At 70.2% G+C, this 115,343-nt stretch carries 92 protein-coding genes (1 of these 92 running past the window's edge); 49 read left to right on the top strand and 43 right to left on the bottom strand.

Annotated features, from left to right (window positions below; genetic code table 11):
- Both Psi02_RS13920 and Psi02_RS13915 read right to left on the bottom strand, forming a co-directional pair.
- On the bottom strand, window positions 1-863 hold the 5' portion of the coding sequence (locus Psi02_RS13920) for a M1 family metallopeptidase (RefSeq protein ID WP_239094872.1). Its footprint begins 427 nt before the window's first position; the window shows 863 of its 1,290 coding nt (coding positions 1-863); the start codon lies at window positions 861-863; its stop codon lies off the left edge, out of view.
- A gap of 20 nt (window positions 864-883) precedes the next feature.
- Window positions 884-4,750 (bottom strand): Pls/PosA family non-ribosomal peptide synthetase, encoded by a 3,867-nt coding sequence (locus tag Psi02_RS13915; protein ID WP_239094871.1) that lies wholly within the window; start codon window positions 4,748-4,750, stop codon window positions 884-886.
- A 343-nt stretch (window positions 4,751-5,093) separates the two neighbouring features.
- Here Psi02_RS13915 and Psi02_RS13910 point away from each other — a divergent pair, with 343 nt between their 5' ends.
- Entirely contained in the window at window positions 5,094-5,933 is an 840-nt protein-coding gene (locus Psi02_RS13910) for an NAD-dependent epimerase/dehydratase family protein (RefSeq protein WP_203974179.1), read from the top strand.
- A gap of 72 nt (window positions 5,934-6,005) precedes the next feature.
- On the opposite strand, the gene Psi02_RS13905 is transcribed toward Psi02_RS13910, so the two are convergent.
- The 3 genes from Psi02_RS13905 to Psi02_RS13895 all read right to left on the bottom strand — a co-directional run bounded on the left by Psi02_RS13905 (window position 6,006) and on the right by Psi02_RS13895 (window position 7,971).
- Window positions 6,006-6,719 carry a RibD family protein gene (locus tag Psi02_RS13905; RefSeq protein ID WP_203974177.1) on the bottom strand — a complete coding sequence of 238 codons (714 nt, stop codon included), beginning with the start codon at window positions 6,717-6,719 and terminating at the stop codon, window positions 6,006-6,008.
- 26 nt (window positions 6,720-6,745) lie between these two features.
- Window positions 6,746-7,378 (bottom strand): GTP cyclohydrolase II, encoded by a 633-nt coding sequence (locus Psi02_RS13900; RefSeq protein WP_203974175.1) that lies wholly within the window; start codon window positions 7,376-7,378, stop codon window positions 6,746-6,748.
- Window positions 7,379-7,506: 128 nt separating this feature from the next.
- The gene (locus tag Psi02_RS13895) at window positions 7,507-7,971 is read right to left on the bottom strand and encodes a MarR family winged helix-turn-helix transcriptional regulator (RefSeq protein ID WP_203974173.1); all 465 of its coding nucleotides are present in this window, start codon (window positions 7,969-7,971) and stop codon (window positions 7,507-7,509) included.
- A gap of 121 nt (window positions 7,972-8,092) precedes the next feature.
- Between Psi02_RS13895 and Psi02_RS13890 the strand changes: the two genes are divergently transcribed.
- Both Psi02_RS13890 and Psi02_RS13885 read left to right on the top strand, forming a co-directional pair.
- Window positions 8,093-8,743 (top strand): helix-turn-helix transcriptional regulator, encoded by a 651-nt coding sequence (locus Psi02_RS13890; protein WP_203974171.1) that lies wholly within the window; start codon window positions 8,093-8,095, stop codon window positions 8,741-8,743.
- 48 nt (window positions 8,744-8,791) lie between these two features.
- Entirely contained in the window at window positions 8,792-9,268 is a 477-nt protein-coding gene (locus Psi02_RS13885; RefSeq protein WP_203974170.1) for a DUF3291 domain-containing protein, read from the top strand.
- 54 nt (window positions 9,269-9,322) lie between these two features.
- Here the strand turns inward: Psi02_RS13885 and Psi02_RS13880 are convergent, their stop codons facing one another.
- Window positions 9,323-9,907 carry a hypothetical protein gene (locus Psi02_RS13880; protein WP_203974168.1) on the bottom strand — a complete coding sequence of 195 codons (585 nt, stop codon included), beginning with the start codon at window positions 9,905-9,907 and terminating at the stop codon, window positions 9,323-9,325.
- A 176-nt stretch (window positions 9,908-10,083) separates the two neighbouring features.
- On the opposite strand from Psi02_RS13880, the gene Psi02_RS13875 reads away from it, so the two are divergent.
- The 4 genes from Psi02_RS13875 to Psi02_RS13860 all read left to right on the top strand — a co-directional run bounded on the left by Psi02_RS13875 (window position 10,084) and on the right by Psi02_RS13860 (window position 12,623).
- On the top strand, window positions 10,084-10,335 hold the full coding sequence (locus tag Psi02_RS13875) for a hypothetical protein (RefSeq protein ID WP_203974166.1): 252 nt from the start codon (window positions 10,084-10,086) through the stop codon (window positions 10,333-10,335).
- Window positions 10,336-10,479: 144 nt separating this feature from the next.
- A complete protein-coding gene (locus Psi02_RS13870; RefSeq protein WP_203974164.1) occupies window positions 10,480-10,749 on the top strand; it encodes a YciI family protein in 270 nt (89 codons plus the stop codon).
- Window positions 10,750-10,991: 242 nt separating this feature from the next.
- Window positions 10,992-11,930 (top strand): MerR family transcriptional regulator, encoded by a 939-nt coding sequence (locus tag Psi02_RS13865; protein WP_203974162.1) that lies wholly within the window; start codon window positions 10,992-10,994, stop codon window positions 11,928-11,930.
- Between the two features lie 240 nt (window positions 11,931-12,170).
- The gene (locus Psi02_RS13860; protein WP_203974160.1) at window positions 12,171-12,623 is read left to right on the top strand and encodes a hypothetical protein; all 453 of its coding nucleotides are present in this window, start codon (window positions 12,171-12,173) and stop codon (window positions 12,621-12,623) included.
- Window positions 12,624-12,662: 39 nt separating this feature from the next.
- On the opposite strand, the gene Psi02_RS13855 is transcribed toward Psi02_RS13860, so the two are convergent.
- From Psi02_RS13855 to Psi02_RS13845, 3 genes are all read right to left on the bottom strand, one after another.
- A complete protein-coding gene (locus Psi02_RS13855; RefSeq protein WP_203974158.1) occupies window positions 12,663-13,889 on the bottom strand; it encodes an acyl-CoA dehydrogenase family protein in 1,227 nt (408 codons plus the stop codon).
- A gap of 96 nt (window positions 13,890-13,985) precedes the next feature.
- Entirely contained in the window at window positions 13,986-14,939 is a 954-nt protein-coding gene (locus tag Psi02_RS13850) for a glucosyl-3-phosphoglycerate synthase (protein WP_203974156.1), read from the bottom strand.
- A gap of 94 nt (window positions 14,940-15,033) precedes the next feature.
- Window positions 15,034-16,503, bottom strand: a complete 1,470-nt coding sequence (locus Psi02_RS13845) for an XRE family transcriptional regulator (protein WP_239094870.1) — start codon at window positions 16,501-16,503, stop codon at window positions 15,034-15,036.
- A 243-nt stretch (window positions 16,504-16,746) separates the two neighbouring features.
- Here Psi02_RS13845 and aceA point away from each other — a divergent pair, with 243 nt between their 5' ends.
- On the top strand, window positions 16,747-18,039 hold the full coding sequence (aceA, locus tag Psi02_RS13840; protein ID WP_203974154.1) for an isocitrate lyase: 1,293 nt from the start codon (window positions 16,747-16,749) through the stop codon (window positions 18,037-18,039).
- Window positions 18,040-18,196: 157 nt separating this feature from the next.
- Here aceA and Psi02_RS13835 read toward each other — a convergent pair whose 3' ends face one another.
- The 3 genes from Psi02_RS13835 to Psi02_RS13825 form a co-directional block, all read right to left on the bottom strand.
- Window positions 18,197-19,000 carry an ABC transporter ATP-binding protein gene (locus tag Psi02_RS13835; RefSeq protein ID WP_203974153.1) on the bottom strand — a complete coding sequence of 268 codons (804 nt, stop codon included), beginning with the start codon at window positions 18,998-19,000 and terminating at the stop codon, window positions 18,197-18,199.
- A gap of 31 nt (window positions 19,001-19,031) precedes the next feature.
- Window positions 19,032-20,516, bottom strand: a complete 1,485-nt coding sequence (locus tag Psi02_RS13830; protein ID WP_203974151.1) for a serine/threonine-protein kinase — start codon at window positions 20,514-20,516, stop codon at window positions 19,032-19,034.
- A gap of 174 nt (window positions 20,517-20,690) precedes the next feature.
- Window positions 20,691-21,671, bottom strand: coding sequence for an alpha/beta hydrolase (locus Psi02_RS13825; RefSeq protein WP_203974149.1), 981 nt, complete (start codon window positions 21,669-21,671; stop codon window positions 20,691-20,693).
- A 119-nt stretch (window positions 21,672-21,790) separates the two neighbouring features.
- Between Psi02_RS13825 and Psi02_RS13820 the strand changes: the two genes are divergently transcribed.
- The 4 genes from Psi02_RS13820 to Psi02_RS13805 are packed head-to-tail and all read left to right on the top strand — an operon-like array spanning window position 21,791 to window position 24,585.
- A complete protein-coding gene (locus Psi02_RS13820; protein WP_203974147.1) occupies window positions 21,791-22,174 on the top strand; it encodes a DUF3052 family protein in 384 nt (127 codons plus the stop codon).
- A gap of 55 nt (window positions 22,175-22,229) precedes the next feature.
- Window positions 22,230-23,003 (top strand): ABC transporter permease, encoded by a 774-nt coding sequence (locus tag Psi02_RS13815; protein ID WP_203974145.1) that lies wholly within the window; start codon window positions 22,230-22,232, stop codon window positions 23,001-23,003.
- A complete protein-coding gene (locus Psi02_RS13810; RefSeq protein ID WP_239094869.1) occupies window positions 22,996-23,784 on the top strand; it encodes an ABC transporter permease in 789 nt (262 codons plus the stop codon). Before Psi02_RS13815 ends, Psi02_RS13810 begins: the two co-directional genes overlap by 8 nt.
- Complete coding sequence (locus tag Psi02_RS13805; protein WP_203974143.1) at window positions 23,785-24,585, top strand: ABC transporter ATP-binding protein; 801 nt, start codon at window positions 23,785-23,787, stop codon at window positions 24,583-24,585.
- On the opposite strand, the gene Psi02_RS13800 is transcribed toward Psi02_RS13805, so the two are convergent.
- Window positions 24,515-24,985 carry a hypothetical protein gene (locus Psi02_RS13800; protein WP_203974141.1) on the bottom strand — a complete coding sequence of 157 codons (471 nt, stop codon included), beginning with the start codon at window positions 24,983-24,985 and terminating at the stop codon, window positions 24,515-24,517. The two genes, Psi02_RS13805 and Psi02_RS13800, sit on opposite strands and share 71 nt — an antisense overlap.
- Window positions 24,986-25,159: 174 nt before the next feature.
- Here Psi02_RS13800 and Psi02_RS13795 point away from each other — a divergent pair, with 174 nt between their 5' ends.
- Window positions 25,160-26,587, top strand: coding sequence for a pyridoxal phosphate-dependent decarboxylase family protein (locus tag Psi02_RS13795; RefSeq protein WP_203974139.1), 1,428 nt, complete (start codon window positions 25,160-25,162; stop codon window positions 26,585-26,587).
- A gap of 33 nt (window positions 26,588-26,620) precedes the next feature.
- Here Psi02_RS13795 and folP read toward each other — a convergent pair whose 3' ends face one another.
- Both folP and Psi02_RS13785 read right to left on the bottom strand, forming a co-directional pair.
- Window positions 26,621-27,466 carry a dihydropteroate synthase gene (gene folP, locus Psi02_RS13790; protein ID WP_203974137.1) on the bottom strand — a complete coding sequence of 282 codons (846 nt, stop codon included), beginning with the start codon at window positions 27,464-27,466 and terminating at the stop codon, window positions 26,621-26,623.
- Between the two features lie 83 nt (window positions 27,467-27,549).
- Window positions 27,550-28,419, bottom strand: a complete 870-nt coding sequence (locus Psi02_RS13785; RefSeq protein WP_203974135.1) for a LysR family transcriptional regulator — start codon at window positions 28,417-28,419, stop codon at window positions 27,550-27,552.
- Window positions 28,420-28,826: 407 nt separating this feature from the next.
- Here Psi02_RS13785 and Psi02_RS13780 point away from each other — a divergent pair, with 407 nt between their 5' ends.
- Together Psi02_RS13780 and Psi02_RS13775 are read left to right on the top strand one after the other, a co-directional pair.
- Complete coding sequence (locus tag Psi02_RS13780; RefSeq protein ID WP_239094868.1) at window positions 28,827-30,230, top strand: LCP family protein; 1,404 nt, start codon at window positions 28,827-28,829, stop codon at window positions 30,228-30,230.
- A 69-nt stretch (window positions 30,231-30,299) separates the two neighbouring features.
- Window positions 30,300-30,872 (top strand): P-loop nucleotide/nucleoside kinase family protein, encoded by a 573-nt coding sequence (locus Psi02_RS13775; RefSeq protein ID WP_203974131.1) that lies wholly within the window; start codon window positions 30,300-30,302, stop codon window positions 30,870-30,872.
- Here the strand turns inward: Psi02_RS13775 and rpsD are convergent.
- Window positions 30,869-31,483: a 30S ribosomal protein S4 gene (gene rpsD / locus Psi02_RS13770; RefSeq protein ID WP_203974129.1), complete on the bottom strand. Its 615-nt coding sequence runs from the start codon at window positions 31,481-31,483 to the stop codon at window positions 30,869-30,871. The genes Psi02_RS13775 and rpsD overlap by 4 nt on opposite strands.
- Window positions 31,484-31,561: 78 nt before the next feature.
- On the opposite strand from rpsD, the gene Psi02_RS13765 reads away from it, so the two are divergent.
- Window positions 31,562-32,338, top strand: a complete 777-nt coding sequence (locus Psi02_RS13765) for a DUF2470 domain-containing protein (RefSeq protein ID WP_203974128.1) — start codon at window positions 31,562-31,564, stop codon at window positions 32,336-32,338.
- Window positions 32,339-32,404: 66 nt separating this feature from the next.
- Here Psi02_RS13765 and Psi02_RS13760 read toward each other — a convergent pair whose 3' ends face one another.
- Window positions 32,405-33,556 carry an ROK family transcriptional regulator gene (locus tag Psi02_RS13760; RefSeq protein ID WP_203974127.1) on the bottom strand — a complete coding sequence of 384 codons (1,152 nt, stop codon included), beginning with the start codon at window positions 33,554-33,556 and terminating at the stop codon, window positions 32,405-32,407.
- A 105-nt stretch (window positions 33,557-33,661) separates the two neighbouring features.
- Here Psi02_RS13760 and zwf point away from each other — a divergent pair, with 105 nt between their 5' ends.
- Genes zwf through eda form a run of 4 tightly spaced genes read left to right on the top strand, consistent with a single transcriptional unit; the run spans window position 33,662 to window position 38,542 of the window.
- Window positions 33,662-35,146 carry a glucose-6-phosphate dehydrogenase gene (zwf, locus tag Psi02_RS13755; protein WP_203974126.1) on the top strand — a complete coding sequence of 495 codons (1,485 nt, stop codon included), beginning with the start codon at window positions 33,662-33,664 and terminating at the stop codon, window positions 35,144-35,146.
- Complete coding sequence (gene edd, locus Psi02_RS13750) at window positions 35,143-36,975, top strand: phosphogluconate dehydratase (RefSeq protein ID WP_373317629.1); 1,833 nt, start codon at window positions 35,143-35,145, stop codon at window positions 36,973-36,975. Before zwf ends, edd begins: the two co-directional genes overlap by 4 nt.
- Entirely contained in the window at window positions 36,972-37,931 is a 960-nt protein-coding gene (locus Psi02_RS13745; RefSeq protein WP_203974125.1) for a glucokinase, read from the top strand. Before edd ends, Psi02_RS13745 begins: the two co-directional genes overlap by 4 nt.
- Window positions 37,928-38,542 carry a bifunctional 4-hydroxy-2-oxoglutarate aldolase/2-dehydro-3-deoxy-phosphogluconate aldolase gene (gene eda / locus Psi02_RS13740; protein ID WP_203974124.1) on the top strand — a complete coding sequence of 205 codons (615 nt, stop codon included), beginning with the start codon at window positions 37,928-37,930 and terminating at the stop codon, window positions 38,540-38,542. The genes Psi02_RS13745 and eda overlap by 4 nt, the downstream gene beginning before the upstream one ends.
- Window positions 38,543-38,703: 161 nt before the next feature.
- Here the strand turns inward: eda and Psi02_RS13735 are convergent, their stop codons facing one another.
- From Psi02_RS13735 to Psi02_RS13705, 7 genes are all read right to left on the bottom strand, one after another.
- On the bottom strand, window positions 38,704-39,138 hold the full coding sequence (locus tag Psi02_RS13735; protein ID WP_203974123.1) for an ester cyclase: 435 nt from the start codon (window positions 39,136-39,138) through the stop codon (window positions 38,704-38,706).
- Window positions 39,139-39,361: 223 nt separating this feature from the next.
- Window positions 39,362-40,237, bottom strand: coding sequence for a carbohydrate kinase family protein (locus Psi02_RS13730; RefSeq protein ID WP_203974122.1), 876 nt, complete (start codon window positions 40,235-40,237; stop codon window positions 39,362-39,364).
- A gap of 102 nt (window positions 40,238-40,339) precedes the next feature.
- The gene (locus tag Psi02_RS13725) at window positions 40,340-41,404 is read right to left on the bottom strand and encodes a LacI family DNA-binding transcriptional regulator (RefSeq protein ID WP_203974120.1); all 1,065 of its coding nucleotides are present in this window, start codon (window positions 41,402-41,404) and stop codon (window positions 40,340-40,342) included.
- A gap of 10 nt (window positions 41,405-41,414) precedes the next feature.
- Window positions 41,415-43,058: a glycoside hydrolase family 13 protein gene (locus Psi02_RS13720; RefSeq protein WP_203974118.1), complete on the bottom strand. Its 1,644-nt coding sequence runs from the start codon at window positions 43,056-43,058 to the stop codon at window positions 41,415-41,417.
- Between the two features lie 26 nt (window positions 43,059-43,084).
- A complete protein-coding gene (locus Psi02_RS13715; protein ID WP_239094867.1) occupies window positions 43,085-43,939 on the bottom strand; it encodes a sugar ABC transporter permease in 855 nt (284 codons plus the stop codon).
- Window positions 43,936-44,898 (bottom strand): carbohydrate ABC transporter permease, encoded by a 963-nt coding sequence (locus Psi02_RS13710; RefSeq protein ID WP_203974116.1) that lies wholly within the window; start codon window positions 44,896-44,898, stop codon window positions 43,936-43,938. Before Psi02_RS13710 ends, Psi02_RS13715 begins: the two co-directional genes overlap by 4 nt.
- Window positions 44,899-44,901: 3 nt before the next feature.
- The gene (locus Psi02_RS13705) at window positions 44,902-46,194 is read right to left on the bottom strand and encodes an extracellular solute-binding protein (RefSeq protein ID WP_203974114.1); all 1,293 of its coding nucleotides are present in this window, start codon (window positions 46,192-46,194) and stop codon (window positions 44,902-44,904) included.
- A 310-nt stretch (window positions 46,195-46,504) separates the two neighbouring features.
- On the opposite strand from Psi02_RS13705, the gene Psi02_RS13700 reads away from it, so the two are divergent.
- On the top strand, window positions 46,505-47,782 hold the full coding sequence (locus Psi02_RS13700; RefSeq protein WP_203974112.1) for an ABC transporter ATP-binding protein: 1,278 nt from the start codon (window positions 46,505-46,507) through the stop codon (window positions 47,780-47,782).
- A gap of 25 nt (window positions 47,783-47,807) precedes the next feature.
- Here the strand turns inward: Psi02_RS13700 and Psi02_RS13695 are convergent, their stop codons facing one another.
- Window positions 47,808-48,428, bottom strand: coding sequence for an ACT domain-containing protein (locus tag Psi02_RS13695; RefSeq protein WP_203974110.1), 621 nt, complete (start codon window positions 48,426-48,428; stop codon window positions 47,808-47,810).
- 231 nt (window positions 48,429-48,659) lie between these two features.
- Between Psi02_RS13695 and Psi02_RS13690 the strand changes: the two genes are divergently transcribed.
- Window positions 48,660-50,045: a sensor histidine kinase gene (locus Psi02_RS13690; RefSeq protein ID WP_203974108.1), complete on the top strand. Its 1,386-nt coding sequence runs from the start codon at window positions 48,660-48,662 to the stop codon at window positions 50,043-50,045.
- Here the strand turns inward: Psi02_RS13690 and Psi02_RS13685 are convergent.
- Window positions 49,969-55,365, bottom strand: coding sequence for a non-ribosomal peptide synthetase/MFS transporter (locus Psi02_RS13685; RefSeq protein WP_203974107.1), 5,397 nt, complete (start codon window positions 55,363-55,365; stop codon window positions 49,969-49,971). The two genes, Psi02_RS13690 and Psi02_RS13685, sit on opposite strands and share 77 nt — an antisense overlap.
- 182 nt (window positions 55,366-55,547) lie before the next feature.
- On the opposite strand from Psi02_RS13685, the gene Psi02_RS13680 reads away from it, so the two are divergent.
- From Psi02_RS13680 to Psi02_RS13670, 3 genes are read left to right on the top strand one after another with little or no spacing between them, the layout of a single operon-like run.
- Window positions 55,548-61,787 carry a non-ribosomal peptide synthetase gene (locus tag Psi02_RS13680; protein ID WP_203974105.1) on the top strand — a complete coding sequence of 2,080 codons (6,240 nt, stop codon included), beginning with the start codon at window positions 55,548-55,550 and terminating at the stop codon, window positions 61,785-61,787.
- Window positions 61,784-61,999 (top strand): MbtH family protein, encoded by a 216-nt coding sequence (locus Psi02_RS13675; RefSeq protein ID WP_344053427.1) that lies wholly within the window; start codon window positions 61,784-61,786, stop codon window positions 61,997-61,999. Before Psi02_RS13680 ends, Psi02_RS13675 begins: the two co-directional genes overlap by 4 nt.
- Window positions 61,996-63,684 carry a condensation domain-containing protein gene (locus tag Psi02_RS13670; RefSeq protein WP_203974102.1) on the top strand — a complete coding sequence of 563 codons (1,689 nt, stop codon included), beginning with the start codon at window positions 61,996-61,998 and terminating at the stop codon, window positions 63,682-63,684. The genes Psi02_RS13675 and Psi02_RS13670 overlap by 4 nt, the downstream gene beginning before the upstream one ends.
- A 39-nt stretch (window positions 63,685-63,723) precedes the next feature.
- Here the strand turns inward: Psi02_RS13670 and Psi02_RS13665 are convergent, their stop codons facing one another.
- A complete protein-coding gene (locus tag Psi02_RS13665) occupies window positions 63,724-64,662 on the bottom strand; it encodes an alpha/beta hydrolase (RefSeq protein WP_203974100.1) in 939 nt (312 codons plus the stop codon).
- 147 nt (window positions 64,663-64,809) lie between these two features.
- On the opposite strand from Psi02_RS13665, the gene Psi02_RS13660 reads away from it, so the two are divergent.
- Genes Psi02_RS13660 through Psi02_RS13650 form a run of 3 tightly spaced genes read left to right on the top strand, consistent with a single transcriptional unit; the run spans window position 64,810 to window position 69,108 of the window.
- Entirely contained in the window at window positions 64,810-66,885 is a 2,076-nt protein-coding gene (locus tag Psi02_RS13660) for an N-acetylneuraminate synthase family protein (RefSeq protein ID WP_203974098.1), read from the top strand.
- A gap of 13 nt (window positions 66,886-66,898) precedes the next feature.
- A complete protein-coding gene (locus tag Psi02_RS13655; protein WP_203974096.1) occupies window positions 66,899-67,843 on the top strand; it encodes a glycosyltransferase family 2 protein in 945 nt (314 codons plus the stop codon).
- On the top strand, window positions 67,840-69,108 hold the full coding sequence (locus Psi02_RS13650) for a polysialyltransferase family glycosyltransferase (RefSeq protein WP_203974094.1): 1,269 nt from the start codon (window positions 67,840-67,842) through the stop codon (window positions 69,106-69,108). The genes Psi02_RS13655 and Psi02_RS13650 overlap by 4 nt, the downstream gene beginning before the upstream one ends.
- A 131-nt stretch (window positions 69,109-69,239) precedes the next feature.
- Here Psi02_RS13650 and Psi02_RS13645 read toward each other — a convergent pair whose 3' ends face one another.
- Both Psi02_RS13645 and Psi02_RS13640 read right to left on the bottom strand, forming a co-directional pair.
- A complete protein-coding gene (locus Psi02_RS13645) occupies window positions 69,240-70,451 on the bottom strand; it encodes a DUF6716 putative glycosyltransferase (RefSeq protein WP_239094878.1) in 1,212 nt (403 codons plus the stop codon).
- 5 nt (window positions 70,452-70,456) lie between these two features.
- Window positions 70,457-71,485, bottom strand: a complete 1,029-nt coding sequence (locus tag Psi02_RS13640; RefSeq protein ID WP_203974090.1) for a hypothetical protein — start codon at window positions 71,483-71,485, stop codon at window positions 70,457-70,459.
- A gap of 344 nt (window positions 71,486-71,829) precedes the next feature.
- Here Psi02_RS13640 and Psi02_RS13635 point away from each other — a divergent pair, with 344 nt between their 5' ends.
- From Psi02_RS13635 to Psi02_RS13610, 6 genes are all read left to right on the top strand, one after another.
- Window positions 71,830-73,326 (top strand): sulfatase family protein, encoded by a 1,497-nt coding sequence (locus Psi02_RS13635; RefSeq protein ID WP_239094866.1) that lies wholly within the window; start codon window positions 71,830-71,832, stop codon window positions 73,324-73,326.
- A gap of 415 nt (window positions 73,327-73,741) precedes the next feature.
- A complete protein-coding gene (locus Psi02_RS13630) occupies window positions 73,742-75,079 on the top strand; it encodes an ABC transporter substrate-binding protein (protein WP_203974088.1) in 1,338 nt (445 codons plus the stop codon).
- 87 nt (window positions 75,080-75,166) lie between these two features.
- A complete protein-coding gene (locus Psi02_RS13625; RefSeq protein WP_203974086.1) occupies window positions 75,167-76,141 on the top strand; it encodes a carbohydrate ABC transporter permease in 975 nt (324 codons plus the stop codon).
- Window positions 76,138-77,028, top strand: coding sequence for a carbohydrate ABC transporter permease (locus Psi02_RS13620; RefSeq protein ID WP_239094865.1), 891 nt, complete (start codon window positions 76,138-76,140; stop codon window positions 77,026-77,028). The genes Psi02_RS13625 and Psi02_RS13620 overlap by 4 nt, the downstream gene beginning before the upstream one ends.
- Entirely contained in the window at window positions 77,025-78,458 is a 1,434-nt protein-coding gene (locus tag Psi02_RS13615) for a GH1 family beta-glucosidase (protein ID WP_203974084.1), read from the top strand. Before Psi02_RS13620 ends, Psi02_RS13615 begins: the two co-directional genes overlap by 4 nt.
- 45 nt (window positions 78,459-78,503) lie before the next feature.
- Window positions 78,504-79,523 carry a LacI family DNA-binding transcriptional regulator gene (locus Psi02_RS13610; RefSeq protein WP_203974082.1) on the top strand — a complete coding sequence of 340 codons (1,020 nt, stop codon included), beginning with the start codon at window positions 78,504-78,506 and terminating at the stop codon, window positions 79,521-79,523.
- A 106-nt stretch (window positions 79,524-79,629) separates the two neighbouring features.
- Here Psi02_RS13610 and Psi02_RS13605 read toward each other — a convergent pair whose 3' ends face one another.
- Window positions 79,630-80,940, bottom strand: coding sequence for a condensation domain-containing protein (locus Psi02_RS13605; protein WP_203974080.1), 1,311 nt, complete (start codon window positions 80,938-80,940; stop codon window positions 79,630-79,632).
- 487 nt (window positions 80,941-81,427) lie between these two features.
- On the opposite strand from Psi02_RS13605, the gene Psi02_RS13600 reads away from it, so the two are divergent.
- The 6 genes from Psi02_RS13600 (at window position 81,428) to Psi02_RS13575 (ending at window position 88,308) form a co-directional block, all read left to right on the top strand.
- Window positions 81,428-82,747, top strand: coding sequence for a GH1 family beta-glucosidase (locus Psi02_RS13600; protein WP_203974078.1), 1,320 nt, complete (start codon window positions 81,428-81,430; stop codon window positions 82,745-82,747).
- A gap of 124 nt (window positions 82,748-82,871) precedes the next feature.
- Window positions 82,872-83,762: an aldose 1-epimerase family protein gene (locus tag Psi02_RS13595; RefSeq protein ID WP_239094864.1), complete on the top strand. Its 891-nt coding sequence runs from the start codon at window positions 82,872-82,874 to the stop codon at window positions 83,760-83,762.
- A 4-nt stretch (window positions 83,763-83,766) separates the two neighbouring features.
- Window positions 83,767-84,759 (top strand): phosphotransferase family protein, encoded by a 993-nt coding sequence (locus tag Psi02_RS13590; protein ID WP_203974074.1) that lies wholly within the window; start codon window positions 83,767-83,769, stop codon window positions 84,757-84,759.
- 93 nt (window positions 84,760-84,852) lie between these two features.
- Window positions 84,853-86,049 carry an FAD-dependent oxidoreductase gene (locus Psi02_RS13585; RefSeq protein ID WP_203974072.1) on the top strand — a complete coding sequence of 399 codons (1,197 nt, stop codon included), beginning with the start codon at window positions 84,853-84,855 and terminating at the stop codon, window positions 86,047-86,049.
- A 71-nt stretch (window positions 86,050-86,120) separates the two neighbouring features.
- Window positions 86,121-87,455: a class II 3-deoxy-7-phosphoheptulonate synthase gene (locus Psi02_RS13580; RefSeq protein WP_203974070.1), complete on the top strand. Its 1,335-nt coding sequence runs from the start codon at window positions 86,121-86,123 to the stop codon at window positions 87,453-87,455.
- Window positions 87,456-87,513: 58 nt separating this feature from the next.
- Window positions 87,514-88,308, top strand: coding sequence for an SAM-dependent methyltransferase (locus Psi02_RS13575; RefSeq protein ID WP_203974068.1), 795 nt, complete (start codon window positions 87,514-87,516; stop codon window positions 88,306-88,308).
- A 33-nt stretch (window positions 88,309-88,341) separates the two neighbouring features.
- Here the strand turns inward: Psi02_RS13575 and Psi02_RS13570 are convergent, their stop codons facing one another.
- Window positions 88,342-88,710 carry a thioredoxin family protein gene (locus Psi02_RS13570; RefSeq protein ID WP_203974066.1) on the bottom strand — a complete coding sequence of 123 codons (369 nt, stop codon included), beginning with the start codon at window positions 88,708-88,710 and terminating at the stop codon, window positions 88,342-88,344.
- Window positions 88,711-88,828: 118 nt separating this feature from the next.
- Between Psi02_RS13570 and ctaD the strand changes: the two genes are divergently transcribed.
- Window positions 88,829-90,511, top strand: a complete 1,683-nt coding sequence (gene ctaD, locus Psi02_RS13565; RefSeq protein ID WP_203974064.1) for an aa3-type cytochrome oxidase subunit I — start codon at window positions 88,829-88,831, stop codon at window positions 90,509-90,511.
- A gap of 5 nt (window positions 90,512-90,516) precedes the next feature.
- On the opposite strand, the gene Psi02_RS13560 is transcribed toward ctaD, so the two are convergent.
- Together Psi02_RS13560 and Psi02_RS13555 are read right to left on the bottom strand one after the other, a co-directional pair.
- Window positions 90,517-92,907, bottom strand: a complete 2,391-nt coding sequence (locus Psi02_RS13560; protein WP_239094863.1) for an ExeM/NucH family extracellular endonuclease — start codon at window positions 92,905-92,907, stop codon at window positions 90,517-90,519.
- 257 nt (window positions 92,908-93,164) lie between these two features.
- Complete coding sequence (locus Psi02_RS13555) at window positions 93,165-93,623, bottom strand: universal stress protein (protein WP_203974060.1); 459 nt, start codon at window positions 93,621-93,623, stop codon at window positions 93,165-93,167.
- Between the two features lie 219 nt (window positions 93,624-93,842).
- Here Psi02_RS13555 and Psi02_RS13550 point away from each other — a divergent pair, with 219 nt between their 5' ends.
- Entirely contained in the window at window positions 93,843-94,610 is a 768-nt protein-coding gene (locus Psi02_RS13550; protein ID WP_203974058.1) for a permease prefix domain 1-containing protein, read from the top strand.
- On the opposite strand, the gene Psi02_RS13545 is transcribed toward Psi02_RS13550, so the two are convergent.
- Window positions 94,508-94,831 (bottom strand): PadR family transcriptional regulator, encoded by a 324-nt coding sequence (locus tag Psi02_RS13545; protein WP_203886561.1) that lies wholly within the window; start codon window positions 94,829-94,831, stop codon window positions 94,508-94,510. The genes Psi02_RS13550 and Psi02_RS13545 overlap by 103 nt on opposite strands.
- A gap of 86 nt (window positions 94,832-94,917) precedes the next feature.
- Between Psi02_RS13545 and Psi02_RS13540 the strand changes: the two genes are divergently transcribed.
- From Psi02_RS13540 to cydC, 4 genes are read left to right on the top strand one after another with little or no spacing between them, the layout of a single operon-like run.
- Window positions 94,918-96,102, top strand: a complete 1,185-nt coding sequence (locus Psi02_RS13540) for a cytochrome ubiquinol oxidase subunit I (RefSeq protein ID WP_203974056.1) — start codon at window positions 94,918-94,920, stop codon at window positions 96,100-96,102.
- An 11-nt stretch (window positions 96,103-96,113) separates the two neighbouring features.
- Window positions 96,114-96,875 carry a cytochrome d ubiquinol oxidase subunit II gene (locus tag Psi02_RS13535; protein ID WP_203974054.1) on the top strand — a complete coding sequence of 254 codons (762 nt, stop codon included), beginning with the start codon at window positions 96,114-96,116 and terminating at the stop codon, window positions 96,873-96,875.
- 33 nt (window positions 96,876-96,908) lie between these two features.
- Window positions 96,909-98,618, top strand: coding sequence for a thiol reductant ABC exporter subunit CydD (cydD, locus tag Psi02_RS13530; protein WP_203974052.1), 1,710 nt, complete (start codon window positions 96,909-96,911; stop codon window positions 98,616-98,618).
- A 5-nt stretch (window positions 98,619-98,623) separates the two neighbouring features.
- The gene (gene cydC / locus Psi02_RS13525; protein ID WP_239094862.1) at window positions 98,624-100,333 is read left to right on the top strand and encodes a thiol reductant ABC exporter subunit CydC; all 1,710 of its coding nucleotides are present in this window, start codon (window positions 98,624-98,626) and stop codon (window positions 100,331-100,333) included.
- A 114-nt stretch (window positions 100,334-100,447) separates the two neighbouring features.
- Here cydC and Psi02_RS13520 read toward each other — a convergent pair whose 3' ends face one another.
- From Psi02_RS13520 to Psi02_RS13500, 5 genes are all read right to left on the bottom strand, one after another.
- Window positions 100,448-101,740 carry a S1C family serine protease gene (locus Psi02_RS13520; RefSeq protein ID WP_203974050.1) on the bottom strand — a complete coding sequence of 431 codons (1,293 nt, stop codon included), beginning with the start codon at window positions 101,738-101,740 and terminating at the stop codon, window positions 100,448-100,450.
- A 134-nt stretch (window positions 101,741-101,874) separates the two neighbouring features.
- Window positions 101,875-103,410: an acyl-CoA synthetase gene (locus Psi02_RS13515; RefSeq protein WP_203974048.1), complete on the bottom strand. Its 1,536-nt coding sequence runs from the start codon at window positions 103,408-103,410 to the stop codon at window positions 101,875-101,877.
- 114 nt (window positions 103,411-103,524) lie between these two features.
- A complete protein-coding gene (gene lon / locus Psi02_RS13510; protein ID WP_203974046.1) occupies window positions 103,525-105,888 on the bottom strand; it encodes an endopeptidase La in 2,364 nt (787 codons plus the stop codon).
- 140 nt (window positions 105,889-106,028) lie between these two features.
- A complete protein-coding gene (locus tag Psi02_RS13505) occupies window positions 106,029-106,892 on the bottom strand; it encodes an STM4013/SEN3800 family hydrolase (protein WP_425564506.1) in 864 nt (287 codons plus the stop codon).
- Window positions 106,893-106,996: 104 nt separating this feature from the next.
- Complete coding sequence (locus Psi02_RS13500; protein WP_203974044.1) at window positions 106,997-107,146, bottom strand: hypothetical protein; 150 nt, start codon at window positions 107,144-107,146, stop codon at window positions 106,997-106,999.
- A 28-nt stretch (window positions 107,147-107,174) separates the two neighbouring features.
- Here Psi02_RS13500 and Psi02_RS13495 point away from each other — a divergent pair, with 28 nt between their 5' ends.
- Both Psi02_RS13495 and Psi02_RS13490 read left to right on the top strand, forming a co-directional pair.
- Window positions 107,175-108,629, top strand: coding sequence for an MFS transporter (locus tag Psi02_RS13495; RefSeq protein ID WP_239094861.1), 1,455 nt, complete (start codon window positions 107,175-107,177; stop codon window positions 108,627-108,629).
- Window positions 108,630-108,717: 88 nt separating this feature from the next.
- Window positions 108,718-110,175, top strand: coding sequence for an FG-GAP repeat protein (locus tag Psi02_RS13490; protein WP_203974040.1), 1,458 nt, complete (start codon window positions 108,718-108,720; stop codon window positions 110,173-110,175).
- Here Psi02_RS13490 and Psi02_RS13485 read toward each other — a convergent pair.
- The 3 genes from Psi02_RS13485 to Psi02_RS13475 form a co-directional block, all read right to left on the bottom strand.
- Window positions 110,160-111,725: an alkaline phosphatase D family protein gene (locus Psi02_RS13485; RefSeq protein ID WP_203974038.1), complete on the bottom strand. Its 1,566-nt coding sequence runs from the start codon at window positions 111,723-111,725 to the stop codon at window positions 110,160-110,162. The two genes, Psi02_RS13490 and Psi02_RS13485, sit on opposite strands and share 16 nt — an antisense overlap.
- A gap of 274 nt (window positions 111,726-111,999) precedes the next feature.
- Entirely contained in the window at window positions 112,000-112,575 is a 576-nt protein-coding gene (locus tag Psi02_RS13480) for an HAD family hydrolase (protein ID WP_203974036.1), read from the bottom strand.
- A 50-nt stretch (window positions 112,576-112,625) separates the two neighbouring features.
- Window positions 112,626-113,462, bottom strand: coding sequence for a hypothetical protein (locus Psi02_RS13475; RefSeq protein ID WP_203974035.1), 837 nt, complete (start codon window positions 113,460-113,462; stop codon window positions 112,626-112,628).
- 485 nt (window positions 113,463-113,947) lie between these two features.
- Between Psi02_RS13475 and arfB the strand changes: the two genes are divergently transcribed.
- Entirely contained in the window at window positions 113,948-114,370 is a 423-nt protein-coding gene (arfB, locus tag Psi02_RS13470; protein ID WP_203974033.1) for an alternative ribosome rescue aminoacyl-tRNA hydrolase ArfB, read from the top strand.
- 160 nt (window positions 114,371-114,530) lie between these two features.
- Here the strand turns inward: arfB and Psi02_RS13465 are convergent, their stop codons facing one another.
- Window positions 114,531-114,884: a hypothetical protein gene (locus Psi02_RS13465; protein WP_203974031.1), complete on the bottom strand. Its 354-nt coding sequence runs from the start codon at window positions 114,882-114,884 to the stop codon at window positions 114,531-114,533.
- Between the last annotated feature and the right edge of the window lie 459 nt (window positions 114,885-115,343).

Genomic DNA, 115,343 nt, shown 5'->3' with positions numbered 1-115,343 from the left:
TGCGCCAGTTCGTGGGCGACGAGCCGTTCGTAACGGCGGCGGCCGTCCACGTGGTTGGCGCCGAAGACCGACATTCCGTGCGCCTCGATCGGGATCTCCAGTTCGTCGTCCACGACGACGACGGTGTACTCGCGGAACGGGTAGGGCCCGAACCGCTCCGTGAAGACGGCCAGCATCTGCGCCTGGCGGCCGAAGTCGTATCTCACCTGGGCGGCCAGCCGGGCGGGGTGGGCCAGATGCTGAGGGACCGGTCCCGGCAGCTCGGCCCGCTGGTAACGCCCGATCTGGACGCCCACCAGATACGTCGCCATCGGCTCGTCCTGCTCGTACACCCAGGTCGTGCCGGAAGCCGCCCGGCGCTTGGACACCAGATGGCCGTTGGCGATGACCTGGTACGCCGCGGCGGCGGTCACCGAGATCCGATACGTGGCCTTGTCACCCGGCCGGTCGTTGCAGGGGAACCACGACGGCGCGCCGGTCGGCTGACTGGCCACGAGGGCGCCGTCGGTCAGCTCCTCCCATCCGAGCCCGCCCCAGTGACTCCGCACGGGGCGGGGGGTTCCGGCGTAGCGGACCTCGACGGTGACCGGTTCGCCCGGCGGCAGCGACCGGCCGGGCGTGATCCGGAGCTTGCCGTCGCGGTGGGTGTACGGCAGGCGCTCCCCGTCGATCAGGACCTGCGTGACCCGGAAGACGCCGAGATCCAGCGTGAGCCGGTCCAGCGGCTCCACGGCCGTCACCGTGAGCCGGGCGACCCCGCCGAGCCTGTTGGAGGCCATGCGGTAGTCCAGCGTGAGGTCGTAATGGTCGACCCGGTAGCTCTCGTCGCCGTGTTCGGGGAAGTAGGGGTGGTGCACGCTCACGTTCCGTTTGGTTCCCAGCATCAGTCGGCCGGAGCCCACGCCACGATCGGGTTGCCGAACCAGCGGGTCTGGGACGGCACGGACTCGCCGCGCATCACCAGTGACGCCGGGCCGACTGTGGTGTCCGCCCCGACCGTGGCCGCGGGCAGGACGACCCCGTGCGGGCCGAGCGTCGCTCCCTTGTGCAGGACCACCGTATCGATGCTCATGACCCGGTCGTGGAACAGATGGGTCTGAAGCACGCAGCCGCGGTTGACGCACGAGCCGTCGCCCAGCTCGATCAGGTCCGCTTCGGGGAGCCAGTAGGTGTTGCAGGTCACGCCGCGGCCGATCCGGGCCCCCAGCGAGCGGAGCCACAGGTTCAGCGGGGCGGTGCCCAGCCACGGCTCGGCGAACCACGGCGCGGCCAGCACCTCGACGAAGTTGTCGGCCAGCTCGTTGCGCCACACGAACGAGCTCCACAGGGGACGGTTGCCCGCGGTGATCCGGCCAACGATCATCCACTTGGCCAGGCTCGCGACCGCCGCCGCGGCGACTCCGGCGCCGAGCAGGACCACCCCGCCCAGCAGGGCCGCGACGCCGAAGCCGTACGACCTGGCGAGCTGTTCGAGGGCCGCCAGGACGAGCACGGCGAGCGCCACCGTGGCCATGGCGGGGACGATCCGGCACAGCTCGACGGCCGCGCGGGCGACCTTCAGCCGCCGGGGCGGGTCGTAGGTGCGGCTGCGGTCGCCGCCCTCCACCGTACGGCGGAGCTTGACCGGCGGCATGCCCAGGTAGGACGAGCCGACCTTGGCCTTCTTCGGGGTCGCGGACAACACTCCGACCAGGCCGTCCTTGGGGACCTTCCGGCCGGGGGCGGTCATCCCCGAGTTGCCGAGGAAGGCCCGCTTGCCGATGCGGGCGTTCGCGACGCGCAGGCGCCCGCCTTCCAGCTCGTACGGCGCGACCATGGTGTCGTCGGCGAGGAATGCGCCGTCGCCGATGGAGGTCATCGACGGCAACGCCAGGACGGTCGACAGCTCGACGTCACGCCCGATCTTCATGCCGAGGGCGCGCAGCCACGACGGCGTGAGGACGCTGGCGTAGAGCGGGAACAGCCAGACGCGGGCCATCGCCATCAGATGACCGCTCGCCCACGCCTGCCAGGCCTGGCGGCTGTGCACGGGATGGCTGCCCTCGCGCAGGCCGACCGCGAGCAGCCGGACGCAGACGAAGATCGCCAGGGCGAACGCGGCCATCGAGACGAGCGTCGCGAGCGGCACGGCGTACATGGCGGAGGCCAGCGGCGACGTGCTGTGCCGCAGGAAGGCGGTGAGGACGGCGAGGCCCGGGACCGCGGCGGCCACCGGGAGCAGGCTCAGGACCAGGGCGGACACGCCATAGCCGGCCACCCAGCGCCGCGTGCGCGCGGGACGCTCCTCGGGCTTGCGCGCCTTGCCCTGCCGTACGGCGGGAGCCCCCGCCCAGCGCTCTCCGGACGGAACCGTGCCGATCACCGCGGATCCCGGGGCGATCTGGGCGTTCTTGCCGATCTTGACGCCGGGAAGCAGGGTCGAGCGCGAGCCGACGGTCGCGCCGGGGCCGACGCGGATCTCACCGACGCGGACGAGGTCTCCGTCGTGCCAGTAGCCGCTCAGATCGACCTCGGGCTCGATGGCGGCGTTCGCGCCGAGGCGGAGCAGCCCGGTGATCGGAGGCAGGGAATGGAGGTCGGCGTCCTTGCCGATCCTCGCGCCGAGCGCCCTGGCGTAGTAGGTGACCCACGGAGCGCCCGACAGTCCGGGGACGCCCAGACGTGCGGCGAGTTGCTCGGCGAACCAGAGCCGCAGGTGCACGTGGCCACCGCGCGGGTAGCTGCCCGGCCCCACTCCGCGCAGGAGCAGCCGGGCGCCCCCGGCGGCGACGGCCATCCGCCCGGCGGGTGAGAAGAACAGCAGCCACCCGGCCAGCACCCATCCCCACGAGACGGTGGGAGCCCAGGGCAGGGAGACGACGTTGTTGATCGTGGCCAGCGCGGTCAGCCAGCGCAGCGCGCCGATGGTGAGGAGCGGCAGCATGAGCGCCGCCTGCGCGACCGCCGCCCGCCGGGGCATCGGGGTGACGACCCGGTCGGTGGTGGCGATCTTCACGGTGTCCGACGCGGACAGACGGGCCGCCAGCCCGCCCAGCGTCGGATGGTCGTAGATGTCGCCGACGGCCGCGGCCGGGTATTCGGCACGCAGCGCGGAGACCAGCCGCGCCGCGGCCAGGCTGGTGCCGCCTTCGGTGAAGAAGTCCGAGCCGGGGTGGTCAGGGGTGACGCCGAGGACGTCGCCCCAGCGCTCCGCCAGCCACAGCTCCGCGCCGGAGAGCTCGACGTCCGGCGCCCGCTCCCCCGGTGTGGTGGTGGGGAGAGGCCAGGGAAGCGCGTCCCGGTCGATCTTGCCGGAGGTCCGGGTGGGCAGCGCGTCCACCGTCGCGAGGCGGGGGACGAGCGCGGCGGGCAGCGACTCTCTCAGCAGGCTCGTCGCCAGATCTTGGTCGAAGCCCTCACCGGGGACCAGGTAGCCGATCAGGAGCTGGTTGCCCGCGCCGGCCGTGCGGACCGCCGCCGCGGCCCCGGCGACTCCCGGGAGCGCCTGCAGCGCGGCGTCGACCTCACCGAGCTCGATGCGCCGGCCGCCCAGTTTGATCTGCTCGTCGGCCCGGCCGTTGAAGATGAGGCCCTCGGCCTCGGCGCGCACCAGGTCGCCACTGCGGTAGGCCCGCTCCCAGCCGAGCGACGGAAGCGGGGCGTACTTCTCCGCGTCCTTGACCGGGTCGAGGTAACGGGCGAGCCCGACGCCGCCGATGACGAGCTCGCCGGTCTCCCCCATGGAGACCGGCTCACCGTTGCGGTCGACGACGGCCAGGTCCCATCCGTCGAGCGGGAGGCCGATCCGGACCGGGCCCTCCCCCGACATCCGGGCGGCGCAGGCGACGACGGTGGCCTCGGTGGGCCCATAGGTGTTCCAGACCTCCCGCCCCGGCACGGCGAGCCGCTCCGCCAGCTCGGGCGGGCAGGCCTCGCCACCGAAGATCAGCAGGCGGACGCGGTCGAGCGTCTCGACGGGCCACAGGGCCGCCAGCGTCGGCACCGTGGACACGATCGTGATGCCCCTGTCGATCAGCCAGGGCCCGAGGTCCATGCCGGTCCGCACGAGGGCGCGGGGGGCGGCCACGAGGCAGCCGCCGTGCCGCCACGCCAGCCACATCTCCTCGCAGGACGCGTCGAACGCCACGGACAGGCCGGCGAGGACCCGGTCGCCCGGGCCGATGGGCCGGTCGGAGAGGAACAGCCGTGCCTCCGCGTCGACGAACGCCGCCGCGCTGCGGTGGGTGACCGCGACGCCCTTGGGCTTGCCCGTGGACCCGGAGGTGAAGATCATCCAGGCGTCGTCGTCCAGGCCGGGAGGTCCTGTACGGCCCAGCGGAGCGCCCGTGACGTCGAGCCCCTCCCCGAGGACCGCGCAGACGCCCGCCTCGGAGAAGACGAGCTCGGCCCGTTCGTCCGGATCGTCGGCGTCGACGGGGACGTAGGCGGCGCCGGCCGCCAGGACGGCCAGGATCGCGACGTAGAGCCCGGCCGTGCCGGACGGGCGGCGGACCCCGACGCGGTCGCCGGGGCCGATGCCCACGGCACGCAGTTCGTCCGCCATCCGGTCGACTTCGGCGCGCAGGCCGAGGTAGTCGAGACGGGTGTGGCCGTCGTCGAGTGCGAGCGCGTGCGGATGGCGCCGTGCCGTGCCGTCGAGGATGTCGATCAACGTCCTCGGCCGGGGAGCGGCCCCGCCCGACAGGAAGACGGCGCGGGTGTCCCACAGAAGATCGGCGTCATGGCCTGGCTCGGCGATGAAAGGACGCAAAACAAGTCTCCTTCGATGTCCGCGTACCTGGCAGTGGCTCCCCAGTGGGGATCGCGCGTACCGCGCGGGCATCGAGCCCTTCGCCGTGATCGTTCGTACAGTTCAGAACAGCCAACAATATGGATCTATTCCATGAACATAACGGAAACGCCCGGGATTGCCACAACCCTGCGGACTTCCGGCGACGGCTCGGACGACGGTCGCCGCATGGGGGGTCGGCCCGCCCGGCCGTGCGTCACAGCCGATATATCTAGATATGGCCCCCTGTATCCGCCATGGCGGATGATTGTCACAAGAGTATCCGTAGGCCCCTGACCCCTCATGAACCACTACAGGAGGAACGATGGCGAGGATCTGCGTCACCGGAGCGAGCGGGAAGCTCGGCCGGAGCGTGGTGCGTGACCTGCTCGAACACGGCTTCGACGTGGTGGCGACCGATGTCAGGCCGGGACCGCAGGACCTCGGGGTCCAGGTGCTCGTCGCGGACCTGACCGAATACGGCCAGGCGGTCGAGGTGCTCGACGGCGTCGACGCCGTCGTCCATCTGGCCAACATTCCGGCGCCGGGTCTCAGGACCCCGTCGGAGACCTTCAACGACAACACGGTGATGAACTCGAACGTGTTCCTCGCCGCGGCGCAGCTGAAGATCGGCCGGGTCGTCTGGGCCTCCAGCGAGACGACCCTCGGCCTGCCGTTCGACGTGCCTCCGCGCTACGCACCCGTCGACGAGGCCCACTATCCCTTCCCGACCTCGACGTACGCGCTGTCGAAGGTGGTCACGGAGACCCTCGCCGGGCACGTCGCCGAGTGGTCGGGCATTCCGTTCGTGGCGCTGCGCTTCTCGAACATCCTCGGCCCCGACGACTACCCGGCGTTCCCCGGTTTCTGGGACGACCCGCAACTGCGCCGCTGGAACCTGTGGGGGTACATCGACACGCGGGACGCCGCGGCCTCCTGCCGGCTGGCCCTGGAGGCACCCGTCCAGGGAGCCCGGAGCTTCGTCATCGCGGCCGCCGACACCGTGATGAACCGGCCGTCGGCGGACCTGATGAAGGAGGTCTTCCCCGGCGTGGAGATCACGCGCGAACTCGGGGAGTTCGAGACGCTCCTCGCCATCGACGGCGCCCGGGAGGTCCTCGGCTTCGTCCCGCGGCACTCCTGGCGCGACCACGTCGCGTCGTAGCGCGGTGGGCAGCGGCCGCGGCGCCCGTGACACGGCGGGAGCGGTCACGGCGCCGGCGGCAGGCGCGTCCCGTCAGCGGGCGCGTTCCTTGGGCGAATAGCGGAGCAGGACGACGTCTCCGATCGGCCGGGCCTCGATCAGCCGCATGCGGGCGAGGGGGCCGCCGGGATAGTCCGCGGGGCCCAGGAACCTCGGCGCCTGCGGCTGTCCCACCAGCAGGGGGGCGACGGCCACGTGCACCTCGTCCGCCAGGTTCGCGGACATGAGCTGCGTGTGGACGGAGCCGCCACCCTCGACCATGAGGCGCCTGACGCCGCGGTGGCCGAGTTCGTCGAGGACGGCGGGCCAGTCGAGTACCGGCCCGGTGCTGACCACGTCGGCCAGGGATCCGATCGTGTCGAGCAGCTTCGCCACCGCGGAGTCGACCGTGAAGACCAGTTTGTCGCCGCCGCAGTGCCACAGCGCGAGGGAGGCGTCCAGGTCGCCGGAGCCGGTGACCACGACCTTCATCGGATATTCGGGCAGGCCCCTCGCGACCCGGGCGGCCCGGCGCTCCTGCGAGCCGACCAGCAGGCGGGGGTTGTCGCGACGTACGGCCGTGGCCCCGAGGAGGATGGCGTCGACACCCGCGCGGACGTCGTCGACCCGGTCGAAGTCCAGCGCATTGGACAGGAGCAGCCGCTCGGGGCCCGTGTCGTCCAGGTAGCCGTCGACGCTCACCGCGGCGGAGAGCAGCACGTACGGACGGGGGTTCCCCGCCTGGGGGATGTTCGCCGTGTTCGCCATGGCTCCGGTCTTCCCCGCTCTCGGCGTCAGCTCGCGAGTCCGGTGAGGGCGATGGTGTGTCCGGTACGGTCGATCTTCGCGCGCAGGTAGCGCATGTTGCTCTCAGTCGCGAACACCCCGGTCGGCACCCGGCGGCGGACGGCCACGCCGAGGCCGGACAACTGGCGCGCCTTGTCGGGGTTGTTCGAGAGCAGGTCGATCGTGCCGATGCCCAGCACACCGAGCATCTGGGCGGCGACGGTGTAGTCCCGTCCGTCCTCCGGCAGCCCGAGTGCCGCGTTGGCCGCGTAGGTGTCCAGACCCTCGTCCTGCAGGGCGTACGCGTCGAGCTTGTTGTACAGGCCGATGCCGCGGCCTTCCTGGCGCAGATAGAGCAGGACCCCGCCGGCCACGGACACACGCTCGACGGCCTCGCGCAACTGCTGGCCGCAATCGCAGCGCGCGGACCCGAACACGTCTCCCGTGAGGCATTCCGAATGCAGGCGGACCAGCGGGATCTCCCCCACGGCGAGCTCACCGAACACCATGGCGACGTGCTCGCCGCCATCGGCCAGACCCCGGAAGGTGACGGCCTCGGCCGTGACGCTGAAACCGTCGCCGAAGCGCAAGGGGATGCTGACCTTGGTTCGAACGGCGGCTTCCGCTGGCGTGGAGGTCATGCTGGACTCCGATCGAATGGGTGTTCAAACTCGAACAGGGGTAGACCGTACTCTTTGCTTCGAATTCGAACAACCCCCACGAACCGCTCCTCGTGACAGATGACATTCACTGGGTGTGCCGTCGCCTGTCAGCCGGCGTGGACGGACAGCCGGCCGAGCAGCGCCGACAGCCCTGCGGCGAAACCGGCGAACTCCTCCCGGCTGAGGCCGCTGACGAACAGTTCACGGACCAGGGCGGCATGGCCGGGCGCCGCCGCGCGGAGCACGGCCCATCCCTCGTCGGTGAGCGAGGCGATGACCCCCCGGACATCGGTGGGGCAGGCCCGCCGCCGGACCAGGCCCGCCTTCTCCAACTGGGCGACCTGATAGGTCAGGCCACTCTTGGAGGTGAACGCGGCGCCGGCGAGTTCGGTCATCCGCAGCTCTCCGTCCGGCGCGTCCGCCAGCCGGACCAGGACCTCGTACTGCGAGTGGGACAGGCCCGAGTCGTCCTTGAGCTGCTGCTCGACCAGGCGGTTGATGATGGCGCCCGTCGCGAGGAATGCCTGCCAGGCGCTCAACTCGTGCTCGTCGAGCCACGCGGGTTCGTCCATTCCCTCACGGTACAACCCAGTTGTTCGAACCCGAACCAACCCCCGGGCCGTGCGCCGCCGGAGGCCCCGATCTCTTGTCCGCCGGCAGGGCCGTCGCCTGGGTGCCGCCTAGACTCCGGCTGTGAAGAGCGACGACCTTGAGTCGATGAGCATGCTCGCCGATCCCGTACGGCGGGAGCTGTACCGCTTCGTCGCCGCGCAGGGGCGGGACGTCGGGCGGAACGAGGCGGCGGAAGCGATCGGCGTCCAGCGCACGCTCGCCGCCTTCCACCTCGACAAGCTGGTCGAAGCGGGACTGCTGGAGGCGGATTTCCGCCGGCTCAACGACCGGACGGGGCCGGGCAGCGGCCGGCCGGCGAAGGTCTACCGCAGAGGCGGGCCGGAACGGATGGTGAGCCTGCCGCCCCGGGACTACCGGACTCTCGCGCTTGTCCTGGCCGAGGTGGTCGATCAGCTCGACGGCGACGAGCAGGCGGAGAAGGCCGCCCGCCGTACGGGAGAGCGCCTGGCGGCCGCGAGCCACGAGACCGGACTGATGGACGTCCTCGTCGGGCGCGGCTACGAGCCGTACGAGGAGGAGGGCCGGATCAGGTTGCGGAACTGCCCGTTCCACGTCCTGGCCGAGACACATCCCGTGCTCGTCTGCTCGATGAACCTCGCCATGTGCGAGGGCATGCTTCGCGGCCTGGGCGAGGACCGGATCGCGGCGGCGCTCGACCCACGTCCCGGTGAGTGTTGCGTCGCGTTCATCGCGAAGGATGTCCCCGAATAGCCTCGGGAGACCTTCTAAAAACAATCATGACTGACATAGACTCCGGCCATGCATCTCGCCCAGCTGAACGTCGCGCATCTCGTCGCCCCCATCGACGCCCCCGAGCTGGCGGACTTCGTCGCAGCCCTCGAGCCCATCTACGCCGTCTCCGACTCCGCGCCCGGGTTCGTCTGGCGCATGATGGAGAGCGACGACCCCACCGAGGTCATCACCCACGAGTACGGTGACGACCTGCTGGTCAACGTGTCGGTGTGGGAGTCTCGCGAGGCGTTGTGGAACTTCGTCTACCGCAGCGCGCATCTGGAGATCCTGCGCCGCCGCCGCGAATGGTTCGCGCGCACGGCCGTGCCGTACACGCTGATGTGGTGGGTGCCCGAAGGGCACACGCCGACGCTCGGCGAGGCGATGGAGCGTCTCGCGCTGATCCGCGCCCAAGGGCCGGGGCCGGAGGCGTTCACCTTCAAGGAGTTCTACGAACCGGGCTCCTCGACGCCCTCCCCTTCCATCGCGGGAGTTCCGCACTGACCCTCACGCGCGGCCGGGATGACCCTCTCGGCCGGGACACGGGGAGCCCGGATCTCAGCCGCCCGGGCCGACCTCGTTGTTCGGAGCACCGTCACCCGCAGTGGGCAGGTCTCCTCGCTGGACCGGCGTCCGTGGCGGCTCCGGAGTACCGCTCCCGTCGCTCACCGCATGCCGCGCCCCGGCGACGGCGGCCTTCAGCGCGTCCCGGCTCACCTCGGTCACACGCCCGTTGAGCTTCAGGAGGCGATTCCCCTGGACCGACACGTATTCATGACGGTCGCCGGCAACCCGGTACCAGCCCGCGTCATCCCGCTCACACGTCACTCGCGCGTCGAGTGGCGTGGCGTTGTGGACCGGAACGCCTTGGCAGACGTCGTCGCCGAAAGAGCCGTGGTCCACCCGCAACTCGACCTGCCGCCCCTCCGGTGAGGCGTAGACGGCGCCGAACCCCTCCTCGTTGATCACGCCCATTGACTGCTCGGCCAGCTCATATCCCGGCAGGTCGACCAGATAGATGAGATCCGGAGCCACACCCTGCGCGCGGAGCCGCTCTATCTCCGCACCGCTGACTGCCGCGTCGGAACCACATCCGGCCAGGACGACGAGACCGAGGGCCACGAAGAGGATCAATCGGCTCACCACGTGATCATCCTGTCGTACGGCCGGCCCACCCCGCCAGCCCGGGCCCGCGCCGGCCCTACGCCACCGGCATGATCGCGTGCCGCCACGGGCCCACATGTCTGCACCCGGACACCCGGCGCACCGAACTCGATTCCCACTGACTCGGCTGCCGGCCGAATGCGACAATCGGCGGCATGGCCGCTTTCAAGCCACTCACCGTCGAGGAAGCACGCACGCTCAGCCGCGACCAACTCCTGCCGCGCGTCGAAGCCGAACAGCGGCACTGGACCCGGCTCATTTCACGCGGGCAGATTCGCGTCGGCGAGGACGACGCTTACAAGACCTTCGCCCGAATCATGCACGTCGTCATCGACCCCGCGGTCGAGGAAGAACCCCACGACCCGGACTTCTGGACGAAGCCACTCGGCGAACTCGGCGACCTGTGAGCCGCTGCTCGCACGTCACGAAACCGAGAACGCCCCAGGAGAGATGACCGCCCCGGCCGCAGTGAAGCTCGGGCACGGAGAGCGGCAGGTGCATCTCGGCGCCCTCACCGATAGCGTTAGTCGCCACTTACGCTTGGAGGGTCAATGAAGTACGTGATGTTCTACGACTCGGGGGACGACGTCGCATCGAAGGCGCCCGCCCACTTTCCCGCCCACCGCGCCCGGCTCGACGACTTCCACGCCCAGGGCACGCTCCTGATGGTCGGCACCTTCGGCGACCCGCAGAACGAAGGCTCGATGGCCGTCTTCACCACCCGCGAAGCGGCCGAGGAGTTCGCCAGGGAGGATCCCTTCGTCCTGAACGGCGTCGTCCGCAACTGGTACGTCCGCGAGTGGAACGAAATCTTCGGATGACCTCTGACCGGCCGCCGATGACGACCTGAGGCGGGCGCTTTCGGCTGGCGGCGTGATCAGGCAGCCGGCGAAGGCATGACCAAGGCGCGCACCGGCCGCCTGCCGGGGAGGGCACGCGCGCCACCTTTTCGATCCTCACGGAATCCTGAGCGACTTCCGTGAGGATCGAAACTCGATCTGATCGACTTCCTGGCGCGGAACGCGCTTGAGTCTCCAGTAAGGGGAGGCGCGAGAGTGGGGACATGGACGGCGACGCGCTCTACTCGATCGGTGATCTGGCCCGGCGGACCGGGCTGACGGTCAAGGCCATCCGGTTCTACTCCGACTGCGGAATCGTGCCGCCGACCGACCGCAGCCCGGCCGGCTACCGCCTCTACGGCATCGACGCCGTCGCGCGCCTGGACCTCGTGCGGACGCTGCGCGACCTCGGAGTGGACCTTCCCACGATCCGGAAGGTCGTGGACCGGGAGAGCTCGCTCCCCGACGTCGCCGCGGCGCACGCCGAGGCGCTGGCGGTGCAGATCCGAACGCTGCGCATGCGGCGCGCGGTGCTGACGGCGGTGGCCAAGCGCGGATCAACCCCTGAGGAGATGGATCTCATGCACAAACTGGCCAAGCTCTCCGAGGACGAGCGTCGCCGCCTGATCGGCGAGTTCCTCGACACCGCCTTCGGCGGCCTGGACCCTGACGCCGAATTCGTGGGAATCAGGCGCTCCATGACCCCCGAACTGCCCGACGACCCCACGGCCGAGCAGGTCGAGGCGTGGGTGGAGCTGGCCGAACTGTCCCAGGACCCGGATTTTCGCGCCGGCATGCGGCGTACGGCCGAGCAGCACGCGACCGAGCGTGCCCAGGGCGACACCACGACCCTGCGCCGCGACTCGGCCGCGATGGTCCGTGACCATGCCGGCCCCGCCCTGGCAGCCGGCGTCGACCCGGCCTCGCCCCAGGCCGATCCGGTTGTCGCGGCGGTCACGGCCCAATACGCGCGCGTCTTCGACTGCCCCGACGACATCGACCTCCGGCACCGGCTGCTGACCCGGCTGGAGCAGGCGAACGACCCGCGCAGGGAGCGGTACCTCCAGCTGCTGGCAGTGATCAACGACTGGCCGGCCCCCGAAAGCCTGGCGCCGGTGCTGGACTGGTTCATCCCGGCCTTGCGCGCCCGGATACCGGGATAGCCGGCCCGTCGCGACACCGCCGCCACTGGGGCTCCCGCCTAAGGCGACTCGACCACGGATTGAATTCGTGCGCGGTGACCGAGCCCACCTGCGCGACGAGTGCAATCGATCAAGGTATGCCGATTCGGTGCCGATTCGAAATGGCATCTATGCCGTCGGGCAGAGATAACCGATCAGATTGACTGCACTCGACACACTCCCGAAGGGAGAAATCTCGTGAGGTCGAAACACCCAAGGTGGATGACCCGACTCGGAGGCATCATGGCCGCGGTGCTGGCCGGCGGCCTCGTCGTCGCCGTGCCGGCGTCGGCGGCACCGTCGACGGCGCTGATCGGAGCCTGCACGTCATCGTCGACAGCGCGTACGTCGGACCCCTATTCGCACACCTTCTCCATGCGCAGGTACTGCCCGACGGCCAACGCGCCTGTCCACAGCTCGGCCTTCTACGACTCGAACTTCGCTTCCAAGGGCACGTTGAACGCCGGCAACGACTGGTTCCTGTGCTACGTGATCGGCTCACCCACGAGCGGGACCTATGGTAGTTCGAACTACTGGTACTACACCCACGGTGACACCTACAGCTCGCCGGCACACAACTCGTGGGGGTTCGTAGGGAGCGGATGGATTAACGCCCTCGACGCGAACATCACCGTCGGAATGCCGCAGTGCACGTTCACCTTTGTGCCGATGTGAGCCATTCAGGCGACCTGAGATCTCGAGGGAACGCCGAACTCAGCGGACGGGCAGGCCGGTGACGGCGCGGCCGATGATGAGGCGCTGGATCTCCGACGTGCCTTCGAAGATGGTGAAGATCTTGCTGTCGCGGTGGAAGCGTTCCACCGGGTGCTCGCGGGTGTAGCCGGCGCCGCCCAGGATCTGGATGGCCTGCTCGCTCACCCACACCGCCGTCTCGCTCGCCACGAGCTTGCTCATCGAGCCCTCCGCGTGGTCGAGCGGACGGCCGTGCCTGGCCATCCACGCCGCCCGCCAGGTCATCAGCCGCGCCGCGTCGATCCGGGTGGCCATGTCCGCGAGCAGGAACGCGACCGCCTGGTTCTCGCCGATCTTCCGGCCGAACTGCTCGCGTTCCCCGGCGTAGTCCCGGGCGTACTCGAACGACGCCCGAGCCAGGCCGACGGCCATGGCGGCGACCAGCGGCCGGGTCGACTCGAACGTGCGCATGGCGGCCTGCTCGCCGCTCTTGGCTCCGCCGCGTACGCGGGCCAGCCGCGCGTCCAGCTTGTCCTTGCCGCCGAGCAGGCACGAGCCGGGGATCCGGACGTGGTCGAGGACGACCTCGGCGGTGTGGGAGGCGCGGATGCCGTGCTTCTTGAACTTCTGCCCCTGGGACAGGCCCGGTGTGCCCGGCGGGATCACGAAGGAGGCCTGGCCACGGGTGCCGAGCGAGGGGTCGACCGAGGCGACGACCACGTGCACGTTGGCGATGCCGCCGTTGGTCACCCAGGTCTTGACGCCGTTCAGCTCCCATTCGTCCGACGCTTCGTCGTAGACGGCACGCGTCCGGATCGAGCCGATGTCGCTGCCCGCGTCGGGCTCGGAGGCGCAGAAGGCGCCCAGCTTGATGTCGTCGACGGAGCCGAACATCTGGGGCAGCCACTCCCCCATCTGCTCGGGCGTGCCGTTCGAGGCGAGGGACGCCGCGGCGAGGCCGGTGCCGACGATCGACAGGCCGATGCCCGCGTCACCCCAGAACAGCTCCTCGAAGGTCGCGGGCAGACCGAGCCCGGACTCCTCGAACCACTGCGTGGCGAAGAAGTCGAGCGAGTAGAGACCGATCTTGGCCGCCTCCTGCAGGACCGGCCAGGGAGTCTCCTCCCGCTCGTCCCATTCCGCTCCGGCAGGACGGATGACGTCACGAGCGAACTCGCGCGCCCAGTCACGCACCTCGCGAACGTCGTCACTCAGCTCGGGGTTGAAGCCCGTCGTGTTGTCGGTCATCGAGTCCTGTCCATGGGGAAAGCCGAAAGGGGGGACCAATGGAGAGGAATGCTACCGACCAGTAACAGTCACCGATAATTCACCCCCAGGTTAGAGCTACAACCCCCGGCCGGCGTACTGCGGGACGGTCACCATGGGTGGCCGCTCGGCGACCGTGACGTCCCTGACCAGCGGGTCGTGACCGTACAGTCCCCGCCGGAACTGGGTCACCTGGGCCGACGGGACGTGCAGAGACACGATCTTGCCCTGCCGTTCGAGGCGGGACCAAGCCGTGTGCATGATCTGCCCGGCCATCCCGCCGAGCGCCTCGGTCGACTGGTGGGAGTGCACCCTCCTGCCCAGGTCCACCTGGGCCAGGGCGTCGAGCCCCGCGAACTCGAGCAGGTCGATCAGCAGGGCCATCTCGACGCCGTACCCGCTCACGAAGGGCACCCGCTCCAGGGCGCTGCGCCGTCCGGCGTACTCCCCCGAGAGCGGTTGGACGAAGCCGGCGAGCAGCGGCCAGTGCAGGTTGAGCAGCGGCCGCGCGACGAGTTCGGTGACCCGTCCGCCCGCGCCCTGCACCCCCGACAGCGGCCTGTCGTAGCACCCCTTCACGTACGCGATCGAGGGGTCCACCAGCAGCGGCCCGAGGAGCCCGGTCACGAACGAGGTGCGGAACTCCCGCAGGTCGGCGTCAACGAAGACGATGAGGTCCCCCGTCGTCACCGCGAGCGACTTCCACAACGCCTCGCCCTTGCCGTCGAGCGGTTCCAGTTCGCACAGGATCTCGTCCTGCGCGAAGACCTTCGCCCCGGCTTGTACGGCCTGCGCCGCGGTGTCGTCGGTCGACCGGGAGTCGATGACGATGAGCTCGTCGACGAGGGGCACCGACTCGACGAGGTCGCGCCGGATCGCGCCGACGATCTCCCCCACGGTCTCGGCCTCGTCGCGCGCCGGGAGGACCACACTGATCCGCGTGGTCCCCTTGGCAGCCATCAGGGTGCCGATCGGCCAGTCGGCGGAGGATGTGGTGCGGCTGCGCAGCCAGGTTTCGACCTCAGGCAGCACGCATGATCCTCTCATCGACCTCTGAGTCCACGGCCATCACCCTACGGTGCGCCGGAGGGCCTCTGGAGCCCCGGGTGACCGGACGAGGGCGCGGTCAGGACGCCGCATGGCGGTCGAGGAAGGCGTAGACGTCCGCCTCGTCGACGCCGGGGAACGAACCCGGAGGCAGCGCGGCCAGGATGTGCGAGTTGGCCAGGACCGAGGGCCAGGCGTACCCCTCCCACCGCTGCGCCAGGTCGGCGGGCGGCCGCCGGCAACACTCCCCGTTCGGGCAGTTCGACTTGGTCCTGCTGGTGGTCTCCCTGCCACGGAACCAGCGCGACTCCCGGTACGGCACGCCGAGCGTGATCGCGAAATCCTTCTCCTGCGACGGGTCGACGTGGGCCACGCAGAAGTAGGTCCCCGTGGGGGTGTCCGAGTATTGGTAGTACAGCGAGAACCGGTCGGGCGACTGGAACACCTGACGGCCGGACCATCGCAGGCAGAGTCGCTGGCCCTCGATTGCCCCCTGCTCGTCGGCGGGGAAGACGATCCCGTCGTTCTCGTAGGCCTTGTAGATGATCCCGCCCGCGTCGTTGCGCACGAAGTGGCACACGAGGTCCAGGTGGCGGGTGGCGAGGTTGGTGAACCGGTGGGCCGCCATCTCGTAGGAGACCCCGAAGACGTCCCTGAGGTCCTCGACGGACAGCGCCTTGTCCTGCTTCGCCTCCAGCAGGAACGGCACGGCCGCCGTCTCCGGGACCAGCACGGCCGCCGCGAAGTAGTTCGCCTCGACCCGCTGGCGCAGGAAGTCGGCGAAGTCGCGGGGCTTGTGGTGCTGGAGCGCGAAGTGGCCGAGCGTCTGCAGCAGGATCGTCCGGGGGGTGTGCATCCCCAGCTGCTCGCGTTTGAGGTAGATCCGCCGGTTCCTGAGATCGGTCACCGACCGGGCGGATCGGGGCAGGTCCTGGGCCTGGTGGACGGTGAACCCGAAGTGCGAGACCAGCGCCTGGACGGTGCTCTCCGACAGTGGGCCCATCCGGTAGCCCACCGCCGCGAGGGCTTCGGCGGCCGCCTGCTCGATGTCCTCGAAGTAGTTGCCGAGCTCCCGCTGCTCGCGCCGCAGGTCGGCGTTCGCCGCACGGGCCTCCTCCGGGGTGGCCGTGCCCTTGGCCTCGCGCGCCTTCAACTCGTCGAACAGGCCGAGGATGTGCTCCAGCACGTCGTTCGGCACCCGCGCGGAGACCTTGAGCCGGCTCAGCCCGAGGCTCGTGTACAGCGGATCGCGCTGGGCCTCTTCCAGGGCGATCTCCAGCTGCGCCCGCCGGTTGGGCGCCTGCCTGCGGAGCAGTTCCTCGATGGGGACGCTCAACGCGGCGGCCAGGGCCTTCAGGAGCGACAGCTTCGGCTCGCGTTTGCCGTTCTCCAGGAGGGAGAGCTGGCTGGGCGCGCGTCCCACCCGCTCACCGAGCTCGGAGAGGGTGAGCCCACGTTGCCTCCGCAGGTGCTTGAGGCGTTGGCCGAAGGCCAGAAGGTCCAGCTCCTGCGTCAAAGACAGTGGTTCTTCACCCAGCAAGGACGGCATGGCTCGATCCTAAGCGGAATTTCCACCCTTCTTCCAGCCTCCCGGGCACCGCCCCGCGAAGATTGGTCTAGTCCATGCGGAAAAACTGACGATTCTTCTCATCAGAATACCGGCGAGTATTCGAATATATGGAATATTTTCCATTTTTGCCTTCGAATCCTCCTTGTTGATCTCTGCCACCGGGAACAAACTCGGAACAAGCACCCAGGTGACGGCAGAGCACGCAACGAGGGAGTGACGGACATGTCAGACCGAATCGCCGCTGAGGCCGAGCAACTACGCCACGAATGGGAGACCGACCCCCGCTGGAAGGACGTCGAGCGGACCTACACGGCGGAGGACGTGGTCCGGCTCCGCGGCTCGGTGCAGGAGGAGCACACGCTGGCCCGGCTCGGCGCAGACCGGCTCTGGAAGCTGCTCACCTCGCAGGACTACGTCCACGCTCTCGGCGCGCTGACCGGCAACCAGGCGGTCCAGCAGGTGAAGGCGGGCCTCAAGGCGATCTACCTGTCCGGCTGGCAGGTCGCCGCCGACGCCAACCTGGGCGGGCAGACCTACCCCGACCAGAGCCTCTACCCTGCCAACTCGGTTCCCGCCGTGGTCCGCCGCATCAACAACGCGTTGCTGCGCGCCGACCAGATCACCTGGTCGGAGGGCGATGACGTGGCCCCCCACTGGCTGGCGCCCATCGTGGCCGACGCGGAGGCCGGCTTCGGCGGCGTGCTCAACGCGTTCGAGCTGATGAAGGGCATGATCGCCGCAGGTGCGGCGGGCGTGCACTGGGAGGACCAGCTCGCCTCGGAGAAGAAGTGCGGCCACCTGGGCGGCAAGGTGCTGATCCCGACCGGGCAGCACATCAAGACCCTCAACGCGGCCCGCCTCGCGGCCGACGTCTGCGGAGTCTCCACACTGGTCATCGCGCGGACCGACGCTCAGGCCGCGACCCTGCTGACCAGCGACGTCGACCCCCGCGACCGCGCCTTCGCGACCGGCGACCGCACGGCCGAGGGCTTCTACCGCGTCCGCAACGGCGTCGACGCGTGCATCGCCCGCGGCCTGGCCTACGCGCCCCACTCGGACCTGCTGTGGATGGAGACCTCCACCCCGGACCTCGACGTGGCGCGCGAGTTCGCCGAGGCGATCAAGGCGCAGTACCCGGACCAGATGCTGGCCTACAACTGCTCGCCGTCGTTCAACTGGAAGAAGCACCTCGACGACTCGACCATCGCCAAGTTCCAGCGCGAACTCGGGCACATGGGGTACAAGTTCCAGTTCATCACCCTCGCCGGCTTCCACTCGCTGAACTACTCGATGTTCGACCTCGCCCGCGGCTACGCCGAGGACGGCATGACCGCCTACGTCGGGCTCCAGGAGGCCGAGTTCGCCGCGGAGAGCCGCGGCTACACCGCCACCCGCCACCAGCGCGAGGTCGGCACCGGATACTTCGACCTGGTCAGTACGGCCATCGCGCCGGACTCCTCGACCACGGCCCTCACGGGCTCCACCGAGGAGGCGCAGTTCGCCGAGTCCCACTGATCACTGATCGATCGGGCACAGTGATCAACGAAGCTCACTGACCCCGGCGACGGCGCTGCCGGTCGGAGACCCAGGCCCCGCCACGGAGCCGCAGGTCACCCCTCGGGATCTGACGGCCACCGGCGGGGCCTGCCCGTGCCGTCCCAGGCGACCTGCGTCAGGCCCGTACGGCCCGCGCGTACCACCGGCCGTCGACGGAATCGAGCCGGAGCGGCCGCCCGAAGCAGTCCGACAGGGCGGTTCCGGTGAGGACCTCCTCCACCGGGCCGGCGGCGACCACACGCGTGTCCTTCATCAGCAACGCGTGGGTGGTGGTCGCGGGCACCTCCTCCAGGTGGTGTGTGACCAGCACGGTCGTCAGGCCGTCACGTGTGCGCGCGAGGTCTTCCAGCGCCTCGATCAGGTCCTCCCTGGCGGGCAGGTCGAGCCCCGCGAACGGCTCGTCGAGCAGCAGGATCGCCGGATCGGCCATCAGCGCCCTGGCCACCCGGATCCGCGCCTTCTCCCCCTGGGAGCACACCAGAAAGGGGCGATCGGCCAGTTCCTTGCACCCGAGGTCGGCGAGCAGCCGGTGAGCCCGCTCCCGCTCCGCGTCGCCGTACCGGTCCCAGAGCGGCGCGCTCGTCCCGGTGTGCCCGGTGAGGACGACCGTCAGCGCGGTCGCGACCTCCTCCTCCAAAAGCGCCTCGTCGACCAGTCGCTGGCTGGCGGCCACCAGGCCGATGTCCCGGCGCAGCTCACGCAGATCGGTCCTGCCGAGCCGCTTCCCCAGCACCGTGGCGCTTCCCGAACTCGGATGGCGGACGGCCGCGGCCACCGAGAGCATCGTGGTCTTCCCGGCGCCGTTGGGCCCGAGGAGGACCCACTGCTGCCCGTGGTCCACCCTCCAGTTCACCTCGGACACCAGGGTGCGGCCGACCACGCGGACCGTCATGTCGTCAAGCTCGAGCGCTGCCTCCATGCGCCCAAGGATGCACCACTCCCGCGTGTGGTCAGCCGGGCGGGGGGACGAGGCTCGCGCTCGGACTGGGGCTCACCTCGGGACTGGGCACGGGAGAGGGACTCGGTTGAGGCGGCACCTCGTCGTCGGGGGACGGCTGGGGATCGTCGGGGGACGGCGGCGGCGGTTGCGGCGGTTGCGACGGTTCGCAGCCCGCCGGCCTCTCCGCCCCGGGAGCGCACGGGTCCACCGGCGGAGCCGACCTCACCGGCTGCCCTCCCCTCGCGAAGGGAACGGACGCCGTCGCGGTGACCGTCGTGCGTACGACGGGGCTGAGGGTCGTCGACGGCGGGCGCGCAGGCGGCGGGGTCTGCTGCGGCAAGGACGCGGCCTCGTCTCCCGGCATCACCACGGGGACGACCGGGGGAGGCTCGGTGCCGCCTCTGAGGCGGGCCACCCCGGACCCCGTCGCGACCACGGTCATCGCGGCGATCGTGACCGTCGCCAGGGCGGCGAACCCCGCGTGGGTGACGTGACCACCCGTCCTGCCGACCCTGCGGCGTGAGACCCTGCCGTGCGCCCGCTCGGCCGTGACCTCCTCGTCGTCCTCCGGGTACGGCACGGCCTGCCAGGTCTCCTGCATGATCCGACCGACGGCGTCGCGGACGTCCCCCGGCATGGCGATGCCTCCCACGGCGAGCAACGCCGAGAGTAACTCTCCGGCGTCGGGACGCTCGGCGGGCTCCTTGCGCAGCGACGCGGAGACGCTGTCCCACAACAACCGGGGCACGCCCGCGATGCGCGGCTCCTCCACCAGGATCCGCCGGCTGACCACGTCGAGTTCCCCCGTGCCGAACGGGTGGAGCCCGGTGGCGGCGAACGCGACGAGGCACCCCCAGGAGAAGACGTCCGAGGCCGGGATGGCGGGGCCGCCGGTCAGCCGTTCGGGGGCGACCCAGCCGGGACTTCCCATGATCTGGCCCGCCTGGGTGTGGGCGGTGGCGGTGTCCACGTCACGGGCGATTCCGAAGTCGATGACGAAGGGACCCCGGGGAGACAGCAGCACGTTGGCGGGCTTGAGATCACGGTGGACCAGGCCCGCCTCGTGAGTGGCGAGAAGGGCGGCCGCCGCGCCGAGGGCCACGCCGTACGCGAGATCGGGAGTGAGCGGGCCGCCGTGGATGACCACCTGGGAGAGAGCGGGCCCGGGGATGTACTCGGTGACGATGTAGGGGCGGTCGCGGTCGAAGCCGTCCTCGATCGCGGTCGCGGTGTAGAAGGGCACCACGCGGCGGGAGAATTCGGCCTCCTCGGCGAATCTCGCCCGGAGCGTGGGATCCGACAGGTGCATCGAGTGGGGCGTCTTCACCGCCACCAGGCCGCCCTCGGGATGCTCGGCCAGGTAGACCACGCCCATGCCGCCGCTGCCGAGGCGCCCGAGCAGCAGGTATCGCCCGATGATCACCGGATCGCCCACCGTCAGCGGCCGCACGCCCCGGGGCATGCCGTTCTGGGGGCCGTTTCCGCCACGCGCCATCCGGAAGCTGCCTCTCTCACGGAAGTACCGCACAGCACACTGTGCTCTCTTGGAACGCGACAGGGGCGGGACTGACCGGAAGGGGCATCCGAGGTAAGGCCAATGGCACCTTTAGGTAAGAGGAATTTGGGAAACCGCAGGTCACAAGCGTCTCATTGGTTACAAATAACTACATCACGCGGCTTCCTGCCCGGATCGCCCTGTCCGCGCCTCGACCGCTCCGATGAAACGGGAGATGTGCTGGAAGACCAGTCGCGCCTCGGGGACGACGTCGGCGAGGATCGCGAAGACGTGCGGCATGCGATTCCACTCTTCGTAGGTCACCGGGACGCCGTTCTCCCTGGCGCTCGCCGCGACCCTGCGGCCGTCGTCACGCAGGATCTCCGTGGAACCCGTCACGATCATCAGGGGAGGGATGCCGGTGTAGTCCCCGAACACGGGCGAGACCAAGGGGTCGCGGCAGTCGAGGCCGTCGGTCCAGCGCCGGGCGAGCCAGTCCACCCGGCTCGCGGGGAGCAGCGGGTCGGACCAGCAGTTGACCCGGCGGCGCACGTCGCTGAGGTCCGTCCAGGGAGACATGCAGATCGCGGCGGCGGGCAGCGGCCGGCCCTGGTCGCGCAGGGAGAGCAGGGTGGCCAGGGCCAGATGACCGCCGGCCGAGTCACCCGCGAGCAGGATGTCCCTGGGATGGTGCCCGCGGTCGAGAAGAGACTGGTAGGCCTCGAGGGCGTCGGTCAGCGAGTGGGCGAGGGTGTGGATCGGCCCTTGCCGATAGTCGATCGCCAGCACCGGCCGCTTGGCGACCGCCGACAGCCTCCAGGTGATGGGGCGGTGCGTGGCCGCGGAGCAGATGAAGTAGGCGCCTCCGTGAAAGTACAGAAGCGCCTTGCTCTCATCGATGTCGTCCCCGCCTCGCACCCACTCGCCCGTGCAGGACTCGAATCGCTCCCGTCGCACCGTGACGTGCTTGGGCAGGATCCCGGGGACCCGCTCGCCGAGACAGATCAACCGGCTGGCGACGGCCATGCCGGTTGTGTTGCGAAGGAGGAGGGTGGAGATCGGTTTCATCGTGCCGCGCAGGACCCCGTTGAGTGCCGCCGCCTGCCAGCTGACCGGATATTCCGGATGAATGTCCGCGTCGATCTCGTCCGACATGCAAACCTCCCAAAAGGGACATACCCGGCTAGGCAATCGTTCTACCGGTTGGTACGTTTCACCTGCCTTACAGAGTTGTTACGGTCCAGTAACGTTCACAGTCTGAGGATCCCCCCGATATGAGTAGATATGCCGGAATCCCGCTGGTACGGAAGCTCGGCATCAAGCCAGGTCACCGCCTCCGGCTCATCGGAACCCCTCCCGACCCCCCGGAGTTGGGCATCGAGGGCGACGACGGCCCCGAGCCGTACGACGTGATCCTGCTCTTCTGCCGCGACGAGGCGGCGTTGCGGCGGGGGTTCACCGCGGCGGTGGAGACGCTCGCGCGCGACGGCGGGCTCTGGGTCTGCTGGCCGAAGAAGTCGAGCAGGGTGGAGACCGACCTGTCCGACGACAGGGTCAGGACCTTCGGGCTCGGCCAGGGTCTGGTCGACAACAAGGTCTGCGCCGTGGACGCCGTCTGGTCGGGGCTGCGTTTCGTCTACCGCCTGGCCGACCGATGACTTAGGATCATCGCGTTCTCCCCGGCCTTGGAGGTGCCCGCTCTTCATCCTCTATGTGCGGCTGATCGGTTACGGCTTCCGCAGGCACGCGACCTACTGGGCGGCCGCGGCGGCTGGCGCGTTCACCAACACCGTCTTCGGGATCCTCCGCGCGTACGTCCTGATCGCCCTCTGGCAGGCGCGGCCCGGCCTCGGCGGATACGGGGTCGTCGAGGCGGTGACCTTCTGCTTCCTGACCCAGGCGTACATCGGGCCGATGCAGGTCTTCGGCGGAGGCCTGGACCTCCCCCAGCGGATCCGCACCGGAGACGTCGCCCTCGATCTCGTGCGCCCCGCGTCGCTCCAGCTCTGGAGCCTTTCCGAGGACCTCGGGCGGGCCGCCTACCTCTTCGTCGCCCGCAGCGTCCCGCCCGCCCTGGTCGGCGCCCTGCTGTTCGGCATCGTGCTCCCCCCAGGCCCGGCCACATGGGCCGCGTTCATGGTCAGCTTCGTCCTCGGCGTCGTCGTCAGCTTCGGCTGGCGCTACCTGGTCGCGCTTGCCACCTGCTGGGTGATCGACGACCGCGGGCTCTCGGTCCTCTCGATGATCCTTACCACGTTCTTCAGCGGTCTCATGCTGCCACTGGTGATCTTCCCCGGCTGGCTGGGCACGCTCGCGCGGGCGCTGCCCTGGTCGGCCATGGTCCAGGTGCCCGCCGACGTGTACCTCGGGAAGACCCCGGTCGCCGGCGCCCTCGCCTTCCAGGCGTTCTGGGCGGCCGTCCTGCTCGGCGCCGGTGCCCTGGCCACGGCCGCCGCCCGCCGCAAGGTGGTGATCCAGGGTGGTTAGGACGTACCTGCTCCTGGTTTGGGCCTGGACCCGCGCCGCCGCCCAGTACCCCGTCTCCTTCGCCCTCATGACCGTCGGCGGCTTCGTCGCCAGCGGCCTCGACGTCGCCGTGATCTGGGTGATCTTCACCAACACCACCAGCCTCGGGGGCTTCGACCTCGGCGAGGTCATGTTCCTGTACGGCACGGCCTGTCTGTCCTTCGCCATGGCCGACCTGCTGTTCGGCAACGTCGACCGGATCAGCCAGCACATCAGGGCGGGCACGTTCGACACCATGCTGATCCGGCCGGTGAGCCCGTTCGTGCAGATCGCGACCGAGCGGTTCGTGCCGCACCGGATCGGCAAGGTGATCCAGGCCGCCGCGGTCCTCGTGTTCGCGCTGGCCCGCCTCGACGTCTCCGACGGGCGGGCCTGGATGATCCCTGTCATGATCGCGTCCGGCACGGTGATCTTCACGGCGCTCTGGGCGCTGGGCGGCGCGGCGCAGTTCCTGCTCACCGACGCTCCCGAGGTGGCCAACGCCTTCACCTACGGAGGCGCGACCCTCATGCAGTACCCCCTCAGCGTCTACGGGGGAGAACTCGTCCGCGGCGTCACCTACGTGCTGCCGCTGGCGTTCGTGAACTGGCAGCCGGGGCTCTACGTGCTCGACCGGGAGGATCCGTTCGGCCTGCCGTACTGGCTGCGTTTCCTCTCACCGGCCGCCGCCGCGGCGATGGCGCTCGTCGCGGCCCTCGCGTGGCGGACCGGGATCCGCCACTACCGATCGACGGGGAGCTAGATGATCGAGGTCGACCGCCTGGGGCGGACGTTCAAGGTGCGCGGCACGGTGACGCACGCCGTCCAGGACCTGTCCTTCGGCGTCGAGGCCGGGGAGTTCGTCGGCTATCTGGGCCCGAACGGGGCGGGTAAGTCGACGACGATCAAGATGCTCACGGGCATCCTCGCTCCCACCTCCGGCCGCCTGCGGGTGGCCGGGCTCGACCCCTCACGCCGCCGTACGGCTCTCGCACGCAAGATCGGCGTGGTCTTCGGCCAGCGGACGACGTTGTGGTGGGACCTGCCGCTCAAGGACAGCTTCGAACTGATCCGGCTCCTGTACAAAGTAGATCGCGGAGCGTTCCGCAGGAGGCTGGACGAGCTGTGCGCGCTCCTCGACATCGGCGACTTCCTCGCCACTCCGGTGCGGCAACTCAGCCTCGGGCAGCGGATGCGGGGCGACATCACCGCGGCGCTGCTCCACGACCCGCCGATCCTGGTCCTCGACGAACCCACCATTGGGCTGGACGTCGTCAGCAAGGCGGGAGTGCGGGACTTCCTGCGGCGGCTCAACGCCGAGAACGGGACGACCATCCTGCTCACGACCCACGACCTGGGCGACGTCGAGCGCCTGTGCCGCAGGGTGATGCTGATCGACCACGGCCGGCTGGCCTTCGACGGCACGGTCGCCGACCTGCGGGCGATCGTGCCGGGCGAGGCCTCCATCGAGGAGGCCGTCACCCACCTCTACCTCAGTAGCCGACGGTCTCCTCGTACTCCTCCTCCTCGTCCCGCACAGGACCCGCCCAGCGTGACGGCATGAGCACGGGAACGAACAGGGCCACACCGAGCATGCCGAACACCCCGGTGGACAGCAGGCTCAGCATGCCCCGGCCCGCCTGCACGAGATCCAACTGGAGGCCGGAGCCGGTGGGAGCGAGCCCCGCGGCCCGGGAGACGTCGAGGACGTAGACCACGGTCCAGGCCAGCAGCACGAGGGACGGGATGAACGTGGCCAGTGGAGAGACCCTGCCGACCAGCACGAGGCCCAGAAGCAGCCCCACCACCGCCATCACTCCGATGGCGATCAGCATCCGTGTGTCCTTGGCCGGATCGAGGTTCTGGGCCGCGCCCCGGACCACCTCCTGCGACGCCCAGCCACCACCGAGAAGAACGGCCGCGGCGACGACGACGCCCAGCAGCAGCCCGAGAAAGTGCCGCATGCACACCACCTAGTCAGAGGTTCGCGGCAACCATAGCGACAAAGCGTCACAAAGAGCACCCCACTTGAAGAGTTAGGTCAGACCGGTTCCAACATGCATGTCTGATGAGGAGAAGGACCCCTCGCGAGGCCGGGTGACTCCCGTTAGCATCCTCGTGAACGCGAGGAGATCGACATGCTTCCCGAGCACGGCAGGACCGCGCAGGACCTGCTCGCCGAACTGTCCGCACTGAAGGCGGCCGATCTTCCGGTTCGTGGCGGCAAGGTGACGGCGTACGTCTACGACACGGGACGGCCGGAGGTCCATGAGACCGCCCACCGCGCCTACGCCGAGATGCTCGAGGTCAACATGCTCGACCCGACGGCGTTCCCCAGCATGGTGGCGATCGAGAAGCAGGTCGTCGGCGCGGTCGCGGAACTCCTCGGGCGGCCGGACGCGCCGGGGATCTTCACCAGCGGCGGCACCGAGTCGATCATGCTGGCGGTGAAGGCGGCCCGCGACTCCGGCCCCGGCGGCGGAGAGATCGTCCTGCCGGTCACCGCCCACCCCGCGTTCCACAAGGCGGCCCACTACCTCGGCCTCGAGGTGGTCCCCGTCCCGGTGGACCCGGTCACCTTCAAGGTCTCCGCCGAAGCGGTCGAGGCGGCGATCACCGGCAGAACCGTCCTCGTGGTGGCCTCGGCGCCCTCCTACCCCCAGGGCGTGATCGACCCGATCGAGGAGATCGCCGCGCTGGCCTCGGCGAGAGGCGTGCTCTGCCACGTGGACGCCTGCGTGGGCGGCTGGCTGCTCCCCTGGCTCCGGGAGGCGGGGGCGGCCGTCCCGCCGTTCGACCTGAGCGTGCCCGGCGTGACGTCGATCTCGTGCGACCTGCACAAGTTCGGCTACGCCCCGAAGGGCGCCTCGGTGCTGCTGTTCCGGGACGCCGGGTTGCGCAGGAAGGCCTACTTCGCCTCGGCGGCGTGGCCGGGCTACACGATCATCAACGCGACCGTGCAGAGCTCGCGGTCGGCCGGCCCGCTCGGCGGCGCGTGGGGCACACTCCAGGCCCTCGGCACGCAGGGCTACCAGGAGCTGGGCCGTACGACCCTGGAGGCGACCCGGCGGCTCGTCAAGGGCGTCGGCGCGATCCCGGGCCTGCGCGTGCTCGGCGAGCCGGAGTCGTCACTGGTCGCCATCGCCGGCTCCCCCGAGGTCGACGTCTTCGTGGTCTCCGACGAGGCAAGGAGGCTCGGCTGGTTCCTCCAGCCCCAGCTCTCGTACGCGGGGATCCCCGCCAACCTGCACATCACCGTCACCGGCGTCACTCTGTCGGGCGTCGACGCCCTGCTCGAGGTGATCGCCGCCGCCACCGAGGCCGCCCGGGCCAAGGGGCCGGCCGTGGTCCCCGACGGACTTCCCGAGCTGATCGCCGGGCTCGACCTCGACGCGCTCGACGACGCCACCTTCGCCGAACTCGCCGCGTCCGTCGGCATCGACCTGCGCGGCTCCGGCGGCGCCGGGCAACCCGAGATGGCCGTGGTGAACGCGGTGCTCGACGCGCTGCCCGCCCCGACCCGTGAGGCGATCCTGGTCCGCTTCCTGTCGGTCATGTACTCCTGACGCCCGGCCCGCCTCCCCCGGAGCGGACCGGCGTCACCCGTCCCTGAGCCTGGCGACGGCGGCGAGGGCCGCACGGGCGCCGGCCGCGTCGTGCACGCGGAAGACCCGGGCGCCCTGCACCGCCGACACCGCGAGGGTCGCCAGCGTTCCCTCATGCCGCCGCTCGACGGGCAGGCCGCCCAGCGCCTCCCCCACGAAGTCCTTGTTGGAGACGGCCACCAGGACGGGCCAGCCCGTCGCGACCAGTTCGCCGAGCCGCCGGGTGACCTCCAGCGAGTGCCAGGTGTTCTTGCCGAAGTCGTGGGCCGGGTCGATGAGCACGGCGTCCCGGCGAACCCCCAGCGAGACGGCCCGCTCGGCCAGTGCGGTGGTGTAGCCGATCACGTCGGCCACGATGTCGGCGTAGCCGATCCGGTGCGGCCGGGTCCGCGGCTCCACCCGCCCGGCGTGGGCGCACACGAGGCCGATGCCGTACGCCCCGGCGACCTCGGCCAGCCCGGGATCGACCCCGCCCCAGGTGTCGTTCAGCAGGTCGGCCCCGGCGTCCGCGACCACTTTGGCCACCTCGGACCGCCACGTGTCGACGCTGATGATCACATCCGGATGGCGGTCCCTGACGGCCGCGACCACGCCCGCGACCCGGTCGATCTCCTCCGCCGGGCCGACGACGTCGCCGGGACCGGCCTTCACACCGCCGATGTCGACGATGTCGGCGCCCTCGTCGATCAGACGCGTGGCCGCGTCAACGGCGGCGGTGAAGCCGAAGGTCGCCCCCCTGTCGAAGAAGGAGTCGGGTGTCCGGTTGACGACGGCCATGACGGCGAATTCGCCCGGCCCGAGCGTGCGGCCCCGAAGACGCAGAGCAGACGGAGTAGACATCGTGGCCAGACTACTCGGCGCCGCCCGCCTCGGCCGCCCGCGTGATTCGACGGGTTGGAACGCTCCAATCATGTTGCCGGCGATCAGGCGGCGGAGCCGCCTTCCGCCAGGGTCAGGAAGTCCTGCGCCACCGTGGTCAGCCGCTTGCGGGCGTGGACCACAGCGATGATCTTCTTGAGCTGGGGATCGAGGGAGCGGACCACCAGTCCCGTGCGGGCCGCCTGGTCGGCCATGCCGCGGTACCACAACAAGGACGCCTTGCCGTCCCGGACGGCACGCAGCCAGCCACCGCGCTCGTCCGTCTCCACGGCGGGGATGGGGCGCACGCCGTAGGTCGCGAAGATGTGGTCGAACTCCCGCCGCCTGGGGCTTCCCGGTGCGGGCAGGACCAGCCGGAGGCCGTTCAGCCGTGCCAGGGGGACGGGGTTCGGCAGATCCGCGCCGGGAGGCGAGATCAGCACGATCTCCTGGCGTTCGACCGGATGGCTGACGAGATCGGTCGGCACCGGGAGGTCGGTCAGGCCGAGGTCGGCGCGCTGCTCGCGGACGGCGCTCACCACGGCCTCGCGGCCCTCGCATCTCACGATGTGCACCCGGACGTCCGGATGCTCGGCCACATAGGCGGGCAGCAGGCGCCCCGCGAGGCCGGGTTCCAGACTGGGGGTCGAGGCGACCCGGAGCTCCGAACCCGACGACGGCGTGTTCGTCGCCAGCGCCTCGATCTCATGGACGGCGTCGAGCGCCTCCCGCGCGAGCTTGACCACGCGGCGACCGTGCGCCGTCACCACCACGCCCCTGCCCGAGCGCGCGAAGAGCGTCATTCCGAGTTCCCGCTCAAGGTCGCGTATCGCGCGGGAAAGGGCGGGCTGGGCGATGTAAAGCGATCTTGCGGCATCGGTCATGGTGCGGTGCTCCGCGGTGGCGACGACATAACGGAGCTGCTGCAGATTCATACGAAAAACGCTAGGGCAGACGAGCCCGGCGATTCCGGAACATCGCAGAGATCACCTCGGATGATTACGCATTGTGCCCGGTTGTTGCTACATCCGTGACGGATGGGAAATGAGTGACTTTTGTCGTACATTCACCGCACTTGGGCGAGGTGTCACCGAGCGGCGCAATCGAAGATCCGCACATCCGTTCCTTCTTCCCGAAACGCTGGATGCGGCCTCTTTTTGATAACTATTGATAGGAAGGAAGAATAACGCCGGACTTGTCCGCATTTCTGGCTACAATCCCGTCCCAAGCTTTTACGGGAGGGGAGCCAGTGGTGAGTCAAGCCTCGCGGGGGACGGCTGACGAGTCCGGAGGCAAGCGGCGACCACGCCCTGCTGGCGGGGGACCCCGTTTCGTGCGTCCGGTGACGACGGGTTCCCTGATCGGGTGGACGGCCCTGTCCGCGGTGATCCCCGGAGCGGCGCACCTGAGAGCGGGCAGGCGGGCCACCGGGTTCATCCTGCTCGGCGTCTTCGGCGCCGCGCTCGCGGGCCTCGTCGTCTTCGGCCTGCAACTCACGCAGAACGCGGGCGCCGCGCTCAGGGACAGCACGCTCAACGCCGTCATGATCGGCGCGGGCGTGTGCGCGCTCGCCTGGTTCGCGCTGATCGTGTTCTCGTTCATGGCGCTACGCCCCGACCGTCTTCCGCGGGGCGGCCAGGTGGTGGCGGGCATCATGGTGGGCGTCCTGTGCATCGCGGTGATGGCGCCCTTCGGGTTCACCATCAGCACGGCCAAGACCGCGAACGACCTCCTCGACGCCGTCACGGCGCCCGAGCCGGCGTCGGGCGTGACCGCCTCTCCCATCAGGGCGGAGGACCCGTGGAACGGGCGCAAGCGGGTGAACTTCCTGCTGCTCGGCGGCGACGCGGCGGGCAACCGGATCGGCGTGCGCACCGACTCCATGACTGTGGCGAGCGTCGACATCGCCAGTGGGAACACGGTCCTGTTCAGCCTCCCCCGCAACCTGCAGTACGTGCGCTTCCCTCCGTCGAGCCCGCTGCACAAGCAGTTCCCCAACGGCTTCGACGCCGAGGGCCAGGGCCTGCTCAACTCGGTCTGGTACTACGCGGACAACAACCCGCAGATCATGGGCGGGAAGAACCGCGGCGCCCAGGCGCTCCGCGACGCGATCGGCTACACGCTCGGATTGGACATCGACTACTACGCGATCGTCGACATGTTCGGCTTCGCGGCGCTGATCGACGCCGTCGGCGGACTGAAGATCAGGGTCGAGCGCGACATCAAGTGGGGCGGGCACTTCGGCACCGCCGGCACGATCAAGGCGGGGTATCGGCAGCTGGACGGCGAGCAGGTGCTCTGGTACGGCCGTTCCCGCGTGGAAAGCGATGACTACTCCCGGATGGCCCGCCAGCGCTGCGTCATCGGAGCCATGGCGCAGCAGGTCACCCCGGCCACCTTCCTCACCAACTTCACCAAGATCGCGGCGGCCGCCCGGCACATGTTCCGCACCGACATCCCCCGCGACCTGCTGGAGCACCTGGTCCCCCTCGGCCTGAAGGTGAAGGGCGCCAAGATCACCAGCCTGCAGTTCGTACCCCCGCTGATCTACACCGGCGATCCGGACTGGAAGAAGATCCGCACTCTCACCAGTCAGGCGATCAAGGATTCGATGGCCGACACCGGAACCGTCGCCGCCAACGCGACATCGACGCCCACGCCGACGAAGACCAAGTCGAAGCCTCACGAGACGCCCACCCCGAACAAGGACGGCGCCAAGAGCCTCGACGAGTTGTGCGGCTTCTAGGCTCGCGGTTCGTCGTGCCCGCCCCGGCGCGGGCACGATGAAAGGGGCGGACGGAATCGGGGAGGCGGGATGGCGGCACCCGTGTGGGTCGTGTCGGGGCCGCCCGGCTCGGGCAAGTCGACGGTCTGCTCGGTCCTCCTGAGCCGGCTCCGCCCCGTGCCGGCCCTCCTGGACAAGGACACCGTCTACGGCGGATTCGTCGAGGCCACGCTCGCGACCCACGACCGGCCGCCGGGTGAGCGTGAGGGCGCGTGGTACGACGAGCACATCAAGCGGCATGAGTACGCCGGGCTGACCGCGACAGCCAGGGAGATCCGCTCACACGGCTGCCCGGTCATGCTCAGCGGGCCGTTCACCGGCCAGGTCCACGACGCCGCGCGCTGGCGCGAATGGACGGCGGAACTGGGCGGCCCCGACGTCCATCTCATCTGGATCCGCTCCGACGGCCCCACCCTGCGAGAGCGGATCGAGAGACGGAGCTCGCCGAGGGACGGCGGCAAGCTCGACCGGTTCGACGACTACCTGCGGGCGATCCGCGTGGACGAACCGCCCGTCGTGCCGTACATCGAGGTCGACAACCGGCTCGGTGCCCCGGCGATCGAGGACCAGCTCGGCGACCTGACGCCCCGGGGGCCCGGCTAGCGCGAGTAGTGCTCGACGACGAGTTGCTCGTCGACGGGGACCACGATGTGTTCGCGCGCGGGACGCTCGACCAGGGTGAAACGCAGTTCCCCGTGGTCGACCGAGAGGTACGGAGCGATGCGGTCGTCGGCGTAGACGCCCTCGGCGGCGGCGACGAACGGCTGCATCGCGCGGGACCGGGCACGGACGCCCACGACCTGGCCCGGCTTGACGAGGTAGCTCGGGATGTCGACCTTGCGGCCGTCCACCGTGATGTGGCCGTGGTTGACGTACTGCCGGGCGGCGTAGATGGACGGGGCGAGCCCGGCCCGCAGCACGAGCGAGGCGAGCCGGGTCTCGAGGATGACCAGCAGCTCCTCCCCGGACCGGCCCGGCCTGCGCACCGCCAGGTCCCAGTACCGGCGCAGCTGCTTCTCCGAGACGTCGTAGTACCAGCGCAGCTTCTGCTTCTCCAGCAGGCGCATGCCGTAGTCGCCGGTGTTGCGCCGGTTGGTCTTGCGGCCGTGCTCTCCAGGCGGGTACGGCCGGGCCTCGAAGTACTTGACCGCCTTGCGGGTCAACGGGACGCCCGCCCGGCGCGACAACCGCACCTTCGGCCCTGTGTAACGCATGCACTCCGCCTTCCCAAGTTAGGTAATCCTTACTAAGGTAAGACTAACCTAATCGACTGACGGCACTCAAGGAGAGTCATGCAGCACCCCGTCGCGGCTCCCCCGATTCCCGAGCGGGTCAGGACCCTCGCCGCCATGGCCGCTCCGACCCACGTGTCCATCGCCGGGACCGACCTCCCCGCCTGCCCGGCCCGCGGCGGCGTCGACGCGCAGGGCCGGCCCGTGCTGCTGGTCAAACCCGGCGAAGCCCTGTACGGCTCCGCCCCGGAGACCGTGGTGACCGTCGACCTCGTGGCCGTGCGCGCCATGGAGGGCGAGGAGAAGGCTCGCGGCCTGCTGAAGGTGCGGGGGTGGACCCAGGCGGTGCCCGAGGACGAAGGGCGCGACACGGCGATCGCGATCGCCGAGAGCTGCCCGGACGAGGATCTGTTCGCGGCACTGGAGGGCGGCGCGCCGCGGCTCGTGCGCGTCGACGTGGCCCACGTCGTGTACCTGACCGGGCAGGAGTCCGGACTGCTCGACGCCGACGAGTACCTGGACGCCCGGCCCGACCCCTTCGTGCACGCGGCCGAGCGCATGATCCGCCACATCAACGCGGCGCACCGCGAGCAGCTGAGTCTGGCGCTCGGGCTCCTGATGGGAGAAGCCGCCACCGGCGCGTGGCTCTGGGAGCTCGACCGCTACGGCGCCACGATCAAGTCGGGCGCCTCGGCCGAGGGCCCGGGTGAGGACCGGTTCATCCGCCTGCCCTGGCCGATCCCCGCGGCCAGTCCGCAGGCCCTCGAGTACGCCTTGCGCTGCCTGTTGTTCCCCCATCCGCACGACCACGCACGGGACCACGCGAAGGAGCACTGACAGAGGGCGCCGCCGCTGGAGACCAGTGATGAGCGGCGGGCCGGACGGCGCCTCGCCGCCGGCCGGTCAGCCGGTAGCCGCGTCCACCGCGTCGGCCGACAGGACGTGGTCGAGGACCATGAGCGCGCATCCGGTCAGGCCCGCGCCGGGGCCGAGGGTGCTGCGCTCGATCCTGAGACTGCGGGTCGCGAGCTGGGTCGAGCGCTGATAGATGACCTCGCGGACGCCCGACACCAGCGGCTGGAACATCTCCGCGATGTCGCCCCCGAGCACCACGACGGCCGGGTTGAGCAGGTTCACCGCACCGGAGATCACCTCGCCCAGCCACCGTCCGGCCTGCCGTACGACCGCCATGGTCTCGGCGTCGCCCGCGCGGACCAGCGCGGTCACGTCGGCCAGGGTGAGGACCTCGCGGCCCTTGGCTCGGAGGTCACGCAGGATGGCGGTGCCGCTGGCCACCGAGTCGACGCAGTCGAGGTTGCCGCAACGGCACAACACTCCCCCGCCGTCCCGGACCGGGATGTGGCCGATCTCGCCGGCCGCGCCCAGGGCGCCGCGCAGAATGCTTCCCCCCGAGATGACCCCGGCGCCGATCCGGGTCGAGACCTTCACGAAGAGCAGGTCGTCGAGTTCGGAGGCGTAGACGACGCGGTGCTCCCCCATCGCGATGACGTTCACGTCGTTGTCGACGAGCACGGGCACCGGGAACCGCTCGGCGATGATCGGCGGAATGACCACGCCGGTCCAGCTCGCCATCACCCGGGCGCTCTCGGTCCGCCCGGCGGCGAACTCCACGGTCGCCGGCACGCCGAGGCCGACTCCGACCACCGGCGCCTGCCCGTCGAGCAGCTTCGTCCAGGTGTCCATGAGCAGCGGCAGCACGACGTCGGGCCCCTCCTCGACGTCGATGTCGAGATCGGTGCGCACCAGCACGTCGCCCGCGAGGTCGCAGATCGCGATCTGGGTACGGCTCGCGCCGAGTGAGGCCACCGGAACCACGCCGCCCGCCGCGTTGAAACGCAACCGGACCGGCGGGCGACCGCCGGTGGACGGCCCCTCCGCGTCCTCCACGATCAGGCCGCGGCCGAGGAGCTCGGTCACCCGCAGCGCCACGGCGGGTCGCGACAACCCCGTCACGCGCCCGATGTCGGCGCGTGTGAGGGCCTCCCCGCTCCTGATGAGCTGGAGGACTTCCCCGGTGGTCGCAAGTCGTGACATCTACGGAAGTGAAGCACAGCAACTCACCTAAGTGCAATGACTTATTCATCTTTAGTTACAAAAGTCGGCTTGAAAGTGAACATATCTGCCGCTAATGTCCCGAACATGCCCGTTCAACCCTCTGCTGACAGGCGAGCCGCCGACCTGATCATCTTCGGCGGCACCGGGGACCTGTCGATGCGGAAGCTCCTCCCGGCGCTCTACCACTGCGACCGCGATGGACGGCTGGCCGAGGACACCCGGATCATCGCCATGTCGCGCGGCGGCCTGGACGACGCCGACTTCCGCGGCAAGGTGGACGCGGAGGTGCGCCCCGCACTGGGCGCCGCCGAAGGCTGGGACCGGTTCGTGAACCGGCTCCACCACGTCTCCGTCGACGTCGGCGGGCCGGCCGAGCCGGCCGGCTGGGACGCCCTGACCTCCCTGCTCGCGGGCCGCGAGGACCACGACCGCGTCTTCTACCTGGCCAGCCCGCCCATGACGTTCGGCCCCTTCTGCCACAGCGCGTACGAGGCGGGACTGGTGACGCCGCAGTCGCGGGTCGTCCTGGAAAAGCCCCTCGGCCGCGACCTGGCCAGCGCCCAGGCGATCAACGACGAGGTCGGCGCGATCTTCGACGAGAGCCAGATCTTCCGCATCGACCACTACCTGGGCAAGGAGACGGTCCAGAACCTCCTCGTCCTGCGATTCGCCAACGTCTTCCTCGAGCCGATCTGGAACTCGCTCTGGATCGACCACGTCCAGATCACGGCCGCGGAGACCGTCGGCACACCGGGCCGCCGCGGCTACTACGACCACGCGGGCGCGCTCCGCGACATGGTCCAGAACCACCTGCTCCAACTGCTCTGCCTGGTCGCCATGGAACCGCCGTCGAAGAACGACCGCGAGGCCGTCCGCGACGAGAAGGTCAAGGTGCTGGAGTCGTTGCGGCCCATCGTGGGCTCGGAGGTCGACCGCTTCACCGTCCGGGGCCAGTACACCTCGGGCCGCCTCGGGGACGAGACCGTTCCCGGTTACCTGGACGAGCCCGACAGCACCCGGCCCACCGCCGCGTCGCACCGGGTGGAGACGTTCGCCGCCGTCCGCGCCGAGGTGAAGAACTGGCGCTGGGCGGGCGTGCCGTTCTACCTGCGCACCGGAAAGCGACTGCCGGCCCGGCAGTCGGAGATCGTGGTCCAGTTCAAGGACGTGCCCCATGCGATCTTCGCGGGCGCGACGCCGAACCGCCTCGTCCTGCGGCTGCAGCCCGACGAGGGCATCCACCTGCGCCTGATGGCCAAGGAGCCGGGGGCGGGCGAGGTCACGCTCCGCCCGGTGCCGCTCAGCCTCAGCTTCGCCGACACGTTCACGACCCGGGTGCCGGACGCGTACGAGCGGCTTCTCACCGACGTGCTCGCCGGCAACCCCACCCTGTTCATGCGACGCGACGAGGTCGAGGCCGCCTGGCGCTGGATCGACCCGATCATCGCGCACTGGGAGGGCTCGGGGATGTCGCCCGAGCCGTACCCCGCAGGCACCGCCGGCCCCGCCGGCGCACACGAACTGCTGGCCCGCAGCGACCGCACGTGGCACGAGGAGGCATTCGAGTGACGAACCGCGTGATCGACCAGGTCACCGACCGGATCCGCAGGCGAAGCAGCGCCAGCCGTACCGCCTATCTGGAGCGCGTCGGGCGCGCGGGGCGCGAGCTGCGCGAGCGGGGACCCGCCCGCGGGCACCTCGGCTGCGCCAACCTCGCGCACGGCTTCGCCGGAGCGCCCGAGGAGGACAAGCGCGACCTGCGCGGCACGGCCAAGCCGGGCGTGGCCATCGTGACGTCGTACAACGACATGTTGTCCGCGCACAAGCCGTACGAGACCTACCCGCCCGAGCTGAAGCGGGCGGTGCGGGCGGCGGGCGGCATCGCACAGGTCGCCGGCGGCGTCCCGGCGATGTGCGACGGCATCACCCAGGGCCGTGCCGGCATGGAGCTGTCGCTCTACAGCCGCGACGTGATCGCCATGGCGACCGCGATCGCGCTGTCGCACGACATGTTCGACGCCTCACTGCTCCTCGGAGTCTGCGACAAGATCGTGCCGGGCCTGTTCATCGGCGCCCTGCACTTCGGCCACCTTCCCGCGATCTTCGTCCCCGCCGGGCCGATGACCTCGGGCCTGCCCAACAAGGTCAAGGCGAGGGCCAGGCAGCGGTTCGCCGAGGGCCTGATCGACCGGGCGGAGATGCTGGACGCCGAGGCGGAGTCGTACCACTCGCCGGGGACGTGCACGTTCTACGGCACGGCGAACTCCAACCAGCTGCTCATGGAGGTCATGGGCCTCCACCTGCCGGGCGCGACGTTCGTCAACCCGCACACCGAGCTGCGGCACGCGCTCACGGAGGCCGCGGGCCGCCGCGCGGTCGAGATCACCGCGCACGGCGACGAGTACACGCCGCTCGGCGAGGTCGTCGACGAGCGGGCCATCGTCAACGCGGTGGTCGCGTTGCTCGCCTCCGGCGGGTCGACCAACCACACGATGCACCTGGTGGCCATGGCCGCCGCCGCGGGCATCGAACTGACCTGGGACGACATGGCCGACCTGTCCAAGGTGGTGCCGCTGCTCACCCGCATGTACCCCAACGGGCAGGCCGACGTGAACCACTTCCATGCCGCCGGCGGCATGGGGGTGTTCATCGGGGACCTCCTCGACGGCGGGTTGCTCCACAGTGACGTCCTCACCGTCGCGGGACGCGGGCTCGATCTCTACCGGACCGCCCCCGCGCTCAAGGAGGGCACGCTCGTCTGGGAGGAGCGCGCCGAGGGCAGCGCCGACCACGACGTGCTGCGGCCCGTCGGCGAGCCGTTCTCGGCCGACGGCGGCATCCACATGTTGTCGGGCAACCTCGGCCGCGCCGTGAGCAAGGTGTCGGCCGTCAAGCCCGAGCACCTGGTCATCGAGGCGCCGGCACGCGTGTTCGACGACCAGCTCGACCTGCTCGCCGCCTTCGACTCGGGTGCGCTGGACGGGGAGGACTTCGTCGCCGTCGTCCGCTACCAGGGCCCGCGCGCGAACGGCATGCCGGAGCTGCACAAGCTGACGCCTCCCCTCGCCGTCCTGCTCGACCGCGGCCAGAAGGTGGCCATCGTCACCGACGGCCGCATGTCGGGCGCCTCCGGCAAGGTGCCCGCGGCGATCCACCTGTCGCCCGAGGCCGCGGACGGCGGGCCCATCTCGCTGATCCGCGACGGCGACCTCATCCGGCTCGACTCGACCGCCGGGACGCTGACCGTCCAGGCGGACCTGTCGGAGCGCACGCCCGAAGGCGCACCGCTCAGCGACGCGCAGTGGGCGGGCACCGGCCGGGAGCTCTTCTCATCCTTCCGCCGCATGGTCGGGCCGCCCGACCGGGGAGCAAGCGTGTTCGCGGGTGGTGCCCTGTGACATTGCCGTGGCTGGTCGCCGACGTCGGGGGGACGAACGCGCGGTTCGGCCTGGTGACCCGCCGAGGCGGGCCGCCCGAGCACGTCGCCGTACTGAACGTCGCCGAGTACCGAGGCCTTTCCGATGCCGTAGCCGCCTATATCGCAGATCATGCGGGCGGAGTTCGGCCGGGGGCCGCGTGCCTGGCGATCGCCGGTCCGGTGGAGGACGACCGGTATCGGCTGACGAACGCGGGGTGGTCGGGATCGGTCGACGACCTGCACATCCCGCATGTCGACCTGCTCAACGACTTCGAAGCGCTCGCGATCTCGCTTCCGCGTCTGACGGGGGACGACCTCGTGCCGCTCGGCGGGCCTCCTCCCGCCCCCGGCGACACGAAGGCGGTGCTGGGGCCCGGCACCGGTCTCGGAGTGAGCGGGCTGGTGCCGGTGCGCGGAGGCTGGGTGCCCGTGCCCGGTGAAGGGGGCCACGTCTCGGTCCCCGCGGTGACCGACCTCGAGATGGAGATCGTCCGGGCGCTGCGCACGGACGGCCTGCCGTACGTGGACGCCGAGCATCTGCTGTCCGGCACGGGACTGCCGCGACTCCACCGGGGACTCGCGCTCGTGCGCGGCGTCACGCCGATCGCGACGACCGCGTCGGAGGTCGTCGGGTCCGGCGACCCGCTCTGCGTCGAGACCGTCGAGATCTTCCTCGCCCTGCTCGGCGGGTTCGCCGGGAACGTGGCCCTGATGCTGGGCGCGCGCGGCGGGGTCTACATCGGGGGCGGCGTGCTGCCGCGGATCGCCGAGCGTGCCCGCCGCAGCGACTTCCGGGCACGGTTCGAGACGACCGCGCCCGCCCTGTCCGACTACGTCACCGCGATCGCGACGTCGCTGATCGTCGCCGAGCAGCCCGCCTTGGTGGGAGCCGCCGCATGGCTCGCACAGCGGTCGTCTACCGTGGAGCTGATATGAGCCTTCTTGATCTCGCCCCCGTCGTCCCCGTCGTCGTGGTGAACGACGCCGAGACCGCCGTGCCCCTCGCCCGGGCCCTCGTCGCCGGCGGTCTGCCGGTCATCGAGATCACCCTGCGTACGGCCGCGGCCCTCGAGTCCATCAGGCGGATCGCCGCCGAGGTCCCCGACGCCGTGGTGGGGGCGGGCACGATCAGGTCGGCCGCCGACGTCGACGCCGCGGTCGAGGCGGGCTCGCGATTCCTGGTCTCTCCGGGGACGACGCCGGGGTTGCTCGACGCGCTGCTCGCGTCCGGCGTGCCGTTCCTTCCCGGCGTGGCCACCGCTTCCGAGGCGATGACGCTGTTCGAGCGCGGTGTCCACGAGATGAAGTTCTTTCCCGCGGAGGCGGCCGGCGGCGTGCCGTACCTGAAGTCGCTCGGCGGGCCGCTCCCCGACGTGCGGTTCTGCCCCACGGGAGGGATCAGTCTGTCGAGCGCGCCCTCCTACCTGGCCCTGTCCAACGTCGGCGGCGTCGGCGGGAGCTGGCTCACCCCGGCGGACGCCCTCGCCTCCGGCGACTACGACCGCATCGAGAAGCTCGCGGCCGAGGCGGCGGGGCTACGCTCCTGAGAGACCTCGTCAGCCGAGCCTTTCTCCCTCGGCGGAGCTGACCGGCCATGCTCGTGTCCGTAACCCGAATACACGTTCATGGGTTCCTGGCCCGTGACCTTCCGACCGGTGGTCACGGGCCATCGCCTTTCCCGTGCTCGTCCGGCGCGCCGGTCGAGGCGTCAGGTCACCGGTTCCAAGGCGAACGCGAGGCCGAGCTGGCTGAACAACTCCAGTTGGTCGTAATAGTGCTGGTGCGCGACGATCCAGTCGTTCTCGACGCGGGCGGCACAGCAGCCGCGGACGGCGATGTGACGGCCGGTCCCTTCGGCATGACGCCCACAGGGCAGAAGAAAGGGCCCCGTATGGGTGCCGGTGAGCGTCCATTCGGTGACCGCGGGATCATCGCAGGCGACCTTGTACCAGGGCGTTATGCAGACATCGCGGAAGCCGATGATGAGCTGTTCGTAAAACGTGGCGATCTGCTCACGCCCTTCGGCGACGCCTTCCGGCGAGATCAGGACACTGTCGGGGCTGTAGCATTCGATCACTCGCGGGATGTCGTGATCGTTGAACGCGCCGTAAAGCCGGTCTTTGATGTCCCAGGCACCAGACATCCCAACCGCCCCCCTCGCAGGTGTGCCATCAACCTTCGAGTTGCAGGTAACGCCACGATAACAGCCGGTCTTCGACGTCCAGACGCGCAGGGACGGGCCGGCTCCGGCTGATCGAAGGGTCCCGCAACCGGCCCGGGCGAGGCTCTCCGGATCAATGCCTCCGCAGGTCGGCAGACGTCGCGTCAGTGAAACGGCAGAACCTCCCGACCGGCGATCACGGGGCTCAGCCGTCCACGCCCGCGACCGTGCAGGCGCGGGCACCGGCCAAAGCGCCGAGCCGCGCGCAATCCTCAGGCGGCCGCCCGGTGAGACGTCCGTAGAGGAACCCGGAGACGAAGGCGTCACCGGCTCCCACACTGTCGACGACCGGGCCCGGCGGAGGTTGCGCGGGGAAGTGCCGCACGCGGTCGCCGTCCGACAGGACGTGGCAGCCGTCGGCGCCGTCCGTGCAGACCACGACGCCGGCCCGGCCGCGCGCGGCGATGTCGCGCATGACCTCCTCCCGGCGGCCCCCGAGTGCGGTCGCGGACATGAAGACGAGGTCGGAGGAGTAGGCGAAGTCACGGTGGTAGTCGTTCTCACCGTCCCAGTCGTGCAGGTCGGTCGACACCGTCGTGCCTGCGGGGATGTCGGCGTAGACGTGCCGGGAGAAGTCGACGATCGTCAGGTGCACGTGCCGCGTGGCACGGAGAGCCGGCAGGTAGAGGTCCCGGGGCAATCGCCGGCCGTCGACAGGACGCGGGTCGTGGAGCGACAGCCGCCGTCCGCCCGGATCGACGAGCAGGACGCTGCGGCGGGTGCCCGCCTCCGACGGCGCCCAGGCGAAGTCGAGGCCGCGCCCGGCGAGATGGTCGCGGACCAGCGCCCCCTGCGGGTCCTCGCCGATGAGGTCGACGAGTTTGACGCGCAACCCCATCGAATGGCACCAGAGTGCGACGCCGGATCCGGTGTTGCCTATCCGGTCGACGACGGGCGGGACGGGATAGGTGTCGGCGTACGGCAGCGGCAGTTCGGGGACCCGGACGGTCGTGTCCACGCCCGTGCCGCCGACGACGAGCACGTCCAGTGCATGATCACCAATGGTGTTCTTCGAGGTCATCCGGCCTCCTGCCGAACCTATGCATGATCACGGTCGGTGTTGTGTGAGGTCAGGGGCCATACGGCCGAACGTGTGCATGATCACGGTGAGTGTCGGGCGAGGTCAGGGGGCGTGCGGCCGAACGTGTGCATGATCACGCGGGGGGTCGCGGTTGACGAGGGGGCCTGAGCTGGTGGAGCCGCGGACCACGAGCTCAGGCTGGTACACCAGCTCGACGCGCTTGGCCGGCGTGCCGCCGATCTCGTCGAGCAACGTCTGGACCGCGGCCGCCGCCATCGCCCCGATCGGCTTGCGGACGGTGGTGAGCGGCGGGTCGGTGAAGGCCATCAGCGGCGAGTCGTCGAACCCGACGATCGACATGTCACCCGGCACCGACAGCCCCCGCTCCCTGGCGGCCCGGATCGCGCCGAGCGCCATGAGGTCGCTGGCGCAGAAGACGCCGGTGCAGCCGCGTTCGATCAGTGCGGCGGCGGCCGCCTGGCCGCCCTCGACGGAGAACAAGGAGTGCTGGATCAGCTCGTCGACCTCCGTCAGGCCGAGCAGGTGCGCCATGGCCTGCCGGAAACCCTCGATCTTGCGGATCACCGGGACGAACCGCCGTTGGCCCAGCGCGAGGCCGATGCGCTCGTGCCCGAGGTCCACCAGATGTTGTACGGCCAGGCGGGCGGCCAGCCGGTCGTCCGGCGAGATGAACGGCGCGGAGATGGCCTCGTTGTACCCGTCGACCAGCACGATCGGCAGGCCGCGGTCGGTGAGCCGGGTGTAGCGATCCATCCGCGCCGTGGTGTCGGCGTGCAGACCGGACACGAACACGATGCCGGAGACGCCCCGGTCGAGGAGCATGTCGGTGAACTCGTCCTCGGGGGCGCCGCCGGGCTCCTGGGTGCACAGGATCGCCGTGTACCCGTGCTGGGTCAGCGCCTTCTCCACCGCCTGGGCGAACGCCGGGAAGATCGGGTTGCCCAGTTCCGGGATCACCAGGCCGATCAGGCCGTTGCTGCGCCCGCGTAGCCGCTGCGGGCGCTCGTACCCCATGAGGTCGAGTGCGGTGAGCACGGCCTGGCGGGTGGCGGAGGAGACCCCCGCCTTCCCGTTGAGCACACGACTCACCGTCGCTTCGCTGACCCCTGCCTGAGCCGCGATGTCGGCGAGCCTTGTGGTACTCATGAGCATTACTTTAGACATCGCCCGCACGACTGACGGCGTCCCCGAGATCGCCGGCCCACCAGGTGACCGAGTCGGGTGCCAGCCGGACGACGTCTCCGGAGACGGCGGGGCCCGAGCTCGCCAGGAGCAGGCCGCCGGGGCCCGCCTCCACCTCGATCCACTCACTGGTCAGGTTGGCCACGCAGGAGAAGGACTCCCCCCGGGAGAACGCGAGCGTGCCCGCCGGACTGTCCCGCCAGATCAGCGTGCCGTCTCCGAGCGCGGGGTGCTCGCGCCTCATCTTCAGCGCGGCGCGGTAGAGGCTCAACATGGACGCGCCGTCCCGCGCCTGAGCCTCCACGCTGAGATCGCGCCATCCGGGAGGCACCGGCAGCCAGCTCTCGGCGGTCCCGGGAGGGGCGAAACCGTGCGGCGGCTCCCCCGCGGCCGTCCAGGGGAGCGGCACGCGGCAGCCGTCCCGCCCGCTGTCGGGGTCGCGCAGCCGCTGGGGGTCGCGCAGGTACTGCTCAGGCAGGTCGAGCACCTCCGGCAGGCCGAGCTCCTCCCCCTGGTAGATGTAGGCCGAGCCCGGCAGCGCCAGCATGAGGAGCGCCGCGGCCCGTGCTCTGCGCAGGCCCCGCTCGCCCCCGCCGTACCGGGTCACGTGCCGCTTGACGTCGTGGTTGGACAACACCCACGTCGACGGCGCGCCGACGAGGGCGGCGGTCAGCAGCGACTCTTCGATGACCGCGCGGAACGCGGCGGCGTCCCACGGCGCCTTGAGGAAGTGGAAGTTGAAGGCCTGGTGCAACTCGTCGGGCCGGACGTAGCGGGCCAGCCTCTCCGCTGACGGCGCCCACGCCTCGGCCACGCCGATCCGCTCGCCCTCATAGGAGTCGAGGATCCGCCGCCAGGCGCGGTGGATCTCATGCACGCCCTCCTGGTCGAAGAACGGCACCTCGGCGACGCCGATCATCTCCACGTGGCCCGGGTGTCCCACGTCGGGCAGGCCCGGCGCCTTCACCATGCCGTGCGCCACGTCGATCCGGAACCCGTCCACGCCGAGGTCGAGCCAGAACCGGAGGACGTCGTCGAACTCGGCGTGGACCTCCGGGTTGTCCCAGTTGAGATCGGGCTGCTCGGGGGCGAACAGGTGGAGGTACCACTGTCCGTCCTCGACCCTCGTCCACGCGGGGCCGCCGAAGACGGACTCCCAGTCGTTGGGCGGCAGCTCTCCGCCCTCTCCTCTGCCGTCCCTGAAGACGTATCGGTCGCGCTCGGGGCTTGCCTGCGCGCCCGCGAGGGCCGCCGCGAACCACGCGTGCCGGTCGGAGGTGTGGTTGGGCACCACGTCCACGATGATCCGCAGGCCCAGGGCGTGGGCGTCCTCGATCAGTGCGCGTGCGTCGGCCAGCGACCCGAAGATGGGGTCGACGTCCCGGTAGTCGGCCACGTCGTAGCCGAAGTCGGCCATGGGCGAGGTGTAGAACGGCGTCAGCCAGACGGCGTCGACGCCCAGCCCGGCGAGGTACGGCAAGCGGCTCCGCACTCCCGGCAGGTCGCCGACGCCGTCGCCGTTGCCGTCCGCGAAACTGCGGACGTACACCTGGTAGATCACCGCGTCACGCCACCAGCGGGTGGCCACCGCGGACGGCTGTACGGCGAGCTCGGTCATAGGGATCCCCCGGTTCTCACTATGTGTCATGCCTTGGTCGCGCCGGCGGTCAGGCCGGTGACGAGGTGGCGCTGGACGAGAAGGAATACGGCCGCCGCCGGGATGGCGATCAGCACGGACGCGGCGGTGAGCAGGCCCCACTCCGCCTTGTGCTGCCCGACGAACTGGCTGAGGCCGACGGCGAGCGTGTATCTCTCGTCGCCGGTCATGAACGCGGTCGCGTAGGCGACCTCCGCCCATGCGGTGAGGAAGGAGTAGAAGGCGGCCACCGCGAGCCCGGGCTTGGCCAGTGGCAGGATCAGCCGCCAGAAGGTGCCGAACGGCGTGAGCCCGTCGACCCGTCCCGCCTCGTCGATCGTCACGGGGACGGTGTCGAAGTAGCCCTTCATCATCCAGGCGCAGAACGGCACGGTGGAGGTGAGGTAGGCGACGACCAGCCCCGGAAACTGGTTGATGAGGCCGAGACCGGCCATCAGGTTGTAGATCGGCACGATGAGGATCGCCACGGGGAACATCTGCGTGATCAGCAGCATCCACATGACGGAGCGGAAGCCCGGGAACCGGAACCGGCTCACGGCGTATCCCGTGGTGGCCGACAGGAGAACGCCGAGCACCGCCGTGGCGAGCGACACGATGACCGAGTTGGCCGCCCATGTGAGGAACTTCGTCTGCCCGAGGACCTGGGTGTAGTTGGCCAGCGTCGGCTGCTCGAAGAGGCCGACCGACGCCGTCTCGATGACCTGCCGCGGTTTGAGCGACGTCAGGACGAGCCACGCGACGGGGAAGACGGAGACGACGCTCGCCGCGATGAGAGTGAGATGCAACGCGACGGACTTCGCCGGTGAGCGCGAGTCCCTGGTCCTGTGCACGACGCGGCTCACCAGGCTTCTCCTTGCTGCTTGAGGGCGCGGCGGTACACGCCGGCCAGCACGACGAGCAGAGCGAGGATCACCAGGCCCCACGCCGCCGAGCCGGAGTAGTCGCGGATGCCCTCGAACGCCTGACGGTAGGCGTAGGTGACGAGGATCTCCGTGGCCCCGCCCGGCCCTCCCCTGGTCAGCAGGAAGATGACCGGGAACTGGTTGAACGTCCAGATCGTGCCCAGCAGAACGACGGTGCTCGACACGGGCCGCAGCCCGGGAACGGTGATGTGCCGGAACCGCTGCCAGGGGGTCGCGCCGTCGACCTCGGCCGCCTCGTGGAGTTCGCGCGGGATGGACTGCAGACCGCCCAGCAGAGCGAGCATCATGAACGGCACGCCAAGCCACACGTTGCAGGCGATCACCGACACCTTGGCCCAGAACGGGTCGTCGAGCCAGCTGATCCCCGCGAGGCCGACGGCCCGGAGCATGGCGTTGACCACGCCGAACTCGCCGTTCAGCAGGTAGCGCCAGATGAACGCCGACACGAACGCGGGGACGGCCCAGGGCAGCACGAGCAGCACCCGGTACAGGGACCGGAAGCGCATCGGCCGGTCGAGCAACATCGCCATGCCCAACCCGATGCCCACGTGGAGGACGACGCACACGATCGTCCACACGACGGTCCAGGTCAGACGGGTGACGAAGGTGCTGGACGTCAGGATGTCGGCGTAGTTGGCCAGGCCCACGAACTCGTAGGTCGACGGGATGACGTTCATCCCGATCGTGCGGCCCATGTTGGCCTCGGTCGCGTCCGTGAGCGAGAGGTAGGCGCCGCGGAGCAGCGGATAGCCGACCAGCACCAGTGTCACGACGACGACCGGGGCGGTCATCGTCCACGCGTACCAGTGACGGGACAGGAGGCGCCGCGCCCCGGAAGGGGGCGCGGCCCTTCGACGCCCGACGACGTCAGTCGCCATCTGTCACAGACCCCAGCCCTTGAGGATGCCCTGGTAGGCCGTGGCGACGTCCTTCAGCATCGGCTCCGTGGAGGTCTGGCCGCCGGCCAGCTTCTGGTAGCCCTCGACGAGCGGCTGGAACAGCGAGGCGGCCTCGGGAATCCAGGGACGCTCGACGGCGGACTCCATCGGCTTCTGCCACTGCGCGATCTTGGGGTTCGCCGTGGCCTCCGGCGCGGAGTACGCGGAGGTGCGGGTGGGCAGCAGGCCGAGCTTGCCCGCGATGGCGGCCTGGCTCTCGGTGGAGTCCATGAACTGGACGAACAGGTACGAGGCGGCCAGGTTCTTGGAACCGGCGTAGACCGTGTAGTCGTGCCCGCCCACGGGCGAACCCGCCTTCACCGTTCCGGCCGGGACCGGAGCGACGCCGAAGTTGTCCGGGTCGTCCTTGAAGACCTTGCCGCCGAGGTTGTCGGCGTTCGACCAGGGCCCGTTGAAGATCATCGCGACCTTGCCTTCCTTGAAGGCGGTCTCGGCGTTGGTGTAGCTGTCCTGCAGCGCGGGCTTGACGGTCGCGCCCGACGTGATCAGGTCCTCGACGAGCTTCACACCCGCGGTCGTCTGCGGCGAGGAGATGGTGATCTTCTTGTTCGGCACGTCGACGAAGTCGCCGCCCTCGCCGTAGATGAAGGGGAGCAGGAAGTACGCGTCCACGTTCAGTGCGAGGCCGTCGGCGCCGGCCTTGGACTTGACGTCGAGTGCGACCTTCTTCAAGTCGGCCATCGTCGCCGGAGGAGCGTCATAGCCGGCCTTCTTCAGCAACTCCTTGTTGTAGAGGAGGCCGAGCGTGTCGGTGACCTGCGGGACTCCGTACGTCTTGCCGCCGTACTTGCCGCTCGCCGCCGGAGAGGGGAGGAACTCCTCCGGCTTGACCAGGGCGGGCGTGCCGTCGAGCGGCGCCAGGTAGCCCAGGGAGGCGAACTCGGCGACCCAGCCGACGTCGGTGCGCAGCACGTCGGGAGCGCCGGAGCCGGACTGGGCGGCGGTCTTGAACTTGTCGCGCGCGTCGGCGAACGGCACGTTCACGTAGTTGACCTTGATCTTCGGGTACTTGGCCTCGAAGTTCTTGATGAGCTCCTGGAACGCGGGCCCTTCCGTGGTGGCGTCGGAGGTGTCCCACCAGGTGACCTCGCCGGACACGTCAGCCGGGGCGACGCTCTGCTGGGGGATGCCGGTGCCGGTGTCGCTGCCGCCGCAGGCGGAGGCCGCCAGGGCGAGCGCCGCAGCGACCACCACGGCGGAGATGACTCGCCGCATGTTGTGCTCCTCAGGCTCAGGGGGATTTGCCCGGAACGTAACAGGGGGGCGAGCACCCTTGAAAGGTCTTGCTGAAACTTTCAGCAAAGTTGTTACATTCGCCCGGAGTCGGACGGTCACCCCAGGTCATGAACAAGCCCTGACAAATGGCCTTAACAACGGGGAACGTATCAGTAACGCCAGGTTTCACAGCGATGCCGGATTTCTCACAGCATGTATGGACACAAGCGATCAGACGCGATGTACTACCTCATCAATCACACCGATCGCTGGGGATCCGGGCTCGTGCGCCCGGGAGGAACGAGCTTTCATGAGCACCGTCGTCCTCGACAACGTGACCAAGGTCTACCCGGGTGGGTACCTGGCGGTCGACCGCATGAACCTCCGAGCGGCCGAAGGTGAGCTGCTCGTCCTGCTGGGGCCGTCGGGCTGCGGGAAGTCGACGCTGCTGCGCATGATCGCGGGACTCGAGGAGATCACCGCAGGCGATCTGTGGCTGGGCGGCAAGCTCGCCAACCACCTCGCGCCGCGCGACCGTGACGTGGCGATGGTCTTCCAGAACGGCGCCCTCTATCCGCACCGCACCGTGCGCGGCAACATCTCGTTCCCGCTGGAGATCGCCAAGACCGACCCGGCGACGGTGAAGGAGCGGGTGGTGGAGTTGTCCCGCGCCCTGCACATCGACGAGACCCTGGACCGGCGGCCGTCGACCCTCTCCGGCGGGCAGCGCCAGCGCGTCGCGATGGGACGGGCGATCGTGCGCCGGCCGTCCCTGTTCCTCATGGACGAGCCGCTGTCGAACCTGGACGCGGGCATGCGCACCGAACTGCGGATGGAGATCTCCTCGCTCGTCCGCTCGCTCGGCGTCACCACGATCTACGTGACGCACGACCAGGTCGAGGCGCTGACACTGGCCGACCACATCGCCATCATGAACAGAGGCGTGCTGCAGGACCTCGGCACTCCCGGACAGGTCTACAACGATCCCGCGACCGCGTTCACCGCGGCGTTCCTGAGCTCCCAGCAGCTCAACCTACTCGCGGCCCACGTACGGACCCCGCAGAACCAGTACATCCTCCTGGATTTCGGCCCTCACCAGATCACGATGCAGTGGACCGATCCACGGGCGTACGCGGTGTCGCGGCACGCGGGCACGCAGATCATCGTCGGCATCCGGCCGGACGCGCTCGTGGCGGTGCCGGAGAACACCGAGGGCCCGAGCTTCTTCGGGCGGGTCCGCACGCTCGAGTACCACGGCCACGAGTGGCTGGCCTACCTGGAGTCGGGGATCCCCGCGGTCGGCGTGCCCGAGCCTCCCGACCCGCGGCACGCGAACGGCGACGGGCAGTCGGGCGGCAGATCACGCTCGGTCATGCGCCGCCTTCTCAGCAACGGCCCGCAGGAGGAGCAGGAGGACGCGCCTGCCACGCCCGCCGGCAGCGGGACACACCGCCGCGCGGACCTGATCGTCCGCCTGGGCAGCCGGCCGGTGTGGCGGGCGGGCGAGCACGGCCGCGTCGCGGTCGACGTCTCCCGCCTCATGCTGTTCACCCAGAGCGGCGCCCGCATCGACCCCCCGCGCCGCTGACCCTCCACAGCCCGTCCTTGCCGTCCTAGACCGTACGGCTGACGCCTGATCGGGCGAGGACGGCGACGATGCCGACGAGGCGGGCGATCTTGTCGAGCTCCGCCCGGTGGAAGGCCGGCCCCTGCGACCGGGCCACCACGAGATGGGTGTCGTCCATGGGCACGCACGCCAGGTGCAGGCTTCCCTCGGTCACGGTCGCCGGCCGCAGCGGCGTCAGCTCGGACACCGGCACCTCTTCCGGCGCCTGCCAGCTGCCGTGCACGACCTTGCCGTTCCCCGAGTCGACGGCCACCGCCCAGTCGGCGCTGACGAGGTCGGGAACGGCGTCCACCAGCGTGACGACGGCCCGGTCCGGCTCTCCGGCGACATGGCCGAGAAGATCATAGTCAGGGCTCGTCCCCGGAGCCTCCCGGGTCGGCCAGACCGCCTCCACCCGGGTGCCCGGCACCACGCCGATACGCTCGCGCAACTCGTCGGGCTCGAACACCCCCGACCAGGAAACGGTGAAGTCGTCGACCGCCCGCCCCGCCTGCCGTTCGAGGACGGTCACCTGCAGGATGTCGGCTCCCATGACTCCGAACGCCCGGGCCACCTGGCCCAGCACCCCCGGCCGGTCGGGGAGTGAGACCCGAAGCCGCAGCAACATCCGCATCACCTCCTTGTGCGACAACAACAGTGTCCGACCGAGGTTTCAGGTTCATTACGGCAATGGGTCATGGAATTGCCTCCCGATTCTCCCCGGCCCGTACACCGCCGTACGGGCCGGGGAGGGAGACCTCCCCACCCCGGCCGGGACCATTGAGAACTTTGGCCAACTTTGGCGATGGCTTTGGAATGTCGCGAATTTATGCGGGATGACCATGAGTAACCTCAGGGGATGCCCCTCCCCTGGCCGCGTTCGCGTTCATTGCGCGCACGCCTGACGTTCATCGCCACCGCGGCCGCGGCACTCGTGCTCATCCCCGTCTCCATCGCCGCGGACGTCGGCGTCCGGCACGCCGTCGCCGCCCACATCTGGAACGACAGTCTCGACGCGGCCGGCAGGATCGCCGCGGAGATCCGTGACGGCCACGTGCCCACGACCCTCGCGACGGCCGAGGGCGGCATCGACCTGATCGCGGTGACCGGCGCGGACGGCGCCGTCATCACGGCCACCGGCGCCGCCAAGGGGCAGCGGGAGTTCACCGCGGTACGGCCGTCCTCCGACACCCGGGTCGCCCAGACCACCACGTGCTCGCTCCCCCACCGCGACTGCGTGTACTTGACCGCCGTCCGGGTCTCGGACACGGCGGGCTCCCCGATCGTCTACGCCGGGCGCTCGGCGCCCGCCATCCTGGACAGCCGCTTCCCGGAACTCGAACTCCTCCTCCTGGTCATCGTCCTGGGCGGCGGCGCGGGGCTGACGGCGTGGAATGTCTCCGGCCGCGCATTACGCCCGGTCGAGGCCATCAGCTCGGAATTCGAGGGGGTCTCGGCCGACAACCCGGGCTCCCGCGTTCCCGAGCCCTCCGGCGACGACGAGATCGCGCGGCTCGCGCGCACGGCAAACGACGCGCTCGCCCGGCTCGACCGGTCGATCCGCCAACAGCGGCAACTCGCGGCCGACGCCTCCCACGAACTGCGGACCCCCATCGCCGGGATCCGGGCCCAACTGGAGGACGCGCGGCTGCACCCCCAGGACACCGCCGTGGCCATCGACGCGGCGCTGCGCGACACAGGCAGGCTGGAGGCGATCGTCTCCGACCTGCTCCTGCTCACCAGTCTCGGGACGACCCCGCACACCGCCGGCCAGAACGTCGACCTCGGACGGCTGGTCACCGGCGAGGTGAAGCGCCGGTCCGGCCGCCTCCCCATCCGGCTGCAACTCGAGCCCGACGTGATCGTGACGGGCCTGTCCTCCCAGTTCGCCCGCGTCGTGACGAACCTGCTCGACAACGCCGAACGGCACGCGACCACCGGCATCGCCGTGGACGTCCGCCGCGACGGCGAACACGCCCTGCTGTCAGTGGTCAACGACGGCGAGCCCATCCCCGAAGAGGACCGGGAGCGGATCTTCGAACGGTTCTACCGCAGGGACACCGCACGGAGCAGGCGGGACGGCGGCACGGGGCTCGGGCTGGCCATCGCGCGCGAGGTCGTCGAGGCCCACCACGGGACCATCACCGTCGAGGACGTCGACGACGGTGTCAGGTTCGTCGTCCGTCTCCCACTGGCGCCGCAGGAACCGCCCCCCGACGGTGACGGACCGCCTCCAGGCCTATGAGGTCGTCCGGCGGCGCGTCGGGCACCTCCACGTCGAACCGCGCCAGCCCCCTGAGCCTGAGCCCGGCCACCGCGACGAGGGCGATGGCCGCCGCGAAGGCCACGTACATGAAGGCGACGCCGCGCCCCTGACCTGTGCCGATCACCTGGCCGACGGTGGTCGCGAGTGGGCCGTCCTGCGCGAGCAACGGCTCGAACAGGCCCGCGCCGTACGGTGCCACGAGGCCGAAGCCGATCGGAAGCGTCGACCACGCCACCAGCGTGTTGAGCGCGATCACCCGGCCGTGGAAACGCTGGGGAACCTTGACCTGGATGATCGTGGCGTAGATCCCGTTGACGAGGGTCAGCGCGAGCGACATGCCGAACGCGCCTGCCATGACGACGGCGAGGTCCGCCCGCAGGCCGGTGACCAGGCAGAAGGCCGCCAGTATCAGCGTGGCGAACAGCACTCCACGCATGCGGAGCCTCCGCGGCCCGCCCCACACGGTCATCGCGAGGCCGCCGAGCAGCACCCCGACTCCCCCCGCGAACGAGACGCGGCCGACGTCGGAGAGCGTCGCGAACCCCAGCACCAAGGGCGTGAGCAGCAGGAACAGCGGCGACAGGAAGACGTTCAGCGCGGCGAAGAACAGCAGCATGCCGCGGAATCCGCGCTGCCCCCACGAGTATCGGAAGCCCTCGGCCATCTCGGCGAGCACCGACTCGCGCCGCCGCCACCCCATCGTCTTGGGGAAGCGGACCAGCGACACCGACAACACCGCGAACGCGTAGCTCGCGACGTCGATCACGAGGATGCCCTCGATGCCGATCGCGGCCATCAGCCCGACCGCGATCAGCGGGACGATGAGCTGTGCGGTTCCCGTGACCATCTGGAGCACGCCGTTCGCGTGGCCGAGGTAACGCTTGGGCACGAGTTGCGGGACGGCCGCGCCGTACGCCAGCCGCTGGAAGGTCAGCGCGACCGACAGGCAGACGAGCAGCGGGTAGACGTGCCAGACCTCGATCCGCCCGGTCCAGAGCAGCACCCCGAAGATCGACTGCGTGGCCCAGGCTCCGGCGTCGCCCGCGAGCATCACCCTGCGGCGGTCGTACCGGTCCACGATCGCCCCCGCGAGCGGCGCGACCAGCATGCCGGGCACGAGCGCGATGACGGAGAACAACGCGAAGTCCACCAGCGAACCGGTCGTGAGGTAGATCCAGAGCGGGATCGCGAACTCGGTGAGCGAGGACCCGACGATTGAGACGAGTTGTCCCGCCGCGACGGCGGCGAAGCGCCGCATGCTCGGGCGCGGTCCCGCCGCCCCGGCCTCCGGGCCGGCGTCCGTCCCGGATCCCCTGCCCGCTCCGCCCCCTGGCCCGGGAGGGGGCCGTTCCGCGGCCGCGGGTCCCGCCGCCGGCTCCGCGGCGCCGTGGTCGATCCGTGACGTGGCGTGCAGCCACCACGACCTGTCCCTGTCCTCGATCGTCTCCGTGTCACCGGACACGATGGCCTGGCGTGTCCGGGTGACGATCTTGGCCAGTTCGGCGGCTCTGTGCTTGAGATAGAAATGGCCGGCCTCGTCGAGCACGACCAGGGCCGTCTCACCGGTGAGGTGGTGCCACTCGCGATATCGCTCCTGGTAGAACTCGGTCGCGGGATCCCGCTCCCCCACGACCGAGATGATCGGCGCCTGAAGAGGATCGGAGCTGTCCCCGTAGAGGCGGGTGAAGTACTCCTCGGCCTCCCGGGTGCCCTGCCGGCGGTTGCGGATGATCGCCCTGACCTGCTCGGGGTCGAGCTCCTCGATGTCGAGCCCGGCGGCGATCAGGCCGTTCGCCCAGACCCGGTCGCTGCGCAGCCGTTCGCCCAGGTCCCGCAGAGGCGTCAGGACCGTCCTCGGCCGGGCGAAGGGGAAGATGCCGCCCAGGTGGATCGCCTCGATCTCCACGCCGGCCGCCTCCAGCCGTCGCGCGATCTCCACGGTCAGCATGACGCCGAGACCGCAGTGCCCGTAGAGGGAGATCGGTCCCCGCGCGGCCGCGAGGATCTCTTCCGCGCAGGTCTCGGCGACCTCGCCGATCGGACGGGTCTCCTCGTCGAGGCCCCATTCCTGCCCCGGCACGGCGACGGACCACAACGCCCAGCCGTCGGGCATCGCGTCGGCGAGTGGCTGGTAGATGGCCGCGCTGCCCCCGCCGTACGGCACGCAGACCAGCGTGGAGACGACGGGCCCCGCGGGGGTCAGCCGGTGCAGGAGCCGACGGGGCCCGTCGTCCGCGACCGACGCCGTCGCCGCGAGGGCCCGGACCGTCCGGTGCCTGAACACATCCATGATCGTGATCGTGGAGACCGCGCCCGCGTCAGCGGGGATCCGGCGCAGCCGGGCGACCACCTGGGCGGCGAGCAGCGAGTGACCTCCCAGTTCGAAGAAGTCGTCCTCCGCTCCGACCCGGTCGAGCTCGAGCACCTTGGCCCACACGACGGCGATGGCCGTCTCCAGCGGGGACTCCGGCGGGACGTACCCGTCCTGCTCCCGCTCGGCCGCGGGTTCGGGCAGCGCGGCCCGGTCGACCTTGCCGTGCGACTTCAGCGGCAGCCGGTCCAGCCACACGTACCGCGCGGGGATCATGTACTCGGGCAGGCGGTCGGTGAGGTGGGCCCGCAGGTCCCGGGTGGGCACCCGCTCCCCCAGCAGGTAGGCCACGAGACGGTCGCTCCGGAGGTCCACGACGGCCTGCGCCACCGCGGCGTGCCCCGCCAGCGCCTCCTCGATCTCGCTGAGCTCGACCCGGTAACCCCGCACCTTGACCTGGAGGTCCCGCCGGCCGAGGAACTGCAACTCGCCCGAGGGCAGCCACCTGCCGAGGTCGCCCGTCCGGTACATGCGCGACCCCGGCGTGCCGTACGGGTCGGGCAGGAAGCGCTCGGCGGTCAGGCCCGGCATGCCGAGGTAGCCGCGGGCGAGGCGGTCGCCGCCCAGGTGGATCTCGCCGATCACCCCGATCGGGACGGGCTCCGCCCGCTCGTCCAGCACGTACGCCCTGGCTCCGGGGAGAGGACGGCCGATCGGCAGCGCCTGTGTCCGCTCCCGCCCCGTCACCTCGTGCGTGGTGACCCCCACGGTGGCCTCGGTGGGCCCGTAGTGGTTGACGACCCGGGGACCCCGCAGCGTCCCGGCCCAGGCCGACGTCGACGCCTCGCCGCCCAGGATCAGCAGCCTGCGCGGCAGGACGTCGGACGGATCGGCCGCCTGGGGCAGCAGCGAGGCGAGGTGCGACGGCGTGATCTTGAGGTGGTCCGTGCGGCGCAACGTCTCGGCCAGTTCGGCGACGGGGAGCCGCGGGTTGAGCAGGTGGAGCGTTCCCCCGCTCATCAGCGACAGGTAGAAGACGGTCACGCCGAAGTCGAAGGACAACGACTGCATCAGCGCGTACGTTCCTCCCGGCTCGACCTCCAGCCGTTCCCGGACCCCGGCCAGGTAGGTGAGGACCTCGCGGTGCTGCACGGCGACGCCCTTGGGCCGCCCCGTCGTGCCGGAGGTGTAGATGACGTAGGCCAGATCCGTGCCGGTCAGGCCCGGATCTGCCGGTGAACCGGCCGGGCCTGCGGGCATCGCGGCCAGGAACTCGGCCGTGACGGTCACGCGCACCCCGGCGTCGGCGGTCATCGCGGCCAGCCGCGCGGCGGGCTGGGCCGGGTCCAGCGGCACGTAGGCTCCGCCCGCCTTCAGGACCCCCAGCACGGCGACGGCCAGATCGACCGACTGCTCCAGGCTGACGCCGACCCGCGAGCCCCGTGTCACTCCGAGGGTCCGCAGGTGGACGGCGAGCGCGTCCGAGCGGCAGGCCAACCCCGCATAGGTGAGGGACGCGTCCCCGCAGGTCACGGCCACCCGGTCCGGCGGCCCCGCGACGACGTCGTGGAGCAGAGTGTGCCCCGTGGGCCGCGGTTCGGGTGACCGGGAGAACTCCAGCACCCGCTCGCGCTCGCCCGCGGCGAGCATCGGCAGCTCCGACAGGCGCCGCGACGGATCGGCGACGACGGCGCGCAGCAGCACCTCGAAGTGCGCGGCCATCCGCCCGATCGTGTCAGGGCCGAACAGAGCGGTGTTGTAGGTGAGCTGCCCGCTGAATCCGCCGGGCTTCTCGAACAGGTGCAGCGACAGGTCGAATCTGGCCGTGCCCGCCTCGGCGGCGAAGGCCGACAACGTCAGGTCGCCGGAGCCCACTCCCGCCGCGAAGTTCTGCAGGGCCAGCGTCGCCTGGACGACGGGGGACCTGCTGACGTCCCGCTGGACGTTCAGCTCGGTGACCAGACGGTCGAACGGCAACTCCTGGTGGGCGTAGGCGTCGAGCGCGGACTCGCGGGTGCGGGCCAGGAAGGTCTCGAACGTGGGGTCGCCGCCGAGGTCGGCGCGCATCGCGAGCGTGTTGACGAACATGCCGGCGACGCCGTCGAGTTCCGGCAGCCCGCGACCGGCGATCGGCGTGCCCACCGCGAAGTCGTGCTGGCCGGAGTAGCGGGACAGCAGGATCTGGAAGGCCGAGAGCAGCACCATGTACGGCGTGGCCGCGTGGGCGTGCGCCGTGGCGGACAGGTCGACGTCGAGCGCGAAGTGGTGCACGGCGCCCGCGTGGCACATCTCCCGAGGTCGCGGTTCGTCGGTGGGCAGGTCGAGCACGGGCACGCCCGCGAGACGCTCGCGCCAGTAGGCCACCTCCCGCCCGTACTCGCGGTCCCGCTGCCAGACCGCGTAGTCGCCGTACTGGACGACCGGCGGGTCCGGGCTCTGTCCCCTGATGAACGCGAAGAGCTCGCGCAGGATGACGTCGAACGACCAGCCGTCGGTCACGAGGTGGTGAGCCGCCAGCATCAGCACGTGGTCGACGGGCGTCAACCGTACGAGCAGGGCACGGACCAGTGGCCCCTCGTCCAGGTCGAACGGCCTGGACAGCTCCCGCTCGATCAGGTCGCGCGCCTCGTCCGGCCCCTCCGCGGTCTCCAGCCGGAAGCCCGCCCGGGGCTCCGCGTCAATCTCCACGACGGGAAGGCCCTCGCCGGTGGTGTGGAAGCGCATGCGCAGCGCCTCGTGCCGGCGGACGACCTCCAGCAGAGCCGGTTCCACGGCCGTCTCGTCCAGCTCGCCCTCGATGCGGAGGGTGACGGGGACCGTGTAGACGGTGGTTCCCGGCGCGTACTGCTCGAGGAACCACAACCGCTCCTGGGCATGCGAGAGCGGCGGAACCGAACCGGGGGGTCGCGGCGTGATGGAGGCGGAACCGGTACGGCGCCGCAGGCGCTGCGCCAATAGGGCTTTCTTGTCGGCCGACAGCGTGGTCAATGCGCGCCTCCACCAACTGTGTAGAGTTTTTAACTGGCAAGTGTCTTTACAGTTGCCGGTCGACCGCGAGTCTTACACACGACCGACAGGCGCGAAAGGGGCTTGTCGGCCTGCCCTTTCGCGTGATTCACTGACGCCGTTCGCGCTCACTGTAAATAAACTTTTCAATTGGGCGGTCATTCGTGGAACAATCTCAGCCGCTTTCTCACGGCCAGGAACGGCTCTGGTTCCTCCACCGGCTCGACCCTCTCGACCACTCCTACAACACCGGTCACGCCTACCGGTTGCACGGCGATCTCGACGTGGCGGCGCTCGAGGCGGCGTTCACCGCCGTCGCCGCCCGGCACGAGACGCTGCGCACCCGGTTCGAGGAGGTGGGCGGCCGGCCGGCCGCCGTCGTCCTCCCGCCGGAACCCGTCGTCGTGGACCGCTTCGAGGCGGCGAACGAGGACGACGCCCGGCGGCTGGTCGCGCAGCGGGCCAACGCCCCCTTCGACCTGTCCGCGGCCCCGCTCATGCGGGTCACACTCGTGCGGCTGGGCCCGGACGACCACGTGCTCGCCGTGGCACTGCACCACATCATCGCCGACGGCCTGTCCACGAACATCCTGCGAGACGAACTCGCCCATCACTACGCGGGCGGTGCGCCCCTTCCGCCGCTTCCTCTGCGATACGGCGAGTACGCCAGGTCGGAACGCTCCAAGGACGGGGGCGCCGACCTCGCGTACTGGACGGAACGCCTGGCCGGCGTGCCCGTGCTCGAACTGCCCGCCGACCGGCTGCGGCCGCCGCACAGGACGGGCGACGGCGGGGAGGTCAGGTTCACCCTTCCCGCCGAACTGGCGGAGCGGGTGGCCGGGCTGGCCCGCGAGCGGCGGTGCACCCCGTTCATGGTGCTGCTCGCGGCCTACCAGGTGCTGCTCGGCCGGCACAGCGGCCAGGCGGACTTCTGCGTGGGCGCACCCGTCGCGGGCCGCGACCGCACCGAGTTGGAACCCATGATCGGCTTCCTGTCGAGCATGCTGATGCTGCGTGCCGACCTGTCGGGCGAGCCCACCTTCGCGGACGTGCTCAAGCGCACCCGCAGGACCGTCATCGAGGCCATGGGGCACGCGGACATCGCGGTGGAGCGCCTGCTCGGTGCGCTCGACATCGAACGTGACCTGAGCAGGACGCCGCTCTTCCAGACCATGTTCGGCGTGCACACCCAGAGCGGCGACGTCAGCGAAGGCCCGCTGCCCGGGCTGCGCGCGACGCCGTTCCCGCCGGGGTGGGTGGCCGCCCGCACCGACCTGTCGCTCGACCTGTGGCCGGACGAGGACGGCGGGTTCCTCGGCGTCCTGATCTACAGCTCCGACCTGTTCGACCGGGAGACGGCGGTCAGGATCGCGCTCAGGTTCGAGACGCTGCTGCGTTCCGCGCTCGACGCCCCCGGCCGGCCGGTGGCGTCGCTCGACATGCTCCCCGCCGCCGAACGGCGGAGCCTGCTCGCCCGAAGCTCGCCCGGCGCCCCTCCTCCCGCGAGTCCCGCCGCGGCATCGGGCGTGACCCTGGTCGACCTCTTCCTCGACCAGGTCGCCGCGCGGCCGGACGCCGTGGCCGTCGTCGCCGGTGACGTGAACGCCGGCAGGGGGACCGGCGGGGATTCCCGCGGCGGCTCCGCCGGGAACGAGGCCGGCGACGGATTCCGCGAGGAGCTCACCTACGCCGAACTGGCCGCCCGAGCCCGCGACCTCGCCGCAGGCCTCAGGAGCCGGGGCATCGGGCCGGGATCACTCGTGGCCCTGCGGCTCGAGCGCGGCCCCGGCATGCTGGTCGCCCTCCTCGGCGTGGCCATGTCGGGTGCGGCCTACCTCCCCGTGGACCCCGATCATCCGCAGGCCCGCGTCGACCACGTGATCGAGGACTCCGGGGCCGCACTGGTCCTGACCTCGGCGGACGTCACCACCGGGCGACCCGCCACCGGCGGGCTCCCCCGGCCGCGGCCTGACGACCCGGCGTACGTTCTCTACACCTCGGGCTCCACCGGCCGGCCGAAGGGCGTCATCGTCTCCCACGGCGCGCTCGCCAACCTGCTGCTCGCCATGCGCTCCCTGATCGGGGACGGCCCCGGGCACACCTGGCTCGCGCTGACCTCGCTCGCGTTCGACATCTCGGCCGTCGAGGTCTTCCTGCCGCTGATCACCGGCGGCCGGGTCGTCGTGGCCGCGGACGCCCGTGACGGCCGCGCGCTCGCCGAACTGATCCGCGAGCAGGGCGTCACCCACGTCCAGGCGACTCCCTCAGGCTGGCGGATCCTGCTCGCGGGCGACCTCCACGTGCGAGGCCTTCGCCGGGTGACGGCCGTCGTCGGCGGTGAGGCCCTCCCCCTCCAGCTCGCCCGCGAGCTCCGGGCGAGGACCACACGCCTGATCAACGGGTACGGTCCGACGGAGACGACGATCTACTCCACCGCGTGGGACGTCCCCGCCGAGCCGTACGAGGTGATGATCGGGCGGCCGGTGGCGGGCACGACCGTCCACGTGCTCGACCCGTCAGGCGCCCTCGCGCCGATCGGGGTGCCGGGCGAGCTGGTCATCGGGGGGATCGGAGTCGCCATCGGCTACCTGGCCAGGCCGGCGTTGACCGCCGAGCGCTTCGTGCCCGATCCGTACGGCCCGGCGGGCTCACGGCTCTATCGCACGGGTGATCTGGCGCGCCGGCGCCCGGACGGCGTCATCGAGTTCCTCGGGCGGAACGACCATCAGGTCAAGGTCCGGGGACACCGCGTCGAGCTCGGCGAGGTCGAGGCCGTCCTGGAAACCCACCCCGCCGTACGGCAGGCGGTCGTCGTCCTCCGGGACGAGGCGCTGACCGCCTTCGTCATCGCGGACGGCGACATCGGCGGGCTGCGTGAGCACACGGCGGCCGAGCTTCCCGTTTACATGGTGCCGACATCGATCATCCCGCTGGACGCGCTGCCGCTTACGCCCAACGGCAAGGTCGACCGCACGGCGCTCGTCCGGATCCCGCGGCCGGGATCTCCGCTCGCGTCCTCCCGTCGAGATGCCGGGGCGGACGGGCCCGCCGGCGGGCCCGGGGAGCGGACACCGCCGCGCACCGAGACCGAGCGCCTGGTCGCGGCCGTGTTCGCCGAGGTGCTCGGCGGAGCACGCGACGGCGCGACCGGCGGACAGACGAGACAGAGCGGTGAGGGGCAGCGTCCCCTCGAGATCGGCGCGCACGACGACTTCTTCGCACTCGGAGGCCACTCGCTGCTCGCGACGATGGTCACCGCGCGGTTGCCGGGGCGGATACCCGTGCGGGAGCTGTTCGCCCGGCCCACGGTGGCGGAGCTGGCGGCGCTCGTCGACACCCTGGCACCGGGACTCGGCGACGGGCCGGTCCGCCGCCCGGAGGGGACCGCACCGCCGCTGTCGTTCGGCCAGGAGCGGTTGTGGTTCCTCACCCGCATGGATCCGCAGGACGGCGCCGCGTTCAACATGTGGCTGGTCCGCCGGCTGCGCGGGCCGCTCGACGTGGAGGCGCTGGAGCGGGCGTTCGCCACCGTGACGGCGCGGCATGAGAGCCTGCGCACCCGGTTCCCCGACGCCGACGGCGAGCCCGTGGTGGTGATCGACCCGCCGGGCCCGGTGACGATCGAGCACCTCACGGCCGGAGATCCCCCGGCTGAGCGGCTCGTCGCCGATCGGGTGAACACTCCCTTCGACCTGGCGGACCGCCCGCCGATCCGCGTGGCGCTGATCCGGCAGGGCCGGGACGACCATGTGCTGTGCGTGGTGATGCACCACATCATCGGCGACGGCTGGTCGCTGAACCTGCTGCTCGACGAGCTCGCCGACGCGTACTCGGGCCGCTTGCTCGCGCCGGTCCCCCTCCAGTTCGGCGACGTCGCCGTCTGGCAGCGCGAGCGCGATCTCGACGGCCCGCTGGCCTACTGGCGTGACGAGCTCGCGGCCCCCACTCCCCTGGAGCTGCCGACGGACCGGCCGCGGCGGCGGACGGCGGACCCGGGTTCGGAAGACCTGTCGGGTCACCGCGCCGGCCGCGCCGAGCGGATCGAGTTCCGGCTGGACGCGGTCGAGGCCGACACGCTCGCCGCCATGGGCCGCCGGCGGGGTGCGACGCTGTTCATGACACTGGTCGCGGCCTACCAGGCGGTGCTCGCCCGGCACACCGGGCAACCGGACATCCTCGTCGGCACGTCCGTCGCGGGCCGGGACACCGTCGAGCTCGAGTCGGTGGTCGGGTACCTCACCGACGTGCTCGTCCTGCGCGGCGACCTCGGCGCGGATCCCACCTTCACCGAGTTGCTGGCCGCCACCCGGACGCGGGTCCTCGCCGCCTTCGCCCACCAGGGCATCCCGTTCGAGCGGCTCGTGGCCTCGCTCGGGCTCGAGCGCGACCTGAGCCGGACCCCCGTCTTCCAGACGATGGCGATCCTCCACACCCAGGACTCCGGCCGGGTCCCCGGATCGTTCCGGGGACTGACGGCCGGGCAGTTCCCCGGGGGTCACGACCGCGCCAAGTTCGAGCTCATGCTGGAGGCGCGGCACGACGGCGGCGACCTGCTGGTCGAGCTGGAGTACGACTCCGGCCTCTTCGACGCCGCGACCGTCCGGGGACTCGCGGCGCGTCTGAAAACGGTGCTGCGTGAGGTCTCCGCCGATCCCGACCGCCCGCTGTCGGCGATCCCCCTGCTCACCGAGGACGACCGGGCGTTCCTGGACGCGGTCCGCGAAGGGCCCGCCGCACCGCCGGCGACCCCGTCGGTGCCCGAGATGTTCGCGCGAGCCGTACGGACCCATCCGGAGGCGGTGGCGATCGGCTGCGCGGGACGGACGGTCACCTACCGGGAGCTCGACGCGCTGGCCGTGCCCACCGGTCGCCCGGGCGGCGTCGTGGAGGTGACGGCGGGAAGGTCGCCGGAGAGCGTCGCGGCGCTGCTCGGGGCGTGGAAGGCGGGGGCGGCATATCTGCCGGTCGACCCGGAGCTTCCCCAGCGGCGCCGGGACCTGATGACGTCCGAGGTGGCAGACCTCACCGTGGACGGCGCCGCCTACGTCATCTACACGTCGGGTTCCTCCGGCACGCCCAAGGGAGTGGTGGTCGACCACGAAAGCCTCGCCGGCCGGGTCGCGTGGATGATGGACGCCTACGCCCTCGGGCCGGACGACCGGGTCGTGCAGTTCGCGGCGTTGAGTTTCGACACGCACGCCGAGGAGATCTATCCGGCCCTCGCCGCCGGAGCCCGGCTGGAGCTCCTCCCGGATGGGGCGGCGACACTGCCCGACCTGCTCGATTCGCCCGACGGGCAGCGGGTCACCGTACTCGACCTGCCCACGGCTTACTGGCATCACCTGGTGGCCCGGATCGACGAGATCGCCTGGCCGCCGTCGCTCCGCCTGGTCGTCCTCGGCGGGGAACAGGTCGGCGCGGAGGCCGTGACCCGCTGGCGTCAGCGGTTCGGAGGCCGCGTCCGGCTGGTCAACACCTACGGCCCCACCGAGGCGACGATCATCGCGACCGCCGCGGACCTGACCGGCGAGCCGGACGACCTCACGCCCCCGATCGGGCGGCCCATCAGCGGCACCCGTGCGGTCGTGTTGTCGGAACACGGAACGCCGGTGCCTCCGGGGGCACCGGGTGAGCTGTGCCTCGGCGGCGCCGGAGTGGCCAGGGGATACCTCCGCCGTCCGGGTCTGACCGCGGAGCGGTTCGTGCCGGACCCGTGGGGGCCTCCCGGCGCCCGGCTCTACCGCACGGGCGACCGCGCCCGGTGGCGCCGGGACGGCCGGCTCGAATTCCTCGGCCGGATGGACGACCAGATCAAGGTGCGGGGGTTCCGCGTCGAGCCGGGCGAGGTCGAGGCCCTGCTGGTCACCCACCCCCTCGTACGGCAGGCGGCGGTGGCGGCCTACGGCGACGTCCTCACCGGATACGTCGTCACCGACGCGGCCGTGGACGGGCCGGACGGGCCGACGCTGGCGCAGTTCGCCGCCTCGGCCCTTCCGCCCTACATGGTGCCGTCGGCCTGGGTCTTCCTCGACGTCCTGCCCCTCACCCGGCACGGCAAGGTGGACAGGGCGGCGCTGCCCGCTCCGGGACCTGCGACCGCGGGCACGCCGACCCCGCCGCGCACGGACGCCGAGCACCTCGTCGCCGACGTCTTCGGCGAGGTCCTCGGCGTCGAGGGGGTGGGGGCGCTCGACGACTTCTTCGCGATCGGCGGCCACTCGCTCCTCGCCGCCCGGGTGACCGCGAGGCTCACCGCCATCACCGGCGTGACCGTGCCGATCAGGGCGGTCTTCGAAGGCACCACCGTGGAACGGCTCGCCAGGACCGTCGAGGACCTGGTGGTCGCGGAACTGACAGAGCTCTCCGACGAGGAAGCCGCCCGACTGGCGATGGAGGTCATGTGAGCAGCCCGACGAGTGACCAGGACGGCGAGCGCGTGGGCGGTCACCTCGCCTACCAGGTCGTGGTCAACGACGAGGAGCAGTACTCGATCTGGCCGGCGAACGGCTCCCCGCCCGACGGCTGGCTGGCGGAGGGCACGGCGGGCAGCAAAGAGGAGTGCCTCGCCCACATCGAGCGCGTGTGGACCGACATGCGGCCCAAGAGCGCGCGGTGAGCGACGTCCGTCACGTCACCGCGCGTTTCGGGGGCGGGCGGCCGCGGGTCGGCCCTCTGACCATGGCGCAGGCCAACATGGTCCGCTGCGTGCTCACGGATCCGCCCGAGCACATGAACTATCGGATCATCCGTGACCTGCCCCCGGACACGACCCTGCGGGACGTCGCCGAGGCCGTGGGGCTGCTGGTCTCACGGCACGAGTCGCTCCGGACGACGTTCGAGGGAGTGGAGGCCGCGGCGGACGGCCCGGCGGGCGCGGTCCAACGTGTCACCGCCGAAGGCGAACTCCTCATCGAGGTGCGCCGGGCCCCCCACCAGGGCGCCGTGGACCTCGCGGAACAGGCGGCGGCGAGCCTGCACGCGCGGCGCTTCGACCTGTCGGCCGAGCCGCCGCTGCGGGTCGCGGTGATCACCGAGGGGGACGTCCCCCGCCAGGTGGTCTTCGTCACCACCCACAGCACGGCCGACGCCGTGGGCCTCGCCGTCCTGCTCGCGGACTGGGACTCCATCATCGACGGCAAGCCGCCGGAGCCCGTCACGGCTCCCCAGCCTCTCGACGTCGCCGAGGCCGAGCGCTCGCCCGCGAGCGTGCGCCGGGCCGGTGCCGCGCTGCGCTACTGGGAGACCCAGCTCCGGCGGATCCCCCGCTCGACGCTCACCGTCACCGTGGACGACAGCCGGACGGACTGGATGTTGCCCCGCCTGCGGGTCCGCTCGATCTCGGCGGCCCGCGCGCTCGGTCTGATCGGCGCGCGGACCGGGGTCAGCCGTTCGGCGGCCGTACTCGCGGCGCTGGGCGCGCTCGCGGGCCTGCGGAACGGGCAGCCGGCCTGCCCGATCATCTCCATCTCGGCCAACCGCTTCCGGCCGGAGTTGCGCGACTACGTGGGTCCGCTCGCCCAGGACGCGCTGATCCCGATCGACCTCACCGAACCGTCCTTCGACGGCGTGCTCCTGGCGGCGCGGGCGGCCTCCCTCGCGGCCTACCAGAACAGCCGGTTCGACTCGGCGTCACTCGTCCAGATCATGGAGGAGGTGTCCCGTTCCAGGGGCGTCTTCTTCGCCAGGGACATCGTGTTCAACGACATGAGCGTTCCCGGGCGGCCCGGCCGTACGGGCCCGGACGGCACGCCACCCGACATCCGGTCGGCATGGCTTCCCGAGGCGACCTTGCCCGCGCGCGTCTCGCTCTGGGTCCACCGCCTGGAAGGCGAGGTCGACGTCACCCTCTGGGCGGATCCCCGATGCCTGCCCAGGGCGGACGCGCAGGCCCTCGGCGAGGGCGTCATGCGGCTGCTCATCGAGGCGGGCGGCAGGGACGTCGGCCTCACCGAGTTGTCCGCCCTGACGGGGATCACCCCCGAGAAGCGGGGAGAGGGGTGGCTGACCGTCGACTCGTGCTGGGTCGACCTGGCAGCGGTGCGGCGGCTCGTCGCGGACGCCGTCGACGGGCCCGGTCTCGTCGTGCCGGTTCCGGACGAACGGCTGGGTCACCGGCTCGTGTGTTACCTGAACGCGGAGACCACGCCCCACGACGCCCACTCGGCCTGCCTGGCGATGTCGCCGGGACGGATGTCGGCCATCGCCCCACATCATTACGTGATCTGCTCGTCCGCCCCCGCAGATCTCGGCTCCGTGCGGGCGTGGCGCGATCGGGCCCTGACCGAAGGCCCGGGACGCTAGGCCCGGGACGCTGGACCCCGCCCGGCCGGGTGCGGCCTGCTAGGCGGGGAACAGCGCGGGCAGCACCTCTTCGAGCTCGCGGCTCCAGTACCGCCACTCATGTGCGCCGGCGCCGTAGAAGTCCGTGGTGACGGACACTCCGGCGGCCTTCGCCGCGGTGACGAAGCGCCGGTTCCGCTCGAGGATCGAACGCTCGCCCGTGTCCACGGCCTGACCCGGAGTGTCGAACGGGCCGGGCCTGCCGTCCCCGCAGGAGAGGTAGACCCGGACGTCCCCGAGGTCTCCGGCCAGGTCCGCCGGGTTGTGCGCCCTCCACACCTCAGGCCGCTCGCCGGCGCTCCCCCACAGGTCACGCGGGTCCACGCCGTACTCGCGCATGAGTCCTTCGAGCCCTCCGGGGTCGTATCCGGTGTCGATCACGCCGGAGAAGGACGCCGCCGCCCGGAACACACCCGGGTGCCTGGCCGCGTAGGAGAGCGCGCCGAACCCGCCCATGGAGGCTCCCGCGATCACGCGATGATCACCGATGCCGTACCGTCTCTCCACGAGGGGCCGCACCTCGTCCATGTGGAACGTCTCCCACGCAGGCCCGTGGAGCCAGTTGGAATACCAGCTCATGGAGCCACCCTCCGGGACTACCACGACGGCTTTCAGGCCGGCCGTAATCCGCTCGGCGTCGCCGTACACCAGCCACGCGTCTCCCCTGCTGACGCAGCAGCCGTGCAACAGGTAGAGAACCGGCCATCCCGTCGACCCCTGCGTCCAGCCCTTCGGTTTGAGCACCCAGACCGAGCCCTCCCTGCCGAGCGCGGGCGACTGGATCGACAGGCGGTCCACCCTGGTGCTCAGCCCCTCGACGGCCGTGACCCGCGGCCCGGGAGTCCCATCCGCTCCGATACGTTCCGTCGTCGTTCCCGGCGCCCCTGCGCAGGCCGCCAATGCGGCGAGCAAGGTCAGAGCAGCGAAGATCCGGCGCATTCCGTGCCTCCTGTAACCGTGATCGCCCGCCTCGACGTCACCCAAAGTTAAACATGCGGCCTATACCTGTTCAGCTGACTCACGCCCAACCAGCCCTCCCACTGGCTAGGTTTCGGGGCACCCCCAATCTGGGGGGACTCTCGTCGCATGCAGAAGGAGTCACTCGTGCGAGTGCTGGCTGTTGTCCCCGCCCGTGGAGGTTCGGTGGGCGTCCCGCTGAAGAACCTGGAGAAGGTGGGAGGCACACCACTGGTCGCGCGAGCTGTCGCCGCGTGTCTGCAGGCAGAGCTCATCGACGAGGTCGTCGTCAGCACCGACAACGACCGCATCGCCGAAGTGGCCGCGAACGCGGGCGCACGCGTCGTGCACCGCCCGGCCGACATCAGCGGCTCGACGGCCTCCAGCGAGTCGGCCGTCCTGCACGCCCTGTCCGAGGGGCTCGGCGAGGACCCGGAGATCGTGCTCCTGGTGCAGTGCACCAGCGCCTTCATCGACCCGGCGGACCTCGACGCGGCCATCGCGAAGGTCGTCGCGGGCGAGGCCGACTCCGTGTTCGCCGGTACCGAGACCTACGAGTTCGTCTGGACCGGCGACGGTCAGGGTGTCAACCACGACCCCGCGACCCGTCCCCGCCGCCAGGACCGCGAGGCCCAGTTCCGCGAGACCGGCGCGTTCTACGTCATGCGCACGGCCGGCCTGCGTGAGCACGGGCACCGCTTCTTCGGCCGGATCGCCGTCCAGCAGGTGCCGGCGGAGCACGCGGTCGAGGTGGACACCCCCGAGGACCTGAAGATCGTCCGCGCTCTCGCCCCCGTCGTGGACCGGCCGCTGCCGATCGACGTCGACGCCGTGGTGACCGACTTCGACGGTGTGCACACCGACGACCGCGCGTTCGTCGACTCCGAGGGCCGCGAGCTCGTCGCCGTCAGCCGCGCCGACGGCATGGGCGTCTCGCTCCTCAAGCGGGCCGGCGTCAAGCTCCTGGTGTTGTCGTCCGAGCAGAACCCCGTGGTCGCCGCCCGCGCCGCCAAGCTCGGCGTGCCCGTCGTCCAGGGCCTGACCACCAAGCACGAGGCGCTCAGCGAGTGGATCGCGAGCGAGGGCCTCGACCCCGAGCGGGTCGCCTACATCGGCAACGACGTCAACGATCTCGCCGCGATGTCCCTCGTCGGCTGGCCGGTGACCGTGCCCGACGCCCACCCCCGGGTCCGCGCCGCCGCGCGCGTCGTGCTGTCGACCCCGGGTGGCGCGGGAGCCGTCCGCGAACTGTCCGACCGTGTGCTCGCCGCCCGGCCCGAGGCCGCCCCCGTCGCGACCGCGACGGTCTCCTCGGTCACGCCGCGGACCCAGCCCAAGCCGGTGCAGATCGGCGACGCGCTCGTCGGCGCCGGCCAGCCGGTCTACATGATCGCTGAGATCGGCATCAACCACAACGGCGACGTCGACATCGCCCGCAGGCTGATCGACGTCGCGGCCGACGCCGGCTGCCAGGCCGTCAAGTTCCAGAAGCGGACTCCCGAGATCTGCGTGCCCATGGAGCAGCGCAGCCAGATCCGGCAGACTCCGTGGGGCGAGATGACCTACATGGAGTACAAGATCCGGACCGAGTTCGGCTACGACGAGTACTCGCAGATCGCCAAGCACTCCGAGGAGCGCGGGCTCGCCTGGTTCGCCTCCCCCTGGGACGTCCCCTCGGTCGAGTTCCTCGAGGCGATGGACGTTCCCACGCACAAGGTCGCGTCCGCCTCGATCACCGACCACGAGCTGCTCCGGGCCCTCGCGAGCACCGGCAAGCCGATCATCCTGTCCACCGGCATGTCGACGCTGGAGGAGATCGACAAGGCGGTCGAGATCCTCGGCACCTCCAGGCTCGTGATGATGCACGCCACCTCGACCTACCCGCTGCCTCCTGAGGAGGCGAACCTCCGCACGATCGTCACCCTCCAGGAGAGGTACGGCGTGCCGGTCGGGTACTCGGGTCACGAGCGCGGCCTGCAGATCTCGCTCGCGGCGGTCACGCTCGGCGCGGTCACCGTCGAGCGGCACATCACGCTCGACCGCACCATGTGGGGTTCGGACCACGCCGCGTCGCTCGAGCCGAGCGGCCTGGAGCACCTCGTCCGGGACATCCGCATCATCGAGAGCGCGCTCGGCGACGGCGTGAAGCGCGTCTTCCCCGGCGAGGAGGCTCCTCGCGCCCGTCTGCGCCGCACCACCGCCTGATCGCGGAGGGCTTGTGATCACACTTTCGGTCGTCGTACCGGTCCGTGACGGGGACCCGTACATCGCCGACGCCCTGACCTCGCTGGTCCGCAACGTCTCCGACACGTTCCGGACCGAGGTCATCGTGGTCGACGACGGATCGGTCGACGCCACCCCGGAAGTCATCGACGACTTCCGGGGCGAGTTGCCGGGGCTCTCCGTCATCACGAACCCTGCTCCCGTCGGGCTGGCGGACGCCCGGAACCTCGGCCTGAAGCTGGCCACCGGCCGATACGTGACCTTCCTCGACGGCGACGACTGGCTGGCGCCCGGTTACCTGGCCCAACTGGTGTCGGCGATCGACGGGCTCGGTTGCGACTTCCTCCGGGTCGACCACGTCCGGGCGGACGGCAGGAAGCGGGAGACCTTCCGCGCGCCGGAGGCACGGCGCAACGTCGTGCTGAGCCCCCGCGACTCGATCCTCCCCACCGACGGCAAGACGATGGTCGACTACGCCTTCGCCTGGGCCGGGATCTACCGGCGCGAGCTGGGCGAGCTGCTCGCCTTCCCGAGCGGACTGCACACGGCGGAGGACCGCCCGTGGATCTGGCGGCTCCACCAGCGGGCGCGGTCGTACGCCATGGTCTCGCTCGCGGGGGTGTTCTACCGGCGGGGCCTGGCCGCCTCGCTCACCCAGATCGGTGACGAGCGGCAACTGCACTTCTTCGACGCCTTCGACCTGGTGCTGGCGGAGGTGGAGAAGGAGTTCCAGCCCAAGGCCATCCGGATGTTCTGCGCGCTCCTGGCCAATCATCTGGAGAACGGCAGCCGGTTCACCCAGGAAATCGCGGACCAATTCGAAGGCAGGGGCGGGGCCACGCTCACCCGGCTTCCCGCCGATCTGGTCGACGACGCGATCGCGAGCTTCGAGCCTGCCCGGCAGACTATGCTGCTCCGCCTGAGGGAGGAGGAATCGTGACCCAGGTGTTCCACGCATCGCGGTTCTTCGGAGCGATGACGCTGGCCGCCGCGATCGACGCGGGCGCGTTCGGGCCCGCCGCCGGCCAGCGGCGGGTGCTGCTCGTGTCGAACAACGCCGACATCCCGGAGATCACGCTCCCCCTCGACAAGACCCCCGGTTTCGCCGCGTTGCGGGACCGGTTCGACGCGATCTACTCCTGGAACGAGATCATCGCGCCCCTGCACCCGTCCGACTGGAAGGCCAGGGCGGTGGAGGCCCCCCTGTTCGGACGGCTGCTCGAGTCCCATCTGGGCATCGACACGCTCGACGAGCTGGTGCTCGAATCAGTGATCGTCTCCCCCGCCCGCACGCTGCCCGGACTGTTCAAGGACTGCCGGCTCACGATCTACGCCGACGGCCTCATGGCGCACAGTCCGACCCGTGACCCGCTGCCGGCGGAGATCTCCGCGCGCATCACGCGGCTGATCCATCTCGACCTGCTCCCCGGGCTGACCCCGCTGCTCCTGAGCGAGCACGGCGTGCCCCCCGAGGCGCTGCCCGCCGCGGCCTTCCGCCGGGTCGTCGAGCAGGTCGCCGCCACGGAGACCGGCGAGGTCGAAGGGGACGCGGTGATCCTCGGGCAGTACCTCTCGTCGCTGGGCATCCTCACGACGGACGAGGAAGCCGATCTGCACGCGGCGATGCTCGGTGCGCTCAAGGCCCGGGGACATCGCACGGTGGTGTTCAAGCCTCATCCCGCAGCGGGGCGCCGCCAGAGCATGCGGCTCAAGCACGTCGCCGACGAGCTGGGCATGCGGCTCGTGTCGGCGGGCGAGCACACCCCCGCCGAGGCTCTGTTCGCCAGACTGCGGCCCGCGCTGGTCGTGAGCTGCTTCTCCACCGCGCTGGCGACCGCGCGCCAGTTCTTCGGCCTGCCGGTGGCGACCATGGGGACCGATCTGCTGCTGGAGCGGCTCGCACCGTACGAGAACAGCAACCGAATACCCGTCACGATCGTCGACGCGAGCGTGCCCAGGCTCGCCGCCGACGGCTCCCTCACGGAGCCGCCTCCCGTCGATGTGAAGGCTCTGACCGACGCGGTCGCGTACTGCATGCAGAGTGATCGCCATGCCGGTCTCCGGGAAGCCGCCCGGGCGTACGTCAAGGCGAACGGCAGCGCGCGGTATTTCAAGATGCGGCGGCTCGAAGCCCTGGACCTGGTTCCCGAGCCTGAGCCCGAGCCGGAACCCGCGTCGCGGCTGCGCCGCCTCATCGGCCGTTAGCGGTTCGGCTCGCGCCGACGTCACCTGATCCGGCGCATCTGGTCCGGCGACCGCCACAAAGAGCAGACCCGCGTCCCGCCATGGTTTCCGGCGGGACGCGGGTCTGCTTTTCGGAGCTTCAGTTCGGAGCTTCAGAACGCCTTGAGGTAGCGGCGCATCCGCCGCTTGGCGCGATAGCCGTACCGGAGCACCTTGGGCGGGACCTCCAGGCGGAGGCGGGCGCGGCGGCGGGCCGTGGCGTGCTCAGGTCCGTCGAGCACAGAGCGGGCCGGGACGAGGGTGCCGGCCTGGGCGGCCGCCACCAGCCCGGACACCCGATCGACCCAGTCGCTGGCCGAGGCGTCATGGAAGTAGTTGGCCTCGCACCACGCCTCCGTCGGCATCCGGAAGTCGGCCTTGGCCAGGTCCTCCATGGTGCCGAGGGAGCCGCTGCCCTCGAAGACGAGGTTGATCATTTCCGCGCTGACCCCGAAGTCGGACAACACGAGCAGCGGCACCCGCTGGGCGATCGCCTCGAGTGCGGCGGTCGAGCTGACCGTGACGAAGCCCGCGGCGTGGGTCAGATGCTCGTGCATCGGACCGGCGGCGAAACGGACGGCGTCCTCGCGTACCCGCCCCTCCGCCACCATCGACGTCCAGAGCCGCTCGTAGTGGTGGCGCTCGTTGTGCGTCTGCCGTTCCGAGTCGCGGGCCCGCAGCTTGACCACGACGTCGAGGTCGGGCCGGTTCGCGGCCAGGGCGGCGAGGGCGAGCAGCACCTGCTCGCGCTCCTCGCGGCGCCGCGGCACCTTGGCCTGGGTCGCGAAGATAACGCGGTCGCGGGCGCCCTGCGGGGCGGGCGCTCCGAGGTCCAGGTACGGCAGGCGGGCCAGCGCCACCCCGCCGCCTCCGCCGAGCTCACGGCCGATCGCGGAGAACTCGGCGACCTCCCGGCCGCTGTGGACCACGAACAGGTCGCAGCCGCTGCGGAACAGCCAGGCCTTCTCCGTCGCGGGGACCGAGATGCCGGGCAGCCCCGACACGAACACCGGGCGGGGGCGCAGGCCGGCGAGGATCTCCGCGGCGAGTACGTCGACGACGGGGCCGGTGCAGGCGAGCAGGACGACGTCGGGGCGGAACCGCTCGGCGTTCTTGCGCAACTGCCTCGACGAGACGACCGCGGGGAGCGTCCCCTCCCCGGTCCCGGCGACCCTGGTGCCGCTCACGGCGGCGGCGATCTGACTCTCCGAAGGAGCGATGGGGGTCCGGACGACCGCCATTTCGGTCGGCCACGACGCTGGAAGCGTGTCGAGCAGGCCCGCGGCCCACTTCAGATAGGAATCAGCGTCGGCGACGGCGAGCACGCGGGTCAAGAAGCAACCTTTCCGGGGTCCGGGGTCGTCCCCGGACGAACACTGCCGGGGTCAGGAGCCGTCCCCGGATGAACGACATTGCCGGAGCCCGGGGTCTCCCCCGGCTGCGGCCTGCCGGAGCCTGGCTCGGCTTCCGGAGAGCCGTGGTGGGCGAACTGCTGCAGATGGGTGCGCAGCGATGGTCCGGCCGAGGCCGTCCACCAGTCGTCGGGCACCTCGACGGTCTCCACGGGCACGCCGCGGGCCGCGAGCAGCACGCGCAAGGAGGTCACCGCGGTGGACGGCATGCTCAGCACACGCTGGTCGGGACCGAGGTCCCGCAGGGTCATCTCCACGGGGATGCCGACGTCGTTGATGGTGAGGCCGGGGATCTTGCTCACCCGCTCGAGGTCACGGGGGTCCTCACGCCGGTGCGGGTAATACGCGATGGGCTCGCCGATGCTCTCCAGCCAGGCGAGGTAGCGGTCCCGGTGGATCAGGCCGTTCCGGACGAGGGAGGTGCCGAGCACGATCGTGCGCTCCTGCGGCGGCCGCTCGCTGGGCTGGGACCGCAGCCAGGCGAAGTCGTGCATGACGAGCCGGGTGCCGGTCTTCCGCACGGCCTGGGCGAGGTCGTCGGGGACGGGTAACGCGGTGAAGACGGTGAGTTTCCGGCTCCGGAGGCGGAACCCCGCGGTCGCCCCGAGCACCGACCGGCCGAAGCTCGCCTTGCCTCTGGCCCGCAGCAGCGGCCGGCGTGAGCTGAGCAACTCCAGCAGGTGGATGGTGGCGAGACCGTCGTCGACCAGAATCGTGCGGCCGGGGATCGAGGTGACGAGCGCGAACTGGACCCGCCCGGAGAAGGCGTCGCCGACGGCCCAGGTACGGCCCGGCCGCGGCATGCGGCCCGACGGCTCCTCGAACGCGAGCCCCTCGGGAAGTCGAAGGCCGTTGAGCGCTCTACGGGTGAGCCTCAATGCGGGCAGCCCCGCACGCGGCACGACGCGGGTCTCAGCCCCGAGGAGCCCCGCATGGTGGGCTTCCACCACACACAGGAGCTGCAGTGGGGATTCCACCCACGCGACGGCCGACCCTTGCTCATCGACGTGGTGGCGACCCTCGATATCCACGCCCCGTAATGACCCATTCACGACCTGTCCAGAATAGCCAGCCAATGCTACAGCGGCAGGAACATGCGGTGAACGGAGGTTGAAAGGATCTTCATTCCTCGCCGTCCATGCCGACTGGGCATGGCCCGCCCGCCGTCATCGACTCGTGACATCGCCAGGCATCCGAATAATACGGTTTGTCCGTATATGCGAACGTTGTGTACTCATTCGATTACAGGACGTGCGTTTTTCCTGGTGGGTCGTTGGCAATGTTCTACGCCGTGCCCCTTACGAAGAGATCCAGAGGATGGTGGCCCTGGCTCGCCGGCGCACTCGTCTTGTGTACGGCGTTCTCCAGCGCCGCTCACGGCGAACCAGCGCCATCTCAGCGGCCGAACATCGTCTTCATCCTGACTGATGACCTGAACACGACCGACCTGCAGAGATTTCCCAACATCTGGAATCTGCTCGTCCGGCAGGGGGCGTCGTTCTCGCACTTCTTCGTCACCAACCCGTGGTGCTGCCCGTCCCGGTCGTCGATTCTCCGCTCGCAATACGTGCACAGCCACGGAGTGGTGAGCAACCGGCTGCCGACAGGTGGTTTCGCGAGGTTCCGGCCGATGGAGGAGTCCACCGTCGGGACCTGGATGCACGATGCGGGATATCGCACCGGACTGCTCGGCAAGTACCTCAACCAGTACCCCCTGGGTGCCTCCTGGTCGTACGTCCCGCCCGGCTGGGACCAGTGGGCGGTGCCCGTCACCCGCCTCTACCAGGAGTACGGCTACGCGCTCAACGAGAACGGGTCGATCTTCCAGTACGGCAACACCTCCGAGGACTACCTCGAAGACGTGATCAGCGCGAAGGCCGACAGGTTCGTCTCACAGAGCGGCGAGAACCCCTTCTTCCTCTATCTCGCGCCCGTCGCCCCCCACTTGCCGGCCAACCACGCCCCCCGTCACGACCTGGCCTTCGCGGGTGAGCCCGCGCCCCGGACGCTCTCGTTCGATCAGCAGGACCTGTCGGCCGAGCCGCTCTGGCTGCAGCAGCGGCCGCCGCTAACCGCCAGGGACGTGCGGCAGATCGACACGATCTATCAGAACCGCGCACGGGCGATGCTCGGCGTGGACGACATGGTCGGCAAGCTCGTCACGTCGCTCCAGCAGTCGGGGCAGCTCGACAACACCTACATCTTCTTCGCCTCCGACAACGGCTTCCATCTGGGCCAGCACCGGCTGGAGCCCGGCAAGACCACGCCGTTCGAGGAGGACATCCGGATCCCCATGATCGTCAGGGGTCCCGGCATCGCCCCCGGCAGCACGATCGACCAGCTGTCCTCGACCGTCGACCTGTCCCCCACGTTCACCGAGCTGGGAAAAGCCTCGGCTCCGCCGTTCGCCGAGGGCCGCTCGCTCGTCCCGCTGCTGCAGGGGCGCAAGGTCCCGTGGCGCGACGCGGCGCTGGTCGAGTTCGTGCACGCGGCCTACTCGCCGCTGTGCCCGCCCACCTACAACGCGCTGCGCACCGCGCAGTACGCCTACGTGGAGTACGAGACCGGAGAACGGCAGCTCTACGACCTGTACGCCGATCCGAACGAGATGCACAACATCGCGGCGACGGCCGATCCCCAGCTCGTCGCCACACTGTCGGCACGACTGGCCGCACTGCACGCGTGCAGCGGCGAGACCTGCCGCATCGCGGACTCCTCAGCTCAGTCCGCGGTACGCCTGGCCAGGGCGCCCCCCGCGCGGGGCGGGGGCGCCCAGCCTTTCGCGTGACCGGCCGCGTGACCCTCCCGCGACCCGTCCGCCTGATCCATCACCAGCGGCCACCGCCCGTCCGGGCGGTGGCCGCTCCTCGTTTCCATCGCACACCACGGCGCGACACGCCCTCGGCACGCCCGCACCGGCCCGCGCGAGGGACGATCGGCACTCTGTAAGCCTCCGGAGGGCCTGTCTCATGGTTTCTGCCCGTATAAGGCTGGGAGCGCTCCCATTCCGCATTGTGCCCGCATATGGGCTTTTCGGCCGATCCAACCCGGCCCGGAGTAACAGTTGGGTTTCAGCATATTGACGTTCGCGTTGCTCATGGAGGACTCTTCGTGGGAGCGCTCCCAAAATGCCGATGTCGGGGACCGGCCGAGGGATGCGACCTCCCCACGAGATTCGGGATACCACCTGAGAGGGGTCCGGAATGATTGACAGATCGCGCCGCGGCAGGATGCTCGCGGCCGCAGCGGCCACGGCCCTCGCCCTCGGCGTCACAGCGGCCTGTGGCAGTGGCAGTGAGCCAACGTCAGGCGGGTCCTCGGCCGCGGCGCCGGTCACCGTCAAGGTCCAGACGTTCGGCGGCGGCAAGAACTTCGGATACAAGGAGGCGATCGACAAGTGGAACGCCTCCCACACCGACATCAAGATCCAGGAGGAGCACCTCACCGACCAGTTCGAGCAGGTCTACTGGCCGCAGATGATCCAGTGGCTGCAGGCCGGCTCGGGGGCCGGTGACGTCGTCGGCATCGACGAGGGCGGCATGGGCCTGGCCAAGGCGCACCCCGAGTGGTGGGCCGACCTCGGCGAGTACGGCCTGTCGAACCGCCAGGGCGACTTCGCCCCGTGGAAGTGGGACGGCGGCCTCTCCGCCGACGGCAAGCTGTTCGGCCTCGGCACCGACCTCGGCGGCATGAGCCTGTGCTACCGCCGCGACCTGTTCGAGAAGGCGGGCCTGCCGGGCGACCGTGACGCGGTCAGCGCGCTGTGGCCGACGTGGGACGACTTCATCAAGGTCGGCCAGAAGTTCCAGGACAAGGTGAAGGACACCAAGTTCGTCGACGGCACCAACACGCTGTACAACGTGCTGCTCGTGCAGGAGGCCGCCAAGAACGGGGGCGTCTCCTACTTCGACAAGAGCAACACTCTCATCGTCGACAAGAACCCCGCGGTCAAGTCCGCCTACGACTTCGCGGTGAAGATCAGCCAGGACGGCCTGACGGCCAAGCTGCGCAACTTCACCCCCGAGTGGAACACCGGCATGAAGAAGTCGCAGTTCGCGACGCTCGGCTGCCCCTCGTGGATGCTCGGCGCGGTCAGCGGTGACGACGGCGCGGGACCGGAGTTCTCCGGCAAGTGGGACGTCGCGGCGGTGCCGGGCGGCGGCGGCAACTGGGGCGGCTCCTGGCTCGCGGTGCCCAAGCAGTCCAAGCACCCGAAGGAGGCGGCGGCGGTCGCCGACTACCTGACCGGCAAGGAGGCCGAGGTCAGCGTGTTCACCTACAGCGGGAACATGCCGAGCAACACCCAGGCCCAGCAGGACCCCGCCGTTCAGGGCGCCAAGAACGAGTACTTCAACAACGCCCCGGTCGGCGACATCTTCGCCAAGTCGGCGTCCACGCTCCAGCCCGTCTTCCTCGGCGTCAAGCACGCCCAGGTGAAGAACGCGGTGGAGTCGGTCATCTCGGCGCTGGACGACGGCTCGGTGCCGTACGACCAGGCGTGGCAGAAGCTGGTCGACGACGCGGTGAAGGCAGCGGGCTGATCCGTCCGCCCGTCATCTGAGCACCGGCCCGCCGCGGCTGCACACCGCCGGGCGGGCCGGTCGCCTGCTTCCGCTGAAAGGTAACCCATGAGCCTGCACGTCGACTCGGGACCGTCCACTCGGGCGCCGGTCCCGCCTTCGAGGAGGCACGGGCGACCGGGGTCGGGGCGGACCTTCCTGTCCTGGCTGGACATGAAGGCCGCGCCGTACTTCCTCATCTCGCCGTACTACCTGCTGTTCCTCCTCTTCGGGATCTTCCCGCTCGGCTTCACCCTGTGGTACTCGCTCTACGACTACGACCTCGCGGGGACGGTGAAGTGGACCGGGCTGGGCAACTACAGCGCGCTGCTCGCCGACTCGGCGTTCTGGAACGCCGTCGTCAACACGCTCGGGATGTTCGTCATCGCGACCGTCCCGCAGATCCTCCTGGCGCTGCTTCTGGCCAACGCGCTGAACAAGCGGATCAGGGGCCGGCTGTTCGTCCGGCTGGGCGTCCTGCTCCCCCTGGTCACCTCGGTCGTCGCGGTGGCCGTGGTGTTCACCCAGCTGTACGGACGCGACTGGGGACTTTTCAACTGGATCCTGGGATCGGTGGGCGTCGATCCCGTCGACTGGAAGGCCGAGCGGCTGCCGTCCTGGCTGGCGATCTCCACCATGATCGACTGGCGGTGGACCGGCTACAACGCGATCATCTTCCTGGCCGCGATGCAGACGGTCCCGAAGGACCTCTACGAGGCCGCGGCCATCGACGGCGCGTCCCGGCGCCGCCAGTTCTGGCAGATCACCATCCCCATGCTCCGGCCGACCATGATCTTCGTGGTGCTGAACTCCACGATCGGCGGCCTGACGCTGTTCGCGGAGCCCACCACCTTCTACGGCGGGAACGTCCACGGCGGCAGCAACAGCCAGTTCCAGACCGTGTCCATGTTCATCGTGGAACAGGGCTTCCGGGAGTTCGACTACGGCTACGCGGCCGGCGCGGCCTGGCTGCTCTTCATCATGATCCTCATCGGATCCCTCATCAACTTCCTGCTCATCCGCCGGATCGGGGGCAACAAGTGACCACGCTCTTCGCGCCCGCGGAGGCCCGGGCCCGCCGCGCGAAGGCGACCGGGCGTCCCGACCTCTGGAAGGCCACTCCCCTCACCAAGATCGTGCTGGCCGTCACGATCATCGTCTCGGCCTTTCCGATCTACTGGATGGTCGTCATCGCCTCCCGGTCCAACCGCGAGGCCACCGACATCCCGCCGCCGTTCCTGCCGGGCGGCAACCTCGGGCAGAACATCCAGCGGGTGCTCACCAACGAGGACGCGCACTACCTGGCCGGCCTGACCAACTCGGTGATCATCGCGTCGACCGTGACGATCTCCGTGGTGCTGATCTCCACCTTCGCCGGCTTCGCCTTCGCCCGGCTGCGATTCAAGGGCGGCCGGATCCTGCTGCTGCTCGTGCTGGTGACGATGATGGTCCCGCTGCAGCAGATGGGCATGGTGCCCCTCTACCGGATGATGGTCAGCCTCGAATGGATCGGCACGCTCAAGGCCGTGATCCTGCCGTACCTGCTGAACGGTTTCGGCGTCTTCCTGATGACGCAGTACACCGAGCAGGCCGTGCCGAACGAACTGGTCGAGGCGGCGCGCGTCGACGGCGCGTCGACCCTGCGGATCTGGTGGAACGTCATCCTGCCCGCCGTACGGCCGGGCATGGCGGTGCTGGGGATCAACACGTTCATGCTGACCTGGAACGACTTCCTGTGGCCGCTGATCGTGCTGACTCCGGACAACCCGACGGTCCAGGTCGCCATCAACTCCCTCAACGCGAAGTACGGCACGGACTACGTCCTCATCTTCAGTGGGACCGCCCTGTCCGTCCTGCCGCTCATCATCGTTTTCGTCGTGTTCGGCCGACAGATCATCGGCGGACTCATGGAAGGCGCAGTCAAAGCGTGACCACGCAAGGCACACGACCAGAAACCGAGACACCTGGCCTGACGTTCCCCACCGGGTTCGTCTGGGGCGCCGCCACCTCGGCCTACCAGATCGAGGGGGCGGTCACCGCCGACGGGCGCGGGACCTCCGTCTGGGACACCTTCTGCCGTCAGCCGGGCCGGATCGTGGGCGGCCAGAACGCCGACGTCGCGATCGACCACTACAACCGCTACCGGGACGACGTCGCCCTCATGGCCGACCTCGGCCTGACGGCGTACCGTTTCTCCGTCTCCTGGCCCCGCGTCCAGCCCGACGGCGCGGGAGCGATCAACGCCCGCGGGCTCGACTTCTACAAGCGCCTCGTCGACGAGTTGCTCGGCCACGGCATCGACCCCTGGGTGACGCTGTACCACTGGGACCTCCCCCAGGCCCTCGAGGACGCGGGCGGCTGGCCCGCGCGTGACACGTCGAAGCGCTTCGCCGACTACGCGGCCGCCGTGCACGCCGAGCTGAGCGACCGGGTGCGGAACTGGAGCACGGTAAACGAGCCCTGGTGCGCGGCCTTCCTGGGGTACGCCTCGGGAGAGCACGCCCCGGGACGCCGGGAGCCGGGAGCGGCCATCCGGGCGGCGCATCACCTGAACCTCGCGCACGGCCTGGCCACCCAGGCGATGCGCGCCCAGGACCCGGCCTCGCGGATCGGGGGGTGCGTGAACCTCTACGCGATCTCCCCCGCGACCGGGAGCGACGCCGACCTGGACGCGGCCCGCCGCATCGACGGCCTGCAGAACCGGTTCTTCCTCGACGCCCTGCTCAAGGGCGCCTACCCGGAGGACGTGCTGGCCGATGTCGCCCACCTGACCGAGGGAGGGTTCATCCAAGACGGCGACATGGCCACGATCTCCGCGCCACTCGACATGCTGCTGATCAACTACTACAGCCGGTTCACCGTGTCCGGGGCGCCCGGAGGCGCGTTGTCGGCCGCCGCGGCGCCGACCGACTCCGGCTCTCCCTGGGTGGGCAGCGAGCACGTCGGGTTCGTGAACGGCGGCAGGCCCGTGACCGGAATGGGCTGGGAGATCGACGACGCCGGGCTGTACGAGATCCTCATGCGGGTGCACGAGGAGTACCCCCCCATCCCCCTGGTGATCTCGGAGAACGGGGCCGCCTTCGACGACGTGGTCGACGACGGCGCGGTCCACGACCCCGACCGTGCGGCGTACATCGAGGCGCATCTGCGGGTCTGCCATGCCGCGATCGAGGCCGGGCTGCCCCTCCAGGGATACTTCGCGTGGTCGCTGATGGACAACTTCGAGTGGGCGTGGGGGTACGGCAAGCGTTTCGGGCTCGTGTACGTGGACTACGAGACACAGCTCAGGACGGCCAAGTCCAGCGCGTTGTGGTATGCCGACACCATCAGGCGCGGCGGCCTGCCGAGTCCGGCAGAATGAACGCGTTCGCGATCAGCGGTACGTGCAGACGAGGGGGCGCCGGAGATGAACGGGGATCGCCGCGTGGGAGCGCGACCGACCCTTGAGGCGGTCGCCGCTCGCGCCGGAGTGGGCCGCGGCACCGTTTCGCGGGTCATCAACGGCTCGTCGAAGGTGAGCGAGAAGGCCCGGGGCGCGGTGCTGCTCGCGATCGAGGAGCTGGGCTACGTGCCCAACCGGGCGGCGCGCACCCTGGTCACCAACCGGACCGACACCATCGCCCTGGTGGTGTCGGAGTCGGAGCAGCGCGTCTTCGACGAGCCGTACTTCGCCGGGCTGATCCGCGGGATCGGCTCGGCCCTGTCGGAGACCGGCCTGCAGCTGATCCTCACGATGGCGCAGAACCGCCAGGAGCACGACCGCCTGGAGGGCTATCTGACCGGGCAGCACGTCGACGGCGTGCTGCTCACGTCGGTTCACGGGGCCGATCCGCTGCCGGGCCGGCTCGAGGAGCTGGGCGTGCCCACCGTCCTCGGCGGCCGCCCGGTGGCGCTGAACCCGTACAGCTACGTCGACATGGACAACCGGGCCGGCGCCCGCCAGGCGGTCAAGTACCTGGTCTCCAAGGGCCGGACCCGCATCGCCACCATCGCCGGCCCCCAGGACATGGGCGTGGGCGTCGACAGGCTCGCCGGATATCGTGACGCGCTGCTCGCCACCGGCATGACCGAACTGGTCTCCTACGGCGACTTCTCCGAAGAGAGCGGCGAGGCGGCGATGCGGGAGTTGCTGGAGCGGCATCCGGGTCTCGACGCCGTCTTCACGGCCTCTGATCCGATGGCCGCCGGGGCGCTGCGCGTGTTGCGGGAACGGGGCAGGTCCGTGCCGGGTGACGTGGCGGTCATCGGTTTCGAGGACTCGAAGGTCGCCCTGCACACCGATCCGCCGCTCACGAGCGTGCACCAGCCGACGGAGGCCATGGGCCGGCAGATGGTGCGACTGCTGCTCGCGCGGATCAACGGGGAGTCCCTGCAGCAGCCCGTCGTCATCCTCGACACGCACCTGGTCATCCGCGCCTCCGCCTGAGCACCCGGCCTCAGCACCCGGCCTCAGCACCCGGCCTCAATGCCCGGTCTGAGCGCCCGCGTCCTGGCCGAGCCGAGCCGGGGCGGGCCGGGTCGGGCAGGCGGACTCAGACGCCCCCGACGACCAGGGCCTCCATCCCCCGGAGAAAGGTCTCCAGGTCGCGAGGGGCGACGTGCAGGGAGTCGGCCGTGACCAGAACGCGGAGCCGGTCGGGCTCCCCCGTCACGTGCACGCAGAACCTGCAGTTGAGCTCCTCGAGCCCGCTCTGGGGGACGATCTCCGTGAGTGCGAGGGCCGAGCGGATCTCGCCCTCGTCCGGCACCTCCCCCACCGGGGTGACGGCCTCGACGGGCCTTTGGTCGTTGAAGCAGCAGAGCGGGTCGGCCCCGCCCAGCCGGCGGTTCAGCTCCGCCGGGTCGTAGTAGGCGTGCCGGTAGGCCCGCAACGCCGCCGCCCTCGCCGACCCCATCAGCTCGTGGAAGCCTTCCCGCCCACGGCTGACGCCCGCGCCCTCATCGCGGCCGTCTCCGGGCGGGAGGACGAACAGGCCGAGTTGCCCGAGCGAGGTCACCAGGTCCCTGTCTTGTCGCCCGAACCGGTTGTTGACCAGCGGCGTCATGGCGGCGCCCGGCCGCCCGGCGATGCGTGCGACCTCCACGCAGGCGGCGGCCAGCAGGACGGTCGAGGTGCTCACGCCGTAACGCACGGAGAGCGCCCGGCTCGCACGGTCGAGAGCGGGCGAGACCATCGTGAGGCGCTGGTATCGGGGTGTGGCGGCGACCGCCTCCCTCGACGGCTCGAACACCGGCCCGCCGAGTTCCGCCATCCGGCGCTCCCAGAACGCGACCGAGCGCTCGCCGCGGGCGGCGTCGGCGCCCTCCTGCCTGCTCACGAGATCGCGAAGTCGCTCGGACGGGCCGGGCAGCGCCCTTCTGAGCAGGGCCACCCGCAGGTCGCGGGCGACGATGTCCCCCGCGTAGCCGTCCGCGGCCGTGTGGCAGAACGCGAGGATCACCTGCTCCACGACCCCGTCACGGATGACCAGGCCCGCGCGGACCGGCCAGTCCTCCGCCGGGTCGAACCTGTCCTCCGCCACGGCGTCCGCGACCAGGTCCGCCCCCACCTCGGCCGCGATGCCGCCGCTGACGCCCACGACCTGGTACGGCTCGCCGTCCGGGCCGATCCTGACCCGCGTGCGCAGGGAGTCGTGCCGTTCCACGACCATGGCCAGAGCGCGGGCGACCGTCTCGGGGCCGGGCGATCCCGCGGCGCGCGGCACGGCCACCGTCCGCGTGAAGTTGAAGTAGCGGTCACCGGGGGCGCCGACGAGCCGCATGGCCTCCCAGATGGACCGCTGCCCCCAGGCGAGGGGACCCGTCCACTCGGGATCGTCCGCCCGGAATCCCGCCCGGATCACCGCGCCGCCCGGCCTGGTGCGGGGAAGCGCTCTCGTCGCCGAGCGGTGATGCGGTCCGATTCCGAGGAGGTCGCGGCGTCCTGAGCCATTCGTTCGGTAACCCCTGTCAAACGGCGAGTCGCTTCCGTGGTCATCTCGTGCGTATCTCGTGTGTTTCTCGCGAGCCGGGCCCCGCCACGTCTCGTGTCGCGCGACGTCCCACCGTCCGGCCGGAAACACCGAGGTGGTCGCGGCAGGTGAGCCCGCGAGTCTCAACGGGAAAAGCGCTTCATTCGCGATCAGGCTAGGGATTATGACTGGCTCGCGTCAAGATGTATGCGTTATTTCCTTACTATTTCGACATTCTTGAACGGCCATTTCCGCATATTAACAACACAATTAATGACAGGCCCGGCCGTTGACAATGGCCATTCCGTTTCTTAGACTCCTGGGAGCGCTCCCACAAGGCTGTTCCGAGGCCCCGAGGGAGACCTCGACGAGGAGAGACATGGACGGCCTGCGGTTCCCTGACGGCTTCGTGTGGGGGGCCGCCACCTCGGCCTATCAGGTGGAGGGGGCGACCACGGAGGACGGGCGAGGCGAGTCCGTCTGGGACATCTTCGCCGCCGTCCCCGGCAACGTCGAGAACGGCGAGTCCGGTGATCCCGGGGCCGGCCACTACCACCGCTACGCCGAGGATCTCGACCTCATGGCGGACCTCGGGCTGCACAGTTACCGCTTCTCGATCGCCTGGCCGCGGATCCAGCCCTCCGGGTCGGGCGCCCCCAACCAGAAGGGGCTCGACTTCTACCGCCGCCTGGTCGCGGGCCTGGCCGAGCGCGGCATCCGCCCGATGGCCACGCTCTTCCACTGGGACCTGCCCCAGGACCTCCAGTACCTGGGCGGCTGGGAGAACAGGGACACCGCCGCACGGTTCGCCGACTACGCCTCGATCGTCTTCGAGGCCCTGGAGATCGGCGACTGGCTGACGATCAACGAGCCCAAGACCGTCGTCGAGAGCGGCTACCGCTTCGGGGTCCACGCGCCGGGCATCAAGGACGACGCGCGCGCCTACGTCGCCTGCCACCACCTGCTGCTCGCCCACGGCCTGGCCTCCCAGGCCCTGCACGCCCTGCGCCCGGACGCGCGGATCGGCCCCGCACTGAACCTGCATCCCACCTATCCCGCGGACGACACCCCCGAGGCCAGGGAGGCGGCCCGGCACCGCGACGGGCTGGAGAACCGCCTCTATCTCGACCCGATCTTCAAGGGCCGCTATCCGGAGGACACCCTGCGGTGGCTGGCCGAGCGCGGCCCGATCAAGGAGCACATCCTCGACGGCGACCTCGCGATCATCAGCGAGCCCGTCGACCTGCTCGGCGTGCAGTACTACACGCCCGTCTTCGTGAACGGCGCCGGCGAGCGCGTGTTCCTGCACCCGAAGGCGCAGGCCGAGTGGCTGGAGATCTATCCGGAAGGGCTCCACGACCTTCTCGTGCGGCTGAGGGACGACCACCCCGGCGTGCCGCTGGTCGTCACCGAGAACGGGATGCCGGCCCTCGACCGGCCCGGCCCCGACGGCCGGGTCCGTGACGACGACCGGATCACCTTCCTGCGCGACCATCTCCTGGCCATGCACCGGGCGATCGAGGAGGGGGCCCGCGTCGAGGGCTACCACGTCTGGTCGCTGCTCGACAATTACGAGTGGGCGGAGGGGTACGGCCAGCGCTTCGGCATCGTGTACGTCGACTACCCGACCCTGCGCAGAATCCCCAAGGACAGCGCGCTCTGGTATCGCGACGTCATCAAGAACGGCGAACTGCGCTGATCCGGGCACGACGTTCCATCGCTCTCCCCTGATGCGGGATCAACCCCTCCGAACTGGGATGATTACCGGCATACGATTACGTGACCAGGTCGTTGTTGACGTGGCGTCAGCGAGAGGACTCCCCGTGCCCGACTTCACCATCATCGGCGGCGGCTACGAAGCGGTGATCAGCGAAAGGGGCGGAGCCCTCCGCGCCCTGCGCCACCACGGCCGCGACCTCGTGACGAGCTGGCCCGAGGAGGGGCCGATCCCCTACTTCAGCGGCACCGTCCTCGCTCCCTGGCCCAACCGGGTCGTCGGCGGCACGTACACGTTCGAAGGCGTCCGCCACGACCTGCCCATCACCGAACCCGACCGGGGACACGCGCTGCACGGCCTGGTCAGCGACCGGATCTGGACCTGTGCCGAGGTTCTCGACGTCGAGGACGACCACGGCTTCGTCCGGCTGACGCACACGATCGAGCCGACCGCCGGCTATCCGTTCCGGATCGCGCTCGAGGTCCGGTACGCCGTCTCCGACAGGGGCCTCACGACGACGCTGACCGCCCACAACGTGGGTGAGGAGGCCGCGCCCTACGGCTGCGGGCCGCATCCGTGGCTACTCGCCGGGCCCCGCGTGCAGGAGTACGAACTCGACCTGCCCGCCGGGCAGGTCCTCCTCACCGACGAGGTGCTCGCCCCCCGCACCCTGGAGGACGTGGCCGCGACGCCGTACGACTTCCGGGTGCCCCGCGCGGCCGGGGACACCGCCGTCGACCACGCCTTCACGGGCCTCACCGACGGCCGGGTACGGCTTCGCGGACCGGACGGCGGGGTGGAGGTCTCCTGGAACCCCGCGGAGATGCCCTGGGTCCAGGTCTGCACCGGCACGGGCCTCGCCCACCACGGACTGGCCGTCGAGCCGATGACCTGCCCGCCCGACGCCTTCAACTCGGGCACCGATCTGATCGTGCTGAAGCCGGGAGACACGCACGAGGCGGGCTGGACCATCGCCGCCTTCGCTCCGGAGGGGTAGGCCGATGGAGAGCAGGACCAAGCGGCGGTTGTCGGCCGCCGAGCTCGACGCGCTGGTCCGCGGCGCACTGGGCACCGGGGTGCGGTCCTCGGAGGAACTGGCCGACGGCTTCGCCAACGCCGTGTGGCGGCTCGACCTCGAGGACGGCCGCCAGGTCGTGCTCAAGGTCGGCCCTCCCCCCGGCCTGCGCCTGCTGACCTACGAACGTCACCTCCTGCGCACGGAGGCCATGGTGTACCGGCTGGCCGAGCCGGCGGGGCTGCCTCTGCCGTCTCTGCTGCACGCGGCGTTCGACGACCCCGTCCTCGGCGGCGACCACCTCATCTTGTCGGCGCTCGACGGCGTCCCCTGGAACCAGGTCTCGCTCAGCCCGGCCGAGGAGGCCCCGCTCCGGCACGAGCTCGGCCGCCACCTGGCCCGCCTGCACACGATCCCCGGCACCGGGGTCTTCGGCTATCCCTTCGCCGGTCTCACCGGCCCGAGCTGGCGGGAGGCCTTCCTCGTCATCGTCGGCGCCCTACTCGACGACGCCGTCCACTACGGCACCGTGCTCCCCGCGCCCGTCGAGGAGATCACCGCGCTGATCACCGCCGCCGCGCCGGCTCTGGACGAGGTCGTCACGCCGTCGCTCGTCCACTTCGACATCTGGCCCGGGAACGTGTTCCTGACCGGTGAGGGCCGGGACAGGCGGATCCAGGCGCTGATCGACCACGAGAGGGCCTTCTGGGGCGATCCGCTGGCCGACTTCATCACGCCGACGATCTTCGAGGAGATCAGGGAGGACGACCCGCTGGTAACCGGCTACCGCGAGGCGGGCGGCACGCTCCCGATCACCCCCGGCGCCCAGGTGCGCGCCGACCTCTACCGGGCGTACCTGTACCTGATCCTCCTCGTGGAGAACGGCCCGCGGCAGTATCCCGAGGAGGCCTACGCGCGGCTCCGCGACCTTGCCACCTCGTCCCTCGTGCGGAGCCTCGACGCGTTGCGCGTCCCGTAGCCGGCCCCGCGGTGTGGCTCGCGGGAGTTCCCCGCCTCCGGTGGGTAGGTCCGCACGGTGGCGTCGTGCGACAATTTCATGGGGTGATGAATTATGCGGACGACATGTGCGATCGCGGGCGGAGGGCCGGCGGGAGCCGTCCTCGCCCTCCTCCTCGCCCGGGCGGGCGTCGAGGTGACGCTGCTGGAGAAGCACAGCGACTTCCTCCGCGACTTCCGCGGGGACACGATCCACCCGTCGACACTCCAGGTCCTCGACGAACTCGGCCTGGCCGAGGAGTTCCACCGGCTCCCCCACCGCAAGGTGCACTCCCTGTCGATGGTCACCGACGAGGGCACCATCCCCATGGCCGATCTGCGCGGGCTTCCCGGCAGGTACGACTACATCGCCTTCGTGCCGCAGTGGGACTTCCTCACCCTCATCACGGCCGAGGCCGCCAAGCACCCGAACTTCCACCTGCTGATGGACTCCCAGGTCACCGACCTCATCCGGGAGGGCGGCGCGATCCGCGGACTCCGCTACCGCGACCAGGCGGGCGAGGAGCACGAGATCCACGCCACGCTCACCGTCGGCGCGGACGGGCGGGGCTCCGACGTCCGCCGGGCCGCGGGCCTGGTCCCCCGGGAGTTCGGCGCGCCGATGGACGTCGTGTGGTTCCGCCTGCCGCGGGATGACGGCGACCCCGACCAGCCCTTCCTGCGCGCGTCGGCCGGCCATCTGATGGTGGCGATCAACCGGGGGACGCACTGGCAACTCGCCTACGTGATCCCGAAGGGCGGCTTCGACGAGCTGCAGTCCGAGGGCATCGAGGTTCTGCGCGCCACCATCGGGCGGCTCCTGCCGTACCTCGGGGGGCGGGTGGACGGGCTCGGCGGCTTCGACGACGTCAGCGTTTTGCGGGTGGCGCTGAACAGGCTCCGCCGCTGGCACCTGCCGGGGCTGCTGCTCATCGGGGACGCCGCCCACGCCATGTCGCCGGTCTTCGGCGTCGGCATCAACCTCGCGGTCCAGGACGCCGTGGCCACCGCCAACATCGTGGGTCCCGCCCTTCTGCGGGGCGAGGCGCCGGAGTCCCTGCTGGCCAGGGTGGAGCGCCGCAGGATGATCCCGACGGTGGTCACCCAGGCCGCCCAGCGGGCCGTGCAGAACCGCCTGATCAGCCCCACTCTGGCCGCCGAACCCGTCTCGCCGCCGCGCGCCCTGTCGCGCCTGCCGGGCCTCAACAGGCTCGCGCGGCGCTTCATCGGCCTCGGCGTCCTTCCCGAGCACGTACGGCTGTCGCCAAAGTGAGGCCAAAAGTGATCTCACTGGGCGGACGCCGGGCGGGCCGGAGCTTGCCAGGTGCAATAACCTAGTGTGTCGTGAGCGCTATCCATCTCGATACGTGGCGTGACCTGCCCGTCGCCCAGCAACCGGACTGGCCCGACCGCGGCGAGCTCGCGCGGGTCGTCGACGAGCTCAAGGGGCTGCCGCCCCTGGTGTTCGCGGGCGAGTGCGACCAGCTGAAGCAGAGCCTCGCGGCCGTGGCCAGGGGCGAGGCCTTCGTGCTCCAGGGCGGCGACTGCGCGGAGACGTTCGCGGGCGCGACCGCTGAGAACGTCCGCAACAAGCTCAAGACGCTGCTGCAGATGGCGATCGTGCTCACCTACGCCGGCCGCGTTCCCGTGGTCAAGATCGGCCGGGTCGCCGGGCAGTTCGCCAAGCCCCGGTCCAAGGACACGGAGATCCGCGACGGCGTGGAACTGCCCGCCTACCGCGGTGACATGGTCAACGGATTCGACTTCACCCCCGAGGCGCGGCGCCCCGATCCCGGCCGCCTGCTGCGGGCTTACCACTCCTCCGCGGTCACCCTGAACCTCGCCCGGGCCTTCACCAAGGGCGGTTACGCCGACCTGCGGCAGGTGCACGCCTGGAACCAGGACTTCGTCGCCGAGTCGCCCGCGGGGCGCCGCTACGAGAAGCTGGCCAGGGAGATCGACCAGGCTCTGGCATTCATGCGCGCCTGCGGGGCGGAGCCCGAGGAGTTCCACACCGTTGAGTTCTACTCCTCGCACGAGGCGCTGATCCTCGACTACGACCGGGCGCTCACGAGGATCGACTCCCGGACGGGCCTGCCGTACGACGTGTCGGCCCACATGGTCTGGATCGGCGAGCGCACGCGCCAGCTCGACGGCGCGCACGTGGAGTTCTTCAGCAAGATCCGCAACCCCATCGGCGTGAAGCTCGGCCCGACCACGACGCCGGAAGAGGCGATCGCGCTGATCGAGAAGCTGAACCCGGACAACGAGCCGGGCCGGCTGACGTTCATCAGCCGCATGGGGGCGAACCGGGTCCGCGACGCGCTTCCGACCCTGGTCGACAAGGTGCGGGCGAGCGGCGCCACGGTGGCGTGGATCTGCGACCCGATGCACGGCAACACCTTCGAGGCGCCGAGCGGTCACAAGACCCGCCGCGTCGACGACGTGCTCGACGAGGTCGCGGGCTTCTTCGAGGTGCACCACGCCCTGGGCACGCACCCGGGCGGGGTCCACATCGAGTTCACCGGCGACGACGTCACCGAGTGCGTCGGCGGCGGCCACGAGATCGCGGAAGAGGATCTGGCGCTGCGTTACGAGACGGCGTGCGACCCTCGGCTCAACCGCGGACAGTCCCTTGACCTGGCGTTCCGGGTGGCCGAGCTCTACCGTTCCACCTGACCCGCCGAACGCCGCGCACCCCCCACGCGACGCCCCGCGAGCCCCGAAAGAGACGAAGATGACGGATCCCCGGCCAGCCCCCGAGGGCGTGGACCCGAACACCCCCAACGTCGCCCGGATGTACGACTACTTCCTGGGCGGCAAGAACAACTTCGCCGCGGACAGAGCGGCCGCCCAGAGCATCCTGGCGACGTTCCCCGAGACCCGGTCGTCGGCCATCGAGGGCCGCGCCTTCCTGGCCAGAGCCGTACGGACGCTGGTGGAGGCCGGCGTCCGCCAGATCGTCGACATCGGCTCCGGGCTGCCCACCCAGGGCAACGTGCACGAGATCGCGCATCAGACGGCGCCCGACACGCGGGTGACCTACGTCGACTACGACCCGGTGGTGTGCTCGCACGCCCGGGCGATCCTCGGCGGCGACCCGAACGTGTCGGTCGTGCGAGCGGATCTCCGGGAGGCCGACGACCTGCTGGACAAGCTCGACGGGCTGGTCGATTTCGGCCGCCCGGTCGCGTTCCTGCTGTTCGCCGTGCTGCACTTCGTCCCCGACTCCGCCAAGCCGCATGAACTGGTGGGCCGGCTGCGCGACATGAGCGCTCCGGGGAGTTACCTGGCGATCTCCCACGGGCGCGACGCGAGGCCCGAACTCACGCCCGAGGCCCTCGAGGTCTACAACCGGGCGACCGCGGCACTGGCGGTGCGGTCGCACGAGGAGATCGCCCGGTTCTTCGATGGATACGAGCTGCTCGAGCCGGGGCTCGTCTACCCGGAGGACTGGCGACCCGACCCCGACGAGCCGAGGCTCGAACAGGCGCCGTCGGCCGGCTTCAGCGGCGTGGGCCGCAAACCCTGAGCCACCGGCGCGGGGCGGGCCGCCCGCTCCGCGTCAGCTCTGCGGGGTCGTCTCGGCCGCGATCTCGGCGCGGATGGCGTCCATGTCGAGAGCGCGAAGCTGGCCGATCAGGTCCGTGAGCGCGGGCGCGGGAAGCGCGCCGGGCTGCGAGAACACCACGATCCCGTCCCGGATCGCCATGATCGTGGGAATCGCCGTGATCTCGAACCCCTGGGACAGCGCGGGCTGGGCCTCGGTGTCGATCTTGCCGAACGTGATGTCGTCGTGCTCCTGCGACGCCTTCTCGAAAATGGGTGCGAATGTGCGGCAGGGGCCACACCATGACGCCCAGAAGTCCAGCAGGACGATACCGCTGTCGGCGATGTCGTTGAAGTTCTTCTCGGTCACCTCAATGGTCGCCACGGGGCGACTCCTTTCATCCGTTCCGTCACTTGGACAACCACACACCTGATCTCAGCATTCCACCGCACGGCGCCGGGTATCAGCACACGGGACCTCCTTCGTGAAAAGGAGCCACCGGATGACCACTCAAGCCGTGAGGCCAGTTCCCGAACGACAACGGCTGGGCACCGTCCTGGCCTCCTGGTTGTCGAGCACCGACCACAAGGTGATCGGGCACCTCTACCTGATCACCACCTTCGGCTTCTTCCTGGTCGGCGGCCTCATGGCGATGGTGATCAGGGCCGAGTTGCTCGAGCCCGGTCTGCAGTTCGTCAGCCTGCAGCGCTACAACGAGATGTTCACCCTCCACGGCACGATCATGCTGCTGCTGTTCGCGACGCCGCTGTTCGCCGGGTTCGCCAACGAGATCATGCCGCTCCAGATCGGCGCGCCCGACGTGGCCTTCCCCCGGCTCAACATGGTCAGCTACTGGATGTTCCTCTTCGGCGGTCTCATGGTGGTCTCCGGCTTCGTGGTGGGGGGCGCGCCCGCCTTCGGCTGGACGGCCTACTCCCCGCTGTCCGGCGCGGAGTTCACCCCCTCGCCGGGCGGCGACCTGTGGATCATGGGCCTGGCGCTGTCCGGCCTCGGCACGATCCTGGGCTCCGTCAACTTCATCACCACGATCATCACGATGCGGGCGCCGGGCATGCACATGTTCCGGATGCCGATCTTCACGTGGAACGTGCTGTTCACGTCGATCCTGGTGCTGCTGGCCTTCCCGGTGCTGGCCGCGGCGCTGCTCGTGCTGGAGGCCGACCGCAAGCTCGGAGCGCACGTCTTCGACGCCGCGACCGGCGGGCCCATGATCTGGCAGCACCTGTTCTGGTTCTTCGGCCATCCCGAGGTCTACATCATCGCGCTGCCGTTCTTCGGCATCATCACCGAGATCATTCCGGTGTTCAGCCGCAAGCCGCTGTTCGGGTACATCGGCATGGTCGGGGCGACCATGGCGATCACCGGACTGTCGATGACCGTGTGGGCGCACCACATGTTCGCCACCGGCCAGGTGCTGCTGCCGTTCTTCTCCCTCATGTCGTTCCTGATCGCGATTCCGACCGGGGTGAAGTTCTTCAACTGGACCGGCACCATGTGGCGCGGCCATCTGACGTTCGAGACACCGATGTTGTTCGCGGTGGGGTTCCTGGTGACGTTCCTGTTCGGCGGGCTCACCGGGGTGATCCTCGCGTCACCGCCGCTCGACTTCCACGTGACCGACAGTTACTTCGTGGTGGCCCACTTCCACTATGTGGTGTTCGGCACGGTGGTGTTCGCGATGTTCGGCGGGTTCTACTTCTGGTGGCCCAAGTTCACCGGAACCATGCTGAACGAGACCCTCGGAAAGATCCACTTCTGGATGCTGTTCATCGGGTTCCACATGACGTTCCTGGTCCAGCACCTGCTCGGCGTCATCGGGATGCCGCGGCGCTACGGCGACTACTCCCCCGTCGACGGCTTCACCCGGCTCAACGAGATCTCCAGCGTGGGCGCGTTCCTGCTTGGCGCCTCGACGCTGCCGTTCCTGTACAACGTCTGGCATACGGCGAGGCGCGGCGAGCGGGTCACCGTGAACGACCCCTGGGGCTCCGGCAATTCGCTGGAGTGGGTCACCACGTGCCCGCCGCCGCGCCATAACTTCACATATCTCCCGCCGATCCGGTCCGAGCGGCCCGCCTTCGACCTGCGCTACCCGAGGACGGGGGGAATGCCGGGAGAGCCCCCCGCCGGGAAGCGCGACGCGATCGACCCGTTGGGGGACTAGGTCGCTCAGCCCAGGTCGAGACCGAACAGCAGCGGGTCGTGGTCGGACGAGCGGAACGCGCCGGGCGAGTACAGCGCCGGCGGGTTGAACTCGGTGTTGTAGTCCATGAACCGGCCCTCATCCGCGTTGATGTGCCAGATCGTCGCCCCGGTCACCCGCTTGAGGAGTTGCTTGCCGACCATCACGTGGTCCAGCTCGCCGGACAGGCTGTCGAAGACGTAGCTGTAGCGGTCCTGCTTGTCGAGGAACTTCTTGCTCAGGCTCGTGAGCTTCCCGGCCTCCAGCGTGTGGATCGGGTCCTCCTCGCCGTAGGCGTTGAGGTCGCCCGCCACGACGGGGTTGGGCAGGTTGAACGTGTCGATCAGCCCGAGCACCGCCTGCGCCTGGCGGACGCGCTCGGCGTTGAAGCAGCTCTGGCCGTCGCCCTGGTCGAGGTCGGCTCCGGTCGCGCCGTCGCAGCCCTTCGACTTGAAGTGGTTGACGATCATGGTGAAGATCCGGCCGTCGTCGTCGTCCCTGGTGCGCTGGAACATCTGGATCAGCGGCGGCCGGCGGAAGACCGGGTCGGTGGAGGACTGGGCGGCGCCCACGGGCTTCACCACGGCGGGCTTGTAGATCAAGGCCACCTGGATCTCGTCGGTTCCGGGGACCGGGGAGGTGATCCCCTTGTAGGTGCCCGCGCCGACCTCGGCGTTCAGCGCGTTCACCAGGGTGTTCAGCGCGGTGGTCCCGTTGTTCTCGACCTCCATGAGGCCCGCCACGTCCGGGTCCAGGCCCTTCAGCGTCGCGACGAGCTTGGCGAGCTGGCGCTGCCGCTCCTCGTCGGTGTTGGCGCCGCGCTTGTTCAGCGTGGTGAACCAGTTGAGCGTGTTGAGGCTCGCCACCTGGACGTCGCCGCCCACCTTGGCCGGCTTGGACGGACGGGGGTTGTCGGCGGCGAAGACCACGGGCGAGGTCGGCTCCACCCGGTAGAGGTCGAAGCCGTAGGTCAGGATGCCGGTCAGCCCGGTGGTCCCGTCACCCACGCGCACGGTGTTCGAGCCGTTCGTGTGGTACGGCAGGACCGGCGGGTTCTGCACGTTGGACGCGTCGTCCAGCAGGATCCGGCGGGCCTGGTTCGCGGCCGGGTCGACGTTGTCGCGGTCGGTCGGCTGGAAGAGCCGGCCATTCGCGGACAGCGTCAGCTCACCGAAGCGGCCCAGGTTGAAGACCTCGGAGACGGTGAGCTCCTGGGGGAACGTGACGAGCACGCCCTCCAGCGATTCGAGGGTCCCGCCGGAGGCGAGCGGCAGCCTCACCGTGGCGGTCTTGACCGTTCCGGTGCCGCAGACGTCCACGGCGGAGACCGGGGACAGCTCAGTGAGGCCGTTGAACTCGGCGACGGTGCCGGTGACCCGCACCTTGTCACCGATGGCGGCGGGCCTGGGGGTGAACACGAACACCGCGTCGGAGGTGGCCGGGTCGGCGTCAGGCGTCGGGTCCTGGACGTAGAAGCCGCTCAGCTGGTTCGTGCCCTGGAAGTCCGCGGTCACCACTCCCTCGACCCGGACCGCCTGCCCGGTGAGAGGCGAGGCGTCGCCGGCGCCCTGGACGTCGGCGATCTGATGCGTCACCGGAACGGCGCAGGAGGACGGAGCCGTGGGGGTCGGGGTGGGAGTCGGGCTCGGCGAGTCCGACGGCGTGGGAGTGGGCGTCGGCGTGTCCGAGGGGGTGGGGCTCGGGGTGCTCCCCCCGCACGGGGCCGCGGCGGACGCGGTGTTGCGCGGGGCCGGCGCCCCGGCCTCGAAGTCCGCGGCGTTGCTGTCGGTGTCGGCGCAGCCGCCGTCCTTGCGCAGCGCGGCGGTGCTGTTGGTCAGCGCGGGGGCCGCGGCGCCCTCGAAGTAGTTGGCGGTGCCGTAGCCGACCAGGTCGGCGATGTCGGCGGTCTGCTCGGGCGTGCACGGGATGGAGCCGCCGTTGCAGGCCAGGCCCGTGGCGGACCGGACCAGCGCGACCTTCCCCGCGGTACCGCTCAGGGCGAGGTTCCCCGTGGTGTCCGGGGTCGGGAGCGGTCCACTCGGGGTCGTGCCCGCCGCGAGCTGGACGAGGTGGTACTGCCCCGGAGCGAGAGAGCCGGCGAGGTCCACCTTGTTGGAGGAGAACGGTCCGGTGCCGGTGGCGCTGGCGTACTGGACCGACCAGCCGTTGACGGAGACCGTCGCGGCACTCCGGTTGAACAGTTCGACGTAGTCATTGGTCAGCGGGGCGCCGCTGTTGCCGCCTCCGCCGTACACCTGGCTGATCACCACGGTGCCGGGGTCCGCCGACGCGGGGGTCAGCGAGAGGGTGGTGACACCGGCCACCACGAGGCCGACGGCCACGAGCGCGGCGGCGGCGCGCACAACCTTTCTCGGCACGGACCGGAGGCGACCACGGGCATGGTCATAAGCACGGGATAAAGGGAGCATGACCCGGACTTTATGAGGATATGACCGTGCCGGTCGGCCCTACGGGTGACTACAGAATGAAATCGTATGAACTTGCCAATCAGCGGAGTCTCGGGACGTATGGGTCATGCCGTTGCGCTCCACAGCGTTTACACACCGATTCCTCATGTCGCCTTCAGACGGCACTCAGAAAACGGAATCCGGGCACGAGACTCGGAAATGAAGGGCTAGGAAACGGTCCCGGCGAGCATTCCGCCCACGGAACGACGACCGTGCAGCATCCCCGGCAGTACGACCACGACCGGGCAGTGCGCTCTGAGCAGGCAGGCGGCCACGATCGGGTTGATGACCGGGTACGGCTCCGCGGCGGCCTCGTCGGCTCCGAGCACCAGCAGATCCGCGTCGGCGGCGGCGTGCAGCAGTACCCGCGCGGGCGATCCCTCGACGACGGCGGGTTCCACGTGGTCCTCACCGAGTTCGTCGACGACCAGCCTGGCCATCTCAGCGGCGGCACCACGCTCGTCCTCACGCGAACTCCGGCCGGCCAGGGGCGCGTACGGGGCGTGGAGCCCGCCCGACCATTCCCAGGCGTACACCGCCTCGACGTTCGCGCCGCGCAGGCGGCCCTCGGCCGCGGCCCAACGAAGCGCGGCCGACGACGCCGCCGAGCCGCTGATACCCACCACGATCTTCGCCTGATTCACAATCCCGCCTCGCTCTCCGCCCCAAGTCTCTCCTACCAGGATTAATCAGGTGTTGCCGGGGCGAAACGTCAGAAAGACAAAATCGTCGACGGCATGACCTCCGGGGTCGGGTCAGGGTTGACCCCGATGGCGGGTTGTGGAGACGGCCAATACGCTGGCGGGCATTCCGGGAGTTCCGGAGGCCGCAGAGGAGGGAAGACGGTGCCGACGAGTCCGATCGACGACTACGTGGCCGGGCTCCGCCGTCTTCTCCATGGCCCGGTCCGCGCCAGGCGGGACCTGCTCGCCGAGGCACGGGACGGCCTGGTCGACGCGGCCGAGGCGTACGAGGCCGAGGGCCACGTCAGGGCCGAGGCCGAGCGGCTGGCGATCGCGGACTTCGGGCCCGTCACCGACATCGCCCCCGGCTTCCAGGAGGAGCTCGCGGTGGGCCAGGGGCGCAGGACCGCGGCGCTCCTGTTCGTCAGCGTGCCGGTCACCGCGTTGATGTGGAGCCTGGTCTGGGAGTTCTTCCCCCACTCGCCGGCCGCGCCCGTTCCGCCGCAGTGGTTCTGGACGGTCAGCAGGCTCCTGGACTACACGCAGTTCGCGACCGGCGTCCTGGGCGGCGTCGCCCTGCTCGCCCTCGGCCGGGGGTTGCGGGTGCTACGGCGCCCCAGGATCCTGACGCGCGCGCTGGGGCTCCTCGTGCTGGCGCAGATCCCGGTCAGAGTCGTGATGAGCATGGCCCTCGTCCGGGGCGCCGACGGCCCTCCGGGGTTCGGCGACTACGCCCCCGGCGTGGCCGTCTCCCTGCTCACCTACGCGCTGGGAACATGGCAGTTCGTCAGCGCGGTGCTCTGCGTCCACCACAGCCGGGTGTTCGTTCACCGTGAGGGGTCGAGCACGCTCCCGATCGCCGTCGTGAACGACTTCCAGGCCGACCGCTCCCCCGCGAGCGCCGCGCGGCCCGAGTCCGTCAGGCGGTAGGTGCGCCGCTTGCGCCCGCCCGCCACGGCCCACTCACCCGCCAGGTAGCCGGCCCGCTCCAGCCTGCGCAGGGCCGGATAGACCGTCCCCGTGGGGACGTCGAGCGCGCCGTCGCTGCGCTCGCGCAGCGCCTCGATGATGGCGTAGCCGTGCAGAGGCTCACGCTCCACCACGGAGAGCAACAGGGCATCCATGTGCCCTCGCAGCGTGTCGGGGTTCACGGCCGCAGCTTATCCCGGTTCCACATGTAGCGAGTCTACATGTAGGCTGTCTATATGTAGACTCCCTATTTATTGAGGAGCCCCCCTTGGACATCGTCGACCTCGCGAGGGCGCAGTTCGCCGTTACCGGCAGCCTGCACTTCCTGTTCGTCGTACTGACCCTCGGCCTTGCCCCCCTCGTGGCGATCATGCACACGCGCTACGCGATCACCGGTGATCCCCTCCACGAGCGGATGACCCGCTTCTGGGGGCAGATCTATGTGATCAACTACGCGCTCGGCATCTTCACCGGCCTGGTCATGGAGTTCCAGTTCGGGCTGAGCTGGAGCGGCCTGTCCCGATACGCGGGCGACGTCTTCGGCGCGCCGCTCGCCATCGAGACCCTGGTGGCCTTCTTCCTCGAGTCCACGTTCCTCGGCTTGTGGATCTTCGGCTGGCATCGCCTGCCCCGGGCGCTTCACGTGACCTGCATCTGGCTGGTGACGCTGACCGCCTACGCCTCGGCCTTCTGGATCATGGTGGCGAACTCGTTCCTCCAGCACCCGGTCGGCTCCGTCGAGCAGGGCGGCCGCCTGGTGCTGCGCGACTTCGGAGCGCTGCTCACCAACCCGAACCTGGTCTTCGCGCTCCCCCACGTGATCAGCGCCGGCCTGTGGACCGGCGGGTTCGTCGTCATGGGAGCCAGCGCGTACCACCTGTTCCGGCGGACGGCCGAGCGGGAGTTCTTCACCCGGTCGCTCCGGATGGGTGTGGTGACTGCGACCGTCGGCTCCGCGCTCACCGTCGGATTCGGATACGCCCAGTTCGGCGTGATCGAGTCCACCCAGCCCGGCAAGTTCGACGCCGCCCCGGAGTCCGCGCTCGGCCTCATGATCGGGATCGGGCAGCTCCTCCAGTTCGGGGTGATGTTCGTCCTGCTGCCTCTGCTGATCAAGAACCTGCTCGCCCGGTGGCGGTGGCTGCATCCGCTGCTGATGCTCATCACGCCGCTGCCGTTCGTCGCGGCGATCGCCGGATGGCTCGTGCGGGAGATGGGCCGCCAGCCGTGGCTGGTGTACGGAAAGCTCTCCGTCGCCGACGCCATGACGCCGGGGCTCTCCAAGGCCGCGATCACCGGGTCGTTCGTCGGCTTCGCGGGCCTGCTCGGCCTGCTCGCGATCATCGACTACCTGCTGATCGCCCGTGCCGTACGCCGTGGGCCCGGTCAGGTGTCCCTCGGCATGCCGGACCGGCCGGCCGACCCCGTTCCCCAGCCCGCCCACTCGCTCTGAGGACCACGACCATGGAGATCATCTGGTTCGGCGCCCTCGCCGTCCTCTTACTCGGCTACTTCGCCCTGGAGGGCTTCGACATCGGGCTCGGCATCCTGCTGCCCGTACTCGGCCGGTCTCAGGGAGATCGCGACAGGCTCGTCGGGGCCATGGCGCCGTTCGTGCTCGCGGGCGAGGTCTGGCTGGTCGCGCTGGTCGGCGTCCTGTTCGGCGCCTTCTCCACCCTGGAAGGCGAGGTGCTCAGCGGGCTGTACCCCCTGGTCGTGGCTCTGCTCCTGACGTGGATCACACGCGACGCCGGCCTGTGGTTCCGCCGCCGCGCCGACGGCGCCGCCTGGCGGAGGGTGTGGGACGGCGCCATCTGCCTCGGCTCGGCCGGGCTGGCCCTGACCTGGGGCATGACGCTGGTGGCGCTGGCCCGCGGAATGTCGGCTCCCCTCCTCGGCCCGGCAGGCGTCGCCGGGGGGATCGTGGTCGCGCTGGCGTTCTGCGTCCACGGCTGGACCTTCGCGGCGTGGCGACTCCCCGGCGACCCCGCGGTCCGCGGAGCGCGGCGCACCGGGAGGGCCCTGCTGCTGACGGCTCTGACGGCCGCGATCCCCGCCGCCCTGGCCGTCGCCGTCGTTGCCTCCGCCCTCATCGACCACGCCGCCCCGCCGGAGACACTGACCACCCTGGGTGCCATTGTGTTGCCGTGCGTCCCGATCCTCGTGGGCGCGCAAGTATGGGTGTGGCGCACCTTCAGCAGGGGTGCGCTGCCCACGTTCTTCTGACCGTCTGCCGGCCGTCGTCCGATTGGGCCTCCGTTGCACAAGGATCTCCTGCGGCTCGCACGATCCGAACGGACCGTGCGGCCGCACCTCGCCGCCTGCCTGGCCGCCGCCGTGGCGGCCGGGGTCCTCGTGCTCGTGCAGGCGGAACTGCTGGCAGGAGTGCTCTCCGGCCGGTTCGCCGTGGCCGTCCTGCTCCCGCTGGCACTCGTCGTGGCGGCGCGGGGGCTGCTCGGCTGGGGGCGGGGCGTCTTCGCCGGTCGCACCGCCACGGCGCTGAAGTCCGCGCTGCGTCGCCGACTGCTGTCGCGTTTCCAGGAGCCGGACACCGCCGGCTCCCAGCGATCCGGCGAGCTCGTCACACTCGCGGGACGCGGTCTGGACGCCCTGGACGCCTACCTGACCGGCTACCTGCCGGCGGTCGCCGTGGCGGGGGTCATCCCGATCGCGGTCGTCGTGCGGCTCTTCGTGGCCGACCTCGAGACCGCTGTCATCGTCCTGCTCACGCTGCCGCTCATCCCGATCTTCGGGGCGCTGGTCGGCTGGACCACCCGGGCGGTCACGCAGCAGCAATGGGAGGCGCTGACCAGGCTCGGCGGCCACTTCCTCGACGTCGTCCGCGGCCTCCCGACCCTGCGGGCCTTCGGCCGGGCACGCCACCAGGCGTCGGTGATCCAGCAGGTCGCCGCGGCCCACCGGACCGCGACGATGCGGACGCTGCGGGTGGCGTTCCTGTCGTCGCTGGTCCTGGAACTCGTGGCGTCGCTCTCGCTCGCCCTGGTCGCAGTCCCCGTCGGCCTGCGACTGCTGTCGGGGTCGCTCGACCTCCATACGGCGTTGCTGGTGCTGCTCCTGGCCCCGGAGGCCTACATCCCCCTGCGGGCGATGGGCACGACGTTCCACGCCGCCATGGAAGGAGTGGCCGCCGCCGACCAGGCCTTCTCCCTCATCACCCCCACGATCGCCCGTGATCATGCACAGGTTCGCGAACAGCCCGCTGACCTGCCCAAACCTGCCCGTAATCATGCACAGATTCGCATTCAAGCCCCCGGCCTGCGGATTTCCGGTCGTGATCATGCACCGCCAGAGATCCGGTTCGAGGGGGTGACCGTCCGGTACCCCGGCCGCGAGGAGAACGCGCTCGACGCCGTCACCCTGCGGATCTCGCCGGGCGAGAGGGTGGCGATCGTGGGCCCGAGCGGAGCCGGCAAGAGCACGCTGCTCCACGCCCTGCTCGGGTTCGTCACGCCGTCCGAGGGCCGGGTGCTGATCGACGGCGCCGACCTCTCCGGACTGGACCGCGACGAGTGGCGGCGCCGGCTCGCCTTCGTGCCCCAGCGTCCCCACCTCTTCGCCGCGACGGTCGCCGCCAACATCTCCCTGGGTTCCGACGCCTCGCCGGACGAGGTCCGTACGGCTGCCGCGGCCGCACAGGCGGCCGAGTTCGTCGAGGCCCTGCCGTACGGCTATGAGACGGAGCTCGGCGAACGCGGCGCGAACCTGTCGGCGGGCCAGCGCCAGCGGGTCGCGCTCGCCCGCGCGTTCTGCCGCCCGTCGGCCGAGGTGCTCCTGCTCGACGAGCCGACGGCACGCCTGGACGGCAGGAGCGAAGCCGCGGTCGTCGAGGCCACGCGGAGGCTGTCCGAGGGAAGGACCTCGATCATCGTCGCCCATCGCCCCGCCATGATCGAACTGGCCGACCGGGTCGTCCGCCTGCACGACCACGCGCAGAGAGGAGCCGCATGACCGGCATGGCCACCGAATCCGGCACACCTCTGCGGCTTCTCGCGCCCGGGATGCCCCGAAGGCTGATCCTCGCGACACTCGCGGGGGCGGCCGCCGACCTCGCGGGGATCGCGCTGATCGCGGCGGCCGCGTGGATGATCACGAGGGCGGCCGAGCAGCCTCCGCTGGCCGCGCTCTCCGTCGCCATCGTGGCGGTGCGGGCCTTCGCCACCACCCGCGGGATCTTCAGGTACGGCGAGCGGCTGTCCGGCCACGACGTCGCCCTCCGCGCCCAGGCGGGCACGCGCGAACGCCTCTACCAGGCGCTCGTCCCCACCGGGCCGCTGCCGCGGCGCGGCGCCGACCTGCTCAGCCGGATGGTGGACGACACCGACGCGGTCCAGGACCTGCTCGTCCGGTGTCTGCTGCCCGCCCTCGCCGCGCTCCTCGCCGGGACGGCCGCCGTGGTCCTCACCGCGTTCATCCTGCCCTTCGCGGCGCTCCTGCTGGCCCTGGGCCTGCTGGTGGCGGGCGTCGCCCTGCCTGCCGGTACGGCCGCGGCCGCGCGGAGATGGTCCGCCCGGATCGCACCGGCCAGGGCCGAACTGGCCGCGCGCGTGGCCGACCTCGTCCATGGTGCGGCCGACCTCGCGGCGTACGGCGCCCGGGACCAGGCCCTCTCCGCCGGGATGGACGCGGACGCCCGGCTCGCGAAGCTCGAACGCGGCCAGTCGCGGGTCAACGCGGCGGCACTCGGGCTCGGCGTGCTCGTGCAGGGGCTGACCGTGGTGGCCGTCGTGCTCGCGGCCCGTTCCGCGGATCTGGACGGCGTCGCGACGGCCGTCCTCGCCCTGACCTCGCTGGTCTCCTTCGAGCCCGTGCTGCCGCTCGGGGCCGCGGGCGAACGGTTCGCCGGCGTGCTCGCCGCCCTGCGGAGGTTGCGGGAGATCGGCGCGACACCGCCGGCGGTGGCCGAGCCAGGCGATCCCCTCACGTTGCCGGAAACGCCGCCGACCGTCGAGATCGAGGATCTGGTGGTCCGCCACGGGGACAGGGAACCCGCGCTCAACGGGGTGAGCATGAGGCTGGCGCCCGGCGACCGGGTGGCGATCGTCGGGCCGAGCGGCGCCGGGAAGAGCACCCTGCTGGCCGCACTCATGCGGACCGTCGACTTCGAATCCGGAAATATCAGGATCGATGGGGTGGACATCCGGCGGTACGCCTCCGACGACGTCCGTGCCAGGATCACCGGGCTCACCCAGGATCCCTACGTCTTCCAGGCCACTCTCCGCGACAACCTCCGGCTCGCCGGCCCGGAGTCCTCCGACGAGGACCTCGCCCATGCCGTACGGCAGGCCCGCCTGGACGGCTGGACTGACCGGACCGGATGGGACACGACGCTCGGCGAGGACGGGCGGACGGTGTCCGGCGGGCAACTCCAGCGCCTCGCCCTGGCCCGCGCCCTGCTTTTCGATCCGCAGGTGCTCCTGCTGGACGAGCCGGCGGAGGCCGTCGACGAGGAGACGGCGGACGCCCTGCTGGCCGACCTGCTGGACGCAACAAGAGGCCGGACGACGGTGCTGGTCACCCACCGTCTTCGCGGGCTCGAGCAGGTGGACGAGATCATCGTCCTGGAGGGCGGACGGGTCGTGCAGCGCGGGCCGCACGACGCCCTGGTCGCCACTCCCGGCTATTACCGGGACCTGTGGGAGTCCGAGGTGCTCACGCGTCGCTGACGCGACGTCGAGCCGGCGGCCGCTGGGGGCCGCCGGCTGGGGACGGTCTCGAAGACGCTTCCGGGGGACTCGCCGGGGATGACCCGGGGAGTTGCCAGGGGCGTTCCGGGGGGCTCAGCTGTTCGCCGCCTGCTCCGCGAGCGTGATCGACGCCGTCGAGACCTTGCCGTTCCGCGAGTAGGTGATGGTGACCTTGTCGCCGGGACGGGAACTGCGGATCTCGCCGACGAGCGTCTCCGCGCTGTCGACCACCTTGTCGTTCACCTTGGTGACGAGGTCCCCGTCCTCGAGACCGGCCTTGTCCGCCGGGCTGCCCGCCGTGATCGAGCTGATCACGGCGCCTTCGGCGTCACCGGTGGCGTCGGCCAGGCTCACGCCGAGGAAGGCGTGCGTCGCCTTGCCGCTCTTGATGAGCTGGTCGGCGACCTGCCGGGCGGTGTTGATCGGGATCGCGAAGCCCACGCCGATGTTGCCCGAGCTCTGCCCGGAGGTCGCGATGGCGGTGTTGATGCCGATGACCTGGCCTGCCGCGTTGACCAGGGCGCCGCCCGAGTTGCCCGGGTTGATCGCCGCGTCCGTCTGGACCATGCCGCCGATCGTCGTGCCCTGCTGCTGCTGTTGCTGCTGCTGGCCGAACGGGAACGGCTGCTGCTGCTGGTCCTCGCCCCCCTCGGTGAGGGTGCGGTCGAGCGCGCTCACGATGCCCGACGTGACCGAGCCTTCCAGGCCCAGCGGGCTTCCGATGGCGAGCACCGCGTCGCCGACCTGGAGCTTGTCGCTGTCGCCGAGCGAGGCGGGCGTCAGGCCGGAAACGCCCTGCGCCTGGATCACGGCGAGGTCGGTCGTCGGGTCGGTGCCCTTGACCGTGGCCGAGGCCGTCTTACCGTCACTGAACTTGACCTTGACGTCGCCGCCGCCCTGGCCGAGCTCGGCGACCACGTGGTTGTTGGTCAGGATCAGGCCGTCGGCCGACAGGATCACGCCGGACCCCTCACCGCCGCCGTTCTGCGTCGTGATCCTGATCGACACCACGGAAGGCTGGATGGCCTTGGCCACCTCCGCGATGGTGTTGACCGAGGTGTTCGACGCGGGGTTCACGAGCGGGCTGGAGATCACGGTCTGGCCGTCGTGCGTCGCGTTGGCGACGAGGGCCCCCGTGGCTCCGCCGCCGATCGCCACGACGGCGAGCGCGAGGCCCGTGATCACTTTCTGCCTGCCGGTCATCCCGGTCTTCTGCCGCTGCGGCGGCCCGCCGTACGGCGAGGTGTCGTACGGCCCCTGGCTGCCATAACCGCCATAGCCTCCGCCGTACTGGCCCTGCTGTGGCGGAGTCCTGCCGAACTGGCTCCAGCCGTGACCGGGGAGCACCTCGGTGTCGTTGCCGCGACCCTGCTCGTCTGAGCTCATCGCCATCCCCCTCAATTGGATCTGCCGGTGATCCGGCTCTCCGCCGGTACAACCACTACGATGGCAAATCCTCGATAAGGTCACGCTAAGCGATCAGCGGTTCCTACCGGCGGATGCCGCACGCGGCTCTTATATCACGACGTCGGGGGCCAGTATTCATCGCGCAACAGGCGCTTGTACAACTTGCCCGTCGGGTGTCTCGGGAGTTCGTCGCGGAAGTCCACCGACTTCGGGCATTTGTAATGGGCGAGGCGTGCCCGGCAGTACTCGATGAGCTCGGCCGCGAGCTCCGGGCCCGCCTCCTCCGGGACGACGGGCTGCACGACGGCCTTCACCTGCTCGCCCATGTCCTCGTCCGGCACGCCGAAGACGGCCACGTCGGCCACCTTGGGGTGGACCGACAACACGTTCTCGGCCTCCTGGGGATAGACGTTCACCCCGCCCGAGATGATCATGTAGGAGCGGCGGTCGGTGAGGTAGAGGAAGCCCTCCTCGTCGACGTAGCCGATATCACCGAGCGTGGTCCAGCCCCTGCCCAGCGGGTCCTGCGCGGAGCGGGTCTTGTCCGGGTCCCCGTGGTAGACGAACCGGGGGCCGTCGGCGAAATAGACCGTTCCGTGCTCGCCCGGAGGCAGTTCATCACCCTCCTCGTCGCAGATGTGCACGACCCCGAGCAGCGGCCGGCCCACCGTGCCCTTGTGCTTCAGCCACTCCTCCGAGCCGACGTAGAGGAAGCCGTTGCCCTCGGTGCCCGCGTAGTACTCGTGGATGATCGGCCCCCACCACTCGATCATCTGCTCCTTGACGGGGACGGGGCAGGGAGCGGCGGCGTGGATGGCGCACCTCAGCGAGGACAGCTCGTAACGCGACCTGACCTCGGGCGGCAGCTTCAGCAGCTTGATGAACATCGTCGGCACCCACTGCGAGTGCGTGACGCGGTACCTCTCGATGAGCTGGAGCGCCTCCTCGGGGTCGAACCGTTCCATCACGACGATGGTCGCCCCGGCCCGCTGGAAGTTCATGCAGTACCGCAGCGGGGCGGCATGGTAGAGCGGGGCGGGCGACAGGTACACGCTCTCAGGGGTCGGGGCGAACAGGAACTGGATGAGCTGCAGCAGCGGTCCGGGAGAGTCGAGCGGCGCCTTGCTCAGCGTGGGTTTGACCCCCTTGGGCCGCCCGGTGGTGCCCGACGAGTACAGCATGTCCACGCCCTGGCACTCGTCCGCGATGGGCGTCACCGGCCACGTGGCCGTCGCCTCCTCGTAGGACGTGAAGCCGGGCGCGGTGCCGTCGAGCATCAGCCGCACCTCGACCCCCGGCGTCTCGCCGGTCACGGAGGTGGCGACGGCCGCCAGCTTCGCCGAGGAGATGAAGGCCCGGGCACCGCAGTTGTTCAGGATGTAGGCGAGCTCCTCGGCCTGGAGGCGGGAGCTGATCGCCGTGTAGTACAGCCCGGCACGGTGGGCGGCCCAGGCGATGGTCAGGAAGAGGGGATGGTTCTCCAGCATGAAGGCGATGTGGTCGCCCGGCTGGAGCCCGGTGGCCCGGAACAGGTGGGCCAGGCGGTTGGACTCCTCGTCGAGTTCCCGGTACGTGACCACGCGGCCGGAGCCCGCCATGATCACCGCCGGCTTGTCTGGCGTCTCGGCCGCGATGGCTCCCGGATGCATAACAGAACATTACTCGGGCACCCGGATCCGGCGGAAGATCCTCTCACCAGGCCGCACACGCATGCGTACGGCTCGCACTCCCGGGACATGGGAGCGCGAGCCGTACGCGGTGGGTCAGGCGGCGGCGGTCTGGGCCACCGTCGCCGGGGTGAGGGCCAGGTCGAGGACCTCACGGACGTCGCTCACCGGGTGAACGGTGAGGTCGGCGAGCACGTCGGCCGGGACGTCGTCCAGGTCGGGCTCGTTGCGCGCCGGGATGAGCACGGTCGTGATCCCGGCCCGGTGGGCGGCGAGCAGCTTCTGCTTCACCCCGCCGATCGGGAGGACGCGCCCGGTCAGGGACACCTCTCCGGTCATCGCCACGTCACCCCGGACCGGACGGCCCGACAGCAGCGAGGCGAGGGCGGTCGTCATGGTGACACCCGCCGACGGCCCGTCCTTGGGCACCGCGCCCGCCGGGACGTGGATGTGGACCTGGCGGTCCTTGAGGGACCCGACCGGCAGCTCCAGCTCCACGCCACGCGAGCGCAGGTAGGACAGCGCGATCTGGGCCGACTCCTTCATCACGTCGCCGAGCTGGCCGGTGAGGGTCACCCCGGTCGAGCCCGTCTCCGGGTCGGCCAGCGACGCCTCGACGTAGAGGACGTCGCCGCCGGCTCCGGTGACGGCGAGGCCGGTCGACACGCCCGGCACCGACGTACGCTGCCTGGCCTCGGGCAGCGAGGACTCGGCCACGTGCCGCGGGCGGCCGAGGTAGGGCACCAGGTCGTCGGCCGTGACCGCGACCGGCAGCTCCGCCTCGACGAGCGCCACGTTGGCCGTGACCTTGCGCAGGACCCGCGCGACCGACCGCTCGAGCGACCGGACGCCCGCCTCATGGGTGTACTCCCCCGCGAGGCGGCGCAACGCGCCCTCGTCGATCGTCACGTCGTCGGCCGTGAGGCCCGCCTTCTCCAGCTGGCGCGGGAGCAGGTGGTCACGGGCGATGGCGACCTTCTCGTCCTCGGTGTAGCCGTCGAGCGTGACGATCTCCATGCGGTCGAGCAACGGCCCGGGGACCTGCTCGAGCACGTTGGCCGTCGCGAGGAACAGCACGTCGCTCAGGTCGAGCTCGACCTCCAGGTAATGGTCGCGGAACGTGTGGTTCTGCGCCGGGTCGAGCACCTCCAGCAGCGCCGCGGTCGGGTCGCCGCGGTAGTCGGAGCCCACCTTGTCGATCTCGTCGAGCAACACGACGGGGTTCATCGAGCCCGCCTCGCGGATGGCGCGGACGATCCGGCCAGGCAGCGCGCCGACGTAGGTGCGCCGGTGCCCGCGGATCTCCGCCTCGTCCCTGATGCCGCCGAGCGCCACGCGGACGAACTTGCGGCCCATCGCCCGCGCGACCGACTCGCCCAGTGAGGTCTTGCCCACTCCGGGCGGGCCCGCCAGGGCGAGGACGGCGCCGCTGCGGCGGCCGCCGACGACCCCGAGGCCCTGGTCGGCCCGGCGCTTGCGGACCGCGAGGTACTCGATGATGCGGTCCTTCACGTCGGCGAGCCCGGTGTGGTCGGCGTCGAGCACCGTGCGAGCGCCGGCGATGTCGTACTCGTCGGTCGTGTGCGTGTTCCACGGGATGTCGAGGACCGTGTCCAGCCAGGTCCGGATCCAGCCCGTCTCGGGCGACTGATCCGAGGTGCGCTCGAGCTTGCCAACCTCCTTGAGCGCGGCCTCCCTGACCTTCTCCGGCAGGTCGGCGGCCTCGATGCGGGACCGGTAGTCCTCCTCCTCGTCGGCCGGATCGCCGTTCAGCTCGGCCAGCTCCTTGCGAACCGCGGCGAGCTGCTGGCGCAGGAGGAACTCGCGCTGCTGCTTCTCCATCCCCTCCTGGACGTCCTTGCGGATGGTCTCCGCCACGTCCATCTCGGCGAGGTGGTCACGGGCCCAGCCGACCAGCTTCTCCAGCCGCAGGGCCGGGTCGGCGGTCTCCAGCAGGAACTGCTTCTGCGACGTCGTCAGCCACGGCGCGTAGCCGGAGCTGTCGGCCAGGACCGACGGGTCGTCGATCTGGTTGACCGAGTCGACGACCTGCCACGCGCCCCGATTCTGCAGGATCGTCGTAGTCAGGGACTTGTACTCCTTGGCGAGCTCCTCGGCCCGCGGTCCGGGCGCGACCGGCTCGATCACCGTCGCCTCGACCCAGAGCGCCGCTCCGGGCCCCGTCGTGCCGATGCCCACGCGCATACGGCTCACGCCGCGCACGACCGCCGCGGGCTCGCCTCCGGGAAGCCGCCCGACCTGCTCCACCACGGCGGACACTCCGGTCGCGCCGTACCGGCCGTCCACGCGCGGCACCAGGAGCACCCGGCTCTCGCCACCGCTGGCCCGTGCCGCGTCAATGGCCGCCCGGACCTCGGAATCCGACAGGTCGAGGGGGACCACCATGCCGGGCAGGACGACCTCGTCGTCCAGGGGCAGGACGGGAAGTATCTGTGTCATGCGTACTCCCAAGGTTGAGTTATGCCGACTCAACTAACAGGAGCCCGTCACTGTTCCCAGTTTTGCGCCAGTTCGCTGTGAGCGATCGTAATTCTGTAATCACCCCGGTCGGAAGGGGGGTCTCATCGGGGCGTACAGGCTCATCCGCTGATCCGGTCCCACGCGCGCGAGCGTCCCCACTGCGGCCGCGGCCTGGCCTGCGCCCGCTCCAGCACGAACTCGGCGTACGGAACCGTCCAGACGACCTCATGGCCGATCCGATGGCCGGTGTGCCCGCCCTCGCCGTACGCGGTGCCGTGGTCGGAGCAGATGATCGTGAAGCACGGCCTGCGCCTGGTCATGAGGGCGAACAGGCGTCCGATGTGCCTGTCCACGTACTCCAGGGCGGCGGCGTGGCTCTCCAGCGTGTCGCCGTCCTCCCGCGCTCCGCCCGGCAGATGGAACCAGTTGGGCTGGTGCAGGGCCGAAACGTTGACGAACAGGAACACCGGCTCGTCCCTGTCCCGCACCACCCGCTCGGCCTGGTCGATCTGCCGCTCCAGCGAGTGGCGGCAGGTGGCGCCGAACTCGGGCGACCAGTGGCTCTCCGCGAACAGGCCGGGCAGGGCGGATCCGAGCGGGGTCTCCTTGTTGAAGGAGCCGACGCCTCCCACGCACACCGTGTGGTAACCCGCCTTGGCCAGGCCCGTCGGCAGATCCGGCGCGTCGAACACCCAGGTGCCGTCGGCGGTCGTCTCGCTTCCGGGGAACCGCGCGGCGAACGGGCGTGCGTGCGCTCCCGGTTCGACCGGCGTGGGCAGGAAGCCCGCGAACATCGCGGCGTGGGCGGCGTAGGTGAAGCTTCCCGGGCTGTGCCGGCGCTCCCACCTCCCTTCCGGCAGCACGCGGGCCAGGTTGGGCAGCCTGCCCGCCTCCATGAGCTCGGCCGCCACGTCGTAACGCAGCGTCCCGAGCGTCACCAGCAGGATGTCGTGGGTGCCCACCACGGTGTTCATGTCGCGCATGACGTCTCTCCCTCGCCTCGGATACCGCCCTGGCCACGACCCCGGACATCGCCTCGGGTGTCGCCTGGAGCCCCGCCTCGGATGCCCCGGGAGTGCATGCCCGGTCACCATCCCCGCGACACAGCCGCGATCCGCGCGGCGTCGATGTCCAGGCCCTCTTCCCGGACCGGCGGACAGGCCGGTCTGCCCGACGACAGGTCGTCGAACGCCTCGAGCCCCGGCGGGCCCGTTGAGTGGACCTCCTGATGCGGCACGCGACGACAACAGACCATGATGGCCCCTATGGAATCAGGCCAAATCCGGCTCAGCTCGATCCCCGGACGTTGGGTCCTTCTCACGACGGTCCTCGGATCCGGCATGGCGATGCTGGACGGCACCGTGGTCAACGTGGCCCTGCCCGCCCTCGCCCGCGATCTCGGCACGGGCATGTCGGGGCTGCAGTGGACGATCAACGCGTACACGCTGACGCTCGCCGGGCTGATCCTGCTCGGCGGTTCCCTCGGCGACCGGTACGGCCGGCGCAAGATCTTCATGATCGGTGTCGTGTGGTTCGCCTCCGCTTCCGCTCTGTGCGGCCTCGCCCCGAACATCGAGGTGCTCGTCCTCGCCCGTGCGCTCCAGGGCATCGGAGGGGCGCTGCTCACCCCCGGCTCGCTGGCGATCATCCAGGCGAGCTTCGTCCATGAGGACCGCCCCCGCGCGGTCGGCGCCTGGTCGGGTCTCGGCGGAGTCGCGTCGGCGGTCGGGCCCCTCCTGGGCGGATGGCTGGTGGAGACGGCCGGTTGGCGCTGGGTCTTCCTGCTGAACCTCCCTCTCGCGGCCGTCGTCCTCACGGTGGCCGCACGGCACGTCCCGGAGACCAGGGACACCGCGGCGCACGGCAGGTTCGACGTGCTCGGCGCGGCTCTGGCCGCGCTGGCTCTGGCGGGCGTCACGTACGGCCTGATCCTCGCCGGCGCGGGGATCTTTCCCCTGGTCGCGGGGCTGGTGCTCGCCGCGTCCTTCGTCGTCGTCGAGATGCGGCGCTCCCCCGACGCCCTCGTCCCGGTGGGGATCTTCAGGTCCCGGGTCTTCACCGCGGTCAACGTCGTGACGCTGATCATGTACGCGGCGATGGGCGTCGTGTTCTTCCTACTCGTCGTCCAACTCCAGGTGTCGGCCGGGTTCTCCCCGATCGCGGCGGGTTCCGCGATGCTTCCGGTGACGATCCTGATGTTGCTGCTGTCGGCCCGTTCGGGAGAGCTCGCCAAACGCATCGGCCCCCGGATCCCCATGACCGGCGGCATCCTCGCCTGCGCGGCGGGCCTCGTCCTCATGAGCAGGATCGGGCCCGGCGCCTCCTACATCGTCGACGTGCTGCCCGCGGCGGTCGTCTTCGGCCTGGGCCTGAGCACCGCCGTCGCCCCTCTGACCGCCACGGTGCTGGCCACGGCCGAGGAGCGCTACGCGGGGGTCGCGAGCGGGGTCAACAACGCCCTCGCCCGGACCGGCGGCCTGCTCGCCGTCGCGGCCGTCCCGCCCCTGGTGGGCCTGACCGGGGACGCCTACAACTCACCGGCCGCCTTCACCCACGGCTTCCACACCGCGATGCTGATCAGCGCCGCCATGCTGGCCGCCGCCGCCGTGACCACCTTCTTCACGATCCGGGGGAACGTGCTGGCCGACGCCCCCGAGCCCGAGCGCAAGATCCACTGCTCGCTCGACGCGCCGCCCATCGAGGGCGAGGTCAAGTCCTGAGCCTTACAGCGCCGAGTTAAGACAGCCGACGTGGGCGGTTCATGTGCTGGTGGGCCTCGTGTCCAGATAGCCGGAGACGATCCGGCACATGAGCGTTTCGCGCACGTCCGCCCTGCTCGCGGTGGCTCTGGCCACTCCCGTGGTGGCGCTTCCCTCCCTTCTGACGGCCTCTCCCGCCTCCGCTCTCGCCGTTGCGCGCACCGCGCCCATCGTGGCCAAGGGCTGCCCGGCGTTCGTCGCCGTGGCCTCGCCGTACGCGACGGTGAACGGGAAGGCCCGCGCGGGAGCGGTCACCCTGTACGGGAGCGCGCGAAACGGTCTCATCCCGCAGAAGACCCTGCACCAGGGCGCCGGCGGCATCGGGGGGTCGCCGGAGCTCAACGACTCGTTCGGATCGGCGATCGCCCAGGGCGACTTCAACGGCGACGGCTGCACCGACCTGGCGATCGGCGTCTCTGAGGAGTTCTTCGGCTCCCGTGTTCCCGGAGCCGACGGCAACGGCGTCGTCCACATCCTCTTCGGCACGCGAAGCGGGTCCGGCACGGTCAGGTCGATCGACGTCACCAAGCTCGGCCGCAAGCACGGCACCGACAGGTTCGGCGCGGCCCTCGCCGCCGGCGACCTCGACGGGGACGGCGACGACGAGCTGATCGTCGGAGCGCCCGGCATGACGGGCGGCGGAGGCGTCGGCGTCTTCGGCATGAACCACCGCTCGCCGTACGGCAAGGGCACGCTGGTCACTCAGGCCACGAGCTGGGTCCATCAGGGCCGGGGACAGACCGACCTGTTCGGCGAGACGCTGGCGGCGGGCGACTTCAACGGAGACGGCAAGGACGAGGTCGCGGTCGGCGCACCGGGCGACGGCGGGACCAAGGCGCCGGGCTCGGGCGTCGTCACGATCATCGATCCGCGGAAGCGGCACGCGAGCGCCTACACGCAGAACAGCCGGAACGTGCTCGGCTCCGCCGAGCGGTGGGACGCCTTCGGCTCCGATCTGGCCACCGGCGACTTCAACGCCGATGGGCGCGACGACCTCGCGATCGGCGTTCCCGGCGAGGACGTCTCCTCCACCCTCACCCGCGGGATGGACTACGGCGACGGCGCGGTCAACGTCCTGTACGGCTCGGCCCGCGGCCTGACCGCGGCCCACAACGAGATGTGGACGCAGACGATCCTGGCGGGCATCCCGCGTTACTACGACAGGTTCGGCTCGTCGCTCGCGACCGGGGACCTCAACGGCGACAAGGACGACGAGCTGATCGTGGGTGCCCCGGGCGAGGGCGCCGTCCAGGTGATCCCCGGGACACGCAGCGGCGGGCTCACCCGCAACCACAACCTCCTGCTGACCGGCGACCGGACGGGGGCCTTCGGGTCGTCGGTCCTGGCCGAGGGCGGGAAGCTGCTGATCGCCTCGCCGGGCTCCGGCCGCCTGACCGTGGTGAGCACCAAGGTGAAGAAGGGCTCCTACCCGGGCGCCGTCCCCGGGACCGCCCGCGTGGTGCGCACGGGCGGTCGGGACGACCTGTACGGCTACGCGCTGAGCTGAGCGTGGCCCGAGGGGATCGTGAAGCGGGCCGCGGTCTTGGCGGGCGCTCCGCGCCGGGTGATGTAGTCGAGCGTGCGGAACTCGGCCCGCATCTCGTCCTGTGACACCGAGCAGACGATGTAGCCGCGGCGCTGGTCGATGAAGGAGAAGTGCGGGTTCTCCCGCATGGTCTCCGCGATGCCGGCCGCGTCACGGTACCCGTCGCCATCGCTCGACACCGACGAGGTGACGAGTTCGACCGCCACCTGGGGCGAGTCGGGGTCGGCGAAGTCCGGCTTCAGGGTCGCGGCGTAGTGCGTGTGGGCGTCGCCGGTGAGGACGACGGGGTTGGCCGCCCCGGACGCCTTGATCCCTTCGAGGAGCCGGGTGCGGTCGGCCGCGTACCCGTCCCAGCTGTCCATGTTGACGTCGACGCCCGGGCCGGTCCTGCCGTCGCGCTGCGCCATGATGACCTGCTGGCCGATGAGGTTCCACCGGGCCTCGGACCTGCCGAGCCCGTCGAGGAGCCAGCCGCGCTGGTCCGCGCCGAGGATCGAGCGGCCCGCGTCGAGCCGGTCGTCGCAGCCGGAGCGCTCACCGTCGTCACAGGCCTGGTCGTCACGGAACTGCCGCGTGTCGAGCAGGTGGAAGGTCGCCATCGTGCCCCAGTCGATCCGCCGGTTGATCCGGATCGAGCCTCCCTTGGGGAGGTTCCCCCGGCGCAGCGGCATGTTCTCGTAGTAGGCCTGGAACGCGGCGGCCTTGCGCCGGGCGAAGGCCGCGGCGCCGGTGCCGGACACCGAGGACACCGGGCCCGCCCAGTTGTTCTCCACCTCGTGGTCGTCGAAGACGACCAGCCAGGGGGCCACCTGGTGGGCAGCCTGCAGGTCGGGATCGCTCTTGTACTGGGCCAGCCTGAGCCGGTAGTCGCCCAGCGACTGGCACTTGCGCCCCGCGTGGCGGCGGACGACGCCGCTCACCGCGGTGTAGCCGCTGGGGGCGTACTCGTAAATGTAGTCCCCGAGGTGCACGACGAGGTCCGGGTCCTGTTCCGAGATCCGGCGGTAGGCCGTGTAGTAGCCGTGTTCCCAGTGGGCGCACGCCGCCATCGCGAATTTCAGCGGCGAGAGCCCCGCGGGCGTGGTCCGCGTACGGCCCGCCGGAGACACGTGGCCGTCGACGCGGAAGCGGTAGAAGTACTCCCGGCCGGGCTGGAGGCCGTCCACCTCGATGTGGACGCTGTGCGCCTGCGCCGCCCGGGCCGTCGCCGTACCCGATCTGACGATCTTGGAGAACCGTTCGTCGGCCGCGAGTTGCCAGTCGACGTCGTAGGAGCCGCTGGGCATGCCGCCGAGTCCGTCGGGCGCCGTGGGCTCAAGAGCGAGCCGGGTCCACAACACGACGCCGTCGGGAGTGGGGTCTCCCGACGCGACGCCGAGAGTGAACGGATCCCTCTTGAGCGCCCCGCCGTACGGCAGGCGTTCCGGGAGGGCGGACCCCGACAGGAGCAGGCCGCCCGCACCGGCGGCCGCAGCGGACAGGAACACTCTTCGTGACGCATTCGTCTGCACGCTGCCAGTCCAGCGGCCGCGGTTAACGCGCGCCCTTTACAACCGTGGCGGGCGAAGAAACCCATGATGAACAGTGCTTTTGACTGCCCATCTTTGCTGAACGGCAGCTGAAGCGGAAGGCTCGGGCGCGTTAATCGGCGTTCATCTCCGCATCAGGAAGGCGTATCGGGAACGCGTATCGGGAACCTGAATTGGCGCCTGTATCGGGAACCGTTTTGGGAAAACCGTTTGGGAACCCGTATCGGGAACCGTTTCGGGACCCGCGTCACGCCGTTCAGAGGGCGAGCTTGAGATCGTCGCGCAGCGTCGCGGCGTCACGGAAGTGCACGCCGGTCATGCCTGCCCGCTCCGCTCCCTCGATGTTCTCCAGCCGGTCGTCGACGAAGACGATGTCGCCCGGGGCGACGCCCATGCCGTCCGCGACGCGGAGATAGATCTCCTGGTCCGGCTTCACCAGGCCCATGCGGCCGCTGAAGAACCGCGGCCGGATCGGTGCCATGAAGGGCAGCAGGTCGACGCCGTCCGCGATGCTCACGGGGGCGTTGGACAACAACGCCATCGGGACCCCTCCCGCCGCGAGCTCGTCGACGATCGCCAGCGTCTCCTCATTGGGGCGCGACCAGCTGGCCACGTCGAGCGCGATGACCTGGTCGAGCTCGGCGCCCGCGACCGGCCGGCCGTACACGGCGGACCAGTACGCGGCGTCGTCCAGCGTGCCCCGGTCGAAGTCGAGGCGCAGCTCCCAGTACCGCTCCTCGAATCCGGGGATTCCCTGGGCCAGCCGGGCGGCGTCCGCCTCGGACTGGGGAAGACAGATGACATTGCCGTAATCGAAAAGAACATGCTTCATGATTGAATGAGCATAGAGGATGTTCGTTACGAACGTCGGACCAGGTACCGTCAGGCCAGGTAAGGCTTGAGGTACTCGTTCACGGCGCCGCAGCCCAGGTAGTTGCGGACCGTGTGGAAGTCGAGCCAGTCGATGTTGCAGGCGACGTCGCGCTCGATCCCGTCGAAGAAGGCCTGAAGATCTGGCGGGATGGCGGCGATGTCGTCCTTGTCGGCGATGTTGATCCAGCGCTTGACGCCTGGCGGGCGGGCGCCTCGGCCGTGGAGGGGAACCGGCGAGAGCCGTTCGAAGACGACGTTCCGCATGCCGAGGGGGCTTCCGAGCGTGATGAGCAACTCGGTGGACAGGTCGGCGTTGGCCCAGAACGCCTCGTACGTGACCACGCTGCCAAGGGAGTGGGCGATCACCACACGGGGCTGCCTTCTGCGGATCACGTCCGCGACCGTGTCGCGGGCGCGGACGCGCAGGTCACCACCGCCGAGATAGGTAGCCACCTCGGGGCAGAAGTCCTGCGCGAACTTCACGGCGTTGGGGCCGAGCCTGGCCAGCAGCCATTCGGCCAGCCGATGGGCGATGCCGGTGAGCGACTCCCCCGCGGCACTGCGGATGCGCCCGTCGAGCTGGCCCGCCCAATCGGCGAAGACCAGCTTCGCCGGAGCGTCCATCTGCTTGGGCGGGCGCGGCGGCCCCGAGTGCAGGTGGTGGGCGTAGTAGGCGATCTCGGAGAAGTAGTTTTGGCTGTTTTGAAATGCGGGGCCGGCCAGGCCCTTGTGCAGGTAGCCGTTCCACTTGAGACGCATGGTCTCCGCAGCGCGGCCGGGAGAGCCGCCGGACTCCTCGTAATAGTGGTACTTGCCGATGCCGTGGACTCCGACGATCGTGGTCATGACCGGGTAGCCCGCCTCCACTCGGTAGAACCCTGCGTAAAACCTGTCTGCACCCACGGGTGGGTTGACCCGCGGGTGTGAGCCGCTGCCGCGTGAGCCGCATTGCTCCCGAGACACTGTGCATGAGGGGGTGGATCGTGACAAGGCAACGCCTGATTTCCGGGGATAAATCAGTTGATAGGGAATGAGGGTCGATGGCTACGCTTTGAGTCCCACGGAAGCCGGTGGCGTTCCGGCGTCACGACACCATTGCAGGAAGTCACGGCAGCACTTTTGGGGCAGGGACTGAGACAGACGCCGCGACAGGCGCCGCGACGGACACCTCGGCAGTGCGGATCAGGTGGGCTTCGATCAGGTGCCCCCCGATCAAGTGCGTCGCGATCAAGTGCGCCGCGACGGCAAGATGCATGAGTAAGACGTATGAGTACAGCTGAGTACAACGTGCGAGCAAGATGCGCGAGCACGTCACGTGAGGAGAGGAAACCATGCCAGGCCCGCTGCACATCCGCGGCTCGGTCGTCGTACCCGAGGCGGAGCTCGGCTGGCGGTTCTCCCGCTCTTCAGGCCCGGGCGGCCAAGGGGTCAACACGACTGACAGCCGGGTCGAACTGAGCTACAACGTCGAGACCACGACCGCACTCGAACCCATGGTGAAGGCTCGGGCTCTCGAGCGTCTCGGCCCCCGGCTCGTCGACGGCGTGATCACCATTGCGGCGTCCGAGTTCCGGTCCCAGCTCCGCAATCGCGAAGCCGCGGAGATGCGGCTGGCTCAGCTGATTCGCGAGGCCATCGCGCCGCCCCCCAGGAAGCGCCGTCCGACCAAGCCTTCCCGAGGGGCCGTCGAGAGGCGTCTGACGGCGAAGAAGCAGCGCTCCGACATCAAGCGCCTGCGCCGCTCCGAGGACTGACGGAGCACCTGTCCGACCCGCTGCCGCTTGATTCGCCGACGTCGAACCGGGTTGAGGTGCAGTCGAGCCGGCGGGCCGTCAGGCCGGATGAGCCGTCAGGCCAGATGAGCGGCCGGGCCAGATCGGCGGCCGGGCCGGATCGAGGCGCCGTTGGCGCTCCTCAGAGGTCAAGGTCGGGCACGCCCTGTGATGGGACGCTCCGGTGAGGCGCCGGCGACGAGGTGTCATCACTGCGTGCGTCCAGCCATTGGAGGACGTCGTCGAGAACCTCGTCCGGGTCGGCGTACGTGGTGATGCTGCGCTCTCCACCCTCCCGATACTCGATCTCATAGAGGTCGTCGCCGATCAGGGACACCAAAGCGCACCAGGACGGCGAGCCTCCATCCGGCCTGATGATGACGAAGGTGTTGTCGGCGGGATGCAACTCGGCGATCAGGACGGCGATCGCCTCCGGTGAGGGATCATCAATGCGGTAGCCGTCGTCAGTGTCGGCTCCATAGTTCTTAGCGGCCATCGCCGTTCCCTTTCTCTTTGCCGGTCAGCGGTTCCCACGATCCCAGAATTCAGTTGGAGCCCCGACCTCTTCCCAGTTATTGCCTCCGTCTTTTCTCTGAGGGGCCGATCAACTCATCACAATTAACCGGCGCTCGCAGTTTACGGACAATCTGGTCATCGTAGCGCGTTTTGCATGGCACCTGAGCAGGCAGTTCTCATAGAAGACCACACTTCTGCACACAATCGCGATAGCAACACAATTCGCCCCCAAATCGCACCGGTGACGAAATACCACCCACTTTAGACCGAGCATCGGGCCCAATTCCTGTGGGCTTACGGCCCCCTCTGTCCACGGTCAGATCTCTGGCATTTCTGTCGAAAACGCCAAACAAGGAACCGGATAGAAATCATGTTCGACAACCGTAGCGGTGTGACTACAGACTGTGACATGATTAGCACAGATTTTCGATTAGAGGGG

The organism is Planotetraspora silvatica, assembly GCF_016863315.1.
GTDB lineage: Bacteria > Actinomycetota > Actinomycetes > Streptosporangiales > Streptosporangiaceae > Planotetraspora > Planotetraspora silvatica.
Note: the sequence above shows the minus strand (reverse complement) of the source record. Positions and strands in the feature narration are given on the sequence as shown.

Excerpts from the sequence above, each read along its gene's own strand:
- Psi02_RS13535 (WP_203974054.1), top strand. The coding sequence starts at position 96,114 with ATGGAGATCATCTGGTTCGGCGCCCTCGCCGTCCTCTTACTCGGCTAC.
- zwf (WP_203974126.1), top strand. The coding sequence starts at position 33,662 with ATGCCCGTTCAACCCTCTGCTGACAGGCGAGCCGCCGACCTGATCATC.
- cydC (WP_239094862.1), top strand. The coding sequence starts at position 98,624 with ATGGCCACCGAATCCGGCACACCTCTGCGGCTTCTCGCGCCCGGGATG.
- lon (WP_203974046.1), bottom strand. The coding sequence starts at position 105,888 with ATGACACAGATACTTCCCGTCCTGCCCCTGGACGACGAGGTCGTCCTG.
- ctaD (WP_203974064.1), top strand. The coding sequence starts at position 88,829 with ATGACCACTCAAGCCGTGAGGCCAGTTCCCGAACGACAACGGCTGGGC.
- Psi02_RS13910 (WP_203974179.1), top strand. The coding sequence starts at position 5,094 with ATGGCGAGGATCTGCGTCACCGGAGCGAGCGGGAAGCTCGGCCGGAGC.
- Psi02_RS13730 (WP_203974122.1), bottom strand. The coding sequence starts at position 40,237 with ATGACCTCGAAGAACACCATTGGTGATCATGCACTGGACGTGCTCGTC.
- Psi02_RS13870 (WP_203974164.1), top strand. The coding sequence starts at position 10,480 with ATGAAGTACGTGATGTTCTACGACTCGGGGGACGACGTCGCATCGAAG.
- folP (WP_203974137.1), bottom strand. The coding sequence starts at position 27,466 with ATGTCTACTCCGTCTGCTCTGCGTCTTCGGGGCCGCACGCTCGGGCCG.
- Psi02_RS13900 (WP_203974175.1), bottom strand. The coding sequence starts at position 7,378 with ATGACCTCCACGCCAGCGGAAGCCGCCGTTCGAACCAAGGTCAGCATC.
- Psi02_RS13480 (WP_203974036.1), bottom strand. The coding sequence starts at position 112,575 with ATGAAGCATGTTCTTTTCGATTACGGCAATGTCATCTGTCTTCCCCAG.
- Psi02_RS13505 (WP_425564506.1), bottom strand. The coding sequence starts at position 106,892 with ATGCGCGACATGAACACCGTGGTGGGCACCCACGACATCCTGCTGGTG.
- Psi02_RS13905 (WP_203974177.1), bottom strand. The coding sequence starts at position 6,719 with ATGGCGAACACGGCGAACATCCCCCAGGCGGGGAACCCCCGTCCGTAC.
- Psi02_RS13600 (WP_203974078.1), top strand. The coding sequence starts at position 81,428 with ATGGACGGCCTGCGGTTCCCTGACGGCTTCGTGTGGGGGGCCGCCACC.
- Psi02_RS13695 (WP_203974110.1), bottom strand. The coding sequence starts at position 48,428 with ATGTTGCTGCGGCTTCGGGTCTCACTCCCCGACCGGCCGGGGGTGCTG.
- Psi02_RS13865 (WP_203974162.1), top strand. The coding sequence starts at position 10,992 with ATGGACGGCGACGCGCTCTACTCGATCGGTGATCTGGCCCGGCGGACC.
- Psi02_RS13875 (WP_203974166.1), top strand. The coding sequence starts at position 10,084 with ATGGCCGCTTTCAAGCCACTCACCGTCGAGGAAGCACGCACGCTCAGC.
- Psi02_RS13825 (WP_203974149.1), bottom strand. The coding sequence starts at position 21,671 with ATGTCGGACGAGATCGACGCGGACATTCATCCGGAATATCCGGTCAGC.
- Psi02_RS13590 (WP_203974074.1), top strand. The coding sequence starts at position 83,767 with ATGGAGAGCAGGACCAAGCGGCGGTTGTCGGCCGCCGAGCTCGACGCG.
- Psi02_RS13515 (WP_203974048.1), bottom strand. The coding sequence starts at position 103,410 with ATGCATCCGGGAGCCATCGCGGCCGAGACGCCAGACAAGCCGGCGGTG.
- Psi02_RS13775 (WP_203974131.1), top strand. The coding sequence starts at position 30,300 with ATGGCGGCACCCGTGTGGGTCGTGTCGGGGCCGCCCGGCTCGGGCAAG.
- Psi02_RS13765 (WP_203974128.1), top strand. The coding sequence starts at position 31,562 with ATGCAGCACCCCGTCGCGGCTCCCCCGATTCCCGAGCGGGTCAGGACC.
- Psi02_RS13785 (WP_203974135.1), bottom strand. The coding sequence starts at position 28,419 with ATGAATCTGCAGCAGCTCCGTTATGTCGTCGCCACCGCGGAGCACCGC.
- Psi02_RS13830 (WP_203974151.1), bottom strand. The coding sequence starts at position 20,516 with ATGGCGCGTGGCGGAAACGGCCCCCAGAACGGCATGCCCCGGGGCGTG.
- Psi02_RS13800 (WP_203974141.1), bottom strand. The coding sequence starts at position 24,985 with ATGCGGCACTTTCTCGGGCTGCTGCTGGGCGTCGTCGTCGCCGCGGCC.
- Psi02_RS13610 (WP_203974082.1), top strand. The coding sequence starts at position 78,504 with ATGAACGGGGATCGCCGCGTGGGAGCGCGACCGACCCTTGAGGCGGTC.
- Psi02_RS13465 (WP_203974031.1), bottom strand. The coding sequence starts at position 114,884 with ATGGCCGCTAAGAACTATGGAGCCGACACTGACGACGGCTACCGCATT.
- Psi02_RS13820 (WP_203974147.1), top strand. The coding sequence starts at position 21,791 with ATGAGTAGATATGCCGGAATCCCGCTGGTACGGAAGCTCGGCATCAAG.
- Psi02_RS13860 (WP_203974160.1), top strand. The coding sequence starts at position 12,171 with ATGACCCGACTCGGAGGCATCATGGCCGCGGTGCTGGCCGGCGGCCTC.
- Psi02_RS13895 (WP_203974173.1), bottom strand. The coding sequence starts at position 7,971 with ATGGACGAACCCGCGTGGCTCGACGAGCACGAGTTGAGCGCCTGGCAG.
- Psi02_RS13495 (WP_239094861.1), top strand. The coding sequence starts at position 107,175 with ATGGAATCAGGCCAAATCCGGCTCAGCTCGATCCCCGGACGTTGGGTC.
- Psi02_RS13845 (WP_239094870.1), bottom strand. The coding sequence starts at position 16,503 with ATGCCGTCCTTGCTGGGTGAAGAACCACTGTCTTTGACGCAGGAGCTG.
- Psi02_RS13690 (WP_203974108.1), top strand. The coding sequence starts at position 48,660 with ATGCCCCTCCCCTGGCCGCGTTCGCGTTCATTGCGCGCACGCCTGACG.
- Psi02_RS13705 (WP_203974114.1), bottom strand. The coding sequence starts at position 46,194 with ATGCGGCGAGTCATCTCCGCCGTGGTGGTCGCTGCGGCGCTCGCCCTG.
- Psi02_RS13520 (WP_203974050.1), bottom strand. The coding sequence starts at position 101,740 with ATGAGCTCAGACGAGCAGGGTCGCGGCAACGACACCGAGGTGCTCCCC.
- Psi02_RS13585 (WP_203974072.1), top strand. The coding sequence starts at position 84,853 with ATGCGGACGACATGTGCGATCGCGGGCGGAGGGCCGGCGGGAGCCGTC.
- Psi02_RS13835 (WP_203974153.1), bottom strand. The coding sequence starts at position 19,000 with ATGGAGGCAGCGCTCGAGCTTGACGACATGACGGTCCGCGTGGTCGGC.
- Psi02_RS13665 (WP_203974100.1), bottom strand. The coding sequence starts at position 64,662 with ATGCGCCGGATCTTCGCTGCTCTGACCTTGCTCGCCGCATTGGCGGCC.
- Psi02_RS13735 (WP_203974123.1), bottom strand. The coding sequence starts at position 39,138 with ATGTCTGGTGCCTGGGACATCAAAGACCGGCTTTACGGCGCGTTCAAC.
- Psi02_RS13625 (WP_203974086.1), top strand. The coding sequence starts at position 75,167 with ATGAGCCTGCACGTCGACTCGGGACCGTCCACTCGGGCGCCGGTCCCG.
- Psi02_RS13720 (WP_203974118.1), bottom strand. The coding sequence starts at position 43,058 with ATGACCGAGCTCGCCGTACAGCCGTCCGCGGTGGCCACCCGCTGGTGG.
- Psi02_RS13760 (WP_203974127.1), bottom strand. The coding sequence starts at position 33,556 with ATGTCACGACTTGCGACCACCGGGGAAGTCCTCCAGCTCATCAGGAGC.
- Psi02_RS13660 (WP_203974098.1), top strand. The coding sequence starts at position 64,810 with ATGCAGAAGGAGTCACTCGTGCGAGTGCTGGCTGTTGTCCCCGCCCGT.
- Psi02_RS13490 (WP_203974040.1), top strand. The coding sequence starts at position 108,718 with ATGAGCGTTTCGCGCACGTCCGCCCTGCTCGCGGTGGCTCTGGCCACT.
- Psi02_RS13795 (WP_203974139.1), top strand. The coding sequence starts at position 25,160 with ATGCTTCCCGAGCACGGCAGGACCGCGCAGGACCTGCTCGCCGAACTG.
- eda (WP_203974124.1), top strand. The coding sequence starts at position 37,928 with ATGAGCCTTCTTGATCTCGCCCCCGTCGTCCCCGTCGTCGTGGTGAAC.
- Psi02_RS13475 (WP_203974035.1), bottom strand. The coding sequence starts at position 113,462 with ATGACCACGATCGTCGGAGTCCACGGCATCGGCAAGTACCACTATTAC.
- Psi02_RS13805 (WP_203974143.1), top strand. The coding sequence starts at position 23,785 with ATGATCGAGGTCGACCGCCTGGGGCGGACGTTCAAGGTGCGCGGCACG.
- aceA (WP_203974154.1), top strand. The coding sequence starts at position 16,747 with ATGTCAGACCGAATCGCCGCTGAGGCCGAGCAACTACGCCACGAATGG.
- Psi02_RS13885 (WP_203974170.1), top strand. The coding sequence starts at position 8,792 with ATGCATCTCGCCCAGCTGAACGTCGCGCATCTCGTCGCCCCCATCGAC.
- Psi02_RS13710 (WP_203974116.1), bottom strand. The coding sequence starts at position 44,898 with ATGGCGACTGACGTCGTCGGGCGTCGAAGGGCCGCGCCCCCTTCCGGG.
- rpsD (WP_203974129.1), bottom strand. The coding sequence starts at position 31,483 with ATGCGTTACACAGGGCCGAAGGTGCGGTTGTCGCGCCGGGCGGGCGTC.
- arfB (WP_203974033.1), top strand. The coding sequence starts at position 113,948 with ATGCCAGGCCCGCTGCACATCCGCGGCTCGGTCGTCGTACCCGAGGCG.
- Psi02_RS13855 (WP_203974158.1), bottom strand. The coding sequence starts at position 13,889 with ATGACCGACAACACGACGGGCTTCAACCCCGAGCTGAGTGACGACGTT.
- Psi02_RS13700 (WP_203974112.1), top strand. The coding sequence starts at position 46,505 with ATGAGCACCGTCGTCCTCGACAACGTGACCAAGGTCTACCCGGGTGGG.
- Psi02_RS13575 (WP_203974068.1), top strand. The coding sequence starts at position 87,514 with ATGACGGATCCCCGGCCAGCCCCCGAGGGCGTGGACCCGAACACCCCC.
- Psi02_RS13630 (WP_203974088.1), top strand. The coding sequence starts at position 73,742 with ATGATTGACAGATCGCGCCGCGGCAGGATGCTCGCGGCCGCAGCGGCC.
- Psi02_RS13725 (WP_203974120.1), bottom strand. The coding sequence starts at position 41,404 with ATGAGTACCACAAGGCTCGCCGACATCGCGGCTCAGGCAGGGGTCAGC.